General features: G+C 49.4%; 97 protein-coding genes and 1 other annotated feature (1 of these 98 running past the window's edge). Of the genes, 84 read left to right on the top strand and 13 right to left on the bottom strand.

All coding sequences use genetic code 11. From position 1 onward, the window contains the following. From AC50YG_RS26240 to AC50YG_RS26205, 8 genes are all read left to right on the top strand, one after another. Nucleotides 1-2,179, top strand: partial view of an endo-beta-N-acetylglucosaminidase gene (locus tag AC50YG_RS26240; RefSeq protein WP_494831153.1) — the 3' portion only. Its footprint begins 620 nt before the window's first position; the window shows 2,179 of its 2,799 coding nt (coding positions 621-2,799); its start codon lies beyond the left edge, outside the window; the stop codon is at nucleotides 2,177-2,179. A gap of 119 nt (nucleotides 2,180-2,298) precedes the next feature. Next, nucleotides 2,299-4,137, top strand: a complete 1,839-nt coding sequence (locus tag AC50YG_RS26235; RefSeq protein WP_494831151.1) for a sensor histidine kinase — start codon at nucleotides 2,299-2,301, stop codon at nucleotides 4,135-4,137. Beyond that, on the top strand, nucleotides 4,112-5,674 hold the full coding sequence (locus AC50YG_RS26230; RefSeq protein ID WP_494831149.1) for a response regulator: 1,563 nt from the start codon (nucleotides 4,112-4,114) through the stop codon (nucleotides 5,672-5,674). The genes AC50YG_RS26235 and AC50YG_RS26230 overlap by 26 nt, the downstream gene beginning before the upstream one ends. 134 nt (nucleotides 5,675-5,808) lie before the next feature. Further along, nucleotides 5,809-7,317, top strand: coding sequence for an ABC transporter substrate-binding protein (locus AC50YG_RS26225; RefSeq protein ID WP_494831147.1), 1,509 nt, complete (start codon nucleotides 5,809-5,811; stop codon nucleotides 7,315-7,317). Nucleotides 7,318-7,413: 96 nt separating this feature from the next. Next, a complete protein-coding gene (locus AC50YG_RS26220) occupies nucleotides 7,414-8,355 on the top strand; it encodes an ABC transporter permease (RefSeq protein ID WP_494831145.1) in 942 nt (313 codons plus the stop codon). Between the two features lie 51 nt (nucleotides 8,356-8,406). Further along, nucleotides 8,407-9,285 (top strand): carbohydrate ABC transporter permease, encoded by an 879-nt coding sequence (locus AC50YG_RS26215; RefSeq protein WP_494831320.1) that lies wholly within the window; start codon nucleotides 8,407-8,409, stop codon nucleotides 9,283-9,285. A 48-nt stretch (nucleotides 9,286-9,333) separates the two neighbouring features. After that, nucleotides 9,334-9,555, top strand: a binding site (T-box leader). 117 nt (nucleotides 9,556-9,672) lie between these two features. Further along, a complete protein-coding gene (tyrS, locus tag AC50YG_RS26210; protein WP_494831143.1) occupies nucleotides 9,673-10,932 on the top strand; it encodes a tyrosine--tRNA ligase in 1,260 nt (419 codons plus the stop codon). Between the two features lie 196 nt (nucleotides 10,933-11,128). After that, nucleotides 11,129-11,251: a hypothetical protein gene (locus tag AC50YG_RS26205; RefSeq protein ID WP_473760065.1), complete on the top strand. Its 123-nt coding sequence runs from the start codon at nucleotides 11,129-11,131 to the stop codon at nucleotides 11,249-11,251. A 77-nt stretch (nucleotides 11,252-11,328) separates the two neighbouring features. Here the strand turns inward: AC50YG_RS26205 and AC50YG_RS26200 are convergent, their stop codons facing one another. Then, nucleotides 11,329-11,760 carry an HIT family protein gene (locus AC50YG_RS26200; protein ID WP_494831141.1) on the bottom strand — a complete coding sequence of 144 codons (432 nt, stop codon included), beginning with the start codon at nucleotides 11,758-11,760 and terminating at the stop codon, nucleotides 11,329-11,331. 233 nt (nucleotides 11,761-11,993) lie between these two features. Between AC50YG_RS26200 and AC50YG_RS26195 the strand changes: the two genes are divergently transcribed. From AC50YG_RS26195 to AC50YG_RS26185, 3 genes are all read left to right on the top strand, one after another. Next, nucleotides 11,994-12,689: a DNA alkylation repair protein gene (locus AC50YG_RS26195; RefSeq protein WP_494831139.1), complete on the top strand. Its 696-nt coding sequence runs from the start codon at nucleotides 11,994-11,996 to the stop codon at nucleotides 12,687-12,689. An 84-nt stretch (nucleotides 12,690-12,773) separates the two neighbouring features. Further along, the gene (locus AC50YG_RS26190; RefSeq protein WP_494831137.1) at nucleotides 12,774-13,592 is read left to right on the top strand and encodes an SPL family radical SAM protein; all 819 of its coding nucleotides are present in this window, start codon (nucleotides 12,774-12,776) and stop codon (nucleotides 13,590-13,592) included. A gap of 446 nt (nucleotides 13,593-14,038) precedes the next feature. Further along, complete coding sequence (locus AC50YG_RS26185; protein WP_494831135.1) at nucleotides 14,039-14,416, top strand: type II toxin-antitoxin system HicA family toxin; 378 nt, start codon at nucleotides 14,039-14,041, stop codon at nucleotides 14,414-14,416. A 56-nt stretch (nucleotides 14,417-14,472) separates the two neighbouring features. On the opposite strand, the gene AC50YG_RS26180 is transcribed toward AC50YG_RS26185, so the two are convergent. Then, nucleotides 14,473-15,510 (bottom strand): amidase domain-containing protein, encoded by a 1,038-nt coding sequence (locus AC50YG_RS26180; protein WP_494831133.1) that lies wholly within the window; start codon nucleotides 15,508-15,510, stop codon nucleotides 14,473-14,475. Nucleotides 15,511-15,698: 188 nt separating this feature from the next. Next, the gene (locus AC50YG_RS26175) at nucleotides 15,699-17,693 is read right to left on the bottom strand and encodes a DUF4832 domain-containing protein (protein ID WP_494831131.1); all 1,995 of its coding nucleotides are present in this window, start codon (nucleotides 17,691-17,693) and stop codon (nucleotides 15,699-15,701) included. 658 nt (nucleotides 17,694-18,351) lie between these two features. On the opposite strand from AC50YG_RS26175, the gene AC50YG_RS26170 reads away from it, so the two are divergent. From AC50YG_RS26170 to AC50YG_RS26135, 8 genes are all read left to right on the top strand, one after another. Beyond that, on the top strand, nucleotides 18,352-19,452 hold the full coding sequence (locus tag AC50YG_RS26170) for a Gfo/Idh/MocA family protein (RefSeq protein ID WP_494831129.1): 1,101 nt from the start codon (nucleotides 18,352-18,354) through the stop codon (nucleotides 19,450-19,452). 11 nt (nucleotides 19,453-19,463) lie between these two features. Further along, entirely contained in the window at nucleotides 19,464-20,354 is an 891-nt protein-coding gene (locus AC50YG_RS26165) for a carbohydrate ABC transporter permease (protein ID WP_494831127.1), read from the top strand. A 10-nt stretch (nucleotides 20,355-20,364) separates the two neighbouring features. Continuing rightward, on the top strand, nucleotides 20,365-21,207 hold the full coding sequence (locus AC50YG_RS26160; RefSeq protein WP_494831125.1) for a carbohydrate ABC transporter permease: 843 nt from the start codon (nucleotides 20,365-20,367) through the stop codon (nucleotides 21,205-21,207). Nucleotides 21,208-21,265: 58 nt separating this feature from the next. Then, a complete protein-coding gene (locus AC50YG_RS26155; protein WP_494831123.1) occupies nucleotides 21,266-22,630 on the top strand; it encodes an ABC transporter substrate-binding protein in 1,365 nt (454 codons plus the stop codon). 206 nt (nucleotides 22,631-22,836) lie between these two features. Beyond that, nucleotides 22,837-24,378, top strand: a complete 1,542-nt coding sequence (locus tag AC50YG_RS26150) for a right-handed parallel beta-helix repeat-containing protein (protein WP_494831121.1) — start codon at nucleotides 22,837-22,839, stop codon at nucleotides 24,376-24,378. Between the two features lie 223 nt (nucleotides 24,379-24,601). Beyond that, nucleotides 24,602-25,642, top strand: a complete 1,041-nt coding sequence (locus AC50YG_RS26145; protein ID WP_473760047.1) for a LacI family DNA-binding transcriptional regulator — start codon at nucleotides 24,602-24,604, stop codon at nucleotides 25,640-25,642. Between the two features lie 219 nt (nucleotides 25,643-25,861). Further along, nucleotides 25,862-28,582, top strand: a complete 2,721-nt coding sequence (locus AC50YG_RS26140; RefSeq protein ID WP_494831118.1) for a glycosyl hydrolase family 95 catalytic domain-containing protein — start codon at nucleotides 25,862-25,864, stop codon at nucleotides 28,580-28,582. A 92-nt stretch (nucleotides 28,583-28,674) separates the two neighbouring features. Then, nucleotides 28,675-28,887, top strand: a complete 213-nt coding sequence (locus AC50YG_RS26135; RefSeq protein WP_494831116.1) for a hypothetical protein — start codon at nucleotides 28,675-28,677, stop codon at nucleotides 28,885-28,887. Between the two features lie 266 nt (nucleotides 28,888-29,153). Here AC50YG_RS26135 and AC50YG_RS26130 read toward each other — a convergent pair whose 3' ends face one another. After that, on the bottom strand, nucleotides 29,154-30,059 hold the full coding sequence (locus AC50YG_RS26130) for a helix-turn-helix domain-containing protein (RefSeq protein ID WP_473760042.1): 906 nt from the start codon (nucleotides 30,057-30,059) through the stop codon (nucleotides 29,154-29,156). 172 nt (nucleotides 30,060-30,231) lie between these two features. On the opposite strand from AC50YG_RS26130, the gene AC50YG_RS26125 reads away from it, so the two are divergent. From AC50YG_RS26125 to pflA, 8 genes are all read left to right on the top strand, one after another. Further along, nucleotides 30,232-30,873: a carbohydrate-binding family 9-like protein gene (locus AC50YG_RS26125; RefSeq protein ID WP_494831114.1), complete on the top strand. Its 642-nt coding sequence runs from the start codon at nucleotides 30,232-30,234 to the stop codon at nucleotides 30,871-30,873. A 163-nt stretch (nucleotides 30,874-31,036) separates the two neighbouring features. Further along, nucleotides 31,037-31,885 (top strand): sugar phosphate isomerase/epimerase family protein, encoded by an 849-nt coding sequence (locus tag AC50YG_RS26120; protein WP_494831112.1) that lies wholly within the window; start codon nucleotides 31,037-31,039, stop codon nucleotides 31,883-31,885. Between the two features lie 42 nt (nucleotides 31,886-31,927). Continuing rightward, entirely contained in the window at nucleotides 31,928-32,938 is a 1,011-nt protein-coding gene (locus tag AC50YG_RS26115) for a Gfo/Idh/MocA family protein (RefSeq protein WP_494831110.1), read from the top strand. A 197-nt stretch (nucleotides 32,939-33,135) separates the two neighbouring features. Then, nucleotides 33,136-35,562, top strand: a complete 2,427-nt coding sequence (nirB, locus tag AC50YG_RS26110; RefSeq protein WP_494831108.1) for a nitrite reductase large subunit NirB — start codon at nucleotides 33,136-33,138, stop codon at nucleotides 35,560-35,562. A gap of 67 nt (nucleotides 35,563-35,629) precedes the next feature. Then, on the top strand, nucleotides 35,630-35,998 hold the full coding sequence (gene nirD, locus AC50YG_RS26105) for a nitrite reductase small subunit NirD (protein WP_494831106.1): 369 nt from the start codon (nucleotides 35,630-35,632) through the stop codon (nucleotides 35,996-35,998). Nucleotides 35,999-36,035: 37 nt separating this feature from the next. Then, nucleotides 36,036-36,665, top strand: coding sequence for a hemerythrin domain-containing protein (locus AC50YG_RS26100; RefSeq protein ID WP_473760031.1), 630 nt, complete (start codon nucleotides 36,036-36,038; stop codon nucleotides 36,663-36,665). Nucleotides 36,666-36,734: 69 nt separating this feature from the next. Continuing rightward, nucleotides 36,735-39,008, top strand: a complete 2,274-nt coding sequence (gene pflB, locus AC50YG_RS26095; protein WP_494831105.1) for a formate C-acetyltransferase — start codon at nucleotides 36,735-36,737, stop codon at nucleotides 39,006-39,008. 16 nt (nucleotides 39,009-39,024) lie between these two features. Further along, entirely contained in the window at nucleotides 39,025-39,813 is a 789-nt protein-coding gene (pflA, locus tag AC50YG_RS26090) for a pyruvate formate-lyase-activating protein (protein WP_494831103.1), read from the top strand. 38 nt (nucleotides 39,814-39,851) lie between these two features. Here pflA and AC50YG_RS26085 read toward each other — a convergent pair whose 3' ends face one another. Next, on the bottom strand, nucleotides 39,852-40,829 hold the full coding sequence (locus AC50YG_RS26085) for a GntR family transcriptional regulator (RefSeq protein WP_494831101.1): 978 nt from the start codon (nucleotides 40,827-40,829) through the stop codon (nucleotides 39,852-39,854). A gap of 166 nt (nucleotides 40,830-40,995) precedes the next feature. Between AC50YG_RS26085 and AC50YG_RS26080 the strand changes: the two genes are divergently transcribed. Next, nucleotides 40,996-41,529 carry an HPP family protein gene (locus AC50YG_RS26080; protein WP_494831099.1) on the top strand — a complete coding sequence of 178 codons (534 nt, stop codon included), beginning with the start codon at nucleotides 40,996-40,998 and terminating at the stop codon, nucleotides 41,527-41,529. Between the two features lie 123 nt (nucleotides 41,530-41,652). On the opposite strand, the gene AC50YG_RS26075 is transcribed toward AC50YG_RS26080, so the two are convergent. Continuing rightward, a complete protein-coding gene (locus AC50YG_RS26075; RefSeq protein WP_494831097.1) occupies nucleotides 41,653-42,051 on the bottom strand; it encodes an SET domain-containing protein in 399 nt (132 codons plus the stop codon). A gap of 313 nt (nucleotides 42,052-42,364) precedes the next feature. On the opposite strand from AC50YG_RS26075, the gene AC50YG_RS26070 reads away from it, so the two are divergent. After that, on the top strand, nucleotides 42,365-42,640 hold the full coding sequence (locus AC50YG_RS26070) for a hypothetical protein (protein WP_494831095.1): 276 nt from the start codon (nucleotides 42,365-42,367) through the stop codon (nucleotides 42,638-42,640). Nucleotides 42,641-42,832: 192 nt separating this feature from the next. On the opposite strand, the gene arfA is transcribed toward AC50YG_RS26070, so the two are convergent. Continuing rightward, a complete protein-coding gene (gene arfA, locus AC50YG_RS26065) occupies nucleotides 42,833-44,344 on the bottom strand; it encodes an arabinosylfuranosidase ArfA (RefSeq protein ID WP_341281942.1) in 1,512 nt (503 codons plus the stop codon). A gap of 161 nt (nucleotides 44,345-44,505) precedes the next feature. On the opposite strand from arfA, the gene AC50YG_RS26060 reads away from it, so the two are divergent. The 8 genes from AC50YG_RS26060 to AC50YG_RS26025 all read left to right on the top strand — a co-directional run bounded on the left by AC50YG_RS26060 (nucleotide 44,506) and on the right by AC50YG_RS26025 (nucleotide 56,246). Further along, a complete protein-coding gene (locus AC50YG_RS26060) occupies nucleotides 44,506-45,408 on the top strand; it encodes an ArsR/SmtB family transcription factor (RefSeq protein ID WP_494831093.1) in 903 nt (300 codons plus the stop codon). Between the two features lie 49 nt (nucleotides 45,409-45,457). Beyond that, nucleotides 45,458-47,035, top strand: coding sequence for a response regulator (locus AC50YG_RS26055; RefSeq protein ID WP_494831089.1), 1,578 nt, complete (start codon nucleotides 45,458-45,460; stop codon nucleotides 47,033-47,035). A 3-nt stretch (nucleotides 47,036-47,038) separates the two neighbouring features. Next, complete coding sequence (locus tag AC50YG_RS26050; RefSeq protein ID WP_494831084.1) at nucleotides 47,039-48,850, top strand: sensor histidine kinase; 1,812 nt, start codon at nucleotides 47,039-47,041, stop codon at nucleotides 48,848-48,850. A gap of 432 nt (nucleotides 48,851-49,282) precedes the next feature. Continuing rightward, complete coding sequence (locus tag AC50YG_RS26045) at nucleotides 49,283-50,590, top strand: ABC transporter substrate-binding protein (RefSeq protein ID WP_473760252.1); 1,308 nt, start codon at nucleotides 49,283-49,285, stop codon at nucleotides 50,588-50,590. A 130-nt stretch (nucleotides 50,591-50,720) separates the two neighbouring features. Next, entirely contained in the window at nucleotides 50,721-51,617 is an 897-nt protein-coding gene (locus AC50YG_RS26040; protein ID WP_494831081.1) for a carbohydrate ABC transporter permease, read from the top strand. Further along, complete coding sequence (locus tag AC50YG_RS26035; protein WP_341281947.1) at nucleotides 51,610-52,434, top strand: carbohydrate ABC transporter permease; 825 nt, start codon at nucleotides 51,610-51,612, stop codon at nucleotides 52,432-52,434. The genes AC50YG_RS26040 and AC50YG_RS26035 overlap by 8 nt, the downstream gene beginning before the upstream one ends. 84 nt (nucleotides 52,435-52,518) lie before the next feature. Further along, the gene (gene lacZ, locus AC50YG_RS26030; protein ID WP_494831079.1) at nucleotides 52,519-55,554 is read left to right on the top strand and encodes a beta-galactosidase, LacZ type; all 3,036 of its coding nucleotides are present in this window, start codon (nucleotides 52,519-52,521) and stop codon (nucleotides 55,552-55,554) included. 242 nt (nucleotides 55,555-55,796) lie between these two features. Further along, the gene (locus AC50YG_RS26025) at nucleotides 55,797-56,246 is read left to right on the top strand and encodes a hypothetical protein (RefSeq protein WP_494831074.1); all 450 of its coding nucleotides are present in this window, start codon (nucleotides 55,797-55,799) and stop codon (nucleotides 56,244-56,246) included. A gap of 62 nt (nucleotides 56,247-56,308) precedes the next feature. On the opposite strand, the gene AC50YG_RS26020 is transcribed toward AC50YG_RS26025, so the two are convergent. Further along, nucleotides 56,309-56,857 (bottom strand): GNAT family N-acetyltransferase, encoded by a 549-nt coding sequence (locus AC50YG_RS26020; protein WP_473760007.1) that lies wholly within the window; start codon nucleotides 56,855-56,857, stop codon nucleotides 56,309-56,311. Between the two features lie 369 nt (nucleotides 56,858-57,226). Between AC50YG_RS26020 and AC50YG_RS26015 the strand changes: the two genes are divergently transcribed. The 13 genes from AC50YG_RS26015 (at nucleotide 57,227) to AC50YG_RS25955 (ending at nucleotide 71,252) form a co-directional block, all read left to right on the top strand. Then, a complete protein-coding gene (locus AC50YG_RS26015) occupies nucleotides 57,227-58,015 on the top strand; it encodes a DeoR/GlpR family DNA-binding transcription regulator (RefSeq protein WP_473760005.1) in 789 nt (262 codons plus the stop codon). A 4-nt stretch (nucleotides 58,016-58,019) separates the two neighbouring features. Then, nucleotides 58,020-58,961, top strand: a complete 942-nt coding sequence (gene pfkB, locus AC50YG_RS26010) for a 1-phosphofructokinase (protein WP_494831068.1) — start codon at nucleotides 58,020-58,022, stop codon at nucleotides 58,959-58,961. Between the two features lie 42 nt (nucleotides 58,962-59,003). After that, nucleotides 59,004-60,383 carry a PTS fructose transporter subunit IIC gene (locus tag AC50YG_RS26005; RefSeq protein ID WP_494831066.1) on the top strand — a complete coding sequence of 460 codons (1,380 nt, stop codon included), beginning with the start codon at nucleotides 59,004-59,006 and terminating at the stop codon, nucleotides 60,381-60,383. Between the two features lie 25 nt (nucleotides 60,384-60,408). Continuing rightward, nucleotides 60,409-60,864, top strand: coding sequence for a PTS sugar transporter subunit IIA (locus AC50YG_RS26000; RefSeq protein WP_494831064.1), 456 nt, complete (start codon nucleotides 60,409-60,411; stop codon nucleotides 60,862-60,864). Between the two features lie 31 nt (nucleotides 60,865-60,895). Continuing rightward, a complete protein-coding gene (locus AC50YG_RS25995) occupies nucleotides 60,896-61,165 on the top strand; it encodes an HPr family phosphocarrier protein (protein WP_341281957.1) in 270 nt (89 codons plus the stop codon). Further along, complete coding sequence (gene ptsP, locus AC50YG_RS25990) at nucleotides 61,162-62,904, top strand: phosphoenolpyruvate--protein phosphotransferase (RefSeq protein WP_494831062.1); 1,743 nt, start codon at nucleotides 61,162-61,164, stop codon at nucleotides 62,902-62,904. The genes AC50YG_RS25995 and ptsP overlap by 4 nt, the downstream gene beginning before the upstream one ends. Nucleotides 62,905-63,254: 350 nt before the next feature. Further along, a complete protein-coding gene (gene deoC, locus AC50YG_RS25985) occupies nucleotides 63,255-63,923 on the top strand; it encodes a deoxyribose-phosphate aldolase (RefSeq protein ID WP_494831060.1) in 669 nt (222 codons plus the stop codon). A 152-nt stretch (nucleotides 63,924-64,075) separates the two neighbouring features. Beyond that, nucleotides 64,076-65,257, top strand: coding sequence for a NupC/NupG family nucleoside CNT transporter (locus tag AC50YG_RS25980; RefSeq protein WP_494831058.1), 1,182 nt, complete (start codon nucleotides 64,076-64,078; stop codon nucleotides 65,255-65,257). Between the two features lie 66 nt (nucleotides 65,258-65,323). After that, nucleotides 65,324-66,031, top strand: a complete 708-nt coding sequence (gene deoD, locus AC50YG_RS25975; RefSeq protein ID WP_494831056.1) for a purine-nucleoside phosphorylase — start codon at nucleotides 65,324-65,326, stop codon at nucleotides 66,029-66,031. A 55-nt stretch (nucleotides 66,032-66,086) separates the two neighbouring features. Continuing rightward, complete coding sequence (locus AC50YG_RS25970; RefSeq protein ID WP_494831054.1) at nucleotides 66,087-67,388, top strand: pyrimidine-nucleoside phosphorylase; 1,302 nt, start codon at nucleotides 66,087-66,089, stop codon at nucleotides 67,386-67,388. 271 nt (nucleotides 67,389-67,659) lie between these two features. Next, nucleotides 67,660-69,168 (top strand): DHA2 family efflux MFS transporter permease subunit, encoded by a 1,509-nt coding sequence (locus AC50YG_RS25965; RefSeq protein WP_494831053.1) that lies wholly within the window; start codon nucleotides 67,660-67,662, stop codon nucleotides 69,166-69,168. A 206-nt stretch (nucleotides 69,169-69,374) separates the two neighbouring features. Further along, nucleotides 69,375-70,493 (top strand): GNAT family N-acetyltransferase, encoded by a 1,119-nt coding sequence (locus tag AC50YG_RS25960; RefSeq protein ID WP_494831051.1) that lies wholly within the window; start codon nucleotides 69,375-69,377, stop codon nucleotides 70,491-70,493. Between the two features lie 69 nt (nucleotides 70,494-70,562). Further along, nucleotides 70,563-71,252: a hypothetical protein gene (locus AC50YG_RS25955; RefSeq protein WP_494831049.1), complete on the top strand. Its 690-nt coding sequence runs from the start codon at nucleotides 70,563-70,565 to the stop codon at nucleotides 71,250-71,252. A 358-nt stretch (nucleotides 71,253-71,610) separates the two neighbouring features. Here AC50YG_RS25955 and AC50YG_RS25950 read toward each other — a convergent pair whose 3' ends face one another. After that, nucleotides 71,611-72,495 carry a helix-turn-helix domain-containing protein gene (locus AC50YG_RS25950; RefSeq protein ID WP_494831047.1) on the bottom strand — a complete coding sequence of 295 codons (885 nt, stop codon included), beginning with the start codon at nucleotides 72,493-72,495 and terminating at the stop codon, nucleotides 71,611-71,613. A gap of 175 nt (nucleotides 72,496-72,670) precedes the next feature. On the opposite strand from AC50YG_RS25950, the gene AC50YG_RS25945 reads away from it, so the two are divergent. The 25 genes from AC50YG_RS25945 to AC50YG_RS25825 all read left to right on the top strand — a co-directional run bounded on the left by AC50YG_RS25945 (nucleotide 72,671) and on the right by AC50YG_RS25825 (nucleotide 104,395). Continuing rightward, complete coding sequence (locus AC50YG_RS25945; RefSeq protein WP_494831045.1) at nucleotides 72,671-74,992, top strand: beta-galactosidase; 2,322 nt, start codon at nucleotides 72,671-72,673, stop codon at nucleotides 74,990-74,992. A gap of 257 nt (nucleotides 74,993-75,249) precedes the next feature. After that, complete coding sequence (locus AC50YG_RS25940; RefSeq protein ID WP_494831043.1) at nucleotides 75,250-77,658, top strand: glycoside hydrolase family 95 protein; 2,409 nt, start codon at nucleotides 75,250-75,252, stop codon at nucleotides 77,656-77,658. 56 nt (nucleotides 77,659-77,714) lie between these two features. Continuing rightward, nucleotides 77,715-80,600 carry a glycoside hydrolase family 3 C-terminal domain-containing protein gene (locus tag AC50YG_RS25935; protein ID WP_494831041.1) on the top strand — a complete coding sequence of 962 codons (2,886 nt, stop codon included), beginning with the start codon at nucleotides 77,715-77,717 and terminating at the stop codon, nucleotides 80,598-80,600. Between the two features lie 294 nt (nucleotides 80,601-80,894). Next, nucleotides 80,895-82,703 (top strand): sensor histidine kinase, encoded by a 1,809-nt coding sequence (locus AC50YG_RS25930; RefSeq protein WP_473759982.1) that lies wholly within the window; start codon nucleotides 80,895-80,897, stop codon nucleotides 82,701-82,703. Then, entirely contained in the window at nucleotides 82,696-84,264 is a 1,569-nt protein-coding gene (locus AC50YG_RS25925; RefSeq protein WP_494831039.1) for a response regulator transcription factor, read from the top strand. Before AC50YG_RS25930 ends, AC50YG_RS25925 begins: the two co-directional genes overlap by 8 nt. Nucleotides 84,265-84,288: 24 nt before the next feature. Beyond that, nucleotides 84,289-84,936: a cyclase family protein gene (locus AC50YG_RS25920; RefSeq protein WP_494831037.1), complete on the top strand. Its 648-nt coding sequence runs from the start codon at nucleotides 84,289-84,291 to the stop codon at nucleotides 84,934-84,936. A gap of 310 nt (nucleotides 84,937-85,246) precedes the next feature. Further along, nucleotides 85,247-86,209 carry an ABC transporter permease gene (locus tag AC50YG_RS25915; RefSeq protein ID WP_473759976.1) on the top strand — a complete coding sequence of 321 codons (963 nt, stop codon included), beginning with the start codon at nucleotides 85,247-85,249 and terminating at the stop codon, nucleotides 86,207-86,209. 12 nt (nucleotides 86,210-86,221) lie between these two features. Further along, nucleotides 86,222-87,112, top strand: a complete 891-nt coding sequence (locus AC50YG_RS25910; RefSeq protein WP_494831034.1) for a carbohydrate ABC transporter permease — start codon at nucleotides 86,222-86,224, stop codon at nucleotides 87,110-87,112. A gap of 110 nt (nucleotides 87,113-87,222) precedes the next feature. After that, nucleotides 87,223-88,917, top strand: coding sequence for an ABC transporter substrate-binding protein (locus tag AC50YG_RS25905; RefSeq protein WP_494831032.1), 1,695 nt, complete (start codon nucleotides 87,223-87,225; stop codon nucleotides 88,915-88,917). A gap of 111 nt (nucleotides 88,918-89,028) precedes the next feature. Next, nucleotides 89,029-91,059 (top strand): beta-galactosidase, encoded by a 2,031-nt coding sequence (locus AC50YG_RS25900; RefSeq protein ID WP_494831030.1) that lies wholly within the window; start codon nucleotides 89,029-89,031, stop codon nucleotides 91,057-91,059. 420 nt (nucleotides 91,060-91,479) lie between these two features. Then, nucleotides 91,480-91,971: a stage V sporulation protein AC gene (gene spoVAC / locus AC50YG_RS25895; protein WP_494831028.1), complete on the top strand. Its 492-nt coding sequence runs from the start codon at nucleotides 91,480-91,482 to the stop codon at nucleotides 91,969-91,971. 1 nt (nucleotide 91,972) lies between these two features. Further along, nucleotides 91,973-92,986: a stage V sporulation protein AD gene (spoVAD, locus tag AC50YG_RS25890; RefSeq protein WP_494831026.1), complete on the top strand. Its 1,014-nt coding sequence runs from the start codon at nucleotides 91,973-91,975 to the stop codon at nucleotides 92,984-92,986. A gap of 4 nt (nucleotides 92,987-92,990) precedes the next feature. Next, a complete protein-coding gene (spoVAE, locus tag AC50YG_RS25885; protein ID WP_473759966.1) occupies nucleotides 92,991-93,341 on the top strand; it encodes a stage V sporulation protein AE in 351 nt (116 codons plus the stop codon). 139 nt (nucleotides 93,342-93,480) lie between these two features. After that, nucleotides 93,481-94,440, top strand: coding sequence for an AAA family ATPase (locus AC50YG_RS25880; RefSeq protein WP_494831023.1), 960 nt, complete (start codon nucleotides 93,481-93,483; stop codon nucleotides 94,438-94,440). Between the two features lies 1 nt (nucleotide 94,441). Further along, nucleotides 94,442-95,698: a DUF58 domain-containing protein gene (locus AC50YG_RS25875; RefSeq protein ID WP_494831021.1), complete on the top strand. Its 1,257-nt coding sequence runs from the start codon at nucleotides 94,442-94,444 to the stop codon at nucleotides 95,696-95,698. Then, nucleotides 95,695-97,938, top strand: a complete 2,244-nt coding sequence (locus AC50YG_RS25870; protein WP_494831019.1) for a DUF4129 domain-containing transglutaminase family protein — start codon at nucleotides 95,695-95,697, stop codon at nucleotides 97,936-97,938. The genes AC50YG_RS25875 and AC50YG_RS25870 overlap by 4 nt, the downstream gene beginning before the upstream one ends. Before the next feature lie 149 nt (nucleotides 97,939-98,087). Then, nucleotides 98,088-98,612, top strand: coding sequence for a YqeG family HAD IIIA-type phosphatase (locus AC50YG_RS25865; RefSeq protein WP_341281992.1), 525 nt, complete (start codon nucleotides 98,088-98,090; stop codon nucleotides 98,610-98,612). Further along, the gene (yqeH, locus tag AC50YG_RS25860) at nucleotides 98,609-99,736 is read left to right on the top strand and encodes a ribosome biogenesis GTPase YqeH (RefSeq protein WP_473759952.1); all 1,128 of its coding nucleotides are present in this window, start codon (nucleotides 98,609-98,611) and stop codon (nucleotides 99,734-99,736) included. The genes AC50YG_RS25865 and yqeH overlap by 4 nt, the downstream gene beginning before the upstream one ends. 71 nt (nucleotides 99,737-99,807) lie before the next feature. Beyond that, nucleotides 99,808-100,686 carry a shikimate dehydrogenase gene (gene aroE / locus AC50YG_RS25855; protein ID WP_494831016.1) on the top strand — a complete coding sequence of 293 codons (879 nt, stop codon included), beginning with the start codon at nucleotides 99,808-99,810 and terminating at the stop codon, nucleotides 100,684-100,686. Between the two features lie 42 nt (nucleotides 100,687-100,728). Beyond that, entirely contained in the window at nucleotides 100,729-101,043 is a 315-nt protein-coding gene (gene yhbY, locus AC50YG_RS25850) for a ribosome assembly RNA-binding protein YhbY (RefSeq protein WP_046229655.1), read from the top strand. A 107-nt stretch (nucleotides 101,044-101,150) separates the two neighbouring features. Continuing rightward, nucleotides 101,151-101,753 (top strand): nicotinate-nucleotide adenylyltransferase, encoded by a 603-nt coding sequence (gene nadD, locus AC50YG_RS25845; RefSeq protein ID WP_494831014.1) that lies wholly within the window; start codon nucleotides 101,151-101,153, stop codon nucleotides 101,751-101,753. Then, the gene (yqeK, locus tag AC50YG_RS25840) at nucleotides 101,731-102,303 is read left to right on the top strand and encodes a bis(5'-nucleosyl)-tetraphosphatase (symmetrical) YqeK (RefSeq protein ID WP_473759947.1); all 573 of its coding nucleotides are present in this window, start codon (nucleotides 101,731-101,733) and stop codon (nucleotides 102,301-102,303) included. Before nadD ends, yqeK begins: the two co-directional genes overlap by 23 nt. 3 nt (nucleotides 102,304-102,306) lie before the next feature. Next, the gene (rsfS, locus tag AC50YG_RS25835; protein WP_341281997.1) at nucleotides 102,307-102,654 is read left to right on the top strand and encodes a ribosome silencing factor; all 348 of its coding nucleotides are present in this window, start codon (nucleotides 102,307-102,309) and stop codon (nucleotides 102,652-102,654) included. Next, entirely contained in the window at nucleotides 102,651-103,613 is a 963-nt protein-coding gene (locus tag AC50YG_RS25830) for a CvfB family protein (RefSeq protein WP_494831011.1), read from the top strand. Before rsfS ends, AC50YG_RS25830 begins: the two co-directional genes overlap by 4 nt. Before the next feature lie 14 nt (nucleotides 103,614-103,627). Next, the gene (locus AC50YG_RS25825; protein WP_494831009.1) at nucleotides 103,628-104,395 is read left to right on the top strand and encodes a class I SAM-dependent DNA methyltransferase; all 768 of its coding nucleotides are present in this window, start codon (nucleotides 103,628-103,630) and stop codon (nucleotides 104,393-104,395) included. 146 nt (nucleotides 104,396-104,541) lie between these two features. On the opposite strand, the gene AC50YG_RS25820 is transcribed toward AC50YG_RS25825, so the two are convergent. Next, on the bottom strand, nucleotides 104,542-105,174 hold the full coding sequence (locus AC50YG_RS25820) for a thymidine kinase (RefSeq protein ID WP_473759941.1): 633 nt from the start codon (nucleotides 105,172-105,174) through the stop codon (nucleotides 104,542-104,544). Between the two features lie 213 nt (nucleotides 105,175-105,387). Beyond that, nucleotides 105,388-105,609: a hypothetical protein gene (locus AC50YG_RS25815; RefSeq protein WP_473759939.1), complete on the bottom strand. Its 222-nt coding sequence runs from the start codon at nucleotides 105,607-105,609 to the stop codon at nucleotides 105,388-105,390. A gap of 266 nt (nucleotides 105,610-105,875) precedes the next feature. On the opposite strand from AC50YG_RS25815, the gene nrdI reads away from it, so the two are divergent. From nrdI to nrdF, 3 genes are all read left to right on the top strand, one after another. Further along, entirely contained in the window at nucleotides 105,876-106,235 is a 360-nt protein-coding gene (gene nrdI, locus AC50YG_RS25810) for a class Ib ribonucleoside-diphosphate reductase assembly flavoprotein NrdI (RefSeq protein WP_494831006.1), read from the top strand. Next, a complete protein-coding gene (gene nrdE, locus AC50YG_RS25805; protein WP_341282003.1) occupies nucleotides 106,222-108,306 on the top strand; it encodes a class 1b ribonucleoside-diphosphate reductase subunit alpha in 2,085 nt (694 codons plus the stop codon). Before nrdI ends, nrdE begins: the two co-directional genes overlap by 14 nt. A gap of 302 nt (nucleotides 108,307-108,608) precedes the next feature. Continuing rightward, a complete protein-coding gene (nrdF, locus tag AC50YG_RS25800) occupies nucleotides 108,609-109,565 on the top strand; it encodes a class 1b ribonucleoside-diphosphate reductase subunit beta (RefSeq protein ID WP_473759935.1) in 957 nt (318 codons plus the stop codon). A 221-nt stretch (nucleotides 109,566-109,786) separates the two neighbouring features. Here nrdF and AC50YG_RS25795 read toward each other — a convergent pair whose 3' ends face one another. Then, nucleotides 109,787-110,359 (bottom strand): GNAT family N-acetyltransferase, encoded by a 573-nt coding sequence (locus AC50YG_RS25795; RefSeq protein ID WP_494831003.1) that lies wholly within the window; start codon nucleotides 110,357-110,359, stop codon nucleotides 109,787-109,789. 218 nt (nucleotides 110,360-110,577) lie between these two features. Here AC50YG_RS25795 and AC50YG_RS25790 point away from each other — a divergent pair, with 218 nt between their 5' ends. The 6 genes from AC50YG_RS25790 to AC50YG_RS25765 all read left to right on the top strand — a co-directional run bounded on the left by AC50YG_RS25790 (nucleotide 110,578) and on the right by AC50YG_RS25765 (nucleotide 114,592). Continuing rightward, a complete protein-coding gene (locus AC50YG_RS25790) occupies nucleotides 110,578-111,030 on the top strand; it encodes a GyrI-like domain-containing protein (RefSeq protein ID WP_494831001.1) in 453 nt (150 codons plus the stop codon). A 111-nt stretch (nucleotides 111,031-111,141) separates the two neighbouring features. Then, nucleotides 111,142-111,942, top strand: coding sequence for a PhzF family phenazine biosynthesis protein (locus AC50YG_RS25785; protein ID WP_494830997.1), 801 nt, complete (start codon nucleotides 111,142-111,144; stop codon nucleotides 111,940-111,942). Nucleotides 111,943-111,945: 3 nt separating this feature from the next. Next, nucleotides 111,946-112,212, top strand: coding sequence for a DUF2164 domain-containing protein (locus AC50YG_RS25780; RefSeq protein ID WP_494830994.1), 267 nt, complete (start codon nucleotides 111,946-111,948; stop codon nucleotides 112,210-112,212). Between the two features lie 45 nt (nucleotides 112,213-112,257). Beyond that, nucleotides 112,258-112,947: a YjjG family noncanonical pyrimidine nucleotidase gene (locus tag AC50YG_RS25775; protein ID WP_494831317.1), complete on the top strand. Its 690-nt coding sequence runs from the start codon at nucleotides 112,258-112,260 to the stop codon at nucleotides 112,945-112,947. Nucleotides 112,948-113,359: 412 nt separating this feature from the next. Next, nucleotides 113,360-114,046: an amidase domain-containing protein gene (locus tag AC50YG_RS25770; protein WP_494830992.1), complete on the top strand. Its 687-nt coding sequence runs from the start codon at nucleotides 113,360-113,362 to the stop codon at nucleotides 114,044-114,046. A 15-nt stretch (nucleotides 114,047-114,061) separates the two neighbouring features. Beyond that, on the top strand, nucleotides 114,062-114,592 hold the full coding sequence (locus tag AC50YG_RS25765) for a hypothetical protein (RefSeq protein ID WP_494830991.1): 531 nt from the start codon (nucleotides 114,062-114,064) through the stop codon (nucleotides 114,590-114,592). A 145-nt stretch (nucleotides 114,593-114,737) separates the two neighbouring features. Here AC50YG_RS25765 and AC50YG_RS25760 read toward each other — a convergent pair whose 3' ends face one another. Further along, nucleotides 114,738-115,115, bottom strand: a complete 378-nt coding sequence (locus tag AC50YG_RS25760; protein ID WP_494830989.1) for a hypothetical protein — start codon at nucleotides 115,113-115,115, stop codon at nucleotides 114,738-114,740. Between the last annotated feature and the right edge of the window lie 228 nt (nucleotides 115,116-115,343).

The raw sequence follows: 115,343 nt of genomic DNA, 5'->3' as shown, positions 1-115,343 counted from the left end.
GCAAATGCTTGTCAAAGACAGCAGCGGAAATTTCCCAGTCGCCCAAAAAATGATTGAAATGGCCGATTATTTTGGCTATGACGGCTATTTTATGAATCAGGAGGAATTGTCGCCCAACGTTGCGACAGCGGACATTCCAGCGTATATCGCATTTCTGAAGGTGCTGCAAAGCGGCGGCCTTTATGTGCAATGGTATGACTCGCTTAATACCGCGACAGGGGCAAATACGTTTGCCCGAACGTTCAATAATAACAATATTTCGATGCTGCATGACAAGGTGAATCACCAAACGGTCACCAATTCCTTTTTCTTTGACTACGGCGTTGGCAATACGCAAATTAATAGCGCGAATACTTATCTAGCGAGCTACAATGCCGCAAATGGTACAGCCTATACGATTTTTGATATCGGGTTTGCCGGTTTGGAGGCAGGGAGAGACCGTTTTGCGTCGGTACAAGGGACGGCACTTTCGAGCAAGCTGAGCAGCGGGCTGCCCCGTCTAAGTCTTGCTACGCTCGGGGCAGATTTTGTCCATGCGGGTCTGGATGAAGATATGGGGCAAAGCTGGCCGGTAAGCCGCAGGTCGGAAAACAACTACCAATGGATGACCAATGTGCGTGATCAGCTCTGGTGGTCAGGACCGAATCTGAATCCGAAAAATACGACGGTCTCCGCTGCGAACACGGCAGCCGACGTCTATGCCGACAACCGCTATTGGCCGGGAATCGCCTCGGTCATTGCGGAGCGCTCCGTTATTGGCAGCACGAACTTTTACACGAATTTCAATACGGGCCATGGCCTTTCCTATTACAAGGACGGTGCGGTCTCGAGCAACAGCGAGTGGTCCAATATGAGCCTGCAGGATATACCCGTCACTTGGCAGTGGTGGCAGGATACGACGGGCAATCGTCTGACGGTGGACTATGACTACGGCACAAAATATGATATTTCGGCTACGCAGCGTTATCAATATGCCCAGCTTGGCGGCTATAATGGCGGCAGCTCGCTTGTGCTGAACGGCAATCTAAACGCCGAAAATTTCCTGCGCTTGTTCAAAACCGATTTGAGCGTAAACGCAAGCTCCAAGCTGTCCATCACGTATAACAAGCCTTCGGCTAATGATGCATCGGCTGCTTATATCGGCCTTATTTTTAAAGATAATCCGAGTCAGGTCGTCAAGGTGCCCATTCCGAATGCCGGCAATAAGACGAATGGCTGGGTTACGCAGCAGCTTGAGCTGGGCGCCTATGCGGGCAAATCGCTTGCCGCTTTTGGACTTGTCGTTGCTCCAGGGTCAAGCGCGATTGCGGGTTACCAGCTCAATGTGGGGCAAATTCGCATTTTCGACGGCTCGGCGATTAAGCCAGCAGCGCCTTCTGGCCTTGCTATTTCGGAAGCCTTTGTGGATACGGGCGAAATGAACATCAAGTGGAATATGGATACCGACTACTCGAAGGTAAAGCAATACGATATTTATATCAATGACGTCTATGTAGGCGGCAAATATGATGAAGTGTTTTATATCAAGGCTCTTCCGTCTACAGCAGGCACGCTGAAGGTCGTTCCAATTGGTGCGGACGGATTGGAGGGCTTTGCAGCTACGCTGCCTTTTAATCTGAGTGAGTCGGTATCTAGCATTAACGTAGACTCTCAGCAGAACGGGCAGCTGTCAGTAAGCTGGGTGAATCCGCCGAGTGCAGTGGGGAATACGACGGTAAGCGTGCGTTCGCTGAACTGGATTACGACGGCGCAGCCTATCCTCGAACAGCAGACGGCGGCGGCAGGCGCAACTAGCGTGACCTTCAGCAATATGCCAATTAACGGCGATGATTTTCTCGTAACGGTTACGACGGCGGGAGGAAGCTCCGTGAGCAAAAGCGGCCATTTTATTGACAAAATAGCGGAGCCTTATGGCGAGCAATGGTCATGGAGCGGCAATACGCTGAATCTGCCGATGCCAAATACGAGGGACTGGCGCTATATGTACGTCTATGAAAATGGCGTAGCCAAATCGTTCCCGGTCACGTATATTTCCGGCAGCGCGGGCAGCTTTGCGAAAATCATTCGCGGCAGAACGACGAAGGCAAGCCTGAGCTTCACGTCGACCGCTGCCACCGTCTATATTGTGATGGAGGATTACGCTGGAAATCAATCGCAGCCGCTTTATGTTCGCAGCTAAAAATAGATTCATTTGTCAATCTTTTCATCTTATACTAGTGAAAGCGGGAGGACAGGGCGACACCCTGTCTTCCTTTTCCTGTTAATGTCGATGAAGAAGTAAGCGGCAAGGGGGAGGGGATGAAGAAGCTGTATATAGATGCGATTAAAAATAATTTATTTGTCAAAATCATGCTTGTTTTTGCTGTCATTATTGTGTGCGCTACGGCGATTCTCGCTTATTTCACAGTCGATTATATGTCCCAGTCTGTTGCTGACAATGAGCTGGAGAAGCAGAAAATGTCTATGGAGCGCGTCCATCAGCAGCTTGCTGGCAAGGCTCACGTCGTCCAGCAGCAGGTGCAGGACATTTACCGCGACCCGTCCTTTTCCTATTCCTTATCCTATTTGCTGAAGCATTCTTTTTCCGAATATATGAATTTCAAAATGGACAGCTATTACAATAACTTAGGCAGCGGTGTCGATGATTTGGATTTTTTCAAAAAAATGCTTGAAAATGATGCAGATATTGCGAATATGCTGCTGTTCAGCTCCGAGAAGCAGTTTCTTTATATGTTCGGGCAAAGCAATTTGACGAAGCTGTATCAGACGCAGGCGTCAAAATCCTATGTTCCGGATGCGATGGCGCTGGAAAGCAGCATCGTAGCTACGCCAAACCCATGGGTTCGCAGGACGATTGACCAATGGGAAAACAAGCTTTTTTCCGTCAGAGTACATATCAATGAGGTAGGCACGCTGAGCAATGTCGGACAGCTGCTCGTCTTTTTTCAATCGGATGCACTAAAAACGGCGCTGGTGAGTGAGGGTCATGACAGGCAGGGCTATATTTTGATTTTGTCAGGAGATGGACAGGTCATTTTTGACTCCTCGGACCGTTATTACGGCAAGCTCTATCCCTATGTGGACAAAATAAAATCGGTGGACAGCCTTGCCTTTTTGGAGGAGGAATCCTATATTTCGATGCTCCCGTCCAGCAGCCTCGGCTACACCGTATTTGGCATTATGCCGAAGCGGGAGGTGGAAGCGATCTACGAGCCCATGAAAAATGTGGTCATCGCAGCGAGCTTTGCTTTTATTTTAATTACGATTTCCATTCCGTCCTTTGTCGTCTTTAATTTTTCACGCCGGACGAACCGGATTATCCGCTCGATGCGGCGGGTAGAGACTGGCGATTTGACCATTCGAATTGTTGACGAGAAGGAGGATGAGATCGGGCAGCTCTCGCAAGGCTTCAACAAAATGCTCGATGAGCTTTCGCGCCATATCGACCGGGTGTATGTGGCTGAGCTGAAGCAAAAGCATACGGAGTTTGCAGCGCTGCAGGCGAGGATTAATCCGCATTTTCTCTACAATACGCTTGAGGTCATTCGGATGAGGGCCCTTTCCCATGGCGCCGCCGATGTCAGCGAGATGATCTATAGCTTGGCGGTGCTGTTCAAGAGCTTTGTCCAGCAGCAGACCGTCGTGACGATGGAGGAGGAGCTGGAAAATTGCCGTCTTTATTTGGAGCTGTTTCGCATTCGCTACAAGGATCGTTTTGCCTACGTCATTGGTTGTGATCCTGAGCTGAAGGAGCGCATGATGATCAAAATGTCGCTGCAGCCGATTGTGGAAAATTATATTGTCCATGGCCTGCGCTCGGAGGAGGAGGACAACCTCATTAAAGTGAGCGCCACGTTGGAAAACGAAAGGGTGACGATTGTAGCGGAGGATAACGGAGCAGGCATTAGCAAGGAACGGCTGGAGCAGATTAAACGCTCTCTTGGCAGATATGCGGTTCAGGAGCCGGATGATTCGCTGGGACTGCGGAGTGTGAAAGAAAGGCTTGAACTGATTTATGGCAAAGACGGAAGGTTCGACATCGAGAGCATCCAAGGAAAAGGGACGAGGGTTACCTTCAGCTTCCCGGCTTTAAGGAAAGGAGAGATGGAAAATGTACCGCGTATTTCTGGTAGATGATGAGCCGTTTATATTAGAGGGCCTATATGATGTAGTAGACTGGGCGGCCCACGGTCTGGAGCTGACGGGAAAAGCGGGAAATGGCCGCAAGGCACTCGAATTGCTGCAGCAGGTTCCTGCTGATTTGCTCATTACCGATATTTCCATGCCTATTATGAATGGGCTGGAGCTGATTCGGGCTGCGCGAGCGATCAGGCCGGAGCTGAAGGTCATTATTTTGAGCGGGTTCAATGATTTTGAATATTTGAAAGAAGGCATGCAACTGGGCATTGAAAACTATTTGCTTAAGCCGCTTAATTTCGCTGAGCTGACCTCGACGCTTGCCCATACGGTCAAGAAGCTGGATGAAACGAGAAGGAGCAGCGTGCTCGAAGCTGAGAAAGTAGATATTTTGAAAGACACGATTCTTTATCGCTGGCTGACCGCTGCGATCGATGCCGTTCAATTGCAGGAGCGGGCAGCGATGCTGGATATTTCCTTCAGCGGCCGTTATATTTCCACGATGCTGCTTAGAGGAGGCAGCGAGCGGGAGGATGGGCTCCTGCAAGAGCTGCGGCAAACGGCAAATGCCAGCGGGGACAGGCTGTTTCTGCAAAATGTGGAGGGTGATGCCGTGCTTGTGTTTATGGCGGAGGAGGAAGCGGATTGCGCGGCCAAAGCTATGCAATTTGCCTTGCAGCTAAGGCAGAGGGAGGAGGCGCGTCCTTATCGGATTTCGATCGGCTCCCCGCAGGCTAGAGGAGCGCAGGAGGCGCTCAGCTATGAGCATGCGCTGCGGGCTCAGGAGTATTTTTTGCTGCTGCATAAGGAAGAAATTGCTTTGTATGAGGATTATGCGGCAAGAAGGGATGAGCTGCTCCCTGATGCAGCATTAAACTGGGCCAGCTACAGGAAGAAGGTTTCCGCCGCGGATACGGAGGCGCTTGTTGCTGAGCTGACAGACGATTTCCAGGCAATTCAAGCGTCTAGCGCAGCGACGCCTAGCAGGCTTCGCATGTTGGTGATGCAAACGCTGCTCTGGCTGCAACAGGAGATGGGAGGAGCCAATACGGTTAATGCCATTATTGCGGAGCATATGAATCCTTCCTTTAACAAGGCGGCGAAAGCGTCTGAATGGGAGGAGCTGCTTGCCATTATGACCAGTACGATCCGTGGCATGTCCACGATGCTTATTAAAGAGGAGACCAATCCCACGGTTAAGCTGGTGCTGAATGACGTGGAGAAATTTTTTGCCACCGATCTGTCCCTCAAGCAGCTGGCGCATAAATACCATATTCATCCGGTTTATTTAGGCAAGCTGTTCCAGAAGGAAACGGGGGAAAGCTTTACGGAATACGTCAACAAACACCGGATCGAGCAGTCCAAGCTGCTGCTCCGTACAACCGCACTGAAGGTCCATGAAATTTCCCGAAACGTCGGCTATTGGGACAGCGGCTATTTTCATAAACAGTTTAAAAAATATGTTGGCGTAACGCCAGCCGATTATAAAAGCATGTTATTTGCAGCAAGCAGCGAACCCGATGACTTAAATACATAAAGAAAGGCCTTGTATATGTTTATTTTGAACAGCGTTTGTTTAGTTTCTTCTCTATTTGAAAGTGCTTACATCCGGTAATCTACAAGTAAGCGTTAAGCGATAGTCAAGGGGATGCAAACAAAGGGAGGTAACGATTGATGAGACAAAACAAAAGCTGGATGATGCTGCTCGCGGTGCTGCTTTCATTCTCGCTGCTGCTAGGGGCATGCAGCTCAAACGGCGGGGCAAAAGAAACGAGTGCAACGGCAGAGAGCGGCAGCAGCGGTGGCAATACGGCTAAAGATGAAACGGTGGAGCTGAGCTGGTACACAATCGGAACCCCGCAAAAGGATGTAAACCGTGTCATGGAGGAAGTCAGCAAATATACGGCCGAGAAAATTGGCGTAACGATCAAAATGACCCAGATTGATTGGGGCGACTATACGCAAAAAATGCAAATCGCTACCTCATCAGGAACGCCTATGGACATCATGTTTACTTCTTCATGGGCATTCGATTATGTGCAAAATGCCCGTAAAGGAGCCTTTTATGAAATCGACGATTTGCTGAAGGAGCAGGGTAAAGGAATTGTGGAGACGCTTGATCCGGCCTTTCTTGAAGGCTCCAAGGTAGATGGCCACAACTACGGCATTCCAGCGAAAAAAGAGCTCCCGGCGCTTGAGGTATGGCGCTTTAACAAAACCCTGCTGGATAAATACAATTTGAGCATGGATGGCATCTATACGCTGGAAAGCATAGAGCCGCTGCTGAAAACGATTAAAGACAGCGAGCCGGATATTACGCCATTTGCCATTACGAAGGATTATATGCCCGTGCTGCCGTACGATTATTTGATCTCCAACCTGCCAATGGTCGTAAGCTTGGATAAAGGCGACTACAAAGTCGTAAACGTGCTGGAGACGCCGGAGCTTAAGGCAGCGCTTGATACGATGCACAGCTACTACAAGAAGGGCTACGTTTCGCCAGAGGCGGCAACGACCAATGGGCTGGACGATACGCAAAAATCCGGCAAATGGTTCCTTGACCGCGCAGCGACAACGCCTTTCGCCGATAATCTGTGGAGTGCAAGCTATGGTTATCCGGTCGTATCAACGCCCGCGAGCGAATCAATGATTTTCAACTGGTCCGTCATGGGCTCGATGCAGGCGATTTCGGCTAATTCGGAGCATCCAGAGAAAGCAATGGAGTTTCTGAACCTGCTGAACACCGATCCGGTATTGCGCAATATGATCGATTCCGGCATCGAAAACGTCCATTACAAGAAAACGGCTGACAATGCGATGGAGAACTTGGATGAGTCGAAAAATTATGATATGCCGACCTTCTCGCTTGGCAATGTGACGTTGACATATCTCAATACGGGTGATCCTGAGAACAAATGGGATGAATATAAAGTGTTCAATGAAGCGGGCAAAGTAGCTCCAACGCTGGGCTTCAACTTTGACTCGACGAGCGTCACGACCGAGCTTGCATCGATTCAGAACGTCAAAGGCGAGTTCTGGTCGGCGCTAATGACGGGTACGGTTGATCCGAATGAATATTTGCCAAAGGCGATTGAGAAGTTTAAAGCAGCAGGGCTGGATAAAGTTATTGCGGAAGCACAGACCCAGCTTGATGCGTGGAAAGCGGCGAATCCTAAATAATCCGTGAATAGGGAGAGGCGAATTTTCGGATTTGCCTCTCTTTTTTTATAAAGATAACGAGCATTGATAAGTTGGTGGTGTAAGGAGATGAACGACATGTTCGACAAGCTGAAAATATTTTCACGGGACATCCTGCGCAATCGAGCGATGCTCTTGATGGTGCTGCCAGGCGCCCTATGGTTTTTGCTGTTTTCCTACCTGCCGATGGCGGGAACGATTATTTCCTTTAAGCAGTACAGATACAGCAAGGATGGCTTTTTTGCCAGCATCATGAATAGCAAGTGGGTGGGTCTAGACAACTTTAAGTTTTTGTTCAGCACCTCGGATGCCTATATCATTACGCGCAATACGGTGCTTTATAATGCAGCCTTTATTATTTTAGGGCTTATCTTGGCCGTTGCGCTGGCGATTATTTTAGTCGAACTTACGAATAGGCGGCTGAGCAAGTTTTTTCAAACCGCAATGTTTATGCCTTATTTTCTATCATGGGTCATTGTCGGCTATTTTGTATTCAGCTTCCTCAGCTTTGATAAAGGGCTGATGAATAAGACGCTCGAATGGATGGGCATGGAGCGAATCAATTGGTATTCCGAGCCCTCCAAATGGCCGTTTATTCTCGTATTGGTCAACCTGTGGAAAGGCGTTGGCTACAGCAGCGTCGTGTATTTGGCGGCTATTATGGGAATTGACCGCTCGCTTTATGAGGCTGCGATGATTGACGGTGCAGGCAAATGGAAGCAAATTACGAATATTACGATTCCGCTGCTCGCTCCGGTCATATCGATTATGACGCTGCTCGCTGTCGGAAAAATCTTTTACGCGGATTTTGGACTCTTTTATCAGGTGCCAAGAGATTCGGGCTTGCTGTATTCAATGACCAACGTCATTGATACGTATGTGTTTCGAGGCTTGAAGGTGAACGGCGAAATCGGCATGAGCACGGCTGCCGGGCTTTATCAGTCCTTCGTCGGATTTCTGCTTGTTATGCTGTCCAACTACATCGTCAGAAGAAAAAATAAGGATAATGCCTTGTTTTAAACGAAGGAGGAGCTATAGGTGCCCGTAAAAAAAACAAAGCGCTTCGATCAAATCTCACCTGCTGCCAACTTTCTTCTGAGCCTGCTGACAGGTGTCATTGCGATTGCTTGCGTCTTTCCATTTCTGTTCGTCGTCATCATTTCATTTACGAATGAAAAATCGCTCGCCTCGAACGGCTACCGCATTATTCCGAAGGAATGGAGCCTGGAGGCGTACCAATATATATTTCGGACAGGCGAGGCGCTGCTGCGCTCGTATGGCGTCACGATTTTTGTAACGGTCGTCGGTACGCTATTGAGCCTTGTCATCATTACGCTTTATGCGTACGCTATTTCCCAGAGAAGCTTTAAATATCGTCGCTTATTCAGCTTTTTTGCGATTTTTACGATGCTGTTCAACGGCGGTATGGTGCCGACCTTCATCGTCGTTACGCAGCTGCTGCATATGAAGGATACGATATGGGCGCTCATTATGCCGATGCTCGTCAATGCGTTTTATATCCTCATTATGCGAACGTTTTTCAGTACAATGGTGCCTACAGCCATTATTGAATCGGGGAAAATAGACGGGGCAAGCGAGCTGCAAACGTTTATTCGGCTTGTGCTGCCGCTGTCGCTTCCCGGCATTGCTACAATCGGCTTGTTCAATACGCTTGGCTATTGGAATGACTGGTTTAATGCACTCTTGTACATCGACACGCCTAATCTGGTGCCGCTGCAATCGATGCTGATGCGAATTGAGACGAGCATGCAGTTCATTATGCAAAATTCGACCAATTCGGCGATCAGCACCGGCATATTGCAAAACATGCCGCAGGATACGTCGCGGATGGCGATGGTCGTGCTGGCAACGGGACCGATCGTGCTCGCTTATCCTTTTTTCCAGCGGTACTTCGTTCAAGGGCTAACTATAGGGGCCGTAAAGGAATAGGCTTGCAATGATTTTCACGTTCCGCTATACTGTCTATAATCTAATACATGTTATACGTTGATAGAGCGCAGTAGCAGCTTTGTCCCTGTTGCAGAAAGTCAGGGGTTGATGAGACCTGACACATACAAGGGCTGTGAATTACACTCTGGAGTATCTTGGGTAATGCCAAGCGGCAGGGCGAACGATATTTCGTCAAAAGCGGTATGAACAGCATTTTTTAAGCTGTTTGTGCAAGTTGGGTGGTACCACGGTTATTCAATCGTCCCTATGTCTCCAGTAGACGAGGGGCGATTTTTTGTTGCCCAAAAAAGCCAAGCCCAGCGCGGATTTCCGCTCATTAACGTAAAACATGACCACTATTATCGAATGGAAAAGGGGTTGTTTGCTTTGAATATTATGGATGAACTCGGATGGCGCGATGCCATTAACCAGCAGACGGATGCGGAGGGACTTCGCGAGCTGACGAATACGAAGGCAGTGTCGCTGTACTGCGGCGTTGACCCGACTGGCGACAGTATGCATATCGGCCACTTGATTCCGTTTATGATGCTGAAACGTTTCCAACTCGCAGGCCATCGCCCCGTTATTCTCATTGGCGGAGCGACCGGAACGATCGGTGATCCAAGCGGACGCCAGACCGAGCGCTCGCTGCAAACGCTGGAGCAAGTGCAGGCAAATGTGGACGCGTTAAGTGCACAGCTGAAAAAGCTTTTTATGACTGACGGCGACAATCAGGTGCGCATGGTCAATAACTACGACTGGACGCACAAAATCAATGTCATTGAGTTTTTGCGCGACTTTGGTAAAAATTTCAGCCTCAATACGATGCTGGCGAAGGACGTCGTATCGAGCAGACTCGATAGCGGCATTTCGTTCACCGAGTTTTCGTACCAAATTTTGCAGTCGCTCGACTACCTGCACCTGTTCCAGAACGAGGATGTGCAGCTGCAAATCGGCGGCTCCGATCAATGGGGCAATATTACGAGCGGCCTTGACCTGATTCGGAAAAAAGAAGGCTCAGAGGCGAAAGCGTTCGGCCTGACGATTCCGCTTATGCTGAAAGCCGACGGCACGAAATTCGGCAAAACGGCGGGCGGCGCGATCTGGCTTGATCCAAGCAAAACGACGCCATTCGAGTTTTACCAGTTCTGGGCGAATACCGATGACCGCGATGTCGTGAAATACTTGAAATTCTTCACGTTCCTGAGCAAAGCGGAAATTGAAGCGCTCGAGGAGAAGGTGCAAACCGAGCCTCATAAACGCGAAGCGCAGAAGGCGCTGGCAGAGGAAATGACGAAATTCGTGCACAGCGAAGAACTGCTGGAGCAGGCAAAGCGCATTACAGCGGCGTTGTTCAGCGGCGACATTCGCTCGCTGACAGCGGATGAAATCGAGCAGGGCTTTAAAGAAATGCCGACCTTCACAGCGGACGGGGAGCCGAAAAACATCGTCGACTGGCTCGTCGATCTCGGCATTGAGCCTTCCAAGCGCCAAGCGCGCGAGGATATTACGAAGGGCGCCATCTCCATGAACGGCGAGAAGGTGACGGAGCTTGAATTTACCGTTACAGCGGAGCATGCAATTGGCGGTCGGTTCATCATTATTCGCAAAGGTAAAAAAAGCTACAGCTTGGTGAAGCTGGGCTAGCGCAGCAAGGTTAAGCTGGGTTAGTGTAGCCCAGCAGAGCAGCGCAGCTGAAGCAGCTGAGCTAATGCAGTTTTGTTAGAGAATCGCAGCTGCTGCAGTTGGGTTAGTCCGAGACGGTTAGCTTGCGGACTGACGATCCGCTATTTTAAGCTTTTTGTTGATTTCAGCGTTTGATCGGACAGGAGAGCCGTTATTCATGAAATTTCGGCTTGAAAATGGGCATTCGCAGCTATTAGCTGCCCCTGAGTCCGCGACATTCTCCATCGAGCGTTGTTTGAGGGAAATAGCGGCATTTCAGTCCGCCAAAGGTTCGGATTGAGGCTATTGCCCAGCTAAACAGGGTCGGCGTAAATATAGCCAAACAGCGTAAGGAAGCTGTTTGGCTATATTTTTTAACTATTTATGAGGAATTTCGTGCTGGAAGTCATTGGCCGCCAAACTAGGCCTGCGATTGTCTTCTTTTCCTAGAAAGCTGCGCAAATCCTTGCCCGCCAGCGGCTCGTCGGCAAATCTCGGAATGATATGCAAATGAGAGTGAAACAGATGCTGTCCTGCTGCGCCTTGCGTATTCCACTGCAAATTGTAGCCATCAGGCTGATGCAGCTCATCCAAATGCGCCTTCACCTTATGTACAAGCTGATACGTATCAGCCCATTCCTGCTCCGTCAGCTCAAAAACATTTTCCCGGTGCTGCCGCGGAACAATTAAACCAGAACCAATCAAAATGTCCTGAGGCATTTGGTAAAAGATGCAGCTTTCATTGCTTAATATAGCTCGCTGCCGCGCCTCCAGTTCTGGCCTGCAAAATACGCATGAATCGTGATTCATCAATGGAATCGCTCCTTTGAAGGATAGAATGATAAGGCAATAGCTGATCGTGCGTACAGCTCTATTTTACCAGACGATAGCCTATCTAGGTAATGAAATTGAAAGCTATAGGAGTTGATATAGGCGGTGATAGATTTCGTTATCTTGCTCTTTCATTCTCTTAGGCTTACAGTCTTGATGGCTTGAGGTATAGTAAGGATAAGACGAAATGAATGGAAAAGCGGGGGATAGGAATGGCACAAATGATACGGGAAGAGCTGTTTTTGCGGGCGGAGGCGGATTATCAAAAGTTTGCTGCGTCGCTGATACCGAATATCAGCAATGTAATGGGTGTTCGGCTGCCGGAGCTGCGTAAGCTTGCAGCAGAAATTGTAAAGGGCGACTGGCGCGCTTATTTGGCGGAGGCAGACGATGAATTTTTCGAGGAAGTCATGCTGCAAGGCATGGTTATCGGCCTCGTGAAGACGGATATGGAGGAGCTTCAGCGCTATATTGCCGATTTTGTGCCGAAAATCGATAATTGGTCCGTCTGCGACAGCTTCTGTGCGGGGCTGAAGGTGACCAAAAAACATTCGCAGGAAATATGGAATTTTATTCAGCCGTATTTTGCTTCGGAGCAGGAGTATGATTTGCGCTTTGCCGCGGTTATGCTGCTTAATTTTTATGTAAATGAGGAATATATAGAGCGGGTGCTTCAGCGGCTCGATCAGATAGACCATCCTGCCTATTATGTGAAAATGGCGGTGGCATGGGCAGTATCCATCTGCTACATTAAGCAACCAGAGCCGACAATGGCCTATTTGAAAAATAATGCGCTCGACACTTTCACGTATAACAAAGCGCTGCAAAAAATAACCGAATCGTACCGCATCGATCCCGATACGAAAGCGATTATCCGCAGCATGAAGCGGAAAGTCGTGAAGAGCTAATCAGGCAAGGCTGATTGAAGTAGAGTAAGTATAGTAGATGGCATACAGCGCATGCTTATTATTTAGAATGCCGGAGGGGGCACGATGAAAAACGAGCTTTTATACAAGCAGCCGAAGACGCTGCTCAATAAAGGGACCGGCTTTCTGTCAGGCTACAGTCATTCGCTGAATCCTTATACGGGCTGCGCCTTCGCTTGCTCCTATTGCTATGTGCGGGGCATGCCGGTGTCCATCTTCCGTGGACAGGAGTGGGGAAGCTGGGTTGATGTTAAGCTTGGCGCCGCCGAGCTGCTTAAGAAAGAGCTGCGAAAAGCGAAGGCGAAGGGGCCCGTGACGATTTTTATGTCCTCCAGTACGGACCCGTATCAGCCAGCCGAATATAAGGAGCAGGTGACGCGCTCCTTGCTGGAGGCGATGGCGGAGGAGCCGCCGGAGTTTTTGCTTGTTCAGACGAGAAGCCCGCTCGTTACTCGCGACATCGACTTGCTGCTGCGCCTGGGAAGTCGGGTGCGCGTCAGTATGACGGTGGAGACGGATTTGGAGGCGATCCGGAAGCACTTTTCACCGATGGCTCCGCCCATTCAAGCTCGATTGAGAGCTTTGCGATTACTGAAAGAAGCTGGCGTGCCGACTCAGGCGGCGGTTGCGCCATTGCTGCCGAGCAGCGAGGCATTTGCGGGCAAGCTTGCCACGCTCGTGGATCGGGTGTGCATAGACGATTATTTTATGGGTGATGGAAGCGGCGGTAAACGAACTAGGCGACTTGGGCTTGAGACACTGTATGCGCAGCTAGGAGCTGAGGAATGGTATGAGCCTTCGGCTTACGAGACGGTTTATCGGCAATTCCGAGAAGTATTTGCGGAGGAGCAGCTTTTTATAAGTCAGGCGGGGTTTGAGCCTTGAGCGTAACAGAATTTTATCGGCGAATGTAAATAGAAAACGGCCATTGGGGATAGTGGAAGAATTGTTTTTGTGATGGGTCAGTGACCCTAGAAGCCCCACGTTCTCCCGTTACCCTATGGTAATCGTAAACAAATTACAAAAGTAGGCCAACCAGTAAAATCTGGCTGACCTAACAATACGAAAAAGCCTGTAATGAGTAATCTTTATTTAAAGGCAGTGAGATGCAAGATAGTCTTTTTCAAAGGTTGGCTCATGTAAACAGCGAAGATCGCTTATCCCTTTGTGAATCTCCTGCTCTCTCGAACCGTTATACATCAAATAAAGCTGAAACACGTCTGTTCAATTCTTTTTTAAGTCCCAAAAAGAGAACGATTAGCATTGATTTCGCAACAATATCCTAATTATTTCCGTCTAATAGCTTATTCAAGCTAGGTGGTGGATTATAGATGGTGAAATCACGGAAGATCGCCTTATTTAGCTTCACTGGAATTATTATTTTTCTAGTAATACTGGCCGCCGTATACATCAATAATATTGGGTACAACAACGTAAAACAAATGTATCGATTGCAAACAACGGATCAATCCATTGTGCAGATCGATAGCGTCACAGAAGGGAAGGAGCGCTATCTAACCAAGGCAAAGCAGCCTCATGAACTACTAAAGAAACGTATGGAAAAGGAGGGATGGATTTATACTAAACAGGAAGGGTCAGGTTACTTTTTTGAAAAGGATGGTAAGGAGGAAATTGTGACAATGAAAAAATGGAATCATTCTTATGTAGTTTACGACTTGAAAAATGAAGTCGCCAACCTCGCAGATTAAATAGATAATAAAATTTGAGCCCCCACCTAATATCAAGTGGGGGCTTTATCGATTAATTAGTTAGGAGCTTTGTCAATTTCGTATCCATATACATTGTAACCAGCGCTATACCAGCTTTGGAGAGTGGTTTCTTCTTTTTTGTCTGATGTATGTTGGGTAAGGTACTTATTGCTCGCACTGTTTCCTGTGTTTTTTGTTATTATAGCTGTGTGATCGACACTACCATCAGCTCCAAAATCAGCATTTACAGCGTCCCCTGTTTGTAGAGCTGTTACATTAGATGCAACTCCAGCTCGTCCGCTCCAATGATAATAGAAATTTTGTGCGCCACCCCATGTATATGAAGGTACAAGAGGGCCGAAATGCCAAGACTCATTGCTTGTATAGTGGGTCCCATGCTGAAAATTCATACCTCCTGCACGAAGCGCTTGTGAAACAAAATTGGTGCAATCGTTCCATTCTGCCCAGCAAGCCGTACTGCTTACATTACAACCCGCCTTCTCAGCGTAGTAGGTCGAATATACAGGGTTTCTTTTATTCCACCAATCATAGGCATAGTCACGAGCCGCTATATTATCGTATCCATTTGCGAAAACAGTTGCTATGGTAAAATCAGTCGTGCCGGGATTGATAAAAGTTTCATTGTTAGATGTAGTTGGTGCATTCGCAGGAATAGGTAGAAGACTGTATAATTCAATTTGTTCTGTACTGGAAAGGAGTGTGTTCTGGTTAAGGCGCTCTTGATAGGCTTGAAGTTGTTCATTAAGTTCGAAATTTTCATACCAATCTACGAACTTCACAAATTGCACTACTTTTTTCATATCCTCTTCATTAAACAGATCAAAGGCCGTTCCTAATGAGAGTACATAATTCTGATACTTCACATCATCAATGTCCGTTTTGAGATCGCTGCCTTCATTACGTAATTGTATCTCCACCAACTCAATAGCATCTTTATGTTCAATGAGTGCTTTGTCCTTCTCTCCTTCTGGCGTGCCTGGAAGCGTGTTGTAAAAGCGAATATCACTCGCTTTCAAGGTTGGAGTTTGAACAGCCTCCGGCTCCGGATTAGATTCAGCGTAGACACTACCCATTGAACTAAAACTTAGTGCAAGTAGACCAACAATTAACCATGTACTTTTGAACTTCATTTAATTGTAATGAAATATTTTTTATGTAGGGCTTTTAAAGAACAACTACATGAATTGAAAAAACCGGCTGTCGAGCACCCTCGACAGCCGGTTTAACATTCATTACCGCAATCCATTCCTCAATCAATCCACTATTTCGTCACACTGCTCAGCTTATAAGCCCCATCAGCGAGCCTGTTCGTGTTCGCAAAGTCGACGCCTGGGGCATTCGTTTGCGGATTAATGATCGCAATCGCGATATCATAGGTTCCCGCAGCAAGGCTGGAGACAGGAATCGAATCGGTAATTGTATAAGTGCCTGTTTTCCAAGTGCGCAAATCGACTGTTGTCGTTTTCTTCGCGACGACCGTATTGCCGCTGCGCAGCTGAATTTCGATTGGCCAGCCGAATGGGAAGTGCTGGACGCCTTTATTTTCTAGCTTGATCGTTGTAGCAAACGTGCTTCCAGTTATAGCAGATGGATGTGAAATTTCTTTCACAACAAAATGATAGCCCATCCGTTTTTTCAGGGTATCGATATTGCTTTGCAGCGTATTGCCTACCGCGAGCGAAGCAGGCGAGTTAGGACCAAGCCAGCTTGGCTTGCTCAGCTCCGTCTGGCGTTGCGTTTCCGTAAAGCCGCTGCCCGTAGTGAGCGCGGCAGTCATGCCGGACGCTCCGCCGTAAAACTCCCCGCCAGAAATACGCGTCTCCCAAAAGTTAGCGTGCGCTGGCTGCTGCTGGCCGATATCGTCCCAGTAGCCATTTTGTGTGCCGGTATACCAGCCCCAATCCGCATCGAAGCTGTCTTTATGTCCAAACACATCGTTAAACATGCCCATAACTAGCCCCTTATTGTTCGTTTTGGCAAGGGCGATGCTGCGTCTGATCAGTACCTGCATTTTGTCCTCTTTGCCGGCGAAGGCATCAATATAATGCTGCACATATTGATTCGAAATCGTATTTGGCGGGAACACTCCGGTGTAATTCGCTTCGCCATTTGGCCCTACATAAGGCCATGTGTGAAATTCCGCCCAATGGCCAATCGAGCCGATTTGGACAAAAGCAACCGGGCGTTCATTTGTATTATATCGGGCGGCGATCGCTTCAATGGCGAGCTTATGACGCTCAATTAAATAAGCAGAGCTGTAGTTGGGCGAAAAGCCCATATTGTTGCCAGTGCCCATGCCGCCAGTCGTATCGTTATAGGCGGTACCTGGAGATTGGCCGAGGGAGACCATATCATTGTAAAGCCAATCGGGAATATCCCGGTGCGCTGCGCCAGTTGGGCTATCCAGAATAAACCTTAGCACAACTTTAACGCCTAAACTGTTCCAATGAGTGAAATTGTTCGTCGCTTCAATGGCAGCGAAATTATACGTTCCTTTCGTCGCTTCAAGCTCTTTCCAGGTTACCCCGGCATAAACGAGCTTGTGCTGCTGAGGATATCCAGTCGTTTGAGCAGATGGAGCCCAGCCTTTAAACGGATTATTGAGCGGGCTGTCCAGCTCTACTGGGTTTGCGACGGTTGTCGCTCCACCAGGGTCGCTGGGCCCGCCGCTTGATGAAAGCAAATAGGAGAGCAGCGTCTGGTTTGCCGCCGGCAGCCGTGAGGTTGTCGAGTTGTTATCGATATAGCCAGCCTGAATGGTGCTGCCAGCGCTAATCTGTAAAGTGGCTAAAGGTATGGCGACCTCAATAACGGTAGAGCTGCGGAAAAATTGGGCGGAGGAGAGGGTGGTATTCGCAGTCCAGCTCCAGCTGCTTCCGGTTCCCGCATAGCGGTATAACCCGGCATTTTCCAGCATCCATTCAATGCCGGTAGCACCCCAGCCTGATGCCTGATAGCCCGTTGCCGTGTTGTTGTCCATGTTCAGCCAGAAGCTGCCCATTGCTGTGCTTAAGCCTGAGCCTTGGATAAGCAAATAAAGATTTGTTCCATCGTTTGTCATTTTAAAGCTTTGAGCGGCTCCAGTACCTGTAGCGAGTGCATTAATGCTGCTCCAATCGCTTACATTGCCATCGACCGTAATCGTAGCGGCTTGTGCTTCTGGAAGCGCGCCAATCGGCTGAAAGATTGCGAAGACGAGTACAAAAGTCAAAAATAAATGGACCAGAAGCTTTTTGTTGCTGGCTGCTTTAAACATGGTAAACCTCCTTGGGTTATAGGGTTGTCCCGCTAGGCCATTCAAATGAATGAAAGGCCGTCCATCCTTCCATTTTACAGAAATATCACCCCCTTTCTTTAGGCAAGCAGCTTGCCTCAATCTGTTTTTGCTTTGTTACATCCATGAGAGTATTTTCTGCAGGATCATCTAGGTGATAGGTTTTTTAAATTGGATTTTGCGGCAAATAATTCGAGGTATTTTCATGCTGTGGAAGTCGTTTATATGTTGCATTATAGGCGATATGAGCATACAGAACAAGAGAAATTTTCCAGATCAAGTATGAAAATTGCCTAAATATAAAGCAGTTGACAAACTGCGATTCCGTGTAATAATCTATATCAAACGAAAGAAAATTTGCGGCAAATATATACCAAGTTAAAAAGAAGGGCGTAACGAAAATTGTTTTGAAAACGCTTTAAAAACGATAAAACCCTATATAATCACGGTTATATCAAGGTTTTTAGCAAACGCAAATATATTTGCCGCAAATATAGCAAGAAAATAGCCGAAAATTGATTGACAACATGGGCGAACTGTTTTACTATCGTAATCAGATATAAAACTTTGTTAGATAACCTAACATAAGGTGCGGCGGATAATGATTGCCGCAAAATTAATGACAACGGAGTGTGTAGACATGGGGAACATTAGAATGGCTTTTATCGGTGTCGGCGATATGGGATCGCATCATTGCATCGGTTTTGATTTGCTACCGGATAGTGACGTTCGTTATATCTGCGATATGAACGAAGCTAACGTAGCGCGTACCGTTGCTGAGCTTAAAAACAGCAGCCCGGTTATTGTGACGGATTACCGTGAGCTGCTGCATAAAGAAGATGTGGATGCGGTTGTCATCAGCGTTCCGAACTATTTGCACCGCGAGGTGGCTGTTGCTTTTCTGGAGGCAGGCAAGCATGTTTTTCTGGAAAAGCCGGTTGCCCACACGATTGAAGATTGCGATGCCATTATTGAAGCGGCAGAAAAATCCGGGCGCATTTTGCAAATCGGACTCGTATACCGTTATTCCAACTTGTACCGCCGGATGGCCAAGGAGCTGGAAAATGGGCGTCTGGGCGATGTGAAGCTAATGTGGTGCAAAGAGTTCCGTGATCCGTTCCCGCCAACTGAATGGTTTTATGACAAGTCGAGGTCGGGCGGAGCGATCGTTGAGAAGGATTGCCACCACTTTGATATTTTCAACTGGATGATTCAGGCGAATCCAGTACGCGTATTTGCTTCCGGCGGCCAGCATGTGATGAAGCAGGGGCAAGACAACCTTATTACGAATTCCTACAGCCATTATCCAGCGAAAAATATTTCCGATACGTCGATCGTCGATCACGCCTTCATTACGATTGATTACGACAACGGCAGCAAAGCGAACCTTGGCCTGTGCATGTATTTGAAGCCGAGAAACCTGCTTGGCGAAGGACTTGAAATCGGCTTGATTGGAGACAATGGCGGACAGATGGTTGCGCGCAACGACAAGACGATTGATATCGTCGGCGGCGAGGATTGGACGAAGGATCATCTCGATATTGATGTAACGTCGGATTCCATTATGGGCGGCCATACGGGCGGACAGACGCAGCGTATCGATTTCCTGAAATGCGTAAGGGAAGGCAAACAGCCGTTTGCGACGGCGCAGGTTGGTCGTAATGCACTGCTGATTGCGCTCGCTGCCGAAAAATCTATTTTAGAAGAACGGTATGTCTATTTAGAAGAAATCACTGGCTAAGGGGTGTCATGATGAATAGCTTGCGAAAATATGACACATTGCTGTTTTTCCTATTTATTATGCCGTGGATCATTGGCTTTACGATCTTCTTCCTGATTCCATTCGGCACTTCGGTGTTTTACGCTTTTACGGATGCGAAACTGCCAGGCGCGGTCAATTATAACTTTGTAGGCTTTGATAACTTCATTCATATGATCGATGATCCGATTTTTCTGAAAAGCTTGCTCAACACGATGTATTTCGTCGTTTTCGGTGTGCCGATCGTAACGGCGGGCATGCTGGTGCTGGCGATGCTGCTTAATTTTAATGTGAAGGGCATTGCGCTGTTCCGTACCTTCTATTACTTGCCTACGCTTGTGCCAATTGTGGCAACCGTCATTATTTGGCGGCTCGTCTTCAATGCGGAGTTCGGCATCTTGAATTTGGGGCTCGGCCTGCTCGGCTTTGATAAGATCGATTGGATCGGCGGCGAGCATACGATTAAGCCGGTTATCATTTTGCTGCAGGTGTGGATTTCGGGAAGTGGGGTACTGATCTTTTTGGCGGCGCTCAAAAATGTACCGAGGCATTTGTATGAAGCGGCTGAAATTGACGGTGCGGTGGGTGTCCGCAAATTTTTAGCCATCACGCTGCCGATGATCAGCCCTTCGATTTTGTTCGTTATCATTATTCAAACGATGTACAACTTTCAAATGTTTACGGAGGCGCTGCTGCTCTCCAAGGGCGGCCCGAACTACGCAGCCTATACATTTGTCTACAATATTTATAAATCGGCCTTTACCGACTTGAAGTTCAGCATGGCGATGTCACAATCGATTTTCTTATTTGCGCTGATCTCGCTCGTCACCTTTGTGCTGATGAAAATATCGAATCGCTTCGTGTATTACGAAGGAGAGAGATAGGGGGATCTATATGAATGGCGGGCAAAAGAGCAGCATGACAGCAACGGTCTCCAAATATGTATTGCTGCTCGCAGCGTTAGTGTTATTTGTAGGGCCTCTCGTGTGGATGCTCTCGACGATGATGAAGACGAAGGCGGAGACGTACAAGGTGCCGCCGACTATTTTTCCGGAACAGATGAACTTTGAGGCGTTTGAGCGATTGTTCGCCGTCCAGCCCATGATGTGGCAGTGGATTCAAAACTCCTTTGCGATTTCGTTTTTCGTCGCTGCGGGCGCTGTCGTTTCCAGCTCCATTGTGGCTTATGGCTTTTCGCGTTTTGCGACGAAATACCGGGATAAGCTTTTTCCGATCGTGCTGCTGACGCTGATGATTCCGCCGTCTATTATGATGATTCCATCGTATGTGCTGTTCGCGAAGCTGGGGTGGATTGATACATGGCTGCCGCTGATCGTTCCGGCATGGCTCGGAGGAGCCTATTACATTTTTCTATTCCGGCAATTTTTTCTGACGATTCCGCAGGAGCTTGATGAAGCGACTTACCTCGATGGCGGCAATCGCTGGACTGTATATGCGAGAGTCATTATGCCGCTGTCCAAGCCAATTATTATTACGACGATCATTTTCGCTTTCGTCAACTCTTGGCTCGATTTTCTCGGACCGTTTCTGTATATCAAAAATAATGAGCTGTTCACGCTAAGTGTTGGCCTGCAGCTGCTGATTGGACAGACGAGCCAGGATTTCCCGGCGCTTGCGGCCGGTGCTTTCATTAGTATTATTCCAATTGGCCTGCTGTATTTCTTCGCACAACGCTACATTGTGGAAGGGGTGGTGCTGACGGGCTCCAAAGGATAGTCGCGCGGTCTGGTTCTGGTTTTCTTGCTTTCTACATGATGTAAAAGGGGAACTGTATATGAAAACAAAGAGCAAATGGAAGTTGAGTGTAGGTACTACGTTGTTGGCTACGTCTATTCTTGTAACGGGCTGCGGAGGCGGCAATGCAGGCGGGCAGACGAATACGGCGAATCCAGCAAGCGCCGGTGGCAATTCCAGCACGCCAGCTGAAGAGGCTGTCACGATTACCTATTCTCAGTGGGGAACGGCCGAGGAGCTTCAGCGCACACAGGAATTGCTAAACAAGTTCATGACGGCTAATCCGAGCATTACGGTCAAGCTGGAAGGCAAGGACTGGGGCAGCTATTGGGACGGGCTGACGGCGAATGCCGCTGGAGGAACGCTTCCGGACGTATTTAAAACGAGCTATGCTTATGTAGAGAAATATGCGGAGCTGGGCATTTTTAAAGAGCTGGACGGCTTGCTCACCGACAATAAATTTGATTTGAACAATGTCGATCCTAGCCTGCTCGGTCTTCATAAATATCAGGGCAAGCAGGTGTCGCTACCGATTGATGCGAATGTCATCGTTTGGTACTACAATAAAGCATTGTTCTCTGATGAAAAAACAAACCCGCTGAAGGTGCCGATGCCATCGCTTGAGCCAACTTGGGATGAAATTACCGATATTGCGACGAAGCTGACGTTTGATAAAAACGGCAAAAACGCAGGCGAAGCGGGCTTTGATGGCAAAAACATCGTGCAATGGGGCCTTTCGATTTCCCCAGGCTCGACCATGGATTGGTTCCTTGAGCCTGAGCTGTGGTCGAACGGCGGCAAGCTCGTCAATGATGATGGAACGCTTGCGCTCGATACCCCGGAATCGATTGAAGTGCTGCAATATTTTATTGATTTGACGAAAAATAAAAAGATCAACACAACGCCTGCGCAAATCGAAGGGCTTGGCGGCCAAGTCAACCTTGCGATTACAACGGGCAAGGTTGCTATGAATCCGGGCGGCAGCTGGAACACCGCCAACTATAAAGAAGCGGGCATTGATTACGGCATCTCTTATTTGCCGAAATTTAAGACGAACCAAACGGTTGTCCAGCCTGCGGGCATGGCAATCAGCGCTAATACGAAGCATGAAGCGGCGGCTTACAAGCTACTGGCATGGCTTGCGGGCCCTGAAGGGCAGACGGAGCTTGCTAAGCAGGGCTATTCGATTCCGGCGAATAAAGCGGCATCGGATGCTTATATTGAAACGATGGGCGAAGCGAACAAAATCTTCCTTGACGCCCAGCAATACGGCATCGTATCGCCATTCACGGCGAAGAAAACCGACCTCGTATGGACGTACGGCGAGCAATCGCTCAAGCTTCCGCTTGCGGGTGAAGGCGATCTAATGGCGGCGATTAAGGAATTGACCTCCAAAGTAAACTAAAACGACAAATAACAGCAGCATTGGAGCCGTGCTTAAGGTTCCGAGCTGCTGTTGTTTTGTGTTTGTATAAGCTATGGCCTATAGAATGCCGATATAATAGAAAAGCTAGCCACGGGGCTATCTATCTGACAAAATAAGCAGAGGTCTATAGTACAATGGCTGCTACTACAAAAGTGGAGCATTCCTCAAGGAGATGATCGTTCGTCATGAAAATGAATAAATATGTAATCGCCATGCTCGGCTTGGCGATGTTCATCTTGCTGGTCATCGGTGTTTCGGGACCGGACGTTTCGGCAGAGGGAGCCGAATATTATGTTGCAACGACAGGCAATGATTCCAATGCCGGTACGATAACCGCGCCATGGAAAACATTGCAGCATGCAGCTGATGCAGTACCGGCTGGAAGCACAGTTTACGTTCGGGGTGGCGTGTATAACCAGAAGCTGAACATGACCCGTTCCGGCTCTGCTGCGGCAGGGCCAATCCTCTTCACGAATTATGCAAAAGAAGTCGCTGTTATTGACGGCACGGGACTGACGGCAAGTGGTGCGGAAGGCCTCGTTAGCTTGACCGATGTCAGCCATGTGACTATTAAGGGCTTGGAAATCCGCAACTTTACAAGCACTTCGAAAAATAAGGTGCCGATAGGCATCTATGTGAGCGGAGCTGGAAGCTATATCAGCCTGCTGGACAATAAAGTTCATGCGATTAAAAATACGGTGACACCGACAGGCAGCGGCTTGCAGGGCCGTGATGCTCATGGGATTGCCGTATATGGCACAAAGGCGCCGGCTTCGCTCAACCATGTGACGATTGACGGCAATGAGCTGTACAATTTGGTACTCGGCTCCAGCGAATCGCTTGTGCTCAATGGCAATGTGGATACGTTCGAAGTAACGAATAATCTGATCCATGACAATGACAATATCGGCATCGACCTGATCGGCTTTGAGGGGACCGCCCCGAATACAGCCTATGATCAGGTTCGGGGCGGTCTAGTGAAGGACAACCGGGTCTACAACATTACGTCCAATAACAATCCTTCTTATGGCAAGAAGCTGCCCAACAACAGCCATGCAGCTGGCGGCATTTATGTCGATGGCGGCAAGGACAGCATCATCGAGCAAAACTACAGCTACAACAATGATATTGGAATTGAAATTGCGTCCGAGCATAAAGGGAAATCAACGAGCCATATTACGGTGCGAAGCAATGTTATTTACAACAACCGTCTAACCGGTATTGCAATGGGCGGCTATGATAAGCAGCGCGGTTCCACGACAGACAGCAAGATCATCAACAATACGCTGTACAAAAATGATACAATCGGTGACGGCGCCGGCCAGCTGTACGTTCAATTTGACACAAAAAATAATGTGATCAAAAACAATATTATGGTGGCCAGCTCGACAGGCGTTCTCATCTATAATGAATATACGCAAAACGTCGGCAACATCGTCGACTATAATTTGTATTTTACGCCAGGCGGAAGCTCAGATGCTTATTGGGTTTGGAAAAATGTCGAGTATAACGGCTACGCGGCATACAAGGCGAATTCTAGCAGCGATTCACATTCTGTATTTGCAGATCCTAAGTTCGCAAATGTCTTATTGAATGACTTCCATCTGCAAGCGACGTCCCCAGCTATGGATGCTGGTGACACGGATACCGCCCTTATCGGTACGCTGGATATCGATGGGCAGCCGCGTGTACAGGGTACAGCTGTTAATATTGGTGCAGATGAGTAATGGCAGAGCTTAAGCAGGCAAACGGTTAAAAAGACGCAAAAAACGCCAGGGCAAAGCAGGCTTTCCTGACGTTTTTTTATTGGGAAGAATGGGCGATTTTCTTGACTTCCCTGAGGCTGGACTATAAAATTATATTTGCCGCAAATCATTGTTGGTTAAATAAAATTTGCCCCAATTATAGTCGGGCTTTTATTTATTGCTTAGGTGAAAAGAGGAATCAGGAATGGCTAAACTGAAAGATATAGCGGATCGCGTTGGCGTATCCATCTCGACGGTCTCACGCGTGATGAAAAACGATGCCAACCGCTCCGTTAGCGACGAGACCCGTAAAAAAATTTGGGAAACCGCCGAGCAGCTTGGCTATCGCACGCTCCGACCGGCAAAGAAGAAAAAGACAGAAGCCAAAACAGCCTATCGAATTGGTTGCGTAGTCGCGATTCCGCAAAACAAATACAACAATCCTTATTTTTCAGTCATATTGGAAGGGATAGAGAAGGAGCTTGCCGCCTCGAGCATGCGCCTCGAATTCGTATACAGCATTGAGAAGGAAACGGATACCGAGCAGCTGCAAGCCTTGGTGAAGGAACATCAAATCGACGGCATGCTCGTAGTAGAGCGCATTGATCCTGAGGCGTACCGCTGGATTAAAACGAATGTCCGGGCGGTCGTCGGTGTCGATATTGCCGATAGAGAGGTTCCTGTAGTCAGCTATGATCGGGAGGCAGCTGCGAAGGAAGCGGTTAACCATCTTGTCGAGCAGGGCCATCGCCATATCGCCTATATTGGCGGCTCGGAATACAAGGACGACTTCCGTGCGGAAAAACGTTTTCTCGGCTATCAAAGCGCCTTGAAGGAAGCGGGCTTGCCAATGGATGATGAATGGGTCATTGATGTGAAATGGGATGTGGCGCTCAGCTACGAGCTGACGAAGCAGGCTTTTGCGAACAATGCGCAGCGGCCGACGGCTATTTTTGCTGCCAGTGACATGATGGCGATTGCGGCAATGCGCGCAGCGACGGAGCGCGAGTTGAAAATTCCCGATGACATTGCCTTTTTCGGCGTCGATAACATTGAAATATCCGAATTTACATCGCCGCCGCTTTCGACCATTCATGTGCCCAAGCTGGAGATGGGCATGTTCGCGGTCAAGCTGCTGATCGATTATTTGGAAAATCAATATCAGATCGCGGTCAAAATGGTCATTCCCTACCGCTGCCTGCTCCGCCACTCCACCAGCAGCAAGCTTACGCATGTTACGCCATAGCACAGCTGGATATGTATGTGCATGTAGATCCATTAAAAGATGACTTCTGATAGCTCTAATCAGAAATCATCTTTTTTTATTGAAAAACCCTCCTGCTCGCCACTCTATCTATACGAAAGCGACATGCCGCTCACTCTACTTGTCGCCTTCACGAATATATATTTTCGCTCGTATCGCTATAATGATCTTACGAAGTTAACAACGTTGGAGGGTAACGATATGACGACAGCCACATCAAGCACGCGCATGTATGAAAAAGGAAATTACACTCGCACATATACGGAAGTTCCAACTGTTAGTCCTGCCTTTGAATGGCGAGATGGCATGGTCAGCGGCAATGGCGAAAATGGTTATATTACGTCCGGCTCGCCGTATACGGACAGCTTTATTTTTCAATATATGTGGTTTAACTATCCTTCCCAGGATCCAAGGGTCATTCCCGAGGAATTAACGGGGCAGCTGGCGGATGCTAGATGGAATGTTTTTAACCAAAATGATCAATGGAAAATTACACATGCCAATGGGAACACGAGAAAAAGAACCTTTTACTATAGCTATCATCCCGGACACCAGCTCCGGCTTAGTGCGACAAATAAAGGAATAGCAGCGGAATATGAGCGATGGACCAATTACGAAACGGCAGAGACGGGTGTGCGCTACAGCGATGAGCAGGGCTCATGGGTTCGGACTTCGTTTACATCTAGAATCGATAATGTTTCGCTTACGAAGCTTGCCCAGTCGTCTACCGGTGCCAAAATCAATATGACCATTTCCGTAGACGACATTTTGAGCATGTCGCGGGCGCAAGGCGGCCACATGGAAGTTGCGGCGCTTGAGTATAAGAAGCTGGTGGATGCGAATGCAGATTATATTGCGCAGGTTGCACACTATCCCTCTTATCCGGGCAGTGAGCTGATTAATGGAGGCTATGCGGGGCTGACGCAGGTCATTGTTGTAAACGGTACTAAAAAGCGCGTGCTGCTCCCTGATACGAATGAAACGATCAATGTTGGAGGCGAGCAAAACCCAGCCATTCAAATTATAGAGGCCGATGCGGTCTATCTCCTTACACAATCCAATCGAACGCATGAGATGGGCAGGCTTGAGGATTTTGCCGGGATGGCGCAATATGCGCTTTTGGAGCAGTTATTTGAAAATACGAATGCAGTTGCGCAAAAATATAAGGATGCGGACGGTCATTTCGATTATAATGCCGCTCTAGCGCCCCATGCCTACAAGCACGGAGCCGAATATAACGCGGTAAGCTTTCGGATTCAAGGCGATGAGGAGCACAAAGGGGCGGATAATGTAGCGCTTATTGCGGCGCAGCAAGCATCCCCAACGAAAGTCAATCATGCTTTTATGGAGCAGGTGTATAATCAGGGGCGCTATGCGATGATTTGCTGCAGCGGCTCCAGTGCACCTCGCTTGTATGGCATGTGGACCGGAGAATGGAACCCCGGCTGGCGCGGAATTTATACCCTTGATGCCAATGTCAATTTGCAGGTAGCCCCGATGAATACCGGCCATTTAACGCAAGCGCAGCTGGGTTATATTGCGTTTTTCCTGAGAAATACGCCTGATTTTGCCTACAATGCAAAAATGGCGTATGGGATGCATGATGCGATTCAAGTATCCGTGAACTCAGATGGCGACCGCGGCATGCATGTGGAATATGACAATGACTATCCGTTTGAATATTGGAATGCTGGAGCCAGTTGGTGCCTGCTGCCTATTTTTGAATACTGGCAATGTTACGGCAATCAGCAAATTCCGATTCATGACAGCATGAGGATTCAGGAATTGCAGCCGCTGCTCAGTGTAAAGGACGGAGGATTAACCGACGAGGAATTTGCCGCGCTTCTAAGCAAGGGCAGCCTCGATTTGGAGAGTGATATTTTGCTTCCGCTGCTTACCAAGCAGGCGAATTTCTGGGAGCAGATAGGTACGCCGGAATATTACACCGATGCAAGCGGCAAAGCTTGTTATGAGAGCGGTAAAATGGCGTTGAAGCCTGGTGAAGCCTATATCATTATACCGGCCTATTCACCGGAAAATAACCCGATCGGTTATAGCAGTACCATTACGGCTAATGCGACGATGGATATCGCTGCTGCGCGGGATGGCCTGCTGATGGTCATTGTCATGGAACGAGCCGTCAAACGCGAAGGCTATGAAGCGGCCATTGCCAAATGGGAGGCTTTGATGACGCTGCTGCCGAATTATAAATATGATGAGGATGGCGCTTTGCGTGAATGGGCGATGAGTGAATATACCGAAAACAACAATCACCGCCATTTAAGCCATCTATACGTGGCTTGGCCGGCTTATGAAGCCCAGAACAATACGGGGCTTGCTGCCGCTGCAACAATCGCGCTTCAAAACCGTGACGACTACAACACCCATGATGCCACTGCGGGGCATGGCTGGATGCATAAGGCGCTCGTTAGCGCAAGGTTGAAAAATGGCAACGGCGTGCTCGCTTCTCTGCTGCCTATGATGACGGGTACGGCCTATTATCCGTCGTTAATGACGGATCATGATACGAACCGAAGATGCCACACCTACTGCACGGATACCGCATTCGGAACGCTTAGCGCAGTCAATGAAGCGCTGTTATTCTCAAACACTGGGGAAATCGAGCTGCTTCCAGCTCTGCCAGCCGATTGGAAATCAGGCTCCATTAATGGCCTTATGGCACGAACTCAAGTAGAGGTTAAGGAGCTTGCCTGGGATATAGCGGCGAAAAAGATACAGGCTACTCTGCGTTCAAGCGTCAATGGCAATGTTATTCAATTAATGGCAGGCATTCCTTGGACGCAAGCCATCATAAATGGCAGCGAGGCAGAGGTGCTTCAAGGCGAGAGTGGCAAGTATATTTCATTAACATTGAACAAGGGCACGGACGTTGCGGTTGAATTTATTTTGGCTAATGCGTAGTAGCCTGCAATAGCAAGGAGGAGAGGACTTCTGAAATAACTCAGGCGTTCTCTTTTTTGTTTTACTAGGGCGTGTATGCAAAAGGCAGCTTCATGCTGCTCGTTTCGGGGGTTTGCTCCCTGCATGAAGACACAAAGACAAAAAGACAAAAAGACAAAAAGACAAAAAGACAAAAAGATAGACTTCGTGGACACAACTTGGAGGACACAGCAGCCGCTATTTCCACCGAATCACTGGTTTTGGCACAGGCTGCGGACTCAGGAGCCGCTAATGCGCTGCCCATCATCATTTTCAAAGGGTTATGAAAGCGATAGCGAATCTCCTGTCAGCTTAATTCCTGAATTGGGATTAAGATCCAGAATAGCGGAAACTCAGTCCGCGAAAAAAGGAATGAGCTTCCAAAACAGTTTGTTCTCATCCACAGTGCTCTCTGCAGCTGTAATCTCAGTAACAATCCCATAATGTGGTTCCTAAAGTCTTGTATGGTCAGAGGAAATTGACATTGAATAGGCATGAAGCAAGGAGCAGCAGCAAGGGCTCACGTTTGCGGGCGCATCCTAGAGAGTGCTGCTTACAAAATGTTGGACAGCTTGCGGTATTCGCGCGGTGAAATGCCTTCATGGCGGCGAAAAATCCGGCTGAAATAATGAATATCGGGATAGCCAACGCTTTCGCCGATGCTCTCTATTGATAGCACGGATTCACGCAGCAGCCTTCTCGCCTCCCGGTGGCGGATCGATTGGACGAATTCGCTCGGAGGCATTCCCGCCATTTGCTTAAACAGCTTCGCCATATGATCGACGCTCAAATTAAGCCGTCTCGCAAGGCTGGGGTTCGTCCATGGCTCCGCTGGCGCGTCTTCGATTTGCTTCATCAATTCCAGTAGCTTGTCCCCGTGCACAGAGGCCTGTGCAACAGAGCTTGATAAGGAGGAGCGCAGCAGATGGGTGAGAATTTGCAGCATATACGCTTTGCAGGCGAGCTCATAGCCGGGCGGGCGCATCGTAAACTCGTGCACGAGCTGCTCCATGAGCTGAACGCATACGAGGGAAGGCGTATAGACGATGCTCGCCGATAACGGAGCCAGATGTTCTGAGCAGGCCTCCACCGCAAATTTATCTCCTTGGGCCTCTTCTGTATAGACGACCATATCCGCCTCGGTCTGAACTTCCAGCTCATTGAAAAAATCAAAGTGAATGCCTAGAAACCTCGCTTCAGGAGTCGATATAATCTCATTTTGATGATAGACACCTGAGGGCAAAAAAATAAGCTGGCCCGCTGTGAGCATATAACGCTGCCCTTGCATATAGGTAGCTGCTTCGCCATGGGTCACATACAGCAGCTCAAAATCATACAGCCTTCGCTTCGGCATCGGGCCCGGCGGCAGGCTTTGGAATTGGGCATAATGGACGCTCGGCGACCATTCCCGAAAAGGAGCTATTCTTTGTAGAGGGTAGCATGCAGCAGAGTTATCCACAGAGTCAACCACCTTTCCTATATTTGCATACACAATAAAACGGAATTGTGCAAATAATATCTTTTTCAACTAAATAAAAATCCGATAAAATCGGCTAATATAAATGTATTATCACATGTTTACTAATGGGTTTCAACATAACGGATTTTGCTAAAAAAGGAGCATGAAGCTGATGGAATTCGCTATAGCTGCCATTGACGGCAGCTACATTTGCAACCGGCTTGAGCCCGTTGCACCTGGCACTTCATCCGCATTGCTGGATTGGGGTCGCTGTGAAGCGCTGGAACTGGTCGAGACGGTAACCGGAGAGCCGCCGCGGGAGCGGACGGAGGTAAGGCTGGGCTGGAGTTCGGAGCATTTGCATCTTCGTTTCGAATGCAGGGATTCGCATATCGTATCTGATTTTACACAGCGGGATGAGCCGCTTTACGAGCAGGATGTTGTCGAGGTGTTTATTGACGAGGTGGGGGAGGGCCAGCGTTATATGGAGCTGGAGGTAAGCCCGCATAATGTTGTATTTGATGCCATTATCGAAAATGACGGCTTCGGCGGCATCATCTCCTCGGATCTGTTATGGCAATTTTCTGGCCTCCAGACGTCCGTACAATCAGACGGTCAAGGAAATGTGCTCTATTTCATTGATATTCCGGCATCTAACTTCAAACGTCCTTTCGCTCCGGGTTTAACGATGAGAATCAACGTTTACCGCATCGATCAGGATTTTCAGGGTATACGCGAGTATCAAGCATGGCGTCCTACGCGAGCGATAAACTTCCATATGCCGCAGCATTTCGGCAAGCTCATTTTTAATTAAAGCTTTTTAAAAAGTGGGTGAACAAGGCAAGCGGAGTAAAAGGTTTGGATTTGAGAAGCGGAGCGTTCGCAGGCAACAGCGATCGAAAACCAAATCTTTTACGCAGCGCCGATCCTTTTTCACCCATCTTTTCACCCAAATTAATTAACAGGAGGAAACCCAAATGAAAAAAGGGATTAATATTTGGTCATTCAACAGCGACACCACCATCGCCAGCTGCATTCAAACGGCGAAAAAAGCCGGCTTCGACGGCATCGAGCTGTCGCTTAACGGCACGGGCGAGCTGAGCCTCGCGGCAACGGATCAGGAAATTTGCGACATCAAGGCGCGTCTAGAGGAAGCTGAGCTGGAAATTGCGGGCCTTGCAACGGGGCTGTATTGGGATTATGCCATGACGAGCGCGAACCCGGAAACGCAAAGCAAAGCGATAGATGTATGCAAAAAACAGCTGGAGCTTGCAGCAGCGTTTGGCGTCGATACGATTTTGGTCATCCCTGGCGCGGTTGGTGTTGATTTTATCCCAGGCAGCGAAGTAACGGATTACGAATATGCGTATAACCGTGCTCAGGAGTCGATTGCGAAGCTGGTTCCTTTTGCAAAAAGCGCGAACGTATCGATTGGCATTGAAAATGTATGGAATAAATTTCTGCTGTCGCCGCTTGAGCTGCGCGGGTTTATCGATTCATTTGGTTCAAGCTATGTAGGCTCTTATTTCGATGTTGGAAACGTCGTGCAAAACGGTTATCCGGAGCAGTGGGTACGCATTTTGGGCAACCGCATCAAGAAGGTCCACTTCAAGGATTACCGCCGCCAAGCGGGCGGGCTTCACGGCTTTGTTGACCTGCTTGCAGGCGATGTGAACTACCCTGCTGTCATGGAGGCACTGCAGGCGATTGGCTATGACAATTACGTCACGGCCGAAATGATTCCGCCATATACGCATCATGCCGAGCAAATTATTTTCAATACTTCGAAAGCGATGGATGCGATTTTGGGTCGTGGAAATGCCTAGTCTATTTCGCCTCAAGCATTTATTTGATAAGGGGGATTTACCATGTTAAAAGTAGGATTAATCGGCTTCGGTTTTATGGGACGCATGCATTTCGACAACTACGTTCGTCTGACAGAAGAGGGCGCACCTGTGAAATTGGTGGCGATTTGCGATCTAATGATCGAGGAGTTGAAAAATGGCAAAGCTTCTGGAAATATGGCGACGGGCCAAGAGGTTTATGATCTTTCGCCATACAACTTGTATGACAGCATTGAGAAAATGCTTGAAAACGAGGAGCTCGACATAATCGACATTACGCTGCCCACTTATTTGCACGCAGAGCTGACCTGCTCGCTGCTGGAAAAGGGACTGCATGTGCTGTGCGAGAAGCCGGTAGCCGGCAATTCCGCCGATGGCTGGAAAATGGCGCAAACGGCTGAGCGCACAGGCAAAACGCTGATGATCGGCCAATGCCTGCGCTTCTGGCCAGCATATGAATATTTAAAAGCTGTTGTGGACGATGGCCGTTTTGGCGCGGTAACGGGCGGCTATTTCTTCAGAGGCTCTGCTGCCCCTAAAGGCTGGTTCCTTGACGGCAGCAAGAGCGGCGGGGCTGTGCTGGATATGCATATTCATGATACTGATATTATCCACTGGCTGTTCGGCAAGCCGGAGCAAGTGTCGACGCTCGCCCGCAATGTCATTCCAGGCAGCGGCTACGATACGGTATCTACAAATTACGTTTACCCGGATGGCAAAGTGCTGAATGCACAAGCGGACTGGACGCTGGAAGGCGATTTCGGTTTTGCGATGACGTACCGCGTCAATTTTGAAGGGGGCAATCTGCTGTTCGAGAACGGACAGGTTAAAGTGAATCCGAACAACGAGCCAGGCTTTATAGCTGATCTTTCACCTGACATGGGCTATTACCGCCAAATCAAATATTTCCTTGAATCGGTAAACGCGGGTACGCCCGTATCGATATGTACGCCGGAAAGCGCTGTTGGCACGCTGGAAATTATTGAAGCAGAGCTTCGCTCAGCCGATGAGCGCGGCGCGTTAATCCGCTTGTAAGGAAGTATTTGGCGACTAATCGGCCAACCTAGCGGCGCACAGAAACATAAGAATTGGCCCTTTCGCTATAGAATTATGGCGGCAGGGTCTATTTTTATTTTAATCGTTCGATATGTGAAAAATATCACATAACTCCGGCTCGTTGTTGTTTATACTGATGGTAAGAACAATGAAAGCTTTACAGGGAGGCGTTTACAATGGGAGCAATACGGCAAAAGCTTGTGCTGATTGGCAATGGGATGGCGGGAGTAAACACGCTGGAGCATATCCTCAAGCTGTCACCAGAGCAATATGACATCACGGTATTCGGCAGCGAGCCGCATCCAAACTATAACCGGATTATGCTTTCTTATGTATTGGAAGGCAGTAAAACGATAGACGATATTATTTTGAACAGCTGGGCTTGGTACGAGGAGCATCATATTACGCTGCATACGGGAACGACGATAACGGCTATTGATACGCAGCAAAAAATCGTGTTTGCGGACAATGGGCTGACCGCAGCCTATGACCGTCTAATTATTGCTACGGGCTCGAATCCCATTATACTGCCCGTTCCCGGGCATCAGAAGCAGGGCGTCGTAGGCTTCCGCGACATTGCGGATTGCAGCGTCATGCTGGAGACAGCGAAGCAATATCGCAATGCAGCTGTTATAGGCGGCGGGCTGCTCGGTCTGGAAGCTGCCAAGGGCTTGCTCAATTTGGGCATGAATGTGACGGTCATTCATTTAATGGCGGATTTAATGGAGCGCCAGCTTGACCCGAGCGCTTCGGCGATGCTGAAGGCGGAGCTGGAACGGCAGGGGCTGCATTTCCTCATGGAAAAGCAGACGGCGGAAATTTATGGCGGTGAGCGCGTTGAGGGGCTGACCTTCAGCGACGGAACGAAGCTGGAATCGGATTTTATCGTTATGGCAGCGGGCATACGGCCTAATACGGCTTTGGCCAGCGCGAGCGGCCTTGAAGTGAAGCGGGGCATCGTCGTCGATGATTACATGCAAACGTCGGCGGAAGGCGTGTACGCAGTTGGCGAATGCGCCGAGCACCGCGGCATTTGCTACGGCTTAGTAGCCCCGCTGTTTGAGCAGGGGGCCGTGCTGGCGAAGCAGCTATGCGGCGTGCAGACGAAGCCTTACGAGGGAACGCAATTATCGACGAAGCTAAAAATTTCGGGCGTAGATGTATTTTCGACGGGCGTCTTCCTGGATCAGCCAGAGCTGACGGTCATTCGCAAGCAGGATGACTGGAAACAGCAGTACAAGAAGCTGCTGCTTAAGGAAAATACAATTGTTGGCGGTGTGCTTTACGGCGATGTCAGCGATTCGAGTCGGATTCAGCAATGGGTACGCGAAGGAGCTGCCATGACGGAGGCTATTTATGCAGAGCTGATGGGAACCGCTGGCACCGCGTTGTCGGCTGCTGACCGCGTAGCGCAAATGGCCGATGATGAAATCGTATGCGGCTGCAATGGCGTATCGAAGGGGAGCATCGTAAAGGCGATCAAGGACAATTCGCTTACTTCGGTCGATGAGGTAAAGGCGTGTACAGGGGCTGGGCGTTCGTGCGGCGGCTGTGTGCCGACGGTTAGCCATTTGCTGCAATATGTGTTGGGAGACGAATATGCCGGCCAGAAGACGAAGACGGGCATTTGCGGCTGCACGAGCCTCAGCCGCGATGAAATCGTAGCTGCGATTAAAGAGAAGCATCTGACGACTGTGAAAGAGGTTATGCATGTACTGGAGTGGCATAATCCGGAGGGCTGCTCGAAATGCCGTCCAGCGGTCAATTATTACTTGGGCATGCTGTGGCCGCAGGAGCATGAGGACGAGAAGGATTCGCGCTTCGTTAATGAACGGATGAACGCCAACATTCAGAAGGATGGGACCTACACGGTCGTGCCGCGGATGTATGGCGGCGTGACAACGCCGGAGGATTTGAAGAAAATTGCCGATGTTGCCGTGAAATATGATGTGAAAATGGTCAAAGTGACCGGAGGCCAGCGGCTTGATTTAATCGGGGTTGCGAAAGAAGATTTGCCGCTCGTATGGGAAGAGCTGGATATGCCCTCGGGCTATGCCTATGCGAAGGCGCTGCGAACAGTGAAAACCTGCGTCGGCCAGCAATTTTGCCGCTTCGGTACACAGGACTCGATCGGCATGGGTATTCGGCTGGAAAAAACATTTGAGCGGATCGATATGCCCGCCAAGTTCAAAATGGCCGTGAATGGCTGTCCGCGCAACTGCGCCGAGTCGTGTACGAAGGATATTGGCATCGTCGGCAATGACGGCGGCTGGGAAATGTTCGTTGGCGGCAATGGCGGAATCAAGCCGCGCATCGCCGAGCTGCTGTGCAAAGTGAAAACGGATGAAGAGCTTGTGCAGATGGTGGGTGCTTTTACCCAATATTATCGTTTGACGGCGAATTACTTGGAGCGCACTTCGGAGTGGGTGGAGCGCGTTGGCATAGAGGCGATTAAAGCGGAGGTTGTTGACAATATGGATCGCCGCCGCGAGCTGTATCAGGATATTTTAGCCGCGCTAGCCGAGCTGAAGGAGCCTTGGAGCACAGCGCTTGAGGAGCAGCGGGAAAGCAGCTATCTGTTTGATGCGATTCAAATGAAATAGGCGAGCGAATGAAGGGTAGGCTGAGCAGTTACTAAAATTTAAAGGATAGAAGGCGAGGAGCATCCAAATGACCACACAGGTAAATCAAGATTTGACCTATATTAAAATCGGCACACTCGAGGATTTTCGCGAACGAATGGGGCGGGTTATTCGCTTGAATCAAAAGGAGATTGCTGTGTTTCGTACAACCGACGGCACCTTGTATGCGCTGGACAATCGCAGTCCCCATCGCAGGGGAGGGCCGCTGGCGGAAGGCATGGTATCGGGACATTTTGTACTGGACCCGTTATATGATTGGAAGATTGCACTGGATAGCGGGCAGGTGCAGGCGCCTGATTCTGGCTTGGTGCAAACCTATCCACTGAAGGTGGAGGGCGAGAACGTACAGATGGGACTGACGCTAGAGCAAGCAAGGCAGCTCGGACTAGAACGATAGAGTCAAGTATCTTAAATGAACAAAGGAGGTTTATCTATTGAATACAGCGACGCTTAACAGAGAAGGTGGTCAAGGCAAGAAGGGTTTCGGAGAGTGTGCGTGCTGCAGTGGCAACCACCTGCTGCATGCACTTTTGGAGCAGAAGGAGCGGCAGGACATTGGCATTCAGCCGGAGAAGCTGAAAGCGGCAGATTGGAGCGAGCAGTCGATTGCCGGGATGGTGCGGCAGCTCATGTTCGGCTATCATCTGTTTCTCAGAGCCGAGCTGCCGTTGCTGCATGAATTGACGGCGCTCATTACGAGCGTGCATGGCAGCCAGCACCGCCAGCTGATTGAGCTGCAGCAGCGCTTCCATGCTTTAAAGGCTTTGCTGGAGCAGCATTTGATTGACGAGGAAGAATGCTTTTTCCCGCTTATTCTGAAATATGAGCGGCGCAATTCTGCTAGCGCATTTAGGCAGGCGAAGCAAATGGTCGAGAAGCTTGAAGGCGACCATAGGCGGATCGGCAATATGCTGCTGCATCTTAGGCTGGCTTCGGCGCATTATATGCTGCCAGATGATGCGTGTGAAGCTTTCGCTTATACGTACAGCAGGCTGAGGCAGCTGGAAGCAAAGCTGCTGGAGCATATCCGGCTGGAAAATCATTATTTATTTTATAGATTGTGATAATTTTCACATTATAAAAAGGGATCTGGTTTTATACTGTAGCTATATAGGATATAGGAGGCGGAAAAGATGGCTGTCAATCATACCGATCGCATTAAAGTGGCAGAGTCTGCGGGCGCTTGGCGGGGCTTTGCAGCAGGCAAATGGCAGGAACGCATTGATGTAAAGGATTTTCTGGATCATAATTTGCAGCCTTATACAGGCAATGAGGCCTTTTTGGCGGGAGCCACTGAGGCAACGGTCGAGCTTTGGCAAAAAATCCAGCACCTCGTCAAGCAGGAGCGGGCAAACGGAGGTGTGCTGGATATTGACCTAAATACAGTTTCCAGCATTACCGCCCATGCTCCCGGTTACATTGACCAGAAGAAGGAGCAGATTGTCGGGCTGCAAACCGACGCGCCATTGAAGCGCTCCATTCAGCCATTCGGTGGCATCAAAATGGTCGTTGATGCGTGCGAGGCTTACGGCTTCGAGCTGCCCGCCGAAATGGTCAAAATGTTTACCGAGGTTCGCAAAACCCATAACCAAGGTGTGTTTGATGCCTACACCTCAGAAATGCGGGCAGCACGCAAAGCAGGAATCATTACGGGGCTGCCAGATGCTTATGGACGCGGCCGAATTATTGGCGATTATCGCCGGGTAGCCTTGTATGGGGCCGATCGTCTCATCGCGGGTAAAAAGCAGGAGCTGCTGCTGCTGGAAACAGGCACGATGACGGAGGAGACGATTCGCGACCGAGAGGAAATATCCGAGCAAATCCGTTCACTGCAAGAGCTTAAGCAGATGAGCCTTGCCTACGGCTGCAACATCTCCCGGCCAGCAGCTACGGCGAAGGAAGCGTTCCAATGGCTGTATTTTGCTTATCTTGGGGCGATTAAGGAGCAGAACGGCGCGGCGATGAGCCTTGGGCGCGTTTCCAGCTTTCTCGATATTTATATCGAGCGCGATCGGCTGGAAGGTAGGCTGACGGAGGAGCAGGCGCAGGAGCTGATGGATCATTTTGTCATGAAGCTGCGGATCGTGAAGTTTTTGCGGACACCGGACTATAATGAGCTGTTTAGCGGAGATCCGACCTGGGTGACAGAGTCGATTGGCGGCATGGCGGTCAATGGCCAGACGCGGGTGACGCGCAGCTCCTTCCGTATTCTTCATACTTTATATAATTTAGGTCCGGCACCGGAGCCGAATTTGACCGTACTGTGGTCAGCGAGCCTGCCGGAAGACTTCAAAAAATATTGCGCCAAGGTGTCGATTGAAACGAGCTCGATTCAATATGAAAATGATGACATTATGCGCCCGCAGTTCGGCGATGATTACGGCATTGCCTGCTGCGTCTCCGCGATGCGGATCGGCAAGCAGATGCAGTTTTTCGGGGCTAGGGCGAATCTGGCAAAAGCGCTGCTCTATGCCATCAATGGTGGAGTAGATGAGGTATCCGGTGCGCAGGTTGGGCCAGCATTTGCCCCGATTACGAGCGATTTGCGCCTCGATTATAAAGAGGTGATGGGCAAATATGACGCCATGCTGGAATGGCTTGCTGGACTGTATATGAACACGCTCAACATTATCCATTACATGCATGACAAATATGCATATGAGCGGCTGGAGATGGCGCTGCATGACCGTGAGATTTTGCGTACGATGGCATGCGGCATTGCGGGCTTGTCTGTTGTGGCCGACAGCTTGAGTGCGATCAAGCATGCGGTTGTTGTACCGATACGTAATGAAAATGGCATCGTTGTCGATTTTGACATTCAGGGCGAATACCCGATGTACGGCAACAATGACGAGCGGGTAGACCGGATCGCTGTGCAGCTCACGGAAACGTTTATGAATAAGCTGCGCAAGCATCGCACCTACCGCGGCGCTTTGCCAACGATGTCGGTACTGACGATCACATCGAACGTTGTGTATGGCAAAAAAACGGGCAGCACGCCGGATGGCAGAAAAGCAGGGGAGCCTTTTGCGCCCGGCGCTAATCCGATGCATGGCAGAGACCGCAAGGGTGCGCTTGCCTCGCTCGCATCCGTAGCTAAAATTCCGTACGAAGATTGTCTCGACGGCATTTCCAATACGTTCTCGATTATTCCGAAGGCGCTCGGCAAGGAGCCGCTGACGCGCATTAACAATCTCGTTTCGCTGCTTGACGGTTATGCGGATAGCTCCGGCCATCATTTAAACGTTAACGTATTTGAACGGGAGCAGCTGCTGGATGCGATGGAGCATCCGGAAAACTACCCGCAGCTGACGATTCGTGTATCAGGCTATGCCGTTAATTTTATTAAATTGACCCGCGAGCAGCAGCTCGATGTCATTAACCGCACGTTCCACGGCGCGGTATAGAAAGGAGGCCCTAAGCATGTTAGGCAGAATCCATTCCTTTGATACGTTTGGAACCGTCGATGGACCGGGCATTCGTTTCGTGCTTTTTATGCAGGGCTGCGCTTTGCAATGCCAGTTTTGCCACAACCCGGATACGTGGGATACTGGAGCAGGAAAACAGGTGACGGTCGACGATGTTTTGCGGGAAATAGAGCCCTATGTGCCGTATTACCGCCGCTCTGGCGGCGGCATTACGGTTACGGGAGGAGAGCCGACGCTGCAGGCGCCCTTCGTAACCGAGCTGTTCAAAGCGTGCAAGCAGCGCTGGGGACTGCATACGACACTTGATTCGTCGGGGTTTTGTGAACCGAATCATGCGGAGCCGCTTATGGCGGTTACTGATCTGGTGCTTCTGGATTTGAAAATGATCGATTCCGCTAAGCATGAGCTGCTAACCAGTCGTCCGAACGAGCGGATATTGCGTTTCGCAGCCGCTTTGAGCTCGTGGAAGCAGCCGGTGTGGATTCGGCATGTGCTCATTCCGCAGGTGACTGATGGCAGCGACGATTTGCGCGCGCTTGGCGCTTATATCAGCGCGCTTCAATCGGTTGAGAAGTTCGAGATTTTGCCCTATCACCGAATGGGAGTTTACAAGTGGCAGCAGCTTGGCCGCGAATATCCGCTGGAGGGCATTCCGAGCCCGACGGAGCAAGAGGTCGCGCGGGCTTACCGGCTCGTGCAGGAGGGTGGTATTCATGCGGCGTCGCAAATAGTAGAAGTGGGGAGCATAGAAAAGAAGCAGCCTATCGGCCGATTGCTCGGCTGAAGGGCTGCTTCTTTTTTTCTTCCAATCGCTCTATATTATCAGCGAATCGATTGATTAACGGCCAACTCTTGTAAAAGCAATTCGCTGCTTTTCTCCAGCTGCATAGGGTACAAATGAACGTTAGCAGGCGCTTGTCGCTCCAGCTCCTCGAACACAGCTGATGAGGCGTACACATGATCAGCCTCATTCAGCGCTTTGCTTAGCAGCAGGGGATTATCGGTTCCCGCTGTACTGCAATTTGTGAGTTCGATTCCAGCCTCTAATACCCGCTCAGCCATCCATTCACCGCCGACTTTACCTAGACAAACGAAAGCAAGAGCGGCAGTAGAAGGCAATTTTGCTATTTCCAATAAGGAAGCCTGCTCGATAATGGCTCCTATAACGGTTAATTTTTTCCCAAATGGTTGGATCATTTGCTTTACTTCTTCTGCATGATTCAGCGTAGTTACAAAAGCGTCCGCATGGCTTACAGCCTCGCTAAGCGAGGCGCTCTCCGAACGTAAATCCTCTAAAAAGCATATTTCCACATCCGCGCCTGTGAGCCGACTGATTTCGCTGCTGTAAAATAAATAGTCATGGCCTCTGCACTCCACGAATATGAGCCGCTTCGGTCTGGCATTATCGTTTTCTTGCAAGAGGGTATAGGCCAAGCCTGCCTGAAAATATTCTCTCAAGGAAACTTGATGACGGACAGCTTCTTTTTGTGCATGAGTAAACATTTTTTTCATAGGAACACGTTCTTTTTGCAGTCGCTCAATCTCACGGCCAGCAACCACCTGGGTACCTCGGCCTTTTTGTACGGAAACAAGCCCTTCTTCTTTTAACTGGCTATACACCCAATTGATCGTATTTCGATTAAGCCCTAAAAATTCGGCTAATTCGCCTGCAGGCGGCAACATTTCGCCCGCTTGAATTTCGCCGGTGCCAATGAGCCATTTAAACTGTTCTTTGATTTGAGTATTTACATTAAAGGTTAGTGTCGGATCAACGCGTAGCATAAGCCGTCTATGCTGCATAGAGCTTACCTCATTTCATAGTCAACTAGTTATATTATAGCTTGATCGTGAAAGGAAAAACAACTTTAATACGCTATTAAACCAAATAAAACGTTGACAATGTGGGGGAATTCATTTATATATTACTATATAACTAGTTTACTATTCATTTAAGAGGAGTGGAAGGATGCATACGTTCTTTTTACGATTAACAACTAAGCTGAAGGAGAAGGGAGGAAGCGGCATCCGGAGCCCTTTAACCATTTCATTACCGAAAGCGGCATGGGGTGCTTTGGGAGGATTTATTGTCATTTTGCTGCTGTCTATGCTGACTGAAGAGTCGGACCTTGTATGGATTATGGCTCCGTTTGGAGCCACCTGTGTACTGGTTTTTGGCATATGGGATTCCCCATTGTCGCAACCGCGCAATGTGGTCGGCGGGCATTTGATATCGACTGGCATTGGCTTGCTTCTTTATCATTTATTTGGCCAGGGGAGCTTAGTTATGGCTGCTGGAGTAGGTCTTGCGATCGGATTAATGATGTTAACCAAGACGACCCATCCTCCTGCTGGAGCCGATCCTCTAGTTGTCATAATGGCTGGCAGCAGCTGGTCTTTTTTAATAAATCCTGTACTTATTGGAACTATCGTCATTGTGGGAATGGCCCTCATAATAAACAATTTGGACAAGGCTAAAAAGTACCCGACCTTTTTGAGATAAGCCTACGATTATTCTCTTACTCATGGAGCGTAAGCAGCTGCCCAAGCATAAAAAGCCCGAAAGACGAGCACTAATTTCCTAGTGCCTATCTTCCGGGCTTTCATACTTCCAGACCTGGCTATGCTAATCTGCTTTATTCGCGCCTTGTTCCTCATTAAACCAAAGAGGGTCCTCGCAATCGACTTCACCGTTATAGTTAATCAGCAACTCTTCGCCTGCCTTAACATCAGTAAAGGCAAAAAAGTCTACCGTCAAATTGTCAAAATTAAGCTCATAGAACGTGTTCGGCGTATACGAGTGATTAAACAGCATACCGTAGCCCAGCAAAAGAGCGGAATGGTTTGCTCCATATTCAAAAGCGTAGTCGGCAAAAATCGTTTTCTCAAGGTGGACATGCTCCTCGTTCTCGTAAGGAAGGACCGGTGCTTCGTGAATAAGCGCGCCCTCGGCGATGTCCTGGGTGGCGAATACGCCGCGGTTCAGCTCGCCATTGCTGAGCTGGGAAGTTCGAATTTCAATCATGAAAGTATCCTCTGTCCACTAAAGCATATAATGGAATTCTTTTTCTCAACATTATAGCCCGCTTTCGCTAAAAATAGCAATGCTGCTTCATTCAGTCGCTCCAATTGTGGTTTTCCGAAGGTACTATAAAAACATGGTACTATTGCGGTTAAGCCTCCTCTTGTATAGTTAAGTTAGTCATATATAGCAAGCATACATACTGCTGTTTCAAAATATAAGCATATATAAGATTCACCCTCATAATCGGCTTTTAGTGAGCGATTTCGCTATAGATAAGGAATATTCGCCAGGGGCAGAAAGGTGACTTGACGCCATGAACAGAGCTTTGACAAGGCAGAAGGAGCTGCAGCACAAGGCCGCTGTACTCAAACAATATGAAGTCTATGGTTATCAGGTTGCCTATTATGTGCTGGAGAATGAAGCGCTGGCGGCACAGGCAGTCATGCAGGCTCTTAAGCAATTATTTCAGGATGAGCAATTTTTCAAGCAGCCACAGCCTGAACAAAAGCAGCAGACAAAACGAGCCGTCATGAAGCATTCCTTGCTTAGCAAATTCGCTGCTCAGCCATCCTCGCTCAGAATCATATAAACTAGAAGCAGCTGCTATAGCAGCCCGCTCCCCGCTTTTTCACGAACAACAGCAGCCGGTCCATGCTATCCAATCGAACCAAGGCAGCTTTGAGCGCAAGCGCCGCACATTACAAGCGGCAAGAAAACACCCTCCGAAATTCCCAAACAGGCGAATTTCGGAGGGTGTTTCAGTTAAGCCGGCTTGAAGCGCTTAGTTGGAAGCGACTTTCAAGCGGATCATATTCCACGAAGCTTTGCCTAGTACGGCGCTAACTTGGCCGCCATCGACTTTAGCTGTGCCATTGTTATGCGGCAGCACTTGATTAGGACGAGCTTTCGTATTACAAGCTTTAATATCGTCATGCTCCAGAACAACATGCTCGATGAGGCTGACTGTGCCGAAGCTGCGAACATCAACATCAAGGTCCAGCGATTCCTTCAAATGACGGTTGACGGCGAAAATCGTAATTTCACCTTGCTCCTCATTATGAACGCTAATCGCTTCCAGATAAGGCACATCAGTGAAGTCCTTCGAATCGTATTTTGGCGATGAAGTAATCGGTTGAAGCACAGTGCCCCGTCCATACAGCGATGCGTGCTTGTAAGGGAAATACGTCGTTTGCAGCCACAGCGGACCGCCATTTTCCGTCATAATCGGAGCGATAACGTTAATGAGCTGAGCCAGGCAGGCGATTTTCACCCGGTCTGCATGCTTAAGTAGTGTAATGACGAAGCAGCCGACAGCAAGCGCATCCTCAAGCGTATATACATCCTCAAATTCTGGCGGCGCAATATGCCAGCGTTCCTCGGCGCGGCTTGTGCCAATGGAATTCCATACATTCCACTCATCCAGCGACAGCATGAGCTTCTTCTTGCTGCGCTTCTTCGCTTTCATGTAATCCGCAATCGCCGTTACGCTGTAAATGAATTGATCCATATCGAGCGATTTCGCGAGGAAGTTTTCCGAGTTGTTTTCGTTATTGTTGTAATACGTATGCAGCGACAGGTAGTCGACCTGATCATACGTCAAATCCAGTACAGTCGCTTCCCAATCAGCAAAAGTGCTCATGCCGCTCGAAGAGCTGCCGCAAGCAACAAGCTCGATGGATGGATCGACCCAGCGCATCACTTTAGCCGTTTCATTCGCCAGTCTGCCGTATTCAACTGCTGTTTTGGCGCCGATTTGCCAAGGGCCGTCCATTTCATTACCCAGGCACCATGTTTTGAACTTATGCGGCTCTTTGTAGCCGTGTGAAATGCGCAGATCGCTATAATAGGAGCCGGATGGATGATTGCAATATTCAACGAGGTTACGTGCTGCATCTACGCCGCGCGTGCCAAGATTGACCGCCATCATGACTTCGGAGCCAACGAGCTTCGCCCAGTCGGCAAATTCGTTTGTGCCAACCTCATTCGTTTCGGTTGTCCACCAAGCCAGCTCAAGCAGACGCTTGCGCTCTTCTTTCGGGCCAACGCCGTCCTCCCAATTGTAGCCTGAGACGAAATTTCCGCCAGGATAGCGTATAATAGGAACGTTGAGCGCTTTAATCGCTTCGAGCGCATCGCGGCGGAAGCCGTTCTCATCAGCCGTAGGATGGCCCGGCTCATAAATGCCGCCGTATACGGCGCGTCCTAGATGCTCGATGAATGATCCATATAGACGCGGGTCAACCTCAGCAATTTTAAAATGTTTATCAATGAGCATCGTTGATTTCAATGACATAATGGTAAAACCTCCTGTTTAATGAATTAGCCAAAAACTGAATTCATATACTTGCTAACTACTTATATTTTTAACATAATGAATAAATACAAGCAATGAATAAGGGTCGTAATAATGAAGGATTAGCTAAATTACTAACCCTGCAAATAGGATGTGACAGAATGTACTTAACGACGAATGCAGAATCGCTTCGTGTATATGAAGCGCTGGCGAGCGAGGTTCGCCTGCAAATTATTGATTTGCTGGATGAGCGTGAACGGCATATTAAGGAGCTGGCAGCGGAGCTTTATTTGAGCAGCGCGATTGTCAGCACCCATGTGAGCAAGCTTCAGCAAGCGGGTATTGTGACGAGCAAAATGAAGCGCATAGGTGGCGGAACGTATAAATATTGCTCACTTTCGGCTGAATATTTGCAAATCAGGCTGTCCAAGCCAAATGACCAGAAACGAAAAAATATGGAAACGATGCTGCCGGTCGGCCATTATACCGATGTAGCCGCCTTTCCAACCTGCGGCATTGCAACAGCAGAGAAACTAATCGGGCAATATGATAATCCCAAATATTTTTTGGACCCGGAGCGAATGAATGCCGGCATTTTATGGTTTGCCAGAGGATATGTCGAATATAAGGTGCCCAATCATCTATTTGTTGATCAACGGGTGCAGGAATTGGAAATTTCACTGGAGATTGGCTCCGAAGCGCCGCAAATTAATGAAAATTGGCCGTCGGATATTCGCTTTTTTATCAATGGCTTGTATTTGGGCGAATGGACGAGTCCGGGTGACTTTGGACGTGTGCGTGGACGGCTGTCACCGGATTGGTGGCAGGGCGATGTGAATCAATATGGCTTATTGAAGGTGCTGCGTCTCAATGCGAATGGCACCTTCATTGATGGCTTGCAAATATCCGAGCTGACGATTCATGATTTGGATTGGGAGACCCCGTTTCTGACGCTTCGCATCAGCGCCGAGGAAAGTGTTCCGGGCAGGGGAGGATTAACCTTGTACGGCAAGGGGTTTGGCAATTACAATCAAGATATAAGAATTCGTACCTATTATGAATAAACCCCAAACACTTCAATGGGAATAGCTGGATGAAAATGGAGGGATCGTAATGGCGCCTTATTGTCGTGTGCTCATTGTAGATGATGAAATATTAGTCAGACAGGGCATTAAGCACTTATTGAATTGGGAAAAGGAAGGCTTTCAAATCGTCGGCGAGGCGGCGAGCGGAACGGAGGCGCTGGAGAAAATTCAGCAGCTGGAGCCGCATATCGTAATAACGGATATCGTCATGCCTGTCATGGATGGCGCGGAGCTTACAAGAATTGTCAAAGCGAGATTCCCGGAAATTGAAGTGATTGTGCTTAGCAGCTTTGGAGAATTTGATTATGTGAGATCGACTTTTCAAAGCGGCGTTGCCGATTATATATTGAAGCCTAAGCTGGAGGCGACCCATCTGCTTGAAGTATTAAAGCGTACTGCGCAGCGAATTCCTTCACTGAAGCTGGAGCATGCACCAACCGATAAAGACACAACGGTACAGGTGCTGCTGGATATGCTGATGGATGGCTTCGGCGTAGAGCTTGAGGAGGCGGTGGGGGCAGAAGCGTTCCCTTATGACAGCTTTCGGATGCTTGGTGCAGAATGCAAGCCTTCTGGAGATAAAAAGGCCATGCTAGCCGTAGCTGAGCTGCTGAAAAAAAGAATGCAGTCGGAGCTCGTCGTTTCGCTTGAAGAGTCGGTCCATTATTCGCTTAGGGCGGAAGCTGGGCGCGTCGTGCTGCTCATTAATTTGAACAAGCAGGAAAGCCCGCAGCTTGCCGCTGCCGTACGGAGACTGGATGAGTGGACGGGCGAGCAAATGCTTGAGGCGAGATGGACACTGGGCGAGCCGTTCAGCCATTATACCGAGGTGGGGGACCATTTCAAGCTCAGCTTTCTGAAAATGAGCGACTACCGCTTTTTTTTGGCTGACCCGGATTGTGTGCTTATTGCAGGGGAGCTGCCATATATGCCGCCTGTAGAAGAGAAGTTTGATTTGCCGCGGTTTTCCGAGCAGCTGAGCAAGCAGCAGTTTGAGAGCGCTTTTAGCGACCTGCTGGCTTATGTGCAGGGTGCCCCGCATTTTTATAAGAAAGATGTATTTGAGTTTAAATCATTCCTTAGCAATGTTATTTTTAATATGACGATTGTAGTGGGCCGCCTGGAGGTGGATGCCGCGCATTTGGAAGAGGCGAAATACCGCTATTTCAAGGAAATTGGCGACACCTCGCATATAAGCGAAGCCATCGTGTTAATGGAGGCATTCGTGAGTGAAGCGGAGACTGTACTGGCAACCCGCAAGCAGGGAGCAGGCAATCCGAATATGGCAATGCTGCTTGCTTATATTGGCGAGCATTTTGCTGAGCCGCTAAGTCTGACGGAGCTGGCGAAGCATTTTCATTTTAACCCTTCTTATTTGTCTACGTATTTCAGTGCGCATAATAATGAAGGCTTTAGTGAATATTTGAACAAAATTCGGGTGGAGAAGGCGGCAGAGCTGCTGCTAGCGGATACGGCATCCATTTCAGAAATAAGCGGCATGGTGGGGTACTCGGATCATAGTTATTTTACAAAAGTGTTCAAAAAAATAACGGGCTTGTCACCTAGCCATTATCGCAAACAATATGTCAACCAGAAAAGGGACTAGTGCATGAAGGCATTTTTGGCAAAATTTAAATATCACGGCTTGTTTATAAAAATGTTTACCGTCACCTTTGTCAGCATCATTTCGGTTTCGCTGCTTACTACGCTTGTGATGATGCAGATGTCAGAGCGTCTATTCATGAATACGTTCAGTATTACGAATGGAAAAATCATCAATCAGGTGCAGACGAATTTCGAGTCATTCAGCTATTCCATTGTGACAGCGACCAATAATGTTCAGCAAAGCGGAACGCTCAAATCGTTTCTTACAGACCCCGATGAACGATCTGTCCCGACGTTGAAAAGATATTATGAAGCCAACACACAAATCAAGCGAATTCAATCGGGCGTCTCCGCTTATCCGGTGAATATGACGATAACGGGAATTAACGGGCGCAGCCATTCGTCCGACAGCACCTATTGGCCGCGATCAATCGAGAAGCTTCGCAGCAGTAAGCTAACGGAGCAGGCGCTGCAGGAGCCACGGCGTATTTTGTACGAGCTGGATCAGGATAGCATGACGCCTGAAGACAACTCCAATGCTGTTGTTGTCGCCATGAAAACATTGCTGGAGCGAACGAGCGGCCAGCCTTATGGCCAGCTTTATATTGCAATAAGAGAAAAGGATTTTCGCAAATTTTACACGAGCTTCACGAGCAGTGGAAATGATGTCGTTATCTTGAATCAAGCAGGCATGATCGTTTCCAGCAATCGTGAACAGCTTGTAGGGACGACGGTGCCAGAGCTTTTGACCTATGCCAAGCAAATTGAAGAGCAGCAGCTGGACGTTATGGACACAACGGCGATGGGGAAGAGCAGCCTCGTATTGTCCAAATATTTGCCGACCTATGATTTTTATTTGGTGAACTTAATTGATAAGCAGCAGGTCATGAGCCAAATGGTTGATTTCAAAATGGTTGTCCTTATCTCTCTGGCAATCGTGCTGCTGGCCCTCATTATCGTCTTTGTGATTTCAAGGCGGCTGACGAGATCGCTTACGCTGCTGGCGCGGCAAATTTCACGGGTGACGAAAAATGACTTCAATAATTACACTTCGGTAACGGGAAGCTACGAAATCAAGCAGCTCGGCAATGCCTACAACTACATGCTGGATGAGCTGAATGATTATATTAAGCGGCTCATTCAGACACAGAAGGATCAGCGCAATGCTGAGCTGTCTGCGCTGCAGATGCAAATTAATCCCCATTTTCTATATAATACGCTGGCATCGATTAAAATTTTGGTCCAGCAGGGCAATAAGGACAAGGCTGCGGAAACGATAAACGCACTGATTTCCCTGCTGCAAAATACGGTAAGCAATATAAGCGAGACGATTCCGGTTTCACAGGAACTCGTTAACCTTAAAAATTACGTATTTATTAACCATGTGCGATATGGCGAGCAGATTCGAGTCAATTATTTTGCAGATAAGGATTGCATGGGTGCCCATTTGCCGAAGCTGGTTATCCAGCCGTTTATGGAAAATGCTTTTTTCCACGCTTTCCATGAGCGCAGCGAGGGATATATTTATGTACTTATCTCCCGTGAGGGCGATTCGCTCATCTGTGAGGTCGTAGACAATGGGGTCGGCATTAGCGGGCTGAGTAACGGGGAAGCTGGAGCTGAGGTTGACGGAGCAACCCGGAAAAACGGTGAGCGCGGGGTGCATTCGGCAAGCCATTTCTTCTCCGGCATTGGCATACGCAATGTGCATGACCGTTTGACCCTGCTTTATGGTGAAGGCTATGGAGTGACGATTGTCAGTGATCCAGGCCAAGGAACACGCGTGAAAATCAAGCTTCCTTTGTTATTTGAGTAACGATTTTTAAAGCAGCGGCTCGCAGGATAAATCCTGAATGAGCTGCTGTTTTTTTAGTTGGCAGCCTTAAATTATTGAAGACAGTATAATAGCAGCCCAACAAGCACAAAATTCAAATACATCTTTTTCATGACGAAGGACGGTGATCAACCATAAAAAATAGGAAATTGGTAATAGGCAATGAGCCTCATTGACACGATCGATCCAGTACTTAGAAGAATATCCTTGATTTTTCCAACTGCCGTCTAAATATATTACCAATAAGCAAATTAATTACTATTGGCAAAAAATAACTACTGTTTATGAAATAAAAGAATGACAAATCCCTATAAAGATATTGCTATCGAACACAATAAACAGATTGTTATAATAAATGATGTTAGCCGGCAAACGCTTTCAGTTACGTAGACAATTATAAAGGGGTTGGGTTTCGTGAAAAAAATGCTTGCCATCCTTTTGGCCAGCTTCGTGCTGCTCACAGCATGTTCAGCTAAAACAGACGATGCTACAAACACAGGCAGCGGAAATGCTGCAGGAAACACTGCAAAAGAACTTACGGTTTGGGCATGGGACAAAACGTTTAACATCGGCGCTATGGAGCGTGCGGGTGCGGCTTATGCTGCTAAGCATCCTGATTCCGGCGTAAAACTTAACATTGTTGAAAATGCACAAGCTGACATTATCCAAAAGCTGAATGCAGGTCTTAACTCGGGCACAACAAAAGGTCTTCCATCGATTATTTTGATCGAAGATTACCGTGCGCAAAGCTTCTTGCAAGCTTACCCGGATGCATTTTTCGACCTCTCGGATTACATCAAACCGGCTGACTTTGCTGATTACAAAATCGGACCGACAAGCCTTGATGGCAAACAATACGGCGTACCTTTCGATTCTGGCGTAGCGGGACTTTATGTAAGAACCGACTATTTGGAGCAAGCTGGCTACAAAGTAGCTGATTTGCAGGATCTGAACTGGGATCAAGTTATTGAATTAGGTAAAGCTGTTAAAGAAAAAACAGGCAAGCAATTGCTTTCTCTAGATCCTAATGACCTGGGCATTATCCGGATGATGATTCAGTCCGCTGGCTCATGGTACCTGAAGGATGATGGTGTAACACCTGATATTGCTGGCAACGTAGCACTGAAAGAAGCTTTCGAAACTTACAAAAAGATGATGGAAGCTGACATTGTTAAAGTTCATTCCGACTGGAGCCAGTTTGTAGCCGGCTTTAACAGTGGCGAAGTAGCAAGCGTTCCAACAGGAAACTGGATTACAGCTTCCGTGAAAGCAGAAGCATCGCAATCTGGAAAATGGGCTATCGTACCATTCCCTAAATTGACGAACAACGCTGATTCCGTTAACGCTTCGAACCTTGGTGGCAGCTCGTGGTATGTTATGAACGTTGATGGCAAAGAAGCAGCAGCAGAATTTTTGAAAGAAACATTTGGTTCTGATGTTGATCTGTACCAAAAGCTTGCAACAGAAATTGGTGCAATTGGCACGCTGAAAGCAGCAGCTGATGGCGAAGCTTACAAAGCAGCTGATGAGTTCTTCGGCGGACAAACAGCGGTAGCTGATTTCGCAAAATGGACTGCTGAAATTCCAAGAGTTAACTACGGTATGCATACGTATGCTATCGAGGACATTCTTGTTGTAGAAATGCAAAACTTCATGGGCGGCAAAGCAATCGACAAAGTATTGGCGGATGCTCAAGCTCAAGCTGAAACACAAGTTAAATAAATTCGACCATACGGCAGATGAATAAAATCTTGGGCAATCAAAGCCCCGTCAGTATCGTTCGTTCTGTTACTGGCGGGAGCGGCGGATTGCCCCGAGATTTTATTTCCGTGAAGAAAGGGGTTAGGCTATCGTGAAAGCAGCGCAGCCTGGCATAAAAATTCGTAATCGAGCAAGCTTGACAGGATGGCTGTTCGTCATCATTGCTGTCGTACTAATAGCAGCATTTTATTTCTACCCAATGGTTCAAGCGCTCCTTCTATCGTTCAAATCCGGCAAAGGGATGAACCTCCACTATGTAGGCTTTGACAATTACATTCGTCTATTCAGTGATCAGACGTTCCGTGTCGCAGTAAAAAATACATTTATTTATCTCATCATTCAAGTGCCGGTTATGATCGTGCTGGCGATGTTTATTTCTGTACTGCTGAATGACAGCAAGCTGAAGTTCAAGGGCTTTTTCCGTACAGCGATTTTCCTGCCGGCGGTTACATCTCTTGTTGCCTATTCAGTTATTTTCAAATACTTATTTGCAGGCGATGGCCTTGTAAACGCATTGCTGCTCAAGCTGCACCTGATTGGCACGCCTATTCAATGGATTACAGATCCATTTTGGGCCAAAATTACGGTTATTATTGCCATTACGTGGCGTTGGACAGGCTATAACATGATTTTCTACTTATCAGCTTTGCAAAATATTGACCATTCGATTTATGAGGCTGCCAAGATCGACGGCGCGTCCTCGACTAGACAATTTTTCGGCATTACGATGCCTTTGCTCAAACCTATTATTTTATTTACATCCATTACATCGACAATCGGTACACTGCAGCTGTTCGACGAGGTTGTGAACATTACGAAGGGCGGACCGGGCAATGCGTCTATGTCCATCTCCCAGTACATTTACAATCTGTCCTTCAAATATTCCGCAGATTTCGGATATGCAGCAACGGTGTCTTATTCTATCGTAATTATGATTATTATTTTGGCATTTGTTCAGTTTAAAGCGGCAGGTGATAAAAATGGATAAGCTAAAACGGGTATCGGTTTATATTTTTCTCAGCGTCGCAGCGTTCATTTCCATTTTCCCGTTTCTGTGGATGATCGTCAGCGCGACGAACAGCTCCTCGGATGTAACGCAAGGCAGACTGCTGCCTGGCAGCAAGCTGCTTGACAATATTAATAATTTGTTCAGCACGGTCGATATTGTGCCGGCGCTTATGAACTCGGCTAAAATTTCCATTTCGACGACGCTGCTGGCGATGCTGATTGCTTCGCTTGCAGGTTACGGCTTTGAAATTTATAAAAGCAAGGCAAAGGACATCGTCTTCACGATTTTGCTCCTGTCCATGATGATTCCGTTCGCGGCGATTATGGTTCCGTTGTATCAAATGTTCGCAGGAATTTCGAGCAGCGTTCCATTTTTAGGCCTTGATACGCTTTCGGGCGTCGTGCTGCCAACGATGACGACAGCGTTTCTCATCTTCTTTTTCCGTCAAAACACAAAAATGTTTCCGAAAGAGCTGCTCGAAGCAGGTCGTATTGATGGCTTGAACGAGCTGGCCCTGTTCTTCCGCATTTATGTGCCGACGATGAAAACGACGTATGCGGCAGCGGGAATTATTACGTTCATGTCCAGCTGGAACAACTACTTGTGGCCGCTTATCGTGCTGCAATCGCCGGACAAGCGTACCATTCCAATGTTGATCTCCAACCTCGGCTCCAGCTACACGCCGGATTACGGGATGATCATGATGGCAATCGTTATTTCAACGATTCCAACAGCGCTTGTATTCTTCCTGATGCAAAGACATTTTGTAGCAGGTATGACCGGTTCGGTCAAATAATCAACTTAAAAGCAAGGGATAGGCGGCTGCATGCCGAGCATGCAGCCGCCTGACTTATCATCTACGTTATGGAGGAATTATTTTATGACTACTACAAAACCGAGCCTTGACTGGCTGACTGATGTAAGTGTATTTGCTGTTAACCGCCTGCCTGCCCATTCGGATCACCGTTATTATGAAACTGCAGCAGAGGCGGAAGGCAATGGCAGCATGCCTCTGCGCCACAGTCTGAATGGCAGCTGGAAGTTCAACTATGCCGTGAGACCTGCTGATCGTCCAGTTTCTTTTTACGAGCAAAGCTTTAATAGTGACACTTGGGAAGCGATTGAGGTGCCAGGCCATATTCAGCTTCAAGGCTTCGGCAAGCCGCAATATGTGAATACGATGTACCCATGGGATGGGCATCATGAGCTTCGTCCGCCGGCAATTCCGGAAAATGACAACCCGGTTGGAAGCTATGTGAAGCATTTTTCCGTTCCGCAGAACATGCTGGGCAAGCCGGTATATATTTCCTTTCAAGGCGTAGAATCGGCTTTCTATGTTTGGCTGAATGGGCAGTTCGTCGGCTACAGCGAGGACAGCTTTACACCGGCCGAATTTGATTTGACTCCTTATTTGCAGGAGGGTGAAAACAGGCTGGCAGTTGAAGTTTACCAGCGCAGCACGGGAAGCTGGCTCGAGGATCAGGATTTTTGGCGTTTTTCCGGCATTTTCCGCGACGTCTATTTGTATACCGTTCCGGCTATCCATGTTCGTGATTTGTTTGTGAATACAGAGCTTGATGCGGCTTATGAGCAAGGTACGCTGCTGGTAGATTTGAAGCTGAGCGGTACGCTCGAAGGCGCAAGCATGAAGCTAGTGCTGAAGGATGCAGCTGGTCATACCGTTGTATCTGGAGCTGCAGCAGCAGCTGAAGTGGGGACGTGGACGGCTTCGCTTGAGGCAGGAGCAGTGTCGCTGTGGAATGCGGAAAATCCATGTTTATATAAACTGTATGTAGAGGTTTATAATGCTGCAGGCGAGCTCATTGAAGTGGTTCCGCAGCTTGTAGGCTTCCGCAAATTCGAAATGATCGACAAAGTGATGCATATCAACGGCAAACGGATTGTTTTCAAGGGCGTTAACCGCCATGAATTTAACCCTCGCAGAGGACGGGCCATTACGGCTGACGATATGCTGTGGGATGTTAAGACGATGAAGCAAAACAATCTAAATGCTGTTCGCACCTCCCATTACCCGAACCAATCATTATGGTATGAGTTGTGTGATGTGTACGGACTGTATGTCATTGATGAGATGAATTTGGAAACACATGGTTCATGGCAAAAAATGGGTGCCGTTGAGCCGTCGTGGAACGTTCCTGCTAATAAGCCGGAGTGGGAGGATATCGTAATGGATCGGGCGATTTCGATGGTTGAGCGAGACAAAAACCACCCGTCCATCTTAATCTGGTCTGTCGGTAATGAAGCTTACGCAGGCGAGGTATTGCTGAACGTATCGAACTATTTCCGCAGCACTGACCCTAGCCGTCTTGTTCATTATGAAGGAGTATTCCATAACCGCGACTATGACGCAACGAGCGACATGGAAAGCCGTATGTATGCGAAGCCGGCCGATATCGAGCTTTATTTGAATGATAATCCGCAAAAGCCGTACATTAGCTGCGAGTATATGCATGCAATGGGCAACTCGGTGGGCGGCATGCACAAATATACAGAGCTTGAGCAAAAATATGCGTTGTACCAAGGCGGATTTATTTGGGATTACATCGATCAGGTTATTGTGAAAAAAGACCGCTTCGGCAAGGAGTTCCTCGCTTATGGCGGCGATTTCGACGACCGTGCGACCGATTATAATTTCTGTACGAACGGCATCGTATATGCCGATCGCAAAGTATCGCCGAAAATGCAGGAAGTGAAGTTCCTATATCAGAACATTAAGCTGCTTCCTGACCAAGAAGGCGTGAAAATCGTCAATGAAAATCTGTTTGAAGGAACAGATGCTTATGAGCTGGTTGTTAAGCTTCATCTGGAAGGCGCGGAAGTTTTCCGCAGTGTAAGCGAGATTCAGGTTGCTGCACAAAGCGAAGCCTACATTCCAGTTGCGCTTCCGGCAGCAGAGCAAGCGGGTGAGTATGTGGTTCACGCGTCCTTGCAGCTGAAAGCAAGCACGCTTTGGGCGGATGCAGGATATGAGCTGTCATTCGGACAATTCGTATTTTTGGTGGAGCAAAAGGAAGCAGTGATTCTTCCAGCAGGAGAACTGCGCGTCGTAGAAGGCGATGTCAACATTGGTGTGCATGGCCGCGATTTCAGCATCATGTTCTCCAAGCAAGCCGGCACGCTGACTTCGGTCAATTATGCGGGTAAAGAGATGATTGCACTGCCTCCGGCTCCGCTGTTCTGGCGGGCAACGACGGATAATGACAAAGGATTTTCACTTGGTTTTGATTCCGGCATGTGGTTTGCTGCGAGCTTGACACGCAAATGTATTAGCGTTGTTTTGACAGAAGAGGCTGGAACAGCAACGGTAACGTTCCAATATCGTCTTAGCATAAGCGCTGATGTATTGGTTACAGTGGCTTATACCGTGCTGGGTGACGGAAGCGTGCAGGTGATATCGCGTTATGAGGGAGCGGCGAATTTGCCGAAGCTGCCGATTTTCGCACTTTCGTTCAAGGTGCCTGCGGACTATCATAAGCTGGACTGGTATGCGATGGGTCCAGATGAAAACTACATTGACCGTGCATTCGGGGCGCGTCTTGGCGAGTTCCAAAACGTTGCCGCAGATAATGTATCCGGTTATGTTGTACCGCAAGAGTCCGGCAATCGTACAGGCGTCCGCCGCGTAAGCATTACGAATGATCTCGGACGAGGCCTTCGCATTTCGGCGCCAGCGACTCAGCCTGTGGAATGCAATATTGCGCCTTATACCGCATTTGAGCTGGAGAGCGCGCAGCATCACCATGAGCTCCCGAACGTGCATTATACGGTTGTGACAGTAGCAGGCAGACAAATGGGTGTCGGCGGTGACGACAGCTGGGGCGCGCCTGTCCATGATGAATATTTGATCCAAGCGGATCAGGAGCTGGCTTTTGAGTTCCTAATCAGCCGGGTATAAAAGTTGATGCAGTGAGCATTTTGTACTTGAATTGCTGTATAACAATAGTGGGATAAAGAGGAGGGCGGCTGCCTTCCTCTTTTTTATCGTGGAATCTACACGGTATTTTTAGAAAACCCCTGCTTAAATCGCGTATGCATATTAATTCAATTTTGTCAAATTTGCGAGCTCACTGGCAATTTGACGTCTTCCGATTCTTCCAGCATACTAAACTTAATTAATGCGAAAGGTCGGTCGAATGAATGGATAATAATATTATTGAATCAACATTGAAGGAATTGCTTTCTGTCGTTAAGATCATTAATGAACGGGTAGGAACATTGGAAGAAGGGCAGCAAGTACTGACTGAAGGGCAGCAAGCACTGACTGAAGGACAGCAAGCACTGACTGAAGGACAGCAAGTACTGACTGAAAGTCAACAAGCGCTGGCTGAAGGGCAACAAGCGCTTGCTAGTAGTCATCAAGCACTTGCTGAAAGTCACCGGATGCTTGCTGAAAGTCAGCGTGAAGGTTTCCGAGAGGTGAATGAGAAATTGGAACGTATGGAATTAAAGCTTGAAGCTACCTTTGAGCAGACAGCCCGCATTACTGAGGTAGTAACAACTACAATCGTTGATAGGCTCGATGCCCATCGGAACATGATTGCGAAGGTTGAAGAAGAGATTGAAATTTTAAAAAGTCGTCATAAATAATAGGCTCACATGCAGAAGAAGAGGAGGGCGGCTGCCCTCCTCTTCTTTCATTGCCTGATAGATTATTTATTTAACTGCTCATAATCCGCTCTCGTTAATCCGTAAAAGATCAAGTCCTCAAATTCTCCCCATTTGAAAATATGCTGCTTGAATTCGCCTTCATATTTCATTCCAATCTTTTTCATGACATTGGAGGAAGAAGGGTTTTTAGCCATGGCTGCTGCCATTATTTTATTCAACTCCAACTGCTCGAAGCCGAATTGAATAACACGCTTCGCCGCTTCTGTCGCATAGCCATGCCCCCAATAAGGCTTGCCCGACCAGTAGGAGAGCTCGCCTCGCTGATCCGGCTTGCTCAAATTCAAGCTCATACAGCCAATTAAGGCATTGTCTTTTTTGCGGGTCACTGCGAAAGGGAATCCCTCTCCATTGCTTGCTCTAATTGTATTGTTGCTAATCCAATCCTCGGCTGCCCCATCAGGATAGGGGTAAGGAATAGACAAGGTTGTGCTTGCTACTTCAATATTGCCGGCCAGTTTCTGAACTCTGCTTGCGTCGTCTAAGTTAAACGCTCTCAAAATCAATCGTTCTGTTTCTAGTGTTGGCTGCATAAGGAAACACCTCGCAATAATTGATTTTTTTGAAATATAGGAGAGGATATGATTTTCCCATCCTCCCTCTATATTTCTCGGAATGAAACGCGCTGTGCCGACAAAGAACGGCACAGCCGTTTACGCTTGTCTTATCCTATTTTATAGGCTTAACCTTCTAAATAGCAATGTGCGAATCGTCATGGGCATAAGCTGCAAGTATTCCTTGAAAACGCTCACGAAATGACTGAGTATGACCGTTTGTGAAAATAATAGATAAAGAAACCATTTGACATCGCACTAATGACTGAATATAATCGATTTATAAACAAAACGTTCACAAACATTCATTCGAATGACTGGGCGATTTCATAAACGATCAAATAGGCGGTGAGGAACATTTTTGGCGAGGAACGCAAAAATTTAATTTTAGCTTTAGTGGAAGAACAGAAGCGTGTTGACCTGCAGGCTCTATGTGAAAAATTTCAAGTATCGGAGTCGACGATTCGCCGGGATTTGCGGGAGATGGAGGAAGCCGGACTGCTTAAGCGCACGCATGGCGGAGCGATCTCCATTCGCAGCGTTAACTTTGAACCGAGCTTTTCCGAGAAGGAGATTACATCAACGCAGCAAAAGAAAGCGATTGCAGCGAAAGCGGTTCAATGGATTAGCAATGGAGATACGATTTTGCTTGACTCAGGCACGACCACTTTTTATTTGATGCAGCAATTGACAGCGTTTACGAAGCTGACGGTTGTTACCAATTCGCTTATGCTGCCGCAGGATTTGGAGCTGCCGCCAGGCATTGATGTCATTGTACTGGGCGGGGCTTACCGGCCTGGCGTATTGTCATTAGTGGGGCCGATAACTGAGCGCAGCCTTGATTTTATTAAGGTTGATAAGGCGTTTATGGCGACGAACGGCATGGACTTGGAGGAAGGGCTAAGCACGCCGAACGTGGTTGAGGGAGACATCAAGCGTAAAATGATCAAGCGCGCTGACCGCATTATTTTACTCAGCGACAGCAGCAAGGTCAATCAGGTCAGCTTCTCGCGCTTTGCTGATTGGAGCGATATTGATATATGCATTACCGATTCGGAGATGCCGGAGGATTTTGCCCGGAAGCTGGAAGAGCGAGGCGTAGAGGTGTATCGCACCTCGGTAGGAAAGGAGGCATAACAGCATGTCCAAGCAGCAAGTTATTACACTTACCTTGAATCCTTCCATGGACAAGACGATTATGCTTCAGGAGCTGAAGGTAGGAGGGCTCAATCGTGCAGAGGACATCCGTCTTGACCCTGGCGGTAAGGGCATCAATGTGGCGCGAATCGTTCACACCTTTGGAGCGAGCGTCACCGCCGCTGGATTCATCGCTGGCGGCATAGGCAAACGAATTATAGGGGAGCTGGACCGTTCGGGCATTCATACTGCTTTCGTCGAAGTGCCGGGCGAGACGCGGACGAATATGAAGCTTGTGGACCAGAAGCAGCGAACGACGACCGAGATCAATGAGCCAGGCTTTACGGTAAGTGAAAGCCAGCTTGCCCAGCTGGACCAATTGCTTGATAAGCTGCTGCCGAAAGCGTCTGTCCTTGTACTTGGGGGCAGCTTGCCGAAGGGAGCACCACCTGAGCTATATCATCATTTTATTGTAAAAGCGCGCAAGCTGGGCGTACGAACGATTCTGGATGCGGATGGCGAGGCGTTGGTTACTGGGATTAGTGCGATTCCATTTGCTGTCAAGCCTAATCAGTATGAACTGGAGCAGCTTGTACAGCGCAAGCTGGACACGAAAGAAGAAATCGTACGGGCTGGAAAACAGCTGCTTGCTCAGGGAATTACGCTTGTTATCATTTCGATGGGAGCAGATGGGGCCATCGTCATGAGCGGTGAAGAAGCCTATATGGCCAAGCCGTTCCCTATTGAGGCGCTGAGCACAGTTGGCGCTGGCGATTCGATGGTAGCCGTGCTTGCGCAGGCGCTTTTGCAAAATAGCAGCCTTGAGGATGTAGCAAGATGGAGTACGGCCGCAGGAACGATAACGGCTTCCAAAGCAGGCACCCAAGTATGCGAGTTCGAGGAAATTCGCAGCCGGGCAGGAGATATTTATATTCAAGCATTGTGATTATATCGAAGCGACTGGCGACATCATAAGGGAGGAATTGACATGAAGAAATTGCTTGCGGTAACTTCTTGCCCCACTGGCATTGCCCATACGTATATGGCCGCGGAATCATTGCTTAAAATGGCAGAGGAGAAAGGCGTTCCGCTGAAGGTGGAGAAGCGCGGCGCGCTTGGGGTAGAGGATGAGCTCACACCGGAGGAAATTGCCGAAGCGCATGCGATTATTTTGGCAGCGGACACCGATGTATTGGAATCGCGATTTGCAGGCAAGCCGATCATTAAGGTTGGCGTTGCCGAAGGCATCCGTAATCCAGCAGGGCTGATCGAGCAGGCGCTTGCGAAAGAAGCGGCTCAGGCTGGGTCGGCTGCACCCGTGCAGGAGCAGACGAAAAAAGAGAGCAGCTCCGTTCGAACCGGTGCCTACAAGCACTTGATGACAGGCGTATCCAACATGCTGCCGCTCGTGGTGGCAGGCGGTATCATTATTGCCATTTCGTTTATCTTTGGCATAACAGCATTTCAAGAGGAAGGTACGCTTCCGGCTGCATTGATGAGCATTGGTGGCGGGGCGGCATTCGCTTTAATGATTCCGATTTTGTCCGGCTTTATTGCTTTCTCTATCGCAGACCGGATTGGTCTAGCGCCCGGGCTTGTAGGCGGCATGCTGGCAAGCCAACTGGGAGCCGGCTTCCTTGGCGGTATTATTTCAGGCTTTCTTGCCGGCTATGTGGCAAAATGGCTGCGGCATGCGATCAAGCTGCCGAAATCACTGGAAGGCATAAAGCCGATCTTGATTATTCCCGTGCTGTCGACGCTCATTGTCGGGCTGATGATGGTTTATGTTGTCGGAACGCCAGTGAAGACGCTGATGGATATTTTGACCACATGGCTGACGGGGCTGAATTCAACGAATGCGATTTTGCTCGGCTTGCTGCTTGGGGCAATGATGGCGTTCGATATGGGCGGTCCGCTTAATAAGGCAGCGTATACATTCGCTGTCGGCTTGCTCGCAAGTCACGTCTATGGCCCGATGGCAGCGGTTATGGCAGCGGGAATGACTCCGCCGCTTGGCCTATGGCTAGCTACCGTCATTCGCAAAAACAAATTTTCAAAAGAAGAGCGCGATGCAGGAAAGGTGGCGGGAGTCATGGGGCTGGCCTTCATTACCGAAGGAGCGATTCCATTCGCGGCTGCCGATCCGCTTCGTGTCATTCCAGGCACGGTCCTCGGTTCGGCTGTAGCAGGAGCGCTGTCCATGGTATTTGGCGCGACGCTTCAAGCGCCGCATGGAGGGGCATTCGTACTCGCCATTCCTCATGCAGTGACCCATCTCGGCGCTTATGCCGCAGCGATTGTCATTGGTTCAGTTGTAACAGCTGTAACGGTATCCTTGCTCAAGAAAAATAAGCCGGCAGCGGCTTAAATCCCATCACATGGAGGTTATTACAATGTCATCCCAAACCTTATTAAACATAGAAACCATTATTCTTGATTCGACTGCTGGTGATCGTCAGGCTGTTATTAAAGAGCTTGCGGAGCGTCTGCAATCGGCTGGCTATTTGAACGATGAGGCTGCTTTTCTAGCTTCGGTAGAAGCACGTGAGCAGCATGCCTCAACAGGCATCGGCTTTGGCGTAGCGATTCCACATGGCAAATCCGCTGGTGTCATCAAGCCTGGCCTGGCATTTGCCCGTCTAGCGCAGCCGATTGAGTGGGGTTCCCTTGACGGCAAGCCGGTCACTTCGATTATTTTGCTGGCGATTCCGGAATCGGATGCGGGCAAGGAGCATTTGCGGATTTTAGCCTCGGTATCGCGCAAGCTGATACACGAAAGCTTCCGCCAAGAGCTGCTGGATGGCCAAAGCACCGCGGATATTTTGGAAACATTGGAAAGCGCCCTGTAAGCACAGCGAGACTAAAGGAGGAGACCGTGCGATGCAAACACGTGTATTGACGATTATAAATGAAGAAGGGCTGCATTTGCGTCCGGCCCAAGTGCTGGCTAATGCAGCAGGACAATTCGCAGCCGATATTTACGTTGAGGTGGCTGGCGGTGGAGAGGCTAATGCGAAAAGCGTGCTCGGCATCATTGCGCTAGGCTTGGAAAAAGGCGCTGAGGTTAAGCTGTCGGCGGATGGCGAAGACGAGGAGCAGGCTGTCGCCAAGCTTGCTGAACTATTCGAGCAAGGTTTCGGAGAGCAATGAGCGAGCAGCACATTAAAGGAATCGGCGCTTCGGAAGGTATCCGCTTCGGGAAAGCCTTCATCTATGGCGCTCCTGCTGTAGAGGTGGCTTATCCCCAGCGGATTGAGCCGGAGCAGGTAGAGGCGGAGCTTGAACGTCTGGAGCAGGCGAAGCGCCAGTCGGCAGCAGAGCTGAATACGATCATCGCCAAAACCGAGGCGAAGCTGGGGAAGGATATGACGGCAATTATCGAGGGGCAGCTGAGCTTTCTGGATGATCCCGCCTTTTACGGCGATATCCGCGGTCAAATTAAGCGCAAGCAGGCGTCCGCTGAACAAGCGGTCCAAACCGTGCTGGCCCAGCTTTCCGCTTTGTTTGAGAAGATGAACAATGCATACGTAAAGGAACGCATTCATGATGTGAAGGATGTTGCAGATCGGCTCATGAGTCATTTGCAGCAAGTGTTTTATCCAGATCTGGCAAGTATTACAGAGCCCGTTATATTAGTAGCGGAAGATTTAACGCCTTCCGTCACCGTACAGCTTGACCGCAGCATTGTGCTCGGCTTTGTGACACGGGTTGGCGGAGAAACGACGCATACTGCAATTTTGTCCCGTTCGTTGGGCATTCCTGCGGTTGTTGGCACTGGCGCTGCTTTTGAGCAGCTGAGCCACGGTGATGAGCTAATTCTGGACGGTACGGACGGCGTTATTGTGTTAAATGCCGATGCTGCTACCCGCTCGGATTATGAAGCAAGGCAGCAGGAGGAGCAATCGGCGGCCGGGAAGCTTGAGAAATACAGGCTGCTGCCGGCAAAGACGGAGGATGGCAAGCTGATTGAGCTGGCGGTAAACGTCGGCATGCCAGAGGAAATGCGTGAAGGGCTTGTGGACGAGGCGCATGGGGTCGGCTTGTTCCGAACGGAATTTTTGTTCATGAATGCGGACCGCTTTCCGGATGAAGAAAAGCAATTTGCTGTGTATAAGCAGCTAGCCGAAGCGTGGCAAGGCAAGCCCATTGTCATCCGTACGCTGGATATAGGCGGGGACAAGGAGCTTTCCTATTGGGATTTGCCGCATGAGGACAATCCATTTCTCGGAAATCGTGCAATACGCCTTTGCCTGAATGAGCGGGAGCTGTTCCGCACCCAACTGCGGGCGATTGTTCGCGCCAGTGCCTTCGGTACCGTAAAAATTATGTTTCCGATGATCTCCTCTATGCAGGAGTTCCGCGCTGCCAAGCAGCTAACGCTTGAAGTCATGGATGAGCTGGAGGAGCAGGGGATCACCTTTGATGAAAAACTAGAAATCGGCATTATGGCCGAGGTTCCGTCTGTTATTCAGCTGGCGGACCGTTTCGCCAAAGAGGTTGACTTTTTCAGCATTGGCACAAACGATTTAGTGCAGTATACACTCGCTGTTGACCGCATGAACGAGAAGGTAGCGCACTTATATGATTATTTCCATCCGGCGGTTATCCGCTCGATTCACAGCCTCATCCAAGCGGCACACAAGGAAGGCAAATGGGTCGGAATGTGCGGGAAAATGGCGGGCGATCCGCTTGCTGCACCACTGCTGCTCGGCATGGAGCTCGATGAATGGAGCATGGATGCGGGCTCTGTGGCGAAGCAAAAGTTTACACTGTCCAGACTAAATGTGCAGGATAGCGCGCAGCTGCTAAGCGATGTGCTTGACCTCGACACGGCTGAGGAAGTTCGGCAGCAGGCTAAAGCTTTCCATGCTTCCAAGTTTAGTGATTAGCAAATGTTTGACCAGATGTGGATAGGCATCATGCCGCCCATTCTACCCATGCCCACCAGTAAGAGGGCATTCAGGACGCTTTTGTAATATTCGATTCCTCTAGCAGGAACGAAGTTGCGAAGGCGTTTTTCTTTTTGTTAAAAATTAAATTTTACATTTGTTCATATTTTGATGAGTGATAGACAGCGTAAATGGGTAAAATATTAAAATAGTTGGTGAAAAGGTGGGATTCGGTGTTTCCTAGCTTCATTAAATGAACATAAGTCCATATGTATGTTTACATATGATCAAATTCATGCTAAACTAAGTTTGTATTTGAGGAATTCGTATATGGGGAAGGGGAACAGGTCATGTTAAATTTGTCTGGAATGATTGATCATACGCTGCTGCGTGCCGACGCGACGAAAGCAGAGATCGCTAAGCTGACGGAGGAAGCGAAACAATATGAATTTGCTTCGGTTTGTGTAAATCCGACTTGGGTCGCTTTTGCCGCTGAGCAGCTAGCTGGAAGTAAGTCCAAAGTTTGCACGGTTATCGGCTTTCCATTAGGGGCATCGACGAGCGCCGTTAAAGCTTTTGAAACGAGCAACGCGATTGCAAATGGTGCAGATGAAATTGATATGGTCATCAATATTGGCGCCTTGAAAGACGGCAACGATGACTATGTGGAGCAGGACATTAAAGCCGTTGTTGATGCGGCTGCAGGCAAAGCGATTGTGAAGGTCATTATTGAGACAAGCCTGCTCACCGATGAAGAAAAGGTTCGTGCATGCGAGCGTTCGGCGAAAGCCGGAGCTGATTTCGTAAAAACCTCGACAGGCTTCTCCACTGGCGGAGCGACAGCTGAAGATGTAGCGCTCATGCGCAAAGCAGTCCAAGGCAAGCTCGGAGTGAAAGCATCGGGCGGCGTACGCGGACTTGAGGATATGAAAAAAATGATCGAAGCAGGCGCAACTCGCATTGGCGCAAGCTCTGGTGTGAAAATAATGCAGGGCGAGCAATCCAGCGCCGCTTATTAATGAAGTAACCATAGAACACGGTGCTGCTCCTTTCCGAAGGGGCGGCCCACTTTTTACGGTAAATGCAAGAGCGGAGGCATCAGCATTGCTTTGTAAGCGCTCTATTCAGCCAATCAACTTCCATAATCATGAAAAAATAGGAGGCGGCAACTATGAAATACATCGTAGCTTTATTAGGCCTGCTGGTTGTGCTAGGATTGTCCTATATCGTCAGCAACAATAAGAAAAATATTCGTTTCAAGCCGATTGCCATCATGATCATTATGCAGGTGGTTCTTGCCTTTGTCCTATTAAATACGATTGCGGGAGCGACCTTGATTAAAGGTTTTTCCGGCGTGTTTGAGCAGCTGCTTTCCTACGCGCAGGAAGGGATCAACTTTGTATTTGGCGGCATTTTAAATGAAGGACAATTTTCCTTCTTCCTGTCGGTCCTGCTGCCCATCGTATTCATATCCGCGCTAATTGGCATTTTGCAATACTTGAAAATCCTTCCTTTTATCGTAAAGGGCATCGGATATGTGTTAAGCAAAGTGAATGGCATGGGCAAGCTGGAGTCTTATAATGCGGTTGCTTCAGCTATTTTAGGCCAATCGGAAGTATTCATTTCGGTCAAAAAGCAAATTGGCCTGCTGCCGAAGCATCGCCTGTATACGCTGTGCGCCTCGGCGATGTCCACCGTATCGATGTCGATCGTCGGCTCGTATATGCAAATTTTGGACCCGAAATATGTCGTGACCGCGCTCGTACTCAACCTGTTCGGCGGCTTTATTATCGCTTCGATTCTTAATCCGTATACGGTAGAGGAAGGCGAAGACGTGCTGCAAGTACAGGAGGAGGGGGAGAAGCAGACCTTCTTCGAAATGCTGGGTGAATATATTATGGACGGCTTCAAGGTTGCGATTATCGTCGCGGCGATGCTGATCGGTTTTATTGCCCTCATTGGCATGGTTAATGGTTTGTTTCTTGGCATTCTCGGCATTTCATTTCAGCAAATCCTTGGATTTATTTTCGCTCCTTTCGCTTTTATTATGGGAGTACCGTGGAAAGATGCCGTTGATGCGGGAAGCATTATGGCCACGAAAATGGTATCGAATGAATTTGTAGCGATGCTCGAAATTAGCAAATATCCTGATCTTTCGGCCAAAGCAGTCGGCGTCGTATCGGTGTTTCTCGTCTCTTTTGCGAATTTCTCCTCCATCGGCATCATTGCAGGCGCGGTAAAAGGCTTGCATGAGAAGCAGGGCAATGTCGTTGCGCGCTTCGGCATGAAGCTGCTTTATGGCGCAACGCTTGTAAGCGTGCTGTCGGCGACGATTGCAGGGATTTTCATTTAGACGAAGCAACTAAGTAAGTAACTAACTAAGTAATTAACTAATTAACGAAGCAGAGGAGATATTTCAATGAGTGTTCATATTAATGCACAGCAGGGCGACATCGCCGAAACGATTTTATTGCCAGGTGACCCGCTAAGAGCGAAATATATTGCGGATACGTATTTGGAAAATGTAACATGCTACAACGAAGTGCGCGGTATGCTGGGCTTTACAGGAACGTACCAAGGCAAGCGTATTTCCGTGCAAGGAACAGGCATGGGCGTACCGTCCATCAGCATTTATGTCAATGAGCTCATTCGTGAATATGGCGTGAAAAATCTCGTTCGTGTCGGCACATGCGGCGCCATGCAAAAAAGCGTAAACGTGCGCGAGGTTATTTTGGCGCAAGCGGCTTGTACAGATTCCAGCATGAATCGCCACGTATTCGGCGGCTATGACTTCTCGCCAATTGCCAGCTTCGAGCTGCTAAAGGCGGCTTACGAGCGCGGCGTAGCCAAAGGCCTCAAGCTGCATGTCGGCAATATTTTCTGCTCGGACAGCTTCTATCGGGATGATAAGTCCATTGTAGAGAAGCTGATGGAGCACAATGTGCTTGGCGTTGAGATGGAAACGACGGCGCTTTATACGCTCGCTGCAAAATATGACGTCAATGCACTGACGATTTTGACCGTAAGCGACCACCTGCTGACGGGTGAGGAAACGACTTCTGCTGAAAGACAAAGCACATTTAATGACATGATGGAAGTGGCGCTGGAAACGGTAACTTCCCTGTAATAGGCAAGGTAGCCTGGCTTATAGCTATTATTTTAAATCGTGAGGAGAATGCAGCATGAGAATGGTAGACCTAATTGAGAAAAAACGCGATGGTGAAGTGCTGAGCGCTGAAGAAATTAACTTTTTTATTCAAGGATATACGAAAGGCGAAATTCCTGATTATCAGGCCAGCGCAATGGCAATGGCGATTTTCTTCAAGGATATGACGGAGCAGGAGCGCGCTGATTTAACAATGGCGATGGTGAATTCCGGCGATACGATCGATCTGTCGGCCATTGAAGGCGTGAAGGTAGACAAACACTCCACTGGCGGTGTTGGCGATACGACGACGCTCGTTCTAGCCCCACTCGTTGCAGCGCTGGATATTCCAGTTGCGAAAATGTCGGGACGCGGCCTCGGCCACACCGGCGGAACGACAGACAAGCTTGAAGCAATTGCTGGCTTTCACGTTGAACTGGAGAAGGAAGAATTCGTTCGTCTCGTGAACAAGGATAAAATCGCGGTCGTCGGCCAATCCGGCAACCTGACGCCAGCTGATAAAAAGCTGTATGCGCTGCGTGATGTTACAGCTACCGTCAACTCCATTCCGCTAATCGCAAGCTCGATCATGAGCAAAAAAATCGCTGCCGGCTCCGACGCTATCGTGCTTGACGTGAAAACAGGCGCAGGCGCCTTCATGAAGACGGTAGACGATGCGAAGGAACTTGCGCACGCGATGGTGAGCATCGGCAACAACGTTGGACGCAAAACGATGGCGGTCATTTCCGACATGAGCCAGCCGCTGGGCTTTGCAATCGGCAACGCTTTGGAAGTAAAGGAAGCGATTGATACGCTGCAAGGCAAAGGTCCAAAAGATTTGGAGGAGCTCTGTCTGGCGTTAGGGCGTCAAATGGTCTATTTGGCGAACAAAGCAAGCTCGCTGGAAGAGGCGGAGGAAATGCTGAAGGAAGTCATTCGCAATGGCAAAGCGCTGGAGAAATTCAAGGTGTTTATTGCCAATCAGGGCGGTGACCCTTCGGTTGTTGACCATCCGGAGAAGCTGCCGCAAGCGGCTTATCTGATCGAAGTGCCAGCGAAGCAGGATGGTGTCGTAGCAGAGATTGTTGCTGACGAAATCGGTACAGCAGCGATGCTGCTGGGCGCAGGACGCGCAACGAAGGACTCGGAAATCGATTTGGCTGTAGGCCTGATGCTGAATAAAAAAGTCGGCGACACCGTTAAAGCCGGCGAATCGCTCGTAACCATTCATGCCAATCGTGAAAATGTGGACGATGTGCTCGCGAAAATTTATGACAATATCCGTATCGGCGATAAAGTCGAAGCTCCTGTCTTGATCTACGGAACTGTAACCGAGTAGAAATAAAGCCATTTGGGTATAAAATGGAAACCGCCATCCGGGTGCAAGTGCTGCCGGGATGGCGGTTTTTGTGCTGCTAGGAAACGGCCGGGCAACGGTTTATAAAAGGTTTATAAGGTCAACAAACCGAAATGCTTAACCTACAAATACTTAACAACTAAAATATTTGACAATAAGGTAAAATGACCTTATTATATGTGAGGGGACAGATGTCCATTGGGAAATGGGCAAGTAAGTCAACTTGTGTTGATAGGCTAGAGGGGGAGAATAAATGTCGCAAACAGCTTCGAAGGGCGGCGCAGAGCCTGAATTCCGCTTGGCAAGCATCATCGTACCGATGATCGCCATTATTTCAGGCATATTTATGGTTATTTTGGATTCAACGGCGATGAATGTCGCGTTATCCAGGCTCGTCATTGATTTTAATACCGATTTGCCAACGATTCAGTGGACCGTAACGGGGTACATGCTGGCGACGGCGGCAGTCATTCCGCTTTCGGGCTGGCTTTCGGATCGTTTTGGGGCCAAAAATATATTTTTGGGCTCGGTTGTAGCCTTCACCTTGGCATCACTGCTATGCGCATTGCCTAGCAGCGCCGAGTGGCTCATCGTATTTCGGATTATTCAAGGCCTCGGCGGCGGCTTCGTTATGCCGGTCGCTATGGCTTATGTGTTTCGTTTAAGCCCGCCGAATAAGGTGGGGCAAGTGATGGGGATGATGGGCGTGCCGATTTTGCTCGCGCCTGCGGTTGGTCCGATTTTGGCCGGCTGGCTCGTGGAATATCATTCCTGGCACTGGATATTTCTGATTAATATTCCGGTCGGTATTTTCAGCCTTATATTCGGCCTTTGGAAGCTGCCGAAGACGGAGCGCAAGCAGGTGACCGGCATTGATATTCCAGGCATGATTTTAGGGCCGCTTGCTTTTGCCTCCTTATCTTATGGGGTTACGCAAGGGGCGGAAAGCTGGTCGTCCGATAAAACGATTGGCGGGCTAGTTATCGGCGGTATCGCGCTCATCGCGTTTATTATCGTAGAGCTGCGGTCAAAATCGCCGCTGCTGGAGCTTCGCGTGTTCCGCTCGGTTGACTTTTCGTTCAGCATTTTTGTGCAGTGGCTGCTGCAATTTTCGCTTTTCGGCGCGATTTTCCTGCTTCCGCAATTTTTGCAGCAGGCACGCGGCTACGGCGCCTTTGATACGGGGCTTACGTTGTTCCCACAGGCGCTTGCTTCCGCATTTATGATGCCGATTGGCGGCTATTTGTTTGATAAAATCGGGGTAAGATGGCTTGTCGTTATCGGCCTCAGCCTCGTATCTGGTGCGATTTTTCAATATACGCAGGTTGATTTGACGACAGAGGGCAGCGATTTGCTGCTTCCGCTCATTATGGCGGGCATGGGCTCCGGCCTTATGATGATGCCGCTCAACTCGCATTTGCTGCAAAAAGCGCCGCGTGACCTCGTCAGCCGGGTAACATCGCTGACAAGTGCTTTGCAGCAGGTGGTCAGCTCCTTCGCAGTTGCTACGTTAGTTACGGTGCTTTCTTCACGAGTGAAGACGCTCATTGTGGATCAGCAGTTGCCGCTTACTACGCCTGCAGAAGTACAGAAAGCGACGCTTGCTGTAGCGCCGGAAGCCTTCGGCTATACGTTCGGCATTATGCTAGTCATTGCCATCGTCGGCATTTTCCTCGGCTTGTTCCTGCGCAGAGTGAAAGTACAGGCGGGTGCGGAAGAGCAGAAGAGCAAGCAGGAATTGGGGCTTGAGGGACTGCATTAATTCAATTCAATCTAGCTTACGTCAGACGCCTGGTTCGCCAGCGGCGGTCTGGCGTATTTTTTTATTGTCGCAGGCTCTCGAAGTCGCCAGTTCCTTGTCGATCTCTACTATAGCTGCCCGAGCTGCCCGGCAGGATATTGAATATGCTTCTAGAATTATAGTTGTAGGAAGGTAGTTCAATTTTCAGACTGAAAGGATAGGGGAAAATGGTTACATACAGAATGGCAACTCCGAATGAGCGCGATGAATACATAGATTTAGCCAACTATGCTTTTAGCTTAGATTTTGAAACTCTGATGCCCAAAGCGTATGAAAAGAGCGTAGATTCTTCAGCGATGCATATGGTTGCTGCGGATGAGAAAGGCAGGCTGCGCGCACAGGTGGCCGTTTTTCCAGAGCCTATGATGGTATGCGACTATTCGCTGCGAACCTGCTATTTGGGTACCGTATCGGTCCATCCTCGTGCGCGTGGCGAGGGGCATATGAAGGTGCTCATGAACATGTGGCTTGAAGAACTGCGCAATACGTATGATATGGTCGTATTATATGGCCAACGACAAAGATATGAGTATTTTGGCTTCACTCTTGGCGGTGTAAAGTTCAAGTATTTCGTGGGAGAGGCCAATGTGCGCCATGCCTTAGGACAGGTGAACGACACAGGAATATCCTTCTGCCCGTTATTCGAGATTGAAGGAGCAGAAGCCTTTGCGCATAGCATGAACACCTCGCGGCTTGCTTATGTTGAACGGAACGTACAGCAATTGCCACTTATTTTCAACACTCTTCATCAAAATGCGCTGGGCGTTCTGGATCATGGTAAGTTGATCGGGTACTTGATCGTAAACGAAGCAGGCGATGAAATATCTGAATTCGCGATGGAAAATAAGGACGATATTTCGCGGACTATCAAGGCTTATATGCAATATAATAGAGCAGAGCGGATTTCTATTTTTACGCCAGAATATGACATTGATCTGAATACGTCTCTGGGCAGCCTCGCTGAAGACTATGTTATCGAGACATCCGACATGTATCATATTCTGGATTTTGCCAATGTATTGAAGGCTTATCTGACTCTTAAGTTCAAGACCACAGGGATTGTCCAGGGGGAATTCTCCGCAGTCATGGACGGTCAACCGATTACTGCGCGAGTGGATGCGAGCGGCGTAACTGTCGAGCGTTCTGCTAAGCAAGATGCAGTTGTCCTTACTAAGCAGCAGGCTCAGGCGCTTCTGCTTACACAGCACAGTCGTTATATGGCAGTTAACGCGCCCGTAGGATGGTTTCCACTACCGATATTCTGGTACAAGATCGATAAATACTGAGACCATAAAATAAGCCAAAGGCGAACACTTCGTTTATGGGAGGGGAATGTAATAGGGAGGATTAAAAGCGTGTTAAATTATCGTAAACCAAGATTCTGGCTGCTTGGTGTCTCAATTATTATTATGCTAGCAGTTGGGATTGGATGGACAGCAAACTCTGTAACAAAGGGGAGAGATGCACCAGGTGAAGAAATTTCTTTGGAAATACCAGAGAAATCAGCAGCAGAAATATTAAAAGACCTAGCCAATCAATCATTTTCAATGAATGGGAATCAAATGAGTGATGACGATCAAGAAACCGTTGTCGCATTTGGACAAGCTTTTGTGAATTTATACACCGGTGCCATTTCAGAACAAGAAACAGTATCATTTAGAAACTACATATCTAATGAGAATCTTCTTGAATATACAAATAAGATGTTAGAGTTAGAGCAAAGTAAACAATTAAAGGGAGTAAATCGTGTGATTTTCGGCTTGGAAAATGAATTCAAGGAAGCAGAGTTCAAGAAACTTGATGGAAATCTCTACTACGTAAGTTTACCATTTTCAAACCAAGGGTCTGGAATGAATCTTCAGGTGTTGGTTCAAGCTGAAAACAAGGCATTAAAAATCGTTGATTTGTATTTTGGAAACAAAGATGGTATAGATACGATTGCAACAGGACATCCCGCTGATAGAAAGCTTCACGATCCAAAACTATGGGATGACCAAATATGGGTAGATGGTGTTTTTGAAAAGCTTGAAAAAATAGAAATTTGAACGGAATTTCACTCTGGAAGGAATTTCACAAGGAGTGAAGCGTTAGCAAATAGCCAAACCAAAAGCGCCTTGCCTGCATAACGCAGGGCAAGACGCTTTTCCCGCTGGTGTCTCCCATTCAGCCTAACGGTTTTGCCCTGATTCCCGATATTACCTCATTGTTACCCGATTGGATGCTTGCGGAGAGCAAAGCAGCGGCATGTGCACGCAATAGCTCCCGGATAAGCTCCATAAATGCAATCCCCTTTCTGCTTCGGATTATACATTCTATTAAAATGGCACGGAGATGTGCTAGTCTCTTAATCTATCAGGCGAAAGTTGATGAATTTATCGCTTATGGTCAATGGACTATAACGATCTAGCCTTTCAGCTGCCTGCGGTAATCCGTAGGCGACACGCCGATAATCTTCTTAAACAGCCGGGAAAAATAATACGGGTCCTTAAAGCCGAGCGACAGGCTGACCGCCTTCACGCTTTGGTCGGTAAGGTCAAAAAGCTGGCCGGCCCGCTGCATCTTCAGCCGCAAATAATAGTCGATTGGAGCATAGCCGGTAGATTGCTTAAATAGATGATTAAGATGCTGCTTGGAAATGCGCGTTCGCGTAACCAAATCCTCTAAGGTTAAATGGCCCTCCAGCTGTTCCTTCATATATTGTATAGCCTGTTCAATATAGGCGAGCATTTTCTCATCCTGCTTGCGCCTTGGAATAAGCGAAATGAAGCTCAGCAAATAACGAACCGTTTGCGAAATATGCAGCTGATGAATAACCGAATAGGATTTGGCCGACAGCAGCTCGTAGCATTGGTTAAATAGCTCGACGATTTTCTCCGCCTCCGGCAGCGACACGTGGAGCAGCGCTGCCTCAAGGCTAAGGCTTTCCAGCAGCTGCACCAGCTCCTCGCCGCGAAAGTGAAACCAGTAGATGCTCCATGGGTTCGTCGTGTTGGCTCCGTAGCTATGAGGGGTGAAGGCGGGAATGATGGAGACGGTTTTTTCCGTTACTTGAATCGTCTCCTCACTGCCGAGCTTAATCCAGCCCTCTCCATTCGTGCAATAGATGAAAATATAAGAATCGCAGCCCTTAGGCCGCTCTCGATAATGATGCTTGGCACGGTGAAAATAGCCGATATCCGTTACATAGGCTTGGCGAATAATCGGGTGGCTGGTCATCTCCTCCAGCTGGTAGGGGGGCAAAACAATCAGCTTCTCCGTCTCGAAGCCTTGTGTTTTTTTGTTGAGCATGGTGAAGCAAGCCTCCTCGTTCCTTATGGTTATATTGTAAGCGGAGGGAGCTTCCAGCCGCAAGCGCTGCATTCGCGCAAAATCAGAATATGCTCCATTAGGAACAGACAATTGTCAATGGAAAGGCGGGCGCAGGCACGATACAGTGGAGGAAGATAAAGGAGGTAACTGCGTAATGAGTAAGCATCATATTGCTATAAAACTGAATGAGTACAATAAGGAAATTACGACGGGCATATTGTCGAGCAATAATGGAAGCAATCCGAAAGGGGAAAGCTTCGGTTTTACGAATTTTTACATGACGCGCAATGGTGAGCCGTTTATTCCGGTTGTCGGCGAGTTTCATTTTTCCAGATTTTCTTATTTATATTGGGAGGAAGAGCTGCTCAAGATGAAGGCGGGCGGTGTGCACGTAATCGCAACCTATATATTTTGGAATTACCATGAGGAGAAGGAAGGGCGCTTTAATTGGAATGGCAACCGCAATCTCCGCCATTTTATTGATCTTTGCGCTAAGCTTGAGCTGCCGCTCGTGCTTCGAATCGGCCCTTTCTGCCACGGCGAGGTGCGTAATGGCGGCATTCCGGATTGGGTGTTCGAAAAGCCGCTCGTCATTCGCTCGAATGATGAGCTGTATTTGAAATACGCAGCACGTCTGTACCGCGAAATAGCAAGGCAGATGAAAGGCTCGCTGTTTCAAGACGGCGGCCCCGTTATTGCGATTCAGCTCGAAAATGAATTTATGCACTGCGGCGCTCCGCAGGACTCATGGGGCTATAAAAACGGCGTATTCATGTCTTCAGGCACGGGCGGCAATGCGCATTTGGACAAGCTCAAAGCGATTGCGGCACAATCGGGCATTCGCCCGCTGTTCTTTACAGCTACTGCATGGGGAGGAGCAGCGGTGCCTGAGACGGACACGCTCCCGATGCTTGCAGGCTATGCGTATACGCCATGGATTCCAAATCAGCCGCCGAGCGGCGAATATATTTTCCGCGATCTGCATGTAACACCAATGGAGCAGGTCAATTATCCATCTGCACAATATCCGGTGGCCTACTGCGAGATGGCAGGAGGTATGCAGGTCAGCTACACGGCTCGGCCGCATGTGAGCCCGGACAGCGTGGAAGCGATGACGCTTGTGAAGCTGGCTAGCGGCAGCAATCTGCTCGGCTATTATATGTATCATGGCGGCTCAAATCCGCGCGGGGAAAATGGTTTTCTCAATGAATACGGCTTGCCGAAAATAACGTATGATTACCAGTCTCCGCTGGGCGAGTTTGGACGCATTGGCGAATCATATGACCGTATCCGCACGCTCAGCCTGTTCATGGAAGCTTACGGCGCAAGTTTGGCGCCAATGGGAACGGTACTGCCGGATGGTCAAGCGGAGCTGCAGCCTGAAAATACGGAGGCACTGCGTTATTGCCTGCGGCAAAAGGATGGCTCGGGCTTCTTGTTTCTGAACAATTTCCAGGATCATGTGGACATGCCTGATCGGGAAGATGTAAGTGTGACGTTGAAATCGTCCAAAGGGCAGGCGAGATTTCCTCATACAGGCAGCTTGCGATTGAAGCAAGGAATTAGCGCGGTGCTGCCGTTCCACTTGGAAGCAGCAGGCATTCATATCGTTTCCGCTACCGTTCAGCCACTGACGAAGCTTACGGATACAGAGAACCCGCTGCTTGTCTTTTATGCGCATGAGGGCCTGATCCCAGAGCTTATTATTTCCGAGGAAATGGTCGCGGGCGTAACTAGCGATGGTGGCGGTATAGTGGAGCAGCAAAGCGGAGTTTATATTGTACATCCGGCAGCAGGCAAGCAGCATTTAACTGAAGTAAGGCGTAAAGACGGAAATGTCGTCCGTATCCTTATCCTCTCTAGAGAAGAGGCGCTGGGCACATATCGCTTCCGCTTGTGGGGAGAGGAACGCCTGCTAATCAGCGACAGCCATCTCTATGTATCCGGCGAGCAGCTCATTTGCACCTCGCCTGGCAAGGCGGAATGGCAAGTTGCCATGTATCCGGCAGCCGCAGCGGATATTAAATCAAGCCAAGGCAGCCTTTCTCCAGCAACCGAAGGCTTGCTCCAACTTTATACGGTGAAGGTAGCAGCTTATGAACCGCAGCTTCTCATCAACAAGACGTCAAATCGTCATGCGGCTGTGCAAATCGATGCGGCTTGGCCAGACCAAGTAGCTGATTTGTTTCTTCATATTGAATATGATGGCGATGTAGCCGCTGCGTATTTGAATAATGAGCTGCTGACGGACCATATCCATTATGGCCAAGCATGGCCCATTGGGCTGAAGGGCTTCCAAAATGAACTGCTGAATAATGAGCTGCAGCTCGCCATTACTCCCATACGAAAAGGTACAACGCATACGTTTGTGAATCAGGCTTTCGTGGAGCGCTTTGAAGGTGTGGAAATCGCAGCGTTTCATGAGATTAAGGCGGTGCCGCATTATGTGACGGCGTTGTCTCAAGTGTTCAAATAAGCCTCTAATGGAGGGCGACAAGCAGGCACGTCAGTATCCCAGCAGGCAGCAAGCGCTGGGAAACAGGCGTGCTTGCTGTCGTTTTTAAGCGTTTTTTGACGGGAAAGGTACTAATTTATATATGACTTTGTCCTTAATATTGAGGGTACTGCAAAGGAAGAGGTCTGGCTTATGATGAATATATAAGCTTGGCAACGGACTTGAGCCACGGCGCTGCAAGAGCGACGAACCATAAACTTAAGGGAGTGACCATCGCAGTGACAACGAAGCAACAGCAAAATATTCAGCCATGGAAGCTATGGTACAAGCAGCCAGCGAGCCGTTGGGAGGAAGCGCTGCCGATCGGCAATGGTCGATTGGGCGGCATGGTATTTGGAGATGCGCGCAAGGAGAGAGTGCAGCTTAACGAGGATACGTTATGGTCTGGATTTCCACGCGACACCAACAATTATGAAGCATTACGGTATTTGAAAAAATCGCGCGAGCTTATTTTCGCTGGGCAATACGGCGAGGCCGAGACGCTTGTGCAGGATAAAATGCTAGGCATGAACACGGAGGCTTATCAGCCGCTCGGCGATCTTTATATGGAGCATCGCCAGCTAGGGAGCGGAAGCGGAACGTCCGCTTATCGCCGGGAGCTTGACCTGAGTACAGGAATTGCTTCGTCTGCCTATACAGTAGAAGGCCGATCCTATCGCCATGAAATATTCGTAAGCGCTGTTCACCAAGTCCTGTGCATTCGCTATGAAGCGCTGGATGGCGGGGAGATTTCCCTTGCGGCAGGGCTGGAGTCGCCGCATCCGGTGCAGCTGGCGGAAGGTAGCGGCGGCGCGCTTGTACTGAGCGGTACATGCCCTTCCCATATTGCCGACAACTATCATCAGGATCATCCGAGGTCGGTGCTTTACGAGCAGGGCCGCGGTGTTTCCTTCGAGGCAAGGCTGCAGGTGCTCGGTGCAGGCTCGGCCAGTATCGTCAATGAAGCAGATGGCGCCAGCAGTTCGCTTGTTGTAAGCGGGCATGGCACGGTTACGCTGCTGCTGGCGGCCGCGTCCAATTTTGCCGGCTATCAGGTAATGCCGGTTAACGATTCCGCAGCATTGGCGCTTAAAAACGAGCAGCCGCTTGCGATTGCAGCGGAGCTTGGCTATGAAGAGCTGCGCAGCCAGCATATTGCCGAGCATCAGCGGCTTTTCCGCCGGGTAGCTATCGATCTCGGTACTAGCCCGAATGCGCTGCTTCCAACAGATGAGCGGCTTGCAGGCTATAAGCGGGGAGAGGCTGATCCGCAGCTGGAGGCTCTATATTTTCAATATGGACGGTATTTGCTTATGCAGAGCTCAAGGCCCGGCACGCAGCCGGCCAACTTGCAGGGTATATGGAATGACCGGGTACAGCCGCCATGGAACAGCAACTATACGACGAACATCAATACGCAAATGAACTATTGGCATGCCGAAATTTGCGGGCTGGGCGAATGCCATGAGCCGCTCATTGATATGATTGGCGAGCTTAGCCAGACGGGCAGCCGTACAGCATCTATTCATTATAATGCGCGCGGCTGGGTCACCCACCATAATGTCGATTTATGGCGGGCTTCAACCCCTTCGGGCGGGCACCCGAGCTGGGCCTTTTGGCCGTTCGGCGGCATTTGGCTTTGCCTGCATCTATGGGAGCATTATGCGTTTAATCCGGATCTGGCCTATTTGCGTGAACGGGCGTATCCCGTTATGAAGCAAGCTGCGCTGTTCTGTCTAGATTGGCTGCAGGAGACGGAAGATGGTGTGCTCGTCACGATTCCGGCTACTTCGCCGGAAAATATGTATAAGCTGCCCGATGGCAGCGGCGGCACAAGCAGCGTATCTCTGGCAACGACGATGGATATTTCGCTTATTAAGGAGCTATTTACGCTTTGTCTGCATGCAGCCGATTTGCTAGGCGAGGATGAGGCGCTGCGCAGCGAGTGGCAGGGAGCGCTGGCGAAGCTGCCGCCATTCCAGATTGGCTCGGATGGCAGACTGATGGAATGGGTTGAGGAATTTGAGGATCATGAGCCGGGACATCGCCATGTATCGCATTTAATAAGCCTGTACCCGGGTTTTCTGATTAATGCGGAGAAGGAGCCAGAATTGCTAGAGGCTGGACGGGAATCGCTGAGACAGCGGATTGCAAGCGGCGGCGGTCATACGGGCTGGAGCTGTGCATGGCTCATTAACTTGTATGCAAGGCTGGGCGAGCCGGAGCAGGCGCATTATTTTATTGAGACGTTGCTTTCCCGCTCGACGCATCCGAATTTGTTCGACGATCATCCGCCGTTCCAAATTGATGGGAATTTCGGCGGGACAGCGGGCATCGCTGAGCTGCTGCTCCAAAGCCATACGCAGGAGCTTTCACTGCTGCCTGCACTGCCAAAAGCATGGCCGAACGGTTCCGTACAAGGGCTGCGGGCACGCGGCGGCTTCATTATCGATATGGAATGGAAAAATGGACGTCTTGCGTCAGCTCGCATCGAGTCGCTCTCAGGCTCGCCATGCATGGTGCGCAGCGGCGATCTGGAGCTGGCGGTGCGGACGGAAGGCGAAGGCACAGTTGCAGCGAAGCAGGGCGAGCCGTTTGAAACATCGGCTGGCGCTGTATACACCGTTGTGCCTAAGGAAGCGTTGTAAGCTTAAATCATACACCTATATATAGAAGATTTAGCATAAGGGAGAAGTGGAAAACCATGACAGAACAGCAGTATCCATTTTTAGACGGCAAGCTGGACATAGAGGAGCGTGTGCGCGATCTCGTATCGCGGCTGACGCTGGAGGAAAAAGTAGAGCTAATGGTGCAATATCAGCCTGCCGTTGAGCGGCTCGGCGTCAAACCATACAAGCATGGTACGGAGGCGGCGCATGGTCTGGCTTGGCTCGGCGAAGCGACCTCGTTCCCACAGCCCCTCGGTCTTGGCTGTACCTGGAATCCGGAGCTGCTGAAGGCTGTTGGTTCTGTCATCGGTGATGAAGCCCGCGTCTATTATCAGCGCAGCCCCGAAGTAAATGGCCTCACGCTGTGGGCGCCTACCGTCGATATGGAGCGCGACCCGCGTTGGGGACGGACGGAGGAAGCTTATGGCGAAGATCCAAAGCTGACGGGCGAGCTTACGGCGGCCCTCGTGCAAGGCATTCAAGGCGACGACCCGGTATTTTTCAAAGCGGTTGCGACGCTGAAGCATTTTATCGCCAATAACAATGAAATAGATCGCGGCAGCTGCTCGGCGAGCATTGATCCGCGTAATATGAAGGAATATTACCAGCGTGCTTTTCAGCCCGCGTTCGTCAAGGGCGGCGCGCAATCCATGATGACGTCGTACAATTCGGTAAACGGCATCCCGACGATTTTGCATGAGGATGTGAACAAGGTCGTTAAGGGCGAATGGGGAATGATTGGGTTTATCGTCAGCGATGCTGGCGACTTAATCGGCCTGGTGAAGGATCATCATTATTATGATACGTACAAGGAAGCGGTCGCCCATTCGATTAAAGCGGGAATAGACAGCATTACCGACGATAAGGAAATTAGCTGCGGGGCGATCCATGAAGCATTGTCCGAAGGCTTGCTTGCGGAAGCGGATCTCGACAAAGCGCTGACCAATACGTTCCGTGTGCGTTTCCGTCTTGGCGAATTTGATGCGGATCATCCTTATGCGAATGTGCCCGAGTCCGTCTTATGCGCTCCTGCCCACGGCGATCTGTCGCTGCAGGCGGCCCGCGAGTCGATCGTGTTGCTCAAAAATGAAAAGGCCACGCTTCCGCTTAACAGCAGCAAGCTGGGCAGCGTAGCGGTCATTGGGCCGCTCGGCGATGTCGTGTATCGCGATTGGTACTCCGGCACTTTCCCTTATACGGTTACGCCGCTTGCCGCAATCCAGCAGAAGTTGGCTGGCAAAAAGGTTACGTTTACGAGCGGCAGCAATCAGGTTGTGTTGAGATCTGCCGCAGATGGATCGCCGATATCGCTCGGTGACAACGGTGTGCTGCAGGTCGCCGCTGGCAGTTCAGCGGAGACGTTTGAGGTAGGCGATTGGGGCTGGAACAGCCTGACGCTGCAAAGCAAATCCACGGGCAAATTTGCGACGAGCGCGGATGATGTCCATATTGCCGCAGCAGCGGACGAAGCCTATGGCTGGTATGTAAAGGAAGTGCTGCGCCTGGATGCGAAAGCGGATGGCACAACGGACCTTCTTACATGGGATAATAAACCAGTTGTGCTGAAGGAGCAGGCTGGCAAGCAGCTGTTGACTGTAGCTGAGGAAGGCGGTACGCCAGAAGCAGCTGAAGACAACGCGGGCAGCGCAGCTAACAGCGGAAGCGGCAACTGTGGTGACAAAGAGCACAAAGGTGCCTTTAGGTTGGACATTACCGTTGATGGCATTGCCGCAGCAGTAGCGGCAGCCCGCGAAGCAGAAACGGCGATTGTATTCGTCGGCAACAACCCGCTTATTAACGGCAAGGAAGAAACGGACCGACCCGGCTATACGCTTGCGGCAGCGCAAGAGCAACTGCTGAGGGAAGTATATGTGGTTAATCCGAACGTCATCGCCGTCGTCATCGGCAGCTATCCGTTTGAGCTTAATTGGGCGCAGGAACATCTTCCAGCGGTTGTGTATTTGGCCCATGCTGGCCAAGAGCTGGGCAATGCGGTCGCTGATGTGCTGTTCGGCGATTTCGCGCCGGCAGGCAAGCTGAATATGACCTGGTACAGCCATATCGAGCAGCAGCTTACCGACATTATGGATTATGATATTATCAAAGGAAAACGAACCTATTTGTATTTTGAGGATGCGCCGCTATATCCATTTGGACATGGGCTGACGTATGCGCCATTCTCCTTCGACAGCCTGCGCATTGCCCCAGCTGAAGCGGGCGAAGGCTGGATGGCAAGCATACGAGTAACAAATACAGGCAGTGTGGAGGCTGGCGAAGTCGTGCAGCTGTATGCCCATGCGAATGCCTCGCGTGTTAAACGTCCAGTGAAGCAGCTTGTTGGCTTCGAGCGCGTATACTTGCAGCCGCAGGAAAGCGTTGCGGTCCAGATCGCGATTAGCGCAGCTGAGCTTTCCGTGTGGGATGTGACGCGGGACCGCTTCTGTCTGGAGTCAGGCGTTTACAGCCTGATGGCAGGCAGCTCGTCAAGCGATATCCGCTTGACAGCCGAGCTATCCATCGAAGGCGAGAGCATTCCGCCAAGAACGCTGACGCAGCTGACGCGCGCGGAAAACTACGATGACTATTCCGCCGTGCTGCTTGATGAAAGCAAAGAAAGCGGCACTTGTATAAGGCTGACTGACGTATCAAATGCTGGCTGGATACGCTTTGCTGATGTGCAATGGAGCGCTACTCCAGCGGACTTCGAGGCGCGGGTTAGCGGCGGCCTGACTGGCGGCACGCTGACGGTGCGCTTTGGCGCGGCTGATGCTGAGCAAGCAGCCGTTCTGACGATGCCGGCTGGCGGCGAGCAGCAGTGGCAGAGCGTTTCGGCATCGCTTGCAGCGGGCATTTCCCCGCAGGCGGACGTTTATATTGCGCTGAGCGGCAGCGTGCGGGTGAGCAGCTTTATTTTTTCCTAAAAGCATATCAAGGATCGTTAGGCCGCAGGCTCTTTATGAACTTGCGGTCTTTTTTAAATATAGGAAAGGATATGATTTCGCCATCCTTTCTCTATATTTCTCGGACTGAAACGCGCCGCGCCGCCAGAGGACGGCGGAAGCCGCTTCACCTTGCCAGTAGCGGCGGGCAGGGTGTACATCTGGGATGCTGCATTTTATAATAGAGGCGGGGCTTTCGAGAACGCTTTCTTACATGTACATCGCGATTTTACGCTGGAAATATATGAAGTAACTGAAGAAGGGGCATTTGCTAAAGTGAAGAAACAACCCTTAATCGTCAGGAAAATGAACGATGTTCGCATTAAGCATAAGCTGATGATTTCATTTTTGCTCGTTGTCTGCATTCCGGTGCTGCTAGTTGGTATTATATTAACGGCGGCCTTTCGCCAAAATGTGCTGAGTCAGGCGACGCAGCAGACGCTGAACAACGTTGAGAAGATCAAGAAGCAGACGGATGACATCATTCGCATGCCTATTACGATTTCGGATAAGATGCTGTTTGATACCTCTCTGCGCAGCACGGTGAACACTAATTATGAATCTACGTTTGAGGCTGTAAGCGCCTTGTGGGAGTTTCGGGCGTTTAAAGATTATATGCAGCTGTATTCAGAAATCAACAATATTCGCTTCTATACGACAAACCAAACGATTCTCGATAACTGGGAATTCATCAAAACAAGCAAAGCCACTGAAGAGGCATCATGGTACCAAAGTGCGATGGGGGAAGACGGCATCCACTGGATGTACATGAAGGATGAGACGAAGAAAAATAACAATTATCTCAGCCTCGTTCGAAAAATACCTTTTCCTACCTTTCGCTCAAGCGGCGTGCTGGTCATTGGCATTAATCAAGGGAAGCTGAATGCGCTGCTTAGCCAGGAGCCTTTCGACACGATGATCTTTGATGATTCCGGCTATATTGTGGCGGCCAGCAATCCGAAGCAGGTGGGGCTGAATTTGTCCAAGCTCGATTTCTCCAGCCAATTGTCTGGGAAAGGGGCGGGCACATTTGAAATTTTGTATGAAGGCAAGCGTTCTCGGCTTGTCATGGAGGAGCTCACACCACAATCAAGCCGCAATGGTTTGCGCATCGTATCCGTCTTCTCGATCGATAGCATCGTCAGCGAAGCGAATCACATTAGTATTTTGGGGCTGACGATTATGGCTATTAGTCTGGCTATTGCGTTTGTGCTTATTTATTTTTTCTCGGGATTGCTTTCTTCGCGTATGCTGCTGCTGCACAAAAATCTTAACAAAGTAGCAATGGGCGACTTGACGACGGTGTCTACGGTAGACGGCAATGATGAGATTGGGCTGCTCTCGCGGCAGTTCAACAATATGGTGGTCAGCATTAGAGGACTGATGGACGAGGTTTCCGAGTCGCAGCGGCAGCAGGATCAGCTGGAGCTGCGGCAGAAGGATATTAAGCTGAAAATGATGGCCAGCCAAATTAATCCCCATTTTTTGTTTAATGCGCTGGAGTCGATTCGCATGAAAGCCCACGTAAACGGCGAGACGGAGATTTCTTCGATTGTCCACATGCTGGGCAAGCTTATTCGCCGCAATTTGGAAATTGGCGCTGGTAAAATACGACTGAAGGATGAGCTGGAAATTGTTCGCTGCTATTTGGAAATTCAGAAGTTCCGCTATGGCAATGACCGCCTTACCTTTAATTTGGAGCTGGACCCAGGTGCCCAGTCATTGGAAATCCCGCCCTTGATCATTCAGCCGTTGATCGAAAATGCGGTCATTCATGGCTTGGAAAACATCGATGAGGGTGGCTGTGTGACCGTGACGACGCTGCTTCAGGATCGGGTGCTGCATGTGCAAGTATCGGACAACGGCATTGGTATTGAGGAAGCTCGAATGGATGAAATTATGCTGGCGCTGGGGGATATGGACGAGGAGCAGGAATATCGCATTGGCCTGCGCAATGTTCATCAGCGGCTGGTGCTGCTCTATGGACAAGCTTCCGGATTGCAGATTAAGAGCGGCGGGGAAGACGGCGGAACGACCATTTCGTTTGAAATCCCGCAAGCGCAAGGAGGGCAAGAGGATGCATAAGCTGCTTATCGTTGATGATGAGCCGATGATTCGCGCAGGGCTGCGCTCAATTATTGATTGGGAAAGCCTTGGATTTGTATGGGTAGGGGAAGCAGCTAGCGGCCCAGAGGCGCTAATTAAGCACGGCCAGCTATCCCCCGATTTAATTTTAATGGATATACGCATGCCGAGGATGGATGGTCTGCAGGTGATTGAGGAAATTCGCAAAATCGACAGCTCCTGCCATTTTCTCGTTTTGAGTGGGCATGCTGATTTCAGCTATGCACAGCGGGCCATTCAGTTCGGCATTGATGCTTATATTTTGAAGCCGGTTGATGATGAAGAGCTGCATGAGAACGTGGTACGCATCGCGGGAGTACTCGATAAGCGTTCTGAGGAGGCGGCAAGTCTCGGCCACCGGGAGACGCTGCGCCGGGAGGAGCTCCTGCAGCTTGCTGTATCGGGAGATGCGGCCAGCTATCCGGAAATATGGAAGGAGCTGAAGCAGCTTACGGGCGATTCGGCCAAGAGCTACCAGCTGCTGCTCATCGAGTGGTCAAGAACGGAGGAGCATACGTCGGCGGCAAGCATTGCGGCGAGGCGCAGATTGACAAGTGTCGTACAGAGCAATCGGGCAGGCTGGACATTTAGCTCAGGCGCGTATACCGCTGTGCTGCTGAAAGATTACGTCGTGCAGGAAGGCACGGGCGAGCTGCTGCGGCAGTGGGTTCAGCAGGCGGCACAGGAGCAGCGTTATATCGCTGTCGTGGGCGAGGCAGTGCCTGCGCTTGTACAGCTGCCGAGCAGCTATGAAGCCGTGCTTGCGACTATCAAGCACAGCTTCCGGCTGTCAAGCGGCGAGCTTCATCTTGTTAGTGGCGAGGAGCAGGCTGTGCACGCAGAGGCGGATGAGGAGCAGCTCCAATTACGGCTGCAGGAGCTGGCCCAGAAGCTGTATTATATGCTCGACATCGGCAGCCAGGAAGGCGTGCGGCTCATGCTGCAGGAAGCAGGGGAGCTGGCGAGCGCGAGCCGGCTTTCTGAGCAGCGCATTAAAACCAGCTTTGCGCAAATGCTGACGATTGTGCTGAACAAGCTGACGGCGGTTCATGTGCAGCTGGCCATTCAGGATGAGCTGCGAATTGTAACGGATTTATACAAGCAGACGAACTATGACGAGATGATGGCACTGCTGGAGGACCGCCTGTCGCAGCTCGCGTTCCGTCTCGGAAATTCCAGCAATGTGTCGGTCATTAAGCAAATTACCGGTTTTATTGAGCGCCATTATGCGGAAAATTTAAAGCTGGAAACACTGGCAGAGCTGTTTAATTACAATAGCGGCTATTTGGGCAAAATGTTTAAAAATTTCACCGGCGAGCATTTCAATACCTATCTCGACCAGGTGCGGCTGCGCCATGCGGTAGAGCTGCTGCAGCAGGGGCTCAAGGTCCATCAAGTATCCGAGCTGGTCGGCTATGCGAACGTCGATTATTTTCACGCTAAATTCAAAAAATATAAAGGGCTGTCGCCTTCCTCGTTCAAAGGCATGGTAAAATCAGATGCCGAGCGGCAGGAGTCCTAGGCATAAAGGGAAGGGGAACACGGATTGAAAGTCATCGATTTGACGCATACCATTTTTGAACAGACGCCCGTTTATCCCGGTACGCCGCAGCCAACGCTTGAAACGCTGAGCACGTATGAGAAGGACGGGTTTAGAGAAACGCTGCTGACGCTTGCATCCCATACCGGAACGCATATGGATGCGCCTGCCCATATATTCGCGGATGGAACGACGCTGGAGCATATTCCTGCCCAGCAATTCGTCGGGACAGCGCTTGTCCTCTCATGCAGCGATTTACAGGCTGGTGAGCAAATTACGATGCGTTATATTGAACAGGCTCGTCCGCTGGCCGATTCGGTGGACTTTCTGCTTTTTGATACGGGCTGGTCCAAGCATTGGGGAACGGATGCGTATTTTGGCGATTATCCCTATATGACGGAGGAAGTAGCCGACTATTTAATCAACAGCGGTAAAAAAGGCGTTGGCCTCGACGTCATTGGCGTTGACCCGATTTCGGATGCAAATTTAACGATCCATAACAAAATCTTCTCCCAATCACAAATGGTTATCGTCGAAAATTTAATTCATTTGGATCAAATAGGCGAAGGGGTATTTACTTTTTGTGCGTTGCCGCTCAAATTTCGGAATGCTGATGGCGCGCCGGTGCGAGCGATTGCCATTGTAGAGTCATAACGAAATAGGTGAATAAACTTCCAATTACATATTTTATTTTCCAAAAATGCCCTCTGCTTGCTTTCAAGCGGAGGGCGTTTTTTTACGAAATCCGTCATTTTTAGCTAATGATCCAGCCGGAATACCTCCTTTTTTGCAGAAAAATCATATCAAAATCACATAAAAAGCAGCCTGTACGTATTTTTATATGATTTTAGGTGGAATTTGTCGGGTGCCGAGCCGAAAACGCTATCGGTTATGATGAGAACATAATAAAGAGAGAAATTCACGGATATGTAGTGTGAAAGTGAAGTTTTTAGGAGGAGCAGAGATGAAATCGTTACCAACCGTAGAACATCCGCTTAATGTGAACAAAAGCAAAGCCAATCGTTTCTGGGACCGGATGAAGCAGCAGAAATACTTGTATTTTATGTCCATTCCGTTCGTCATCTGGGTTTTCGTATTCAGCTATGTACCGCTTTGGGGCTGGGTGATGGCATTCCAGAACTATAAACCGGCCAAAGGATTTTTTGAACAAAAATGGGTCGGCCTCGACAACTTCATTATGTTGTTTGGAGATGAACGCTTTTATCTCGTCCTGCGCAATACGCTTGGCATGAGTATTATGGGACTGATCGTCTCCTTTACCGTACCTGTTATTTTCGCCCTAATGCTCAATGAGATCAGAGGCCAATTTTTCAAACGCTCCATCCAGACGATTTCATATTTGCCCCACTTTGTATCCTGGGTTGTTGTCGCTGGCCTTGTTAGCAAAATGTTGTCCACAGATAGCGGCGGTGTCAACGACCTGCTCATGTGGCTAAATTTGATAGATGAGCCGATTCAATTTATGACGAAAGGCAGCTGGTTCTGGGGCATTGTAACGATGTCCGATATGTGGAAGGAAACGGGCTGGAACTCAATCATATTCCTGGCGGCTATGGCGGGCATTGACCCCGAGCAATATGAAGCAGCAACCGTTGACGGAGCAGGAAGATTCCGTAAAATGTGGAATATTACACTACCCGGTATTCGTACCACCTTTATGGTATTGTTTATTTTGTCCATTGGTCATTTGATCAGCATTGGCTTTGAAAAGCAATTCCTTCTCGGCAACCCGCTCGTTGTCGATTATTCCGAGGTACTCGATTTATATGCGCTGAAGTATGGCATTCAAATGAGCCGCTTCTCTTACGGTACGGCGATCGGCATATTCAACTCCGTCGTCAGCATTATACTCGTGTTTAGCGCTAACGCCATCTACAAACGCATTACGAAAGAATCGGTTATTTAGGAGGAAGCAATCATGCAGGGAACCATTAGAGCTAGATCAGAGATTATTACAGACATCATCATATATATTGTGATGGGGCTTGCTGGATTAATTACGATTTATCCGTTTTTGAACGTACTCGCTATTTCATTCAATGAATCGATGGATACGGTGAAAGGCGGCATTACGGTGCTGCCTAGAAAATTCACCTTGGAAAACTATATTACGATTTTTCAGTATAAGACATTGCTGACCGGTTTCCAAAACTCGGTGCTGCGTACCATTATCGGTACGATTATCGGAGTGCTGTCGGCTTCGATGATGGCGTTTGTGCTTAGCCGCCGCGAATTTCAGGCGCGCAAGCTGATTTCACCGCTTTTCGCGATGACGATGTATTTTTCCGGCGGTATGATTCCTATTTATTTGCTGATGAAGAATCTAAATTTGATGAGCAGCTTCTGGGTATATATTATTCCGCTTATTTTGAGCGTTTGGAACATTTTCGTCGTCCGCTCCTACATTGATGGACTGCCTTATGCTCTACAAGAGTCCGCAAAAATCGATGGCGCCAATGACTTTACGATTTTCTGGCGGGTCATCCTGCCGCTTTGCCAGCCTGTGTTGGCGACAATTGCGCTGTTTATTGCGGTACAACACTGGAATGCTTGGTTAGATACGTATTTGTACAATCCGCAGGCCCCTCAGTTTACAACGCTGCAATATGAGCTGATGAAGGTGCTGCAATCGACGCAGTCCGGCTCTAATTACCGTGATGCGAACGTACAGCAAAACTTGGCTGCGGTATCGCCAGAATCCATCCGGATGGCCATTACGATGGTCGTTACGCTGCCTATTTTAGTCGTCTATCCTTTCCTGCAAAAATATTTTGTCAAAGGGATGACGCTCGGCTCCGTCAAGAGCTAGTGGGCGGGCCGGCGGGCTTTAGGGCTTCCATATGGTAATAACAGGTTTCCTGTTGTATACAAGTTTATCGCTTCATATTTAATACCGATTAAAAGGGAGGCAACACGAAGATGAAGAAAAAGAAAACCGCTCTAATGGGCTTGCTGCTTGCAACGGCTTTGACTTTCACAGCATGCGGCTCTGGCAGCAATAATGAAGCAGGTACAGGCAATACGGGCAATACAGGGGAAGGGGATTCTACGGAGCCAATTACAGTAAGACTGGTAGCTGGCGACCTCAACCCAGACTGGGATAACATGGAAAGCGACATCGGTAAATTTCTGAAAGAAAAAACAGGCATTACGATGCAGCAGGAGTTCCCGGTTGGCGGATCAGATACCGACATGTTCGCTCTGATGGCAGCAAGTGGAGAGTATCCGGACATGGTTATGGCGAAGGGCAGCGTAAAAAGCTTGGTTGACGCTGGCGCGCTTCTCGACCTGACGGATCTGATTGAAGAGCACGCCCCTAATATTAAAAAAGTATACGGCGAATATTTGAACCGTCTTCGCTATAGCAAGGATGATCCAGCTATTTATGAGCTACCGTCTTCTGGTGTAGGCCAAACTTATTTTGATGCCGAAGGCGGCTTCGAAATTCAGCATCAGGCACTTGAGGCGCTGGGCTACCCTGAAATCAAAACCGTTAAAGATTATGAAAATGCCATTAAATCGTACATTGAGCAAAACCCGACAACGGAGGATGGACAAAAAAGAATCGGCTTGTCGCTTAACGGCGGCGAATGGCAAATTCTAATTTCCGTAACAAACCCTGCATTCTACGCAACGGGCTTGCCGGATAATGGCGAATTCGCTATTGACGAGAAAACATTCGAGACGAAGCTGCACTACCAACGTGAGGAAGAAAGAGAGTACTTCCGCTGGCTGAACCATATGAACGATATCGGTCTTCTGGACAAAGAAAGCTTCGTTCAAAAATATGACCAGTACAAGGCTAAAATCGCAACGGGCCGCGTAATCGGCATTATCGACCAGAAGTGGGACTATGCACAAGCGGAAAACTCGCTGAAAGCAGAAGGCAAATTCGGTGCGACTTATGCGCGCTTCCCTGTAACACTGGATGAAAGCTATCAAGATCATTCTTACCAAGGCACAGGCTACATGGCAGGACATGGTATTGCGATTACAAAATCGGCTAAAGATCCTGTTCGTCTGATCAAGTTCCTGGATTACCTTGCTTCTGAAGAAGGCCAAATTCTCGTTAACTGGGGAATTGAAGGTAAGCATTATGAGGTTGTGGATGGCAAACGCGTATTCAAACAAGAAATTCAAGATCTCAAAACAAACGACGGCAATAAATTCAAGAAAACGACAGGTATTGAAAATTACATGATATCGGCTCGTTACGGCGATGGCGTTAAGGATTCGACAGGCAACTACTATACAACGAAATTCCCTGAGCAGTTTAAAGCGGAATATTCAGAAGCGGACAAAAAGACTCTTGCTGCATATAAAGTGGAAATGTACAAAGAGTTCTGGCCTGCAGACGATGCGTTCCCTGAGCGTCCTTACGGCGCAGCGTGGAACCTGAATTTTGAAACAGGCTCGGAAGCTGATGTTATTTTCCAAAAAACACAAGATATTATGAAGAAGCGTGTTCCAGAAGCGATTTTGGCGAAGCCGGAAACCTTCGACAAAGTATGGGATGACTTCATGGCAGATCTAGACAAAGCAGGTGCCAGCAAGCTGAACGAACAGTTCACGCAAATGGTTAAAGACCGCGTTGATTTCTGGGCGCAAAAGTAAGGGGTTTCTGTGGAGGGGAGGACTCTTAAATGAGTTCTCTCCTTCATTTCTGTCAATAGGCATGCTATGTTAATAAAAGGCCAGTGAAAATGGAAGAGGAGCTGTTTTACATTGATTAATGAAAAATTGCCGAAAATTTGGTACGGTGGCGACTATAATCCGGAGCAGTGGGATGAATCTGTTATGGAAGAGGATATTCGCATGTTTAAGCTGGCGGGCATTGATGTAGCGACCGTCAATGTATTTTCGTGGGCGCGTATTCAGCCGGATGAGCATACTTATGATCTCGAATGGCTGGACCGCATCATTGATCGTCTGTACAAGGACGGTATTTATGTCTGTTTGGCGACGAGCACAGGTGCACATCCGGCATGGCTGGCGAAAAAGCACCCCGATGTGCTGCGTGTCGATTACGACGGACGCAAGCGCAAATTCGGCGGACGCCACAATTCCTGTCCAAATAGTCCGGCTTACCGCAAGCTGTCCGAGCGTCTGGCTGGCACGATTGCCGAGCGCTATAAAGATCATCCTGCTGTACTCGTATGGCATGTATCAAATGAATATGGCGGCTATTGCTACTGTGACAACTGCGAGGCCTCATTCCGCGTTTGGCTGGAGCAGCGTTATGGCACGCTCGAGAAGCTGAACAAGGCGTGGAATACGGCGTTCTGGGGCCACACTTTTTACGATTGGGACGAAATTGTTGCTCCTAATTCCCTCAGCGAGGAGTGGGGACATAACCGCACGAACTTCCAGGGCATCTCCATCGATTACCGCCGTTTTCAGTCCGCAAGCATGCTTGCTTGCTACAAGCTGGAATATGAAGCGATTAAGCGGCATTCGCCTAACCTGCAAGTGACGACGAATTTAATGGGTACGTATTCCGAGCTGGACTATTTTGAATGGGCAAAATATATGGACATTGTCTCTTGGGACAACTATCCGTCGATTGATACGCCGTTCAGCTTGACGGCGATGACGCATGATCTCATGCGCGGTCTCAAAAGCGGCCAGCCGTTCATGCTGATGGAGCAAACGCCGAGCCAGCAAAACTGGCAGCCGTACAACTCGCTTAAGCGTCCAGGCGTTATGAAGCTGTGGAGCTATCAGGCGGTGGCACGCGGTGCGGATACGGTGCTGTTCTTCCAGCTGCGCCGCTCGGTCGGTGCTTGTGAAAAATACCATGGCGCTGTCATTGAGCATGTCGGCCATGAAAATACCCGCGTATTCCGCGAATGCGCCGAGCTGGGCGCTGAGCTGCAGCAGCTGTCTGGCCGCATTCTCGATTCGCGCGTGAATTCCAAGGCGGCGATCGTCTATGATTGGGAAAATCGTTGGGCGGTTGAGCTGTCAAGCGGTCCGACTGTTGCGCTTAAATATCTTGATGAGGTGCATAAGTATTATGACGCCTTATTCCAAATGAATGTTCAGACGGATATGATCAGCGTGGAGGAGCAGCTTGATCGTTACGATCTGGTCATCGCTCCGGTGATGTATATGGTGAAGCCGGGCTTTGCGGAGAAGGTTGAAGCTTTCGTTGCGCGCGGGGGCACTTTCGTCACGACGTTTTTCAGCGGCATCGTCAATGAAAATGACATTGTGACGCTTGGCGGATATCCGGGCAAGCTGCGCAAGGTGCTGGGCATTTGGGCAGAGGAAATCGATGCTCTGCTGCCGGGCCAGCATAATGACATTGTGCTAAATAAACCGCTTGGAGCGCTTGATAGCGGGATATACTCCGGCAGTATTTTATGCGATCTGATTCATACGGAAGGCGCTGAGGTGGTTGCTGAATATGGCTCCGAGTTCTATAAAGGCATGCCTGCGGTAACGGTTAATTCGTTCGGCGAGGGCAAAGCCTGGTACGTGGCAACCAGCCCAGACAAAACGTTCCTGCAAGGCTTCATGGCCCATTTATGCGAGGCCGCCGGCATTGAATCGCTGCTTGCGACTCCAGACGGCGTTGAAGTGTCGCAGCGTGCCATTAACGGCAGCACCTTTACGTTCATTTTGAATCACAACGCGGAAGCAGTACAGCTTACCGAGCTTCCAAGCACGTTCACGAAAGAGCTGCTGAGCGGAGAAGCTGTAGACGGATCGCTTGCAATCGGGGCGAAAGGCGTAGCGATTTTGGAAAGCTAGGCAGCAGCCAACACAACAGCAGCGGACAAGCTCCGCATTTGCCCCTGCCCGCATATGCTGAACGTATAGAAGCATAGCTATAGGGAGGGCCGCCTATGAAGAAAGCAAATGCATTAAGCAGTCGCAAGCAGCTGGAGCTGATTTTGCTCGTGCTGGCGCTGTATGTGCTGCTCGTTCTGCTGTTGATTTTGCTATTATTTTAAGCTGGATGTCCGTGCTAGCTGGCGGGATAGAAATAAGAAGGAGCATTCGACTGTTTTAGCTGAGGCTAAAGCGGGCGAATGCTCTTTTTTAAAAGGAAAACGATACGCTGCATACATAATAGCCCCTCGGATGACAAATAATGAACAAGAACTGATGCGTCCGCGCATCTCGGGTTTAGCTTTTTGCAGCAGGGCATAACGGAAAGGGGGGCAAGCTATGACAGCAAGCAGCTCGGACAAAGGAAAATATAAGAAGATGGCGATGTCATCAAAGGAATACCAGAATTTTGCCAAAACGCGGGAGCCTTCCCGCTCTATAGGAACGAACTGTCTGAAAGCCTTTATTATAGGTGGCGGAATTTGTGTGCTGGGTCAGGTGATTCAGGAGTTGTTTATGCATTTGCTCCATATGAAAGCGGAGGATGCGAGCAATCCGACGGTCGCTGTGCTCATTATCATTTCCGTTATTTTGACGAGTATTGGCGTGTACGATAAAATCGCCCAGTGGGCAGGAGCCGGCACAGCCGTGCCTGTCACAGGCTTCGCCAATTCGATGTGCTCGGCGGCGCTGGAGCACCGTGCTGAAGGGCTGGTCCTTGGTGTTGGCGCGAATATGTTCAAGCTGGCGGGCTCCGTAATCGTGTTTGGCGTCGTGGCGGCCTTCTTCGTGGGCATCGTCCATCTCATTCTCGGCACAGGAGGGCAATAATATGCTGCGCGGCAAACAGACTTGGTGGTTCGAGAAGCGTCCCGTCATTATCGGCGCGGCAACGGTAGTGGGGCCAGACGAAGGTGACGGCCCGCTGGCTGAGGATTTTGACCTTGTGCATCCTGAGCTGGATATGCAGCAAAAAACCTGGGAGAAGGCCGAGCGGCTGCTGCTGGAGCAGGCTGCGGACTTTGCGCTCCAGCATGCCCGAATAGACAAGGAAATGGTGCAGTTTTTTGTCGGCGGCGATTTAATGAATCAAATTATAAGCAGCAGCTTTGCAGCGCGGTCGCTGGGCATTCCTTATCTTGGCGTCTTCGGCGCCTGCTCGACTTCAATGGAATCGCTATCGATTGCCGCTATGCTCGTCAACTCCGGCTCTGCCGATTACGTGCTGGCGGGCACATGCAGCCATAACTGCACAGCGGAGAAGCAGTTCAGGTACCCGACGGAATATGGCTCGCAGAAGCCGCCGACGGCACAGTATACCGTTACTGGCGCTGGAGCAGGACTCGTTGCCGCTTCGGGGGACGGTCCGACCATCGAGTGTGCCACGATCGGCAAAATCGTCGATCTTGGCATCACCGATCCATTTAATATGGGCGCTGCGATGGCGCCAGCAGCCGTCGATACGATTCAAGCACATTTTAATGATACGGGCCGTTCCCCGAGCGATTATGACCTAATCGTAACAGGCGACCTTGCTGGTGTGGGGCATCCGCTCGCCAATGAGCTGCTGCTGCAAAATGGCGTGCCGATGAATGACACGGTATTTGGCGATTGCGGCCTAATGGTGTACGATGTGAACCGCCAGAAGGTGCAGGCGGGCGGCAGCGGTTGCGGCTGCTCGGCAGTTGTCACCTACGGCCATTTGCTTAAGCGGCTCGCAAGGGGCGAGCTGAAGCGCATATTGGTCGTTGCAACGGGAGCGCTGCTGTCGCCGCTTTCATTCCAGCAGGGCGAGAGCATTCCCGGCATTGCGCATGCAGTCGCTATTTGCGGAAAGGAAGGGTAAGGCGATGATTTTTTTATGGGCATTTCTAGTTGGCGGCGCTATTTGCGTCCTAGGGCAAATTATGTTCGATGTATTCAAGCTAACCCCGGCGCATACGATGGCAACACTGGTCGTTATTGGGGCGGTGGTGGATGGCATCGGCTTATACGAGCCGCTCGTTGCCTTCGCCGGAGCAGGAGCGACGGTCCCGATTACGAGCTTCGGCAATGCGCTGGTGCACGGGGCTTTGACCGAGCTGCATGACCAAGGCTGGATTGGCGTTATTTCCGGCATATTTAAAGTGACGAGCTCGGGCATCTCGGCTGCGATTATCTTCTCGTTCCTGGCGGCATTGGTTATTCGGCCAAAGGGGTAATAGACTGGAAAACTGGAGGGTCCTGTGGGATCCTCCAGTTTTTTTTGGAAATTGATGCATTTGTACTTACTTGCTGGACTGCTGTAAAATGGAACTATATGCCTTTATCCATCTTGATATGCTGCGGGAGGTTATTCATATGGAAACGCGTCAGGTTGACATGCAATTATGCGCATCTATTCTTACTAATCTAAATCATAGTATTTTGGGAAAACAAGAGCAAATTGAAAGGCTAATGATTGCCGTGATCGGCGGTGGGCATGTGCTGCTAGAGGACGTTCCCGGCACGGGGAAGACGCAGCTCGTAAAGGCGCTGGCCCGTTCAATCGGCGGCCAGTTCAGGCGCATTCAGTGCAATCCGGATTTGCTGCCCACTGATATAACCGGCGTATCCATTTATCATCCGAAGCAGGAGGAGTTTTTGTTCAGGCCAGGTCCAGTCATGACCAATTTGCTGCTGGCTGACGAGATCAATCGGGCAACGACCAAAACCCAATCCGCGCTGCTGGAGGCGATGGAAGAGGGCCATGTGACAGTAGATGGCGACACCTACGCGCTGCCGCATCCGTTTATGCTGCTTGCCACGCAAAATCCTATTGAGTTTGAAGGTACTTATTTGCTGCCCGAAGCGCAGCTTGACCGTTTTATGATGAAGCTTTCGCTCGGCTATCCCAGCGAGGAAGACGAGCAGAAGATGATTATGGGCAGCGAGGTGCGGCTGCTGCCGGAGAGCCAGATTGCCCAAATTGCCGATGTGGACGATATGATCCGTATTCAGCAGCAGGTGCAGGCGGTCCATATGGATGAGGCCGTGGCAAAATATTTGGTCAGCATTGTCAGAGCTACGCGCGAGCATCCCGGCATTCAGCTTGGCGCCAGCCCGCGTGCTGCGCTTTCGTTTGCCAGGGCCGCCAAAGCAGCTGCTTATTTGGATCAGCGCAGCTTTGTTACTCCTGATGATGTGAAGAAGCTTGCTTCGCATGTGCTTTCTCACCGGCTGTCCTTGCATACGGAGGCTAGAATGAACGGCCACAAAGCAAGCGAGCTGATAGATCAAATCATGGAACAGGTAAGAGTGCCGGTGAGATTGGAGCGCTGATATGGAAATGCTGACGCTCAGCCTGCAACGCAGACGACTGCTCATAAGCGCGTTCCTGTATGGAGGAGCGCTGCTATATTTATTATTTCAAGGCGGCAAAACGGCCGTGATGTTGTTCGTTATTATGAATGGGCTGCTGCTTTATTTGATGCTAGGGCGCTTTAGCGGCATAAGCCAAGTAAGCGGCACCCGAAGCTTGCGCAAATCGGATGGCGGCCATGGCGATTACGCACTGGCGGCCGGAAGCTGTCTTACGGTCAAGCTTTCGGTAAAGGTGCCCGGTTATTATCCGATACCGTTTGTGCTGGTCCGTGATCAATTGCTGCGCAACAATGGACAAGCGCTGCAATTCGAATCCTCCTTTGTGCCGAATTTTAAGCGTTCTGGCGAAGTGCTGTATACGACACCTCCGCTGCAGCGCGGTGAATACCGCTTCGGAGCTACCGTATGCTCCTCCCATGACGTATTCGGGCTGTTTGAGCATTCGGGCAGCTTTATGGAGGAATCGGTGTTCAGCGTCATGCCCCAGATCGTCCCCCTGCGCCAGCAGCGAGGTCTACAGCTTGGTGCACGCGGACCTTACTCCCACGCTATCGCTTCGCGCTCGGCGAAGGAGACGACGCAAATCAATGGCGTGCGCGAATATGTGCCTGGCGACCGCTTGTCGCGGATTCACTGGCATGCGACGGCGCGCACGGGGCATTGGAAGTCCAAGGAGTTTGAGCGGGAGTCGCTGCCACGAACGCTCATTATTATCGACCGCGAGGCCAAGGCCTACAGCGGGGCGCGTGCAGAGCGCTTTGAGCTCGCGGTATCAGCGGCCGCTTCGCTCATTGAAAGCGGCGGACGAGGCGACACGGCCATGGGACTGCTGTCTGCCGGATCGAAGAGGGCCATCTTCCCCCCTAAGTCGGGTGCCGAACAACGGGGCGCGATTATGCAGCATTTAACGGCGGTGAATGCAGATGCGGAGCAGCCTTTATTTCAGACGCTGCTTGCGTCGGAGTCGCTGCTTGATTCGGGATCCATCGCGCTTGTTATTTCCGCAGCACCCGGCAAGGAGGCGAGCGCGAGCTTGGAATGGCTCGCACGCAAAGGGCTAAAGCCTTGCCTGCTCCATATTGCGGACGTGGGCGGTTTAGCGGCAGCGATGAACCAGGACTGGCAGAAGCTGCTGCGCGCCCGTGGCTGGCCGGTATTCACACTTACGCAGCTGCCTGAGCTGCCGGCTGTGCTTGAAGGAGGCGGCGGAGCATGAGAAGCGGAATGAATAGATTGAAAGAATATGCCGCATTCGAGTGGTATGGGCGAATATCGCGGATCATTATTATTTTTTCGTTGATCAATTCGATTGCGGTTTTTGAAAACTATTGGTGGAAATCTACGTTTACCTGCATTTATATGACGCTGCTGCTTGCGGGTGCAGTTGACGTCTTGCTTCCTGCGATGAGGCGCAGGCTGCGGATGCCGCTCCAGCTGCTACTCGTCGTCGTTTCAACATGGATAGTGGTAGGCGCATCTCCCAGCTTTTCCGGCTCAGAGGAAGGCGTGCGGAAAATCGCCGCTATTCTTTGGAGCCTGATGCTCCAATTCCACCCCTATATTTGGTTTAGCTTGGCTATGCTTGCGATGTATGGGCTGTTCAGTGTCTGGACGACGTCACGCATTCGCATATTCGGGTTTATTGGGGCGAATTTGCTCGTTTTGACCGTAGCCGATTCGTTTACCCCAATCTGGCTTTGGGACAATGTGGCTTGGGTCGTATTGCTGGGGCTCATATGGCTGGCAGCGGGGCATTTGCATCATTTTCAGCGTCACCATCCAGGAAGCTGGAAGGAGCTGCTGCATTATCCCTTGCAATTATTTATGCCTATCGCGGCGGTGCTTGCGCTGCTGATGGCCGCAGGCCTGATTATGCCATCGATTTCGCCCGTACTGCGGGACCCGTATACGATATGGAAAGAATCGAAGGGCGAGAAGGTCAATGTTTTTTTAGGCGAAAAAGGCTCGGATCCGGGAGGGGTAACGCTGGACACAAGCTCCGGCTACGGGCGTGATGATGACCAGCTTGGCGGAGGCTTTAACTTCGATTATTCGCCAGTCATGACGGTTGCAAGCTCCCATCGAAGCTATTGGAGAGGGGAAACAAAATCGTTTTATACTGGCAGCGGCTGGCTTGAGCTGGATGAAGGAGCGGAGCCTAACAACGTCAATCAACTGAAAAAGGAGCAGGAGCTTTCCCTGCCGTATGACCGCAAGCTGGCAGATACGATTGAAGTGGAGCAGACGGTGACGATGATTCGTAAAGACCAGTATCCCGTTTTATTTGCGGCCGCTCCAATTAATCGAATTCACTGGATTAATGATCCGGAAGCGAATTTGTCCTACCGGCTCACCTGGGCTCCTGACGATCAGGAGCTGCGTTTTCCATTGCAGGGAAGGGGAAGGCAGCCATATCCGGAAAGCTACTCTGTCGTGTCCACTGTTCCCGTGCTGGATGAAGCGAAGCTTCGCAGTACGAATGCGCGCTTAGATAGCTCTAGTGAACAGGAACATTATACACAGCTTCCAGATCAATTGCCTGACGAGCTCATGCAGCTTGCCGAGGAATTGACTAAAAATGCGACTAATGACTATGATCGGGCAAAAATGCTGGAATCGTATTTGCGTTTGAATTTTGTCTATACGAATGAGCCTGATCTGGGCAAGCTGACGGGTGATTCTGACGATTTTGTCGCCCAGTTTCTGTTTGAAATCCAGGAAGGCTACTGCGATTATTTTTCTACGGCTATGGCGGTGCTGGCCCGTTCTGTCGACCTGCCTACGCGCTGGGTGAAGGGATTTGCGCCAGGAGCCTTGCCTGCCCTCGGTGCTGATGCAGCAGAGCGCTTCGATATTGATACGTTTGTACAAGGAGAAGGCACGTATACGGTCCGCAATTCCGATGCCCATTCTTGGGTGGAAATCTATTTTGCAGGTTTTGGCTGGGTTTCCTTTGAGCCGACGGCAGGATTTGCTTTCCCTTATACAATTGCCGGAGAAGATGCGGCAGCGCCTACACCAGAAGTAGAAGAGGACACGGATGAGGCGGATAAGGCGGCAACTGCCGAAAAAACAGATGTTTCGTACAAAGGTTTTTATATTGCAGGTATTTCCCTGCTTGTATTATTGCTGGCGGTTAGCTTAATTGTACGCCGTCAAGCGCTGAGGGCAGCGTGGCTGCGCTTCCGGTTCCGCTCTTATACGGCGAATGACCGCATTGTATGGGAAACGGAGCGCCTGCTCCGCGTTTGCCGGAGGAAGGGGCTAAAGCGCTCCGAGCATGAGACGCTGCGGGAAGCCGTGCAGCGCTTTGCGCAGCATCGTACAGATATTCGCAGCGAGCTCACTCAACTGCTGAACGATTTTGAACGAGCCAAATACAGTGGCACAGCGGCAACGCCAGAAGAGGCGGAGCAGTTTGTGAACAAAGTAAAGCATGTTATTTCGCTATTATAATGAATAGCTTTTAACCGACTATATATAGAAGGAAAAATTCAGCCTGCCGCTGCCCAAGCAATGGACAGCGGTATTTTTTTGCAACAAAATCGTTTTTTATGTTATAGTTTCGTAAGATAGCAGGAGAATAGCAAAGGGGTTTAACGCTTATGTTCAAGAAACTGTTGCCACATATGCGTGTGGATACGGTTTATGATATTCAATTAGATGAGCTGCATAAGAATGGAATTCGCGGCATTATTACGGATCTGGATAATACGCTTGTGGGAGCGCGGGTGCCGCTTGCAACGCCCGAGCTGGTCAAATGGCTGGACGATGTCCGTGAGCGCGGCTTTAAAGTCGTTATCGTATCGAATAATAATGTAACCAGAGTGTCCAAATTTGCAATGCCTTTGAACATTCCGTTTATTCATGCTGCGCGCAAGCCGGCTAACACGTCTTTTCGCAAAGGGCTAAAGGTATTGGAGCTGAAAGCGGAAGAGACGGTAGTCATTGGCGATCAGATGCTGACGGATGTGCTGGGCGGCAATCGAATGGGATTATATACGATTCTTGTAGCGCCAATTGCTCCTGCTGATGAAGGAATCATGACCCGGGTCAACCGCCGAATTGAGCGTATCGCCAAATCGAGCCTTGGCAAAAATGGGTTATGGAATGAGGGGGAGAAGAAGTGAAGGAAGAGCAGCTTAGTCTGGCAGCACAGTCTTGTGCGGGCTGTGGCGTAAAACTGCAAACGGAAAATGCAGAGCTTCCTGGCTTTGTGCCAGAGCAGGCAGTAGTAAGGGAGCCGGCCATATGCCAGCGTTGTTTCCGTATTCGCAATTATAATGAAGCATCGTCGGTGACGGTGGACCAAAATGAGTTTCTGAAGCTGCTCAGCAGCGTAGCAACAACGGACAGCCTCGTTGTGCATATTGTCGATTTGTATGATTTTGAGGGCAGTTTGATTTCGGGCCTGCAGCGCTTTGTAGGCAACAATCCCGTGCTGCTGGTCGTCAACAAAGTCGATTTGCTGCCAAAATCAATGAACCTGAACCGTCTCCGCAACTGGGTGCAGCAGCAGGCGAAGAGTGAGGGGCTGCGTACGCTGGATATCGTGCTGTGCAGCGCCAAGCGCAACATTGGTTTCGAGCATGTTATTGAGGCGCTTGATCGTCACCGTAAAGGGCGCGATGTGTATGTGGTCGGCGCAACCAACGTTGGCAAATCTACGCTGATTAATCGCTTGATTAAAGATTACAGCGATTTGGAGCGCGAGCTGACGACATCCCGCTATCCGGGAACGACGCTTGATGCTGTACACATTCCGCTGGATGATGACAGGTTCATCATCGATACGCCCGGCATCGTCTATCCGACGCGGATGACGGAAATTGTGCCGCGTGGATTTCTGCAGTCGCTGCTGCCGGACAAGCCGATTAAGCCGCTTGTGTACCAGCTTAATGACCAGCAGACGCTGTTTATCGGCAGCTTGGTCCGTTTTGATTTTGTAGAGGGTGAGCGCCAATCGTTTACGCTGTACATTTCCAATGCGCTGAATGTGCACCGGACGAAGATGGAGCGTGCGGATGCGCTTTATGAGGATCATCAGGGCGAGCTGCTCGGCGGACCTTCTCGCGAAGAGCTTGCCGAGATGCCGGCATGGACGCGCCACTCGCTGCGCGTGCCGCGGGGAGCGAGGAAGGATGTATTCATCTCTGGCCTAGGCTGGATTCAGGTGAACGGCGAGGCAGGCGCCTTGCTCGATTTATATGCCCCGAAAGGCATCAAGGTGCTGCTAAGGGATTCATTGATTTAACGGCTATGATGGGATAAGCTCGTCATCATGCTTTACACTTCATGGGCAGCTGAGAGGGGATATTGGCGGAAATGAGTGCGGGAGAAGTCCATACAGCAATGCAGCGCATTGACAGCCATACGGTGCTTTACGGAGTAATTGGTGACCCCATTCATCATTCCAAGTCGCCCATTATGCTTAATCGCGCTTTTCAGGAAACGGGCATTAAAGGTGTTTATTTGGCTTTCCACATTACGGCAGGCGAGCTGCCTGCTTTCGTTAGTGGCGTTCGGGCGATGGGTATTCGGGGAGTGAATGTGACGATTCCTCATAAATTGGATATGATGAAGGAAATGGATGAAATCGACGAAAGCGCGCGAGCGGTAGGGGCGATGAATACCATTGTCAACGATAACGGACGCCTGATTGGCTACAATACAGACGGCATCGGCTACGTCCGTTCCCTTAAGGAAGAGGCGGAGCCGGAGCTTGCCGGCAAAAAGATTGTTGTGATTGGCGCAGGCGGAGCTGCGCGCGGCATTGTTTATGCGCTGTCAGGCGAGCAGCCGGAGCGCATTACAATTGCGAACCGCTCGCTCGGCAAGGCTGAGGAGCTGGCTGCAGCGCTGCAGCGCCGCGCAGATATCGCGGCGGTCACGAATGACGAGCTGCGCAAGGTATGCGCGGACGCGGATGTCGTGATCAATACGACATCTTTAGGCATGTATCCGAATGTGGTTGAAAGTCCGCTTGATGCTTCGTGGCTGAAAGAAGGCTGCGTCGCCAGCGATTTAATATATAATCCGCTGCAGACGAAGTTTTTGCAGGATGCTGCGCTTCATGGCTGCCGGACGCATGGCGGTCTGGGCATGTTTATTTATCAAGGCGCATATGCTTTCGAATATTGGACAGGGCAGCCCGCGCCTGTTCAAGCGATGCGCGAAACGGTACTCGCTGCCCTCCAGGGCTAGCAACTTTTTCTTATTACTATTTGAAAGAAGGAACATATAGCGATGCTTACAGGGAAACAAAAACGTTATTTGCGCGCGATGGCGCATCATTTACAGCCGATTTTTCAAGTCGGCAAAGGTGGAACGAATGACCATCTTATTCGTCATATTAATGAGTCGATTGAGCTGCGCGAGCTGATCAAGCTATCCGTGCTGAACAACTGCATGGACGATCCGAAGGAAATCGGAGTTGAAGTAGCGGCAGCGGCTAAAGCCGAGCTGGTACAGGTTATTGGCAAAACGATTGTGCTATACAAACGCGCATCGGAAGAGAAAAACCGCAAAATCGAGTTGCCAGCTGTCAAAGCGGGACGCTAAGGGCTCGCGAGGAAATGAGTTCTCGCTTTTGCTGGCAAAGTATGCAGCGGAATTTATTTCACCGCAATGACTAAGCGCGAAGTTTACAGACAAGGAGGACTGCGGCTATGCGTAAAATCGGCATTATGGGCGGAACGTTCGATCCCATTCATCTCGGACATCTCATTGCCGCAGAAACAGCGCGTACAAGCTGCGGGCTGGATGAGGTGTGGTTTATTCCCTCGTTTTTGCCTCCGCTCAAAAGCCATGAGCCTGGCGAGCACAGCGAGCTGCGGCTGCAGATGGTGCAGGAAGCGATAAGCGGCAATCCCCATTTTCGTGCACTGGATATTGAGCTTGCAAGAGGCGGGCTCAGCTATTCCATCGATACGGTTCTGGAACTGAGGCATTTACATCCGCAGGATTCCTTCTCTTATATAATTGGAGCCGACCGGGTCAATGATTTGCCCGGGTGGCACCGGATTGAGGAACTGGCGGAGCGGGTTGCTTTCATCGGGCTTAACCGGGAAGGCACGGAGGCGGATGCCGGTGCGCTGCCGGATTCCTTGCAGCAGCGGCTGACGTTTGTGGATATGCCGCCCATCGGCATTTCATCTACGGCGATTCGCGAAGCGATTCAAGCTGGCGGCAGCTTCCGCTATCTCGTACCGGAAGCTGTGTTTCATTTTATTACGAGGAGGGGCCTTTATGGAGCGCGATCAAATGATTGAGTCGGTGAAGGCGCAAATGCCCGAGAAACGCTGGAAGCATACCGAAGGCGTAATGGCAACGGCGGTTCAACTGGCGGTAAGGTTCGGGGAAAATCCGGAGCAGGCTGAGCTGGCGGCAATTTTGCATGATGTGGCGAAATATTGGCCAGTCGACCGCATGGAGAAGGTGCTGCGCGATCAGCAGCTGGCGCCCGAATTGCTGGCACAGGATAAAAATTTATGGCATGCCGAGGTGGGAGCCTGGGTCGCGGAGCATGAATATGGTGTCACAGATGCGCTGGTGCTGGATGCTATTCGCTTCCATACTTCGGGCCGCCTTGCGATGACGCGTCTGGACAAGGTAGTTTGTCTGGCGGATTATATGGAGCCTGGGCGCGATTTTCCCGGTGTCGACGACATTCGCAGGCTGAGCAAGGATAGCTTGGAGCAGGCGCTGCTGGCGGGATTTGATTCGACGATTCTGCTGCTGCTCAAAAAAGGCAAGGCCATTTTTCCACTGACAATAGAAGCACGTAATGGTTTAATAGAAGAGTTAAAAACAGGAGGCTGAGTTATGACGGTACATTCGGAGGAGCTTCTGCAAGCAACGGTTGCTGCAGCGGAAGATAAGAAGGCTATGCGTATTGTAGCTTTGAATTTGCAGGAAATTTCCCTGGTAGCGGATTATTTCGTAATCTGCTCGGGTAATTCGGATACACAGGTACAGGCGATTGTGACGGAAATTCGTAAATCGGCAGAGCAGCGCGGCGTTCGTGTTCGCGGGATTGAAGGCATGGATTCGGCCCGTTGGGTGCTGGTTGACCTTGGCGATGTGGTTGTTCACGTATTCCACCGCGACGAGCGTGACTATTATAATATTGAAAAGCTTTGGTCTGACGCCAAAGTTGTGGAATTCGCATGAGCTTGATTGCCGGTACGACAATAACGTTAAGGGTGGCACGCGAAGTGTCGCCCTACGGCTATTTTTTGACCGATGGCGAATCCGAGGTGCTGATGCATTATACGGAGCTGGTCGGCAGCAAGCCCAAAGTTAACAATGAGGTTGAAGTCTTTATATTTTTTGATACCGAGGATCGACTGGCTGCAACGATGAAGCGTCCGCTGGTGAAGCTCGGCGAGCTGGCACGCCTTAAGGTAGCGGATGTGCACCCGCGGCTGGGCTGTTTTCTCGAAATCGGGCTTGGCCGCCAGCTGCTGCTGCCGCTTTCGGAGCTGCCGGAAAATGTCGATTATCGTCCGCTGCCGGGTGATGAGGTTCACATTGTGCTGGGCCATGACAAAAGCGGCAGACTTATCGCCCGGCTTGCAGGCGAGGATGAGCTTGGGCCGCTCGTATTTGCGGCACCAGATTCCTGGCGCAACCAGTGGACCCATGGCTGGGTAACGAAGTCGCTGCAAATGGGCTCTTTCGTCCTGATTGACGGCGGGGTTGTCGGCTTTGGCGCATATGGTCTTATTCCGGCACCGGATCGCGTGCGCCCGCTTCGTCTTGGCGAGCGGGTATCGGCGCGCATTACCTTTATCCGCGAGGATGGACGGGTGAATCTGTCGATGGGCCAGCAGAAGGAAGTGGGCCGTCTAGAGGATGCCGACCGTCTGCTTGCCTTTTTGAAGGAGCGTCCGGGCGGCGGCATGCCTTATTCCGATGAGACGGAAGCGGGCATAATTAAGCAAAAATTCGGCATCAGCAAATCGGCATTTAAACGTGCGATTGGCAAGCTGATGCGCGAGCGTCTGATTACCCAGAAGGGCAGCTGGACCTATCTAGTGGAAGCGGCTGGGGACAACGACGCAGCAGGCGAGGCTGTTAAGTCGAACAATGGCGAAGCTTCTGCTTCCGAAGGCTCATCTGAGGATTAAGGAGGGCTTTCTAGGTGGAGTCATATGGCGAGTTCGCTGCGGTATACGATGAGCTAATGAGCGACATGCCTTATGAGGATTGGCTTTGGTTCACAGAGCAATGCTGGGAGCGTTATGGCAAGCCTTCTGTTATTGCCGATCTTGGCTGTGGGACAGGCTCTATCGCGATACCGCTTGCGTTGACCGGTATGCAGGTTTATGGCATTGATTTGTCTGAGGATATGCTGAGCGTGGCGCGCAGCAAATGGGATGAGGCGCTTTCTGCCGCCCATGGCGCACGTACAGGCTCAGCTATCTGGCTGCAGCAGGATATGAGGGAATTTGATCTGGGTGGGCCTGTGGACGCGGTTATTTCCTTCTGCGACTGCGTCAATTACTTGACGGAGGAAGCGGATGTAATTGCCGCTTTCAAGGCGGTATACGCGGCGCTTTGCCCTGGCGGCGTATTTCTATTCGATGTGCATCCGAAGGCGCAGCTCATTCGCTATGCGGAGGAGCAGCCCTTCGTGCTGGACGAGGACAATGCGGCCTATATTTGGACATGCGAGCTGGATGAGGAGCGCTGCGAAATTGAGCATCATTTGACGATCTTTGCGCATGAAAGCGGAGAGCGGTTTCGCCGCTTTGAAGAAATGCATGTGCAGCGGGCTTATGAGGCGGACTGGATTTCGGAGCAATTGCAGGCGGCCGGGTTCAGCAAGGTCGAGCGTTTTGCCGATTTCAAGCTGCAGCCCCAAGACGAGCGCTCGGAGCGGCTTTTTTTTGCGGCGGTAAAATCTTAATACGGCGTTCTGCTAGAACGCCAAAAGGCTTGCGCAGCCGTATGCTCATCAGGAGCAGAGCGGCGGCGCAAGCCTTTTATTGTGCTCATATTAGAGTTGCCTAAGAGGTTGCTGTCGCAATTTCGCTACAGTATGTTGCTCTGCAATCAGAGCTGCGCAGCAGCGTCTGTATGCTCTTCCTCTGCTTCCTCCACCGCTTTATGCGGAGGGACGAAATGGCGGCGGCAGCGGGGCTCGTAGCTCTCCGTATCGCCGATTAAAATGACTGGCCCCAGCGTCGCTGGCTGGCCGTTAATGACGCGCTGAGTGAACGCCGCGTTCGCGTCGCCGCATACGGCGCAGAAGGAAGTCAGCTTCACAATTTCGTCGGCAATGGCGAGCAGCCCGCCGATATAGCCAAAGGCTTTGCCGCGGTAGTCCATGTTAAGGCCGTCTACAATGACCTGTTTGCCGTTATAGGCAAGCTCCTCTATAAGAGGGATGATGCTTTTGGAGAAAAACTGCACCTCGTCGAAAGCGACGACGTCGGCATGCTTGGTATCCTGCAAAATGCGCTCCGCCATCTCGGGCGTAAGCTCCTTCGGAATGTTGAAGGCCGGCAGGCGGTAGCCCATGCGGCTAACAATTTCCTCGCTGCCGAACCGATTATCCTCCGCAGGCTTATACGCTCTGACTTTTTTGCGGCCATATTGCAGCAATTTATGACAGCGCCGTATGAGCTCGCCGGATTTTTCCGAGAACATCGGGCCGATAATGACCGTAATCCAACCTCTATCCATATGGCCTAATTCTCCCTTACACTTGAAATATAAGCATTTATAAGTTTTGCACTTATCATTAGGCTTATATTTCTCGGATTGAAACGTGCTGCGCGGCCAAAGGACGGCGATAGCCGTTTCACCTTGAGTCCATGTGTGCCTGTATCATTTTAGCAGGATTACCCTGCGATGCAATGTGAAGGTTGTATGCTTTTTGAATTACTTGGTCAAAAATTATTCTCGAAGCGCGTCCTTCAAGCGGCTGTTCATGGAAGTGCCTGCAGCTGCCCCACGTGCAGCAGCGAGCCGCCATTTTTTAACTTCCTGCTTCAAGCGATCGTTCTCTGCCGCTAATAATTCGATGTTTTCAAGCAGCTCGGGATTCGTATATCCGGCATCCTTAAATAGCTTATGCAGCGCCTCTTGGAGCTGTTCAGGCGATAAAATTTTGTTCATATTAACCTCCGTATCAATTAAAAATGACTCTACCACATCATATCCGTATCTGTTAAAATAGTCGAGTGGCCTAAAACCGGGTCTCATAGATAGGCGTATTTTTTCATTTGACTCCACCTATATATTGATGTAGAATCAAATTCAGCAACTACATCTTGTTGTGAAGCACGGAAAACGACACTTTAAGTCTACTAGCGCAACTGACGCTTTTTCAAGGTCAGAAGCGCTTTTCTATTGCTGATATCCGGTAGGGGAGAGAGAAATATATGCTGGTTGTCTATGATTCCAAGACGGGCAACGTCAAACGATTTATTAACAAATTGAATATGCGCGTTATTCCGATTGAAGAGCAGGAAGCGATTCAGGAGCCGTTCGTTCTCATCACGTATACGACAGGCTTTGGACAGGTGCCAGAACGGGTCTTGTCGTTTCTGAAGCGCAACAGCAAACATCTTCGCGGCGTATCCGCCAGCGGCAACCGCAATTGGGGAACGGGCTTTGCCAAAAGCGCAGATACGATTGCCGAGCTATACAATGTCCCTGTTATTTCTAAATTTGAGTTGTCCGGAACGAAATACGATACGGAAAACTTTGTTGAAAGGGTGCGAACCATTGAAGCATATTGAGTTGAATAATGAGCTGATGCAGCGCGGAGCTGACGGCTTTTACCAGTTGGACAAGGATAAAGAGGCAGTAGCAGCATTTATGGAGGAAGTTGAGCAGAAGAGCGTGAAGTTCGCCTCGCTCCAGGAGAAGCTTGACTACTTGATCGGCAATGACTACTACGACAACGTTTTTGACCATTATACATATGAGCAAGTTGAGGCTGTATTTGATTTAACGGCAAACAGCAGCTTCCAGTTTCAGTCGTATATGGCCATTTCCAAGTTTTACAAAGACTATGCCATGAAAACGAATGACAAGCTGCAATATTTGGAGCAATATCCGGACCGCGTTGCGATTGTTGCGCTGCATCTGGGTGAAGGCGACGCAGCAAGAGCACTGCGCATCGCGGAGGCGATGATTGAGCAGCGGCTGCAGCCTGCAACTCCTACCTTCCTTAATGCGGGCAAAAGCCGCCGCGGCGAGATGGTATCCTGCTTCCTGCTGGAAATGGACGATTCGCTTAATTCCATCAACTATGTAATTGGCACGTGCATGCAGCTGTCGAAAATCGGCGGCGGCGTAGCGGTCAACCTCTCGAAGCTGCGCGGACGCGGCGAGCCGATCAAAGGCGTCGAGGGTGCGGCGAAAGGCATTATGCCTGTGCTTAAGCTGATGGAGGATGCATTCTCCTATGCCGATCAAATGGGACAGCGCAAAGGTTCTGGCGCAGGCTATTATAATATTTTTGGCTGGGATGTTATTGAGTTCCTCGATTGCAAAAAAATTAACGCCGATGAGAAGACACGGATCAAAACGCTGTCGATCGGCCTTATTATACCGAATAAATTTTATGAGCTGGCTGCGCAAAACAAGCCATTGTACGTCTTCGGACCACATTCCGTCAATAAAGCCTACGGCAAATATTTGGACGATATGGATATGGATGAAATGTATGAGGAGCTGCTTGCGAACGATTTGGTGAAAAAGAAAGTGGTCATGAATGCACGTGACATGATGACGAAAATCGCATCGATTCAGCTGGAATCCGGCTATCCTTACATTATGAATAAATCGAATGCGAACCGCGTTCATGCGCTTAAAGATGTAGGCGGCGTTAAGATGTCGAACCTTTGCACGGAAATTTTCCAGCTGCAAGAGACGTCGGTTATTAATGACTACGGTACGGATGACCTGATTCAGCGCGATATTAGCTGCAACCTGGCATCGCTGAACATCGTAAACGTCATGGAGCTTAAGAAAATCAAGGAATCGGTTCATGTTGGTATCGAGGCGCTTACAACAGTCAGCGATCTTTCAAATATCGACAACGCCCCAGGCGTGCGCAAAGCGAACGAGGAGCTTCACTCCGTCGGCCTTGGCGCGATGAACCTGAACGGCTATCTGGCGAAAAACCACATCGCTTACGAAAGCGATGAGGCGAAGGAGTTCGCTAGCACGTTCTTTATGATGATGAACTATTATTCGCTAGAGCAAAGTATGGAAATTGCCAAAGAGCGCGGCGAAACGTTCAAGGATTTTGACCGTTCCGAATATGCGAAGGGCACATATTTTGCACGTTATGAAGAGACGGATTACCGTCCGGTCAGCGCTGCGGTGAAAGCTTTGTTCGAAGGCATGGAAATTCCATCCCCTGAGGACTGGACTGCGCTTAAGGCGAAAGTACAGCAGCACGGCCTGTACCACGCTTATCGTCTGGCTATCGCGCCAACGCAAAGCATCTCGTACATTCAAAATGCGACATCGAGCGTTATGCCGATCGTTGAGCATATCGAGACGCGGACATATGCGAACTCGACAACCTATTATCCAATGCCGTTTTTGTCGCAGGACAACTTCTTCTATTACAAATCGGCTTACAATATCGATCAGTTCAAGCTCATTGACCTGATTGCAGAAATTCAGCAGCATGTGGATCAAGGTATCTCCACGGTTCTGCACGTAAACAGCAACGTGACGACTCGGGAGCTTGCCCGCTTCTACATTTACGCAGCCCACAAAGGACTGAAGTCGCTCTATTACACAAGAACGAAACGTCTATCCGTAGAAGAGTGCACAAGCTGCGCGGTTTAAAACAAGAAAATAGATATAGTTGAATAAAAATCGGTAATAGAGCTTGGAGCGGCGGAGAGAAAGGTTGGCACTGGAGGAGCGATAGCGTCCGCCTTTGTTTTCAGATTTCATCCTCTACGAGGATTCATCAAAGAAATCAGAAAACAACAGCGGCCGGAAGTCCAACCTTTCTCGCAGTGGCTGCAATAGCGTCTATACCGGTCATCAGTTCAACTTATATAGATTTGCGCAAAAAGATGAGGTTGTGGGGCGGCCGCTTTAGGTGCCGTCACGCAGCCTTTTACAAAGGAGCCTAATATATAATGAAGGCAGTTAACTGGAACCGCCCGGATGATGATTTTACGCTGACGTTCTGGCAGCAGAACGTCATGCAATTCTGGACGGACGAAGAAATCCCTCTATCCGACGATAAAATGGACTGGATGGAAATGAGCGACGCCGAGCGCAGCTTATATAAAAACGTGCTTGGCGGATTGACGCTGCTGGATACGATTCAGGGCGGTATTGGCATGCCGAAGATTTTGGAGCATGTAGATGGCTTGCAGCGCAAAGCGGTGTTGTCCTTTATGTCGATGATGGAGCAAATTCATGCCAAATCGTACAGCAGCATTTTCACGACGCTCGCGTCTACAGAGGAGATCGACGAGATTTTCCAATGGGTAGAGAAAAACGAGCATCTGCAACGAAAAGCGGAGCTTATTTCCTCGTGGTATGAAGGCATTAGCACAAAGCAGGATCTGTATAAAGCAATGGCAGCCTCCGTATTTTTGGAAAGCTACTTGTTCTACAGCGGCTTCTTCTATCCGCTTTATTTGGCAGGTCAAGGCAAAATGACGAGCAGCGGCGAAATTATCGACCTTATTTTGCGTGACGAGAGCATCCACGGCTTGTACGTTGGCGTGCTGGCACAGGAGCTGTTTAACACCTTCACGCCGGAGGAGCAGACTTCGCTTAAGGCTGAGCTGGATCAACTGCTTAACGACCTGTACGAGAATGAGGTTCTTTATACCGATTCGCTGTATTCGCCGCTTGGCCTAGAGGAAGAAGTAAAAACGTATGTGCGTTATAATGCGAATAAAGCGCTGATGAATCTTGGCTTTGACGGTGTGTTCCCCGATGAGCCGGTCAATCCGATCGTATTCAATGGCATCAGCACACACACAAAACAGCATGATTTCTTCTCCAAAAAAGGCAATGGCTACGTACGGACGATTCACGTCGAGCAATTGAACGATGATGATTTTGTTTTTAACTTTTAGTATAGAATGAATTGGGTGGAAAGAGCCTTGCGAGGTTAATATCTCCACCTTGCTTATACACAAAGAAGCATTCGGCTAGGTTAGCCGAGTGCTTCTTTTTTTGAAATATAGGAAAAGATATGATTTTCTCATCCTTTCTCTATATTTCTCGGACTGAAACGTACCGCGCCGCCAAAGGACGGCTTTCGGCCGTTTCACCTTGTATAAAATTTGATTATCTCCTAACTAAATAATAGAGCCAGCATGATAACATCAAGAAAATTTTTGGTGGCTTCATGCATTAAATATTGCCGCAGCACGCCTTCCTGCTGAAAGCCGAGCTTTTTGAGCACATGGAGCGAAGCGATGTTTTCAGGGTGGACCTCGGCTTGGATGCGGCGGGCATGAATATGCTTGTCATTAAAATCCATCACAGCCTGCAGCGCTTCGGACATCATGCCTTTGTTCCAGTAATCCGGCTTAAGGTCATAACCGATCGTAAGCGGATAACGGGGCTCTACCTCAAATTCGCCTCTTGTCGGCATCAGCATAACCGTTCCCATAATAGGTGTGCTGCCTTGCAGCGTAATGCCCCATGGAATGAGTCTGCGCTCCGCGTAGGCCTCATTCCAAGACTCAATCAGCATTTTGCAAGCTTCAATGGAGTCTGGGCCAAGCCAGTCCAAATGCCGAGTCACCTTCATATCCGAATAAAAAGCATGCAAGTCTGCGGCGTCCTGCACAGCCATTTGGCGCAGGGTTAATCTTTTCGTATGTAGAAAAGGGAATGAGGAAAATAAATCGTCGAAGCCCATGCGGTTCACTCGCCTTTTATAGAAGATGGGATGCGAGCCTATCATATCCCAGCTTGCTTAAACGAAAATGAAAAAGCAACTGCAACCAGCTTACTATTATTCCTTGCTGCCGATTCGGGATAATGGGCTACCACTCAGAGGGCAATCATGTTACACTATTTGCGGGTGAAAGCTCATCCTAACGCAACTGTTCTGACCGATGAAAAGGGGGAATTCGCGTGGACAACTGCTCAATTATTACGAAGCCAACGCTTCATTTAGTAGGGATTAGTTATTGCGGCCCGTATTCTACTTTTCCGGATGAGGCGATTCGCCTGCAAAGCGAGTTTCTAGCCCGCAAGCATGAGCTGAATACCACGTCGAAGGCACCGCTGCTGTACAGCCCGTATTTTGGCAACGAAGTATTTGCCACTTATTGGGCCTGCTACGAAATGCCGCCGTCAGAGGAAGTGCCGGATGGCATGGTGCAGTTCACCATCCCAACCCATCGTTATGCGATGGTTGCATCGACGAACAAACGAATTGGAGAAGCCTACGAGCAGCTATTTGCCTGGATGAACGAGCAGGAGCTTGAGAAGCATCAGAGCGCTGTCGCGCTTGAAGTCTTTTATATTCAGGAGCAGCATTTGGAGGAGGAAGCGGTTGAGCTTCTTATTCCGCTTGCCGATTAGAACAAGCTGTGCCAGACAAATTAGAAGCGTTATAATAGGAGAGGAGTCCTGAGCGGGACGCCTCCTTTTTATTTGTTGATAAACATGAACAGGAAGGGGACTGAGGCCAGCATGGTGCCTATTTACATAGTAGATGCGTTTACAAGCAAGGCGTTTGGAGGTAATCCGGCAGCGGTATGTCTGCTGGCGGCACTGAGTGATGAAGGATGGATGCAAAAAGTAGCGGCGGAGATGAATTTGCCCGAGACCGCTTTTGTCGCACCACGCGAGGGCGGTTATGAGCTGCGATGGTTCACGCCTACGCAGGAGGTGGATTTATGTGGACATGCTACGCTCGCGGCTGCTTTCGTATTGTGGAAGACGGAGCGGCTGGGGGTAAGTCAGGCGGCAGCCTTTTGGACGAAAAGCGGCGTGCTGACTGTAGAGCTAGGGGAAGATGAGGCGGAGATAACGATGGACTTCCCTTCGGAGCCGCCAGCTCCGGCCAAAGCGCCCGAGGCGCTCATTGAGGGACTTGGGCTCATTCCGCGTTATACGGGACGCAACCGTATGGATTATGTTGTTGAAGTGGACAGTGAGCAGACGGTGCGCGGGCTAAAGCCAGATTTCTCGCAGCTGAGCTTGCTGGATGGGCGGGGTGTCATTGTGACGGCTCGCGCCGAAGGCCAGGCAGCCCATGACTTTGTGTCGCGGGCTTTTTATCCGAAAGGGGGCGTGCAAGAGGACCCGGTGACAGGCTCGGCCCATTGCGCGCTGGCGCCCTACTGGGCGAAGCGGCTGCGTAGGGACGAGCTGGTAGGCTATCAGGCGTCGGCTCGCGGCGGTTTTGTAAAGGTGAAAAATATATTGGATCGCGTTCAATTGAGCGGACAAGCCGTTCTAATGATGCGCGGTGAACTGGAGGAGATTTAACCGATGATGAAGCTAAAATGGCAAAGAGAGCAGAAGCAGCAGCTGATTGAGCAGGTACAGCACTATTTTGAGCTGGAGCGTTCGGAGGAAATCGGTACCATTGCAGCGGAGCAGCTGCTTGACCATATGGTTGCGCTGCTCGGCCCGCATGTTTATAATCAGGCGATTAAGGATGCGAGAACGACAGTAGTCGAACGAATGCAAGCGATGGAAGACGAGCTGTATGCGCTGGAGAAAAATGTTTCCGCACCGCGCGGAGGCTCTCGCTAATAGGCTGAAGGAGTGTTTATGCAAGTGGAAATAAGCAAAGCGAATATGAAATACGACATTATTTTGTTTGATATCGATGATACGCTGCTCGATTATGGGCAGGCGGAGGCACATGCCTTCACAAGCTCCTGCCGGGATTATGCCATAACGCTTGCAGGCAGCGATTACGTGGCGCGTTATCGCAGCATTAACCAGCAGCTTTGGCACGATTATGAGCAGGGAAAGGTGACGCTGGCGGAGCTTAGAGAGGAGCGGTTTAGACGGCTGTTTGCTGAAAATAACCCTCACATCGCGGCAGACGAATTTAGCACCTGCTATTTGAACTATTTAGGCGAGGGCAGCTTTCTGATCGAAGGCGCTGTAGAGCTATGCAGCAGCCTGCAGGGTCATTGCCGTATGGCGGTTATTACGAACGGCATTCGCGAGGTACAGCTGTCGCGTATTGGCAAAGCGGGGCTGAATGATTTTTTTGAGCATATTATTGTGTCAGAGGAGACGGGATACCAGAAGCCGCATAAGGGCATTTTTGACTATGCGTTCGCGAAGCTGGGAGCAACTGACCCGTCCAAAATTATCATCATCGGCGATTCCTTGACCTCCGATATGCAGGGTGGCATGAACAGCGGCATTGATACATGCTGGTTTAATCCGCACCGGAAGAGCAATACGACGGCGGTTAAACCGGCTTTTGAAATTCAACGATTGTCTGAGCTGCTTTCCATTATAAATGGATAAATCAAACGACAGATTTTCAGAGGACTGAGGTTCCGCTATTCTGAATGGGTAACCGATCATTCCGAACATACTTTTCTAGAAGAACAACCAGTAGCTTGATACAACTTCGCCGTACAGCAGATGAAATAGTCTATATAGTCACGAAGCCGTGTTTGATTCGATTTACTTTTTTGATCTAATAATGAAATTTATGGAACCTTTTACTGTTTTGTGCGTCTATATAGATAGGAAGACTGGTTGTATCAGATTTCAGGATTTTGATTCCTTCAGGGAACAACATCGATGAGTCTGTTATGATAAAAATTGTAGCACTCTTTGTTTGGCTAAAGTGAGGCATACAACCTGAATAACCTAACTTATCTAACTTTACGACACAGCAAAATCGAGAGTAGCAGGAGGAGCTGAATTTTAGTTGAAGGGAAAGTTGAAGTCAGCAATTGTTGCCACTGTAGTTGGTGCCACTCTTTTAACATCTTCACAAGCGTTTGCAGCAGACGTAATGTTTACGAACTCATCCACTACGAACAGTACTTTTAGTCGTGCAAGCGCCGCCGATTACGCAGAAACTTGGGCAACGTCATCAAATCCTTCTTACGCCAGCTATGGCAGTAATAGTGATGGGGGGGATTGCACGAACTTTGTGTCTCAAGCATTGTATGAAGGAGGTGGGTTAGCTTTTAACGGAACCAAAGGCTACAACAGAAACACCGTAGACTGGTACTATTATGGGCCAAATGTTCCACCTGCCACTAATCCGAGAACTTCTTCTTGGACAGGAGCACATCAATTCCGGGAGCATTTTGCTGTTATCAATGGTGTTGGTGGGAAGAAAGCATACAAAGCAACGAGATACACATCTCAGGAATTAAGTAATGACTTCCAGCCGATATATGATGAGCTTTACCGCGGGGATATTGTCCAACATGTTAACTCTGGCGGACATACGATTCATTCTCAGATTGTTAATGGCTACGGCCCTGGCAACGATCTAAAGGTTGCTCAACATTCTATCAATAGTGGAACATGGAATAAGGATATCTCCTTAAAATCATACGTAGCCTACGGCTCGTGGATTGTTTCCATCAAAATTAAATTATAAAGGAGCTGGGAAACGTTGAATAAAAAAACGTGGATGATTCTATCTGTCTGCGGTGTGTTAGCGATTGGTGGCTTCGTATGGGGAAACAGTGCCTCTAACCAAGCCGAAGCTAATGTCCCTTCCCTTCAAGAGAAGGTTGACTATGCTAATGAAAGCTATGAAGCACAGAAGAAGATCGCTGATGCCCCAGGAGCCACAACTGCAGAAGAACAGAAATTAAAGGAGTTGGCGAGTAAAGCTGGAGATTTAGAGGCTGAACTCAATCCGCAAAGTGCGCTAGAAGAATTTAACCAAGTTTTTGCAGGATACAAAGACTTATATGCGATTGAAAGTGCCCACTATGCTGACCAGCAGGATTCTGAAGACCCGGCCGTACAAAGGGTTCTAAAGGAACTGGAGCAAAAAGGTGAATTGATTGCTCAATTTGAGCTCAAGGCACAGAGTCAGTCGTTGAACAAATCTGCTGATGGTGAGTCCTTGATTGATCAGTTCATGTCAGCAACTAGCGAACTTAATCAAGAACTATATCCAGAACAGTATAAATAATAAAGCATTTCGAAGGAGCTGCCCGATTGTGGCAGCTCCTTTATTTTAGATTGAAATACCGTCCATCCTTAGGCCATGACTTTATTAATAGGAGCTCGAGCACCAAGTAACTAGCATTGGATGACGATCCGAGCAGAAATCAGGATTACAACTTAGGCATCAATTGATATAGAATGGTATACTTTTCCCAATCCGTTGAACCGGACTTCGTATATTCCAAGATAATTTGTTCAGCAATTCTAATCTCATTTTCAATATCACTCGAGAGGTTTCCTTTGTTTTTTAACTCCTCAAAACGCGACACTAGAAATTCAATTGTTGCCTTATCAATAATACCAGTTAACAGAGACTGATCTTTTTTTGCAGAATCATTACTTATATTACGAGGTTTGAGTTGAGCATTCGGAATGTATTTAATAGGTTGCTCGTTTGCATTTTTCTTACTTCCCATTATGAGCAGATCTACATTCAATCTTAGCTGCTGGACTTCAGAGAAGTAGAACTTAGCAACTTCATTGATCATAGTGTGGCGATACCCCTCAAAATACATTTTTAACAATATATTATCTTTATGCGTCATGATTAGCGGTATTCGATCACAGATAATCATCTGGTACTTTGTTGTATATATGCCAAGCTGGAGTCTGTAAAATATTCTGTGTAAACTCTCAAACCCGATTACAATAGAAGAAAGGCTGGTTTGAGAGGATGGCACCGATGGCGAGATTCAATAAGGAACAAGTGAAGGCAT

The organism is Paenibacillus sp. J31R34 (assembly GCF_059383715.1).
The sequence above is the reverse complement of the archived record's forward strand: the minus strand, read 5'-3'. Positions and strand labels throughout refer to the sequence as shown.

Bases quoted from the DNA above. Each gene is read 5' to 3' on its own strand.
- AC50YG_RS26235 (WP_494831151.1), top strand. From the start codon at position 2,299: ATGAAGAAGCTGTATATAGATGCGATTAAAAATAATTTATTTGTCAAA.
- AC50YG_RS26230 (WP_494831149.1), top strand. From the start codon at position 4,112: ATGTACCGCGTATTTCTGGTAGATGATGAGCCGTTTATATTAGAGGGC.
- AC50YG_RS26220 (WP_494831145.1), top strand. From the start codon at position 7,414: ATGTTCGACAAGCTGAAAATATTTTCACGGGACATCCTGCGCAATCGA.
- AC50YG_RS26205 (WP_473760065.1), top strand. From the start codon at position 11,129: ATGAAATTTCGGCTTGAAAATGGGCATTCGCAGCTATTAGCTGCCCCT.
- AC50YG_RS26200 (WP_494831141.1), bottom strand. From the start codon at position 11,760: ATGAATCACGATTCATGCGTATTTTGCAGGCCAGAACTGGAGGCGCGG.
- AC50YG_RS26195 (WP_494831139.1), top strand. From the start codon at position 11,994: ATGGCACAAATGATACGGGAAGAGCTGTTTTTGCGGGCGGAGGCGGAT.
- AC50YG_RS26190 (WP_494831137.1), top strand. From the start codon at position 12,774: ATGAAAAACGAGCTTTTATACAAGCAGCCGAAGACGCTGCTCAATAAA.
- AC50YG_RS26185 (WP_494831135.1), top strand. From the start codon at position 14,039: ATGGTGAAATCACGGAAGATCGCCTTATTTAGCTTCACTGGAATTATT.
- AC50YG_RS26180 (WP_494831133.1), bottom strand. From the start codon at position 15,510: ATGGGTAGTGTCTACGCTGAATCTAATCCGGAGCCGGAGGCTGTTCAA.
- AC50YG_RS26175 (WP_494831131.1), bottom strand. From the start codon at position 17,693: ATGTTTAAAGCAGCCAGCAACAAAAAGCTTCTGGTCCATTTATTTTTG.
- AC50YG_RS26170 (WP_494831129.1), top strand. From the start codon at position 18,352: ATGGGGAACATTAGAATGGCTTTTATCGGTGTCGGCGATATGGGATCG.
- AC50YG_RS26165 (WP_494831127.1), top strand. From the start codon at position 19,464: ATGAATAGCTTGCGAAAATATGACACATTGCTGTTTTTCCTATTTATT.
- AC50YG_RS26160 (WP_494831125.1), top strand. From the start codon at position 20,365: ATGAATGGCGGGCAAAAGAGCAGCATGACAGCAACGGTCTCCAAATAT.
- AC50YG_RS26155 (WP_494831123.1), top strand. From the start codon at position 21,266: ATGAAAACAAAGAGCAAATGGAAGTTGAGTGTAGGTACTACGTTGTTG.
- AC50YG_RS26150 (WP_494831121.1), top strand. From the start codon at position 22,837: ATGAAAATGAATAAATATGTAATCGCCATGCTCGGCTTGGCGATGTTC.
- AC50YG_RS26145 (WP_473760047.1), top strand. From the start codon at position 24,602: ATGGCTAAACTGAAAGATATAGCGGATCGCGTTGGCGTATCCATCTCG.
- AC50YG_RS26140 (WP_494831118.1), top strand. From the start codon at position 25,862: ATGACGACAGCCACATCAAGCACGCGCATGTATGAAAAAGGAAATTAC.
- AC50YG_RS26135 (WP_494831116.1), top strand. From the start codon at position 28,675: ATGCTGCTCGTTTCGGGGGTTTGCTCCCTGCATGAAGACACAAAGACA.
- AC50YG_RS26125 (WP_494831114.1), top strand. From the start codon at position 30,232: ATGGAATTCGCTATAGCTGCCATTGACGGCAGCTACATTTGCAACCGG.
- AC50YG_RS26120 (WP_494831112.1), top strand. From the start codon at position 31,037: ATGAAAAAAGGGATTAATATTTGGTCATTCAACAGCGACACCACCATC.
- AC50YG_RS26115 (WP_494831110.1), top strand. From the start codon at position 31,928: ATGTTAAAAGTAGGATTAATCGGCTTCGGTTTTATGGGACGCATGCAT.
- nirB (WP_494831108.1), top strand. From the start codon at position 33,136: ATGGGAGCAATACGGCAAAAGCTTGTGCTGATTGGCAATGGGATGGCG.
- nirD (WP_494831106.1), top strand. From the start codon at position 35,630: ATGACCACACAGGTAAATCAAGATTTGACCTATATTAAAATCGGCACA.
- pflB (WP_494831105.1), top strand. From the start codon at position 36,735: ATGGCTGTCAATCATACCGATCGCATTAAAGTGGCAGAGTCTGCGGGC.
- pflA (WP_494831103.1), top strand. From the start codon at position 39,025: ATGTTAGGCAGAATCCATTCCTTTGATACGTTTGGAACCGTCGATGGA.
- AC50YG_RS26085 (WP_494831101.1), bottom strand. From the start codon at position 40,829: ATGCAGCATAGACGGCTTATGCTACGCGTTGATCCGACACTAACCTTT.
- AC50YG_RS26080 (WP_494831099.1), top strand. From the start codon at position 40,996: ATGCATACGTTCTTTTTACGATTAACAACTAAGCTGAAGGAGAAGGGA.
- AC50YG_RS26075 (WP_494831097.1), bottom strand. From the start codon at position 42,051: ATGATTGAAATTCGAACTTCCCAGCTCAGCAATGGCGAGCTGAACCGC.
- AC50YG_RS26070 (WP_494831095.1), top strand. From the start codon at position 42,365: ATGAACAGAGCTTTGACAAGGCAGAAGGAGCTGCAGCACAAGGCCGCT.
- arfA (WP_341281942.1), bottom strand. From the start codon at position 44,344: ATGTCATTGAAATCAACGATGCTCATTGATAAACATTTTAAAATTGCT.
- AC50YG_RS26060 (WP_494831093.1), top strand. From the start codon at position 44,506: ATGTACTTAACGACGAATGCAGAATCGCTTCGTGTATATGAAGCGCTG.
- AC50YG_RS26055 (WP_494831089.1), top strand. From the start codon at position 45,458: ATGGCGCCTTATTGTCGTGTGCTCATTGTAGATGATGAAATATTAGTC.
- AC50YG_RS26050 (WP_494831084.1), top strand. From the start codon at position 47,039: ATGAAGGCATTTTTGGCAAAATTTAAATATCACGGCTTGTTTATAAAA.
- AC50YG_RS26035 (WP_341281947.1), top strand. From the start codon at position 51,610: ATGGATAAGCTAAAACGGGTATCGGTTTATATTTTTCTCAGCGTCGCA.
- lacZ (WP_494831079.1), top strand. From the start codon at position 52,519: ATGACTACTACAAAACCGAGCCTTGACTGGCTGACTGATGTAAGTGTA.
- AC50YG_RS26025 (WP_494831074.1), top strand. From the start codon at position 55,797: ATGGATAATAATATTATTGAATCAACATTGAAGGAATTGCTTTCTGTC.
- AC50YG_RS26020 (WP_473760007.1), bottom strand. From the start codon at position 56,857: ATGCAGCCAACACTAGAAACAGAACGATTGATTTTGAGAGCGTTTAAC.
- pfkB (WP_494831068.1), top strand. From the start codon at position 58,020: ATGTCCAAGCAGCAAGTTATTACACTTACCTTGAATCCTTCCATGGAC.
- AC50YG_RS26005 (WP_494831066.1), top strand. From the start codon at position 59,004: ATGAAGAAATTGCTTGCGGTAACTTCTTGCCCCACTGGCATTGCCCAT.
- AC50YG_RS26000 (WP_494831064.1), top strand. From the start codon at position 60,409: ATGTCATCCCAAACCTTATTAAACATAGAAACCATTATTCTTGATTCG.
- AC50YG_RS25995 (WP_341281957.1), top strand. From the start codon at position 60,896: ATGCAAACACGTGTATTGACGATTATAAATGAAGAAGGGCTGCATTTG.
- ptsP (WP_494831062.1), top strand. From the start codon at position 61,162: ATGAGCGAGCAGCACATTAAAGGAATCGGCGCTTCGGAAGGTATCCGC.
- deoC (WP_494831060.1), top strand. From the start codon at position 63,255: ATGTTAAATTTGTCTGGAATGATTGATCATACGCTGCTGCGTGCCGAC.
- AC50YG_RS25980 (WP_494831058.1), top strand. From the start codon at position 64,076: ATGAAATACATCGTAGCTTTATTAGGCCTGCTGGTTGTGCTAGGATTG.
- deoD (WP_494831056.1), top strand. From the start codon at position 65,324: ATGAGTGTTCATATTAATGCACAGCAGGGCGACATCGCCGAAACGATT.
- AC50YG_RS25970 (WP_494831054.1), top strand. From the start codon at position 66,087: ATGAGAATGGTAGACCTAATTGAGAAAAAACGCGATGGTGAAGTGCTG.
- AC50YG_RS25965 (WP_494831053.1), top strand. From the start codon at position 67,660: ATGTCGCAAACAGCTTCGAAGGGCGGCGCAGAGCCTGAATTCCGCTTG.
- AC50YG_RS25960 (WP_494831051.1), top strand. From the start codon at position 69,375: ATGGTTACATACAGAATGGCAACTCCGAATGAGCGCGATGAATACATA.
- AC50YG_RS25950 (WP_494831047.1), bottom strand. From the start codon at position 72,495: ATGCTCAACAAAAAAACACAAGGCTTCGAGACGGAGAAGCTGATTGTT.
- AC50YG_RS25945 (WP_494831045.1), top strand. From the start codon at position 72,671: ATGAGTAAGCATCATATTGCTATAAAACTGAATGAGTACAATAAGGAA.
- AC50YG_RS25935 (WP_494831041.1), top strand. From the start codon at position 77,715: ATGACAGAACAGCAGTATCCATTTTTAGACGGCAAGCTGGACATAGAG.
- AC50YG_RS25925 (WP_494831039.1), top strand. From the start codon at position 82,696: ATGCATAAGCTGCTTATCGTTGATGATGAGCCGATGATTCGCGCAGGG.
- AC50YG_RS25915 (WP_473759976.1), top strand. From the start codon at position 85,247: ATGAAATCGTTACCAACCGTAGAACATCCGCTTAATGTGAACAAAAGC.
- AC50YG_RS25910 (WP_494831034.1), top strand. From the start codon at position 86,222: ATGCAGGGAACCATTAGAGCTAGATCAGAGATTATTACAGACATCATC.
- AC50YG_RS25905 (WP_494831032.1), top strand. From the start codon at position 87,223: ATGAAGAAAAAGAAAACCGCTCTAATGGGCTTGCTGCTTGCAACGGCT.
- spoVAC (WP_494831028.1), top strand. From the start codon at position 91,480: ATGACAGCAAGCAGCTCGGACAAAGGAAAATATAAGAAGATGGCGATG.
- spoVAD (WP_494831026.1), top strand. From the start codon at position 91,973: ATGCTGCGCGGCAAACAGACTTGGTGGTTCGAGAAGCGTCCCGTCATT.
- spoVAE (WP_473759966.1), top strand. From the start codon at position 92,991: ATGATTTTTTTATGGGCATTTCTAGTTGGCGGCGCTATTTGCGTCCTA.
- AC50YG_RS25880 (WP_494831023.1), top strand. From the start codon at position 93,481: ATGGAAACGCGTCAGGTTGACATGCAATTATGCGCATCTATTCTTACT.
- AC50YG_RS25875 (WP_494831021.1), top strand. From the start codon at position 94,442: ATGGAAATGCTGACGCTCAGCCTGCAACGCAGACGACTGCTCATAAGC.
- AC50YG_RS25870 (WP_494831019.1), top strand. From the start codon at position 95,695: ATGAGAAGCGGAATGAATAGATTGAAAGAATATGCCGCATTCGAGTGG.
- AC50YG_RS25865 (WP_341281992.1), top strand. From the start codon at position 98,088: ATGTTCAAGAAACTGTTGCCACATATGCGTGTGGATACGGTTTATGAT.
- aroE (WP_494831016.1), top strand. From the start codon at position 99,808: ATGAGTGCGGGAGAAGTCCATACAGCAATGCAGCGCATTGACAGCCAT.
- yhbY (WP_046229655.1), top strand. From the start codon at position 100,729: ATGCTTACAGGGAAACAAAAACGTTATTTGCGCGCGATGGCGCATCAT.
- nadD (WP_494831014.1), top strand. From the start codon at position 101,151: ATGCGTAAAATCGGCATTATGGGCGGAACGTTCGATCCCATTCATCTC.
- yqeK (WP_473759947.1), top strand. From the start codon at position 101,731: ATGGAGCGCGATCAAATGATTGAGTCGGTGAAGGCGCAAATGCCCGAG.
- rsfS (WP_341281997.1), top strand. From the start codon at position 102,307: ATGACGGTACATTCGGAGGAGCTTCTGCAAGCAACGGTTGCTGCAGCG.
- AC50YG_RS25830 (WP_494831011.1), top strand. From the start codon at position 102,651: ATGAGCTTGATTGCCGGTACGACAATAACGTTAAGGGTGGCACGCGAA.
- AC50YG_RS25820 (WP_473759941.1), bottom strand. From the start codon at position 105,174: ATGGATAGAGGTTGGATTACGGTCATTATCGGCCCGATGTTCTCGGAA.
- AC50YG_RS25815 (WP_473759939.1), bottom strand. From the start codon at position 105,609: ATGAACAAAATTTTATCGCCTGAACAGCTCCAAGAGGCGCTGCATAAG.
- nrdI (WP_494831006.1), top strand. From the start codon at position 105,876: ATGCTGGTTGTCTATGATTCCAAGACGGGCAACGTCAAACGATTTATT.
- nrdF (WP_473759935.1), top strand. From the start codon at position 108,609: ATGAAGGCAGTTAACTGGAACCGCCCGGATGATGATTTTACGCTGACG.
- AC50YG_RS25795 (WP_494831003.1), bottom strand. From the start codon at position 110,359: ATGGGCTTCGACGATTTATTTTCCTCATTCCCTTTTCTACATACGAAA.
- AC50YG_RS25785 (WP_494830997.1), top strand. From the start codon at position 111,142: ATGGTGCCTATTTACATAGTAGATGCGTTTACAAGCAAGGCGTTTGGA.
- AC50YG_RS25780 (WP_494830994.1), top strand. From the start codon at position 111,946: ATGATGAAGCTAAAATGGCAAAGAGAGCAGAAGCAGCAGCTGATTGAG.
- AC50YG_RS25775 (WP_494831317.1), top strand. From the start codon at position 112,258: ATGAAATACGACATTATTTTGTTTGATATCGATGATACGCTGCTCGAT.
- AC50YG_RS25760 (WP_494830989.1), bottom strand. From the start codon at position 115,115: ATGATCAATGAAGTTGCTAAGTTCTACTTCTCTGAAGTCCAGCAGCTA.